Source organism: Aeromonas media (assembly GCF_020423125.1).
Lineage (GTDB): Bacteria > Pseudomonadota > Gammaproteobacteria > Enterobacterales > Aeromonadaceae > Aeromonas > Aeromonas media.
In genome coordinates this window covers 600,001-715,343 of record NZ_CP075564.1, presented here as the reverse complement: position 1 = coordinate 715,343, position 115,343 = coordinate 600,001, and the positions used below count along the sequence as shown (strand labels likewise).

At 60.1% G+C, this 115,343-nt stretch carries 95 protein-coding genes, 15 tRNA genes, 2 rRNA genes, 4 pseudogenes and 1 riboswitch (1 of these 117 running past the window's edge); of the genes and pseudogenes, 38 read left to right on the top strand and 78 right to left on the bottom strand.

Annotated features, from left to right (window positions below; all coding sequences use genetic code 11):
• Positions 1-359: 359 nt before the first annotated feature.
• Both KI797_RS03490 and KI797_RS03485 read right to left on the bottom strand, forming a co-directional pair.
• Positions 360-1,673, bottom strand: a complete 1,314-nt coding sequence (locus KI797_RS03490) for a sodium-dependent transporter (RefSeq protein WP_226171442.1) — start codon at positions 1,671-1,673, stop codon at positions 360-362.
• A 206-nt stretch (positions 1,674-1,879) separates the two neighbouring features.
• Positions 1,880-2,719 (bottom strand): isopenicillin N synthase family dioxygenase, encoded by an 840-nt coding sequence (locus KI797_RS03485; protein ID WP_171272590.1) that lies wholly within the window; start codon positions 2,717-2,719, stop codon positions 1,880-1,882.
• A gap of 198 nt (positions 2,720-2,917) precedes the next feature.
• Between KI797_RS03485 and KI797_RS03480 the strand changes: the two genes are divergently transcribed.
• Positions 2,918-3,481 carry a DUF2799 domain-containing protein gene (locus KI797_RS03480; protein ID WP_106884903.1) on the top strand — a complete coding sequence of 188 codons (564 nt, stop codon included), beginning with the start codon at positions 2,918-2,920 and terminating at the stop codon, positions 3,479-3,481.
• 37 nt (positions 3,482-3,518) lie between these two features.
• Here KI797_RS03480 and KI797_RS03475 read toward each other — a convergent pair.
• Together KI797_RS03475 and KI797_RS03470 are read right to left on the bottom strand one after the other, a co-directional pair.
• A pseudogene (locus KI797_RS03475) lies at positions 3,519-4,312 on the bottom strand (Cof-type HAD-IIB family hydrolase).
• A 242-nt stretch (positions 4,313-4,554) separates the two neighbouring features.
• A complete protein-coding gene (locus KI797_RS03470) occupies positions 4,555-5,793 on the bottom strand; it encodes an MFS transporter (RefSeq protein WP_226171441.1) in 1,239 nt (412 codons plus the stop codon).
• A 169-nt stretch (positions 5,794-5,962) separates the two neighbouring features.
• On the opposite strand from KI797_RS03470, the gene KI797_RS03465 reads away from it, so the two are divergent.
• Together KI797_RS03465 and KI797_RS03460 are read left to right on the top strand one after the other, a co-directional pair.
• Positions 5,963-6,586, top strand: coding sequence for a helix-turn-helix transcriptional regulator (locus KI797_RS03465; RefSeq protein ID WP_226171439.1), 624 nt, complete (start codon positions 5,963-5,965; stop codon positions 6,584-6,586).
• Positions 6,587-6,896: 310 nt separating this feature from the next.
• Positions 6,897-7,373, top strand: a complete 477-nt coding sequence (locus KI797_RS03460) for an Lrp/AsnC family transcriptional regulator (protein WP_025325819.1) — start codon at positions 6,897-6,899, stop codon at positions 7,371-7,373.
• A gap of 134 nt (positions 7,374-7,507) precedes the next feature.
• On the opposite strand, the gene KI797_RS03455 is transcribed toward KI797_RS03460, so the two are convergent.
• The 3 genes from KI797_RS03455 to KI797_RS03445 form a co-directional block, all read right to left on the bottom strand.
• Positions 7,508-7,825: a single stranded DNA-binding domain-containing protein gene (locus tag KI797_RS03455; RefSeq protein ID WP_005324594.1), complete on the bottom strand. Its 318-nt coding sequence runs from the start codon at positions 7,823-7,825 to the stop codon at positions 7,508-7,510.
• Between the two features lie 145 nt (positions 7,826-7,970).
• Positions 7,971-8,201 carry a hypothetical protein gene (locus tag KI797_RS03450; RefSeq protein WP_226171437.1) on the bottom strand — a complete coding sequence of 77 codons (231 nt, stop codon included), beginning with the start codon at positions 8,199-8,201 and terminating at the stop codon, positions 7,971-7,973.
• 29 nt (positions 8,202-8,230) lie between these two features.
• Entirely contained in the window at positions 8,231-8,656 is a 426-nt protein-coding gene (locus KI797_RS03445) for a MarR family winged helix-turn-helix transcriptional regulator (RefSeq protein WP_043128402.1), read from the bottom strand.
• Positions 8,657-8,798: 142 nt separating this feature from the next.
• On the opposite strand from KI797_RS03445, the gene KI797_RS03440 reads away from it, so the two are divergent.
• The 4 genes from KI797_RS03440 (at position 8,799) to chrA (ending at position 12,318) form a co-directional block, all read left to right on the top strand.
• Positions 8,799-9,227 carry an organic hydroperoxide resistance protein gene (locus KI797_RS03440; protein WP_226171435.1) on the top strand — a complete coding sequence of 143 codons (429 nt, stop codon included), beginning with the start codon at positions 8,799-8,801 and terminating at the stop codon, positions 9,225-9,227.
• Complete coding sequence (locus tag KI797_RS03435) at positions 9,224-10,228, top strand: NADP-dependent oxidoreductase (RefSeq protein WP_226171434.1); 1,005 nt, start codon at positions 9,224-9,226, stop codon at positions 10,226-10,228. The genes KI797_RS03440 and KI797_RS03435 overlap by 4 nt, the downstream gene beginning before the upstream one ends.
• 112 nt (positions 10,229-10,340) lie before the next feature.
• Positions 10,341-10,787: a nucleotide triphosphate diphosphatase NUDT15 gene (locus KI797_RS03430; RefSeq protein ID WP_226171432.1), complete on the top strand. Its 447-nt coding sequence runs from the start codon at positions 10,341-10,343 to the stop codon at positions 10,785-10,787.
• 388 nt (positions 10,788-11,175) lie between these two features.
• Positions 11,176-12,318 carry a chromate efflux transporter gene (chrA, locus tag KI797_RS03425; protein WP_226171430.1) on the top strand — a complete coding sequence of 381 codons (1,143 nt, stop codon included), beginning with the start codon at positions 11,176-11,178 and terminating at the stop codon, positions 12,316-12,318.
• Between the two features lie 73 nt (positions 12,319-12,391).
• Here the strand turns inward: chrA and msrB are convergent, their stop codons facing one another.
• The 4 genes from msrB to malQ all read right to left on the bottom strand — a co-directional run bounded on the left by msrB (position 12,392) and on the right by malQ (position 19,520).
• On the bottom strand, positions 12,392-12,784 hold the full coding sequence (gene msrB / locus KI797_RS03420; RefSeq protein WP_226171428.1) for a peptide-methionine (R)-S-oxide reductase MsrB: 393 nt from the start codon (positions 12,782-12,784) through the stop codon (positions 12,392-12,394).
• A 145-nt stretch (positions 12,785-12,929) separates the two neighbouring features.
• Positions 12,930-15,071: a glycogen debranching protein GlgX gene (gene glgX, locus KI797_RS03415; RefSeq protein WP_226171426.1), complete on the bottom strand. Its 2,142-nt coding sequence runs from the start codon at positions 15,069-15,071 to the stop codon at positions 12,930-12,932.
• Positions 15,071-17,248, bottom strand: coding sequence for a 1,4-alpha-glucan branching protein GlgB (glgB, locus tag KI797_RS03410; RefSeq protein WP_226171425.1), 2,178 nt, complete (start codon positions 17,246-17,248; stop codon positions 15,071-15,073). Before glgB ends, glgX begins: the two co-directional genes overlap by 1 nt.
• 82 nt (positions 17,249-17,330) lie before the next feature.
• Complete coding sequence (gene malQ, locus KI797_RS03405) at positions 17,331-19,520, bottom strand: 4-alpha-glucanotransferase (protein WP_226171424.1); 2,190 nt, start codon at positions 19,518-19,520, stop codon at positions 17,331-17,333.
• A 345-nt stretch (positions 19,521-19,865) separates the two neighbouring features.
• Between malQ and gap the strand changes: the two genes are divergently transcribed.
• Together gap and KI797_RS03395 are read left to right on the top strand one after the other, a co-directional pair.
• Positions 19,866-20,861: a type I glyceraldehyde-3-phosphate dehydrogenase gene (gene gap / locus KI797_RS03400; protein WP_005324581.1), complete on the top strand. Its 996-nt coding sequence runs from the start codon at positions 19,866-19,868 to the stop codon at positions 20,859-20,861.
• Between the two features lie 108 nt (positions 20,862-20,969).
• Positions 20,970-21,836, top strand: coding sequence for a D-hexose-6-phosphate mutarotase (locus tag KI797_RS03395; protein ID WP_226171423.1), 867 nt, complete (start codon positions 20,970-20,972; stop codon positions 21,834-21,836).
• A gap of 70 nt (positions 21,837-21,906) precedes the next feature.
• Here the strand turns inward: KI797_RS03395 and nadA are convergent, their stop codons facing one another.
• The 28 genes from nadA to ruvA form a co-directional block, all read right to left on the bottom strand.
• Positions 21,907-22,980 (bottom strand): quinolinate synthase NadA, encoded by a 1,074-nt coding sequence (gene nadA / locus KI797_RS03390; RefSeq protein ID WP_226171422.1) that lies wholly within the window; start codon positions 22,978-22,980, stop codon positions 21,907-21,909.
• 153 nt (positions 22,981-23,133) lie between these two features.
• Positions 23,134-23,209: transfer RNA gene (locus KI797_RS03385), tRNA-Val, on the bottom strand.
• A gap of 18 nt (positions 23,210-23,227) precedes the next feature.
• Positions 23,228-23,303, bottom strand: a tRNA-Lys gene (locus KI797_RS03380).
• Positions 23,304-23,337: 34 nt separating this feature from the next.
• Positions 23,338-23,413, bottom strand: a tRNA-Val gene (locus KI797_RS03375).
• Positions 23,414-23,431: 18 nt separating this feature from the next.
• Positions 23,432-23,507 (bottom strand) — tRNA-Lys (locus KI797_RS03370).
• 22 nt (positions 23,508-23,529) lie between these two features.
• Positions 23,530-23,605: transfer RNA gene (locus tag KI797_RS03365), tRNA-Val, on the bottom strand.
• A gap of 32 nt (positions 23,606-23,637) precedes the next feature.
• Positions 23,638-23,713, bottom strand: a tRNA-Lys gene (locus KI797_RS03360).
• Between the two features lie 34 nt (positions 23,714-23,747).
• Positions 23,748-23,823 (bottom strand) — tRNA-Val (locus KI797_RS03355).
• A gap of 18 nt (positions 23,824-23,841) precedes the next feature.
• Positions 23,842-23,917: transfer RNA gene (locus KI797_RS03350), tRNA-Lys, on the bottom strand.
• 34 nt (positions 23,918-23,951) lie between these two features.
• Positions 23,952-24,027 (bottom strand) — tRNA-Val (locus tag KI797_RS03345).
• Between the two features lie 22 nt (positions 24,028-24,049).
• A tRNA-Lys gene (locus tag KI797_RS03340) sits at positions 24,050-24,125 on the bottom strand.
• Positions 24,126-24,171: 46 nt separating this feature from the next.
• Positions 24,172-24,247: transfer RNA gene (locus KI797_RS03335), tRNA-Val, on the bottom strand.
• A 22-nt stretch (positions 24,248-24,269) separates the two neighbouring features.
• Positions 24,270-24,345 (bottom strand) — tRNA-Lys (locus KI797_RS03330).
• A gap of 46 nt (positions 24,346-24,391) precedes the next feature.
• A tRNA-Val gene (locus tag KI797_RS03325) sits at positions 24,392-24,467 on the bottom strand.
• Positions 24,468-24,499: 32 nt separating this feature from the next.
• A tRNA-Lys gene (locus KI797_RS03320) sits at positions 24,500-24,575 on the bottom strand.
• A gap of 174 nt (positions 24,576-24,749) precedes the next feature.
• Positions 24,750-25,556, bottom strand: a complete 807-nt coding sequence (gene ybgF / locus KI797_RS03315) for a tol-pal system protein YbgF (protein WP_182787608.1) — start codon at positions 25,554-25,556, stop codon at positions 24,750-24,752.
• Positions 25,557-25,714: 158 nt separating this feature from the next.
• Complete coding sequence (gene pal, locus KI797_RS03310) at positions 25,715-26,239, bottom strand: peptidoglycan-associated lipoprotein Pal (RefSeq protein WP_005331552.1); 525 nt, start codon at positions 26,237-26,239, stop codon at positions 25,715-25,717.
• A gap of 50 nt (positions 26,240-26,289) precedes the next feature.
• Complete coding sequence (gene tolB / locus KI797_RS03305; RefSeq protein WP_043128866.1) at positions 26,290-27,615, bottom strand: Tol-Pal system beta propeller repeat protein TolB; 1,326 nt, start codon at positions 27,613-27,615, stop codon at positions 26,290-26,292.
• 93 nt (positions 27,616-27,708) lie between these two features.
• Positions 27,709-28,842: a cell envelope integrity protein TolA gene (tolA, locus tag KI797_RS03300; RefSeq protein WP_182787606.1), complete on the bottom strand. Its 1,134-nt coding sequence runs from the start codon at positions 28,840-28,842 to the stop codon at positions 27,709-27,711.
• Positions 28,843-28,847: 5 nt separating this feature from the next.
• A complete protein-coding gene (tolR, locus tag KI797_RS03295; RefSeq protein WP_005331545.1) occupies positions 28,848-29,294 on the bottom strand; it encodes a protein TolR in 447 nt (148 codons plus the stop codon).
• Positions 29,295-29,984, bottom strand: a complete 690-nt coding sequence (gene tolQ, locus KI797_RS03290) for a protein TolQ (protein WP_005331543.1) — start codon at positions 29,982-29,984, stop codon at positions 29,295-29,297. It abuts the gene before it with no gap.
• On the bottom strand, positions 29,974-30,381 hold the full coding sequence (gene ybgC / locus KI797_RS03285; protein ID WP_005331541.1) for a tol-pal system-associated acyl-CoA thioesterase: 408 nt from the start codon (positions 30,379-30,381) through the stop codon (positions 29,974-29,976). Before ybgC ends, tolQ begins: the two co-directional genes overlap by 11 nt.
• Before the next feature lie 208 nt (positions 30,382-30,589).
• Positions 30,590-30,901, bottom strand: a complete 312-nt coding sequence (locus tag KI797_RS03280) for a cyd operon YbgE family protein (protein WP_043128864.1) — start codon at positions 30,899-30,901, stop codon at positions 30,590-30,592.
• Positions 30,888-31,004 carry a cytochrome bd-I oxidase subunit CydX gene (gene cydX / locus KI797_RS03275; protein WP_005331536.1) on the bottom strand — a complete coding sequence of 39 codons (117 nt, stop codon included), beginning with the start codon at positions 31,002-31,004 and terminating at the stop codon, positions 30,888-30,890. Before cydX ends, KI797_RS03280 begins: the two co-directional genes overlap by 14 nt.
• Before the next feature lie 14 nt (positions 31,005-31,018).
• Entirely contained in the window at positions 31,019-32,155 is a 1,137-nt protein-coding gene (gene cydB / locus KI797_RS03270) for a cytochrome d ubiquinol oxidase subunit II (protein ID WP_226171421.1), read from the bottom strand.
• A 12-nt stretch (positions 32,156-32,167) separates the two neighbouring features.
• Complete coding sequence (gene cydA / locus KI797_RS03265) at positions 32,168-33,724, bottom strand: cytochrome ubiquinol oxidase subunit I (protein ID WP_041206745.1); 1,557 nt, start codon at positions 33,722-33,724, stop codon at positions 32,168-32,170.
• A 936-nt stretch (positions 33,725-34,660) separates the two neighbouring features.
• Positions 34,661-35,671: a Holliday junction branch migration DNA helicase RuvB gene (ruvB, locus tag KI797_RS03260; RefSeq protein ID WP_005331532.1), complete on the bottom strand. Its 1,011-nt coding sequence runs from the start codon at positions 35,669-35,671 to the stop codon at positions 34,661-34,663.
• Positions 35,672-35,746: 75 nt separating this feature from the next.
• Positions 35,747-36,361 carry a Holliday junction branch migration protein RuvA gene (gene ruvA, locus KI797_RS03255; protein WP_041206746.1) on the bottom strand — a complete coding sequence of 205 codons (615 nt, stop codon included), beginning with the start codon at positions 36,359-36,361 and terminating at the stop codon, positions 35,747-35,749.
• A gap of 256 nt (positions 36,362-36,617) precedes the next feature.
• Here ruvA and KI797_RS03250 point away from each other — a divergent pair, with 256 nt between their 5' ends.
• A complete protein-coding gene (locus KI797_RS03250) occupies positions 36,618-38,342 on the top strand; it encodes a proline--tRNA ligase (RefSeq protein ID WP_226171420.1) in 1,725 nt (574 codons plus the stop codon).
• A 94-nt stretch (positions 38,343-38,436) separates the two neighbouring features.
• Here the strand turns inward: KI797_RS03250 and KI797_RS03245 are convergent, their stop codons facing one another.
• The 3 genes from KI797_RS03245 to KI797_RS03235 form a co-directional block, all read right to left on the bottom strand.
• Positions 38,437-39,117, bottom strand: coding sequence for an SDR family oxidoreductase (locus tag KI797_RS03245; protein WP_226171419.1), 681 nt, complete (start codon positions 39,115-39,117; stop codon positions 38,437-38,439).
• A 140-nt stretch (positions 39,118-39,257) separates the two neighbouring features.
• Positions 39,258-39,887 carry a TIGR04219 family outer membrane beta-barrel protein gene (locus tag KI797_RS03240; RefSeq protein ID WP_226172987.1) on the bottom strand — a complete coding sequence of 210 codons (630 nt, stop codon included), beginning with the start codon at positions 39,885-39,887 and terminating at the stop codon, positions 39,258-39,260.
• Positions 39,888-39,979: 92 nt separating this feature from the next.
• Complete coding sequence (locus KI797_RS03235) at positions 39,980-40,420, bottom strand: copper chaperone PCu(A)C (protein WP_226171418.1); 441 nt, start codon at positions 40,418-40,420, stop codon at positions 39,980-39,982.
• 89 nt (positions 40,421-40,509) lie between these two features.
• Between KI797_RS03235 and KI797_RS03230 the strand changes: the two genes are divergently transcribed.
• On the top strand, positions 40,510-41,265 hold the full coding sequence (locus KI797_RS03230; protein WP_226171416.1) for an enoyl-CoA hydratase-related protein: 756 nt from the start codon (positions 40,510-40,512) through the stop codon (positions 41,263-41,265).
• On the opposite strand, the gene KI797_RS03225 is transcribed toward KI797_RS03230, so the two are convergent.
• A complete protein-coding gene (locus KI797_RS03225) occupies positions 41,258-41,686 on the bottom strand; it encodes a DUF2753 family protein (protein WP_005331514.1) in 429 nt (142 codons plus the stop codon). The genes KI797_RS03230 and KI797_RS03225 overlap by 8 nt on opposite strands.
• Positions 41,687-41,978: 292 nt before the next feature.
• Here KI797_RS03225 and KI797_RS03220 point away from each other — a divergent pair, with 292 nt between their 5' ends.
• On the top strand, positions 41,979-42,644 hold the full coding sequence (locus KI797_RS03220) for a CatB-related O-acetyltransferase (protein ID WP_226171414.1): 666 nt from the start codon (positions 41,979-41,981) through the stop codon (positions 42,642-42,644).
• 36 nt (positions 42,645-42,680) lie between these two features.
• On the opposite strand, the gene KI797_RS03215 is transcribed toward KI797_RS03220, so the two are convergent.
• A complete protein-coding gene (locus KI797_RS03215) occupies positions 42,681-43,388 on the bottom strand; it encodes a ParB-like protein (RefSeq protein WP_226171413.1) in 708 nt (235 codons plus the stop codon).
• A gap of 174 nt (positions 43,389-43,562) precedes the next feature.
• On the opposite strand from KI797_RS03215, the gene KI797_RS03210 reads away from it, so the two are divergent.
• From KI797_RS03210 to KI797_RS03195, 4 genes are all read left to right on the top strand, one after another.
• Positions 43,563-45,167, top strand: a complete 1,605-nt coding sequence (locus KI797_RS03210; protein WP_226171412.1) for a peptide ABC transporter substrate-binding protein — start codon at positions 43,563-43,565, stop codon at positions 45,165-45,167.
• A gap of 110 nt (positions 45,168-45,277) precedes the next feature.
• The gene (locus tag KI797_RS03205; protein WP_005331508.1) at positions 45,278-45,577 is read left to right on the top strand and encodes a hypothetical protein; all 300 of its coding nucleotides are present in this window, start codon (positions 45,278-45,280) and stop codon (positions 45,575-45,577) included.
• Between the two features lie 167 nt (positions 45,578-45,744).
• Positions 45,745-47,304 carry a methyl-accepting chemotaxis protein gene (locus KI797_RS03200; protein WP_226171411.1) on the top strand — a complete coding sequence of 520 codons (1,560 nt, stop codon included), beginning with the start codon at positions 45,745-45,747 and terminating at the stop codon, positions 47,302-47,304.
• 147 nt (positions 47,305-47,451) lie between these two features.
• The gene (locus tag KI797_RS03195) at positions 47,452-47,787 is read left to right on the top strand and encodes a hypothetical protein (RefSeq protein ID WP_226173208.1); all 336 of its coding nucleotides are present in this window, start codon (positions 47,452-47,454) and stop codon (positions 47,785-47,787) included.
• Positions 47,788-47,839: 52 nt separating this feature from the next.
• Here the strand turns inward: KI797_RS03195 and KI797_RS03190 are convergent, their stop codons facing one another.
• Both KI797_RS03190 and tpx read right to left on the bottom strand, forming a co-directional pair.
• Positions 47,840-49,060, bottom strand: a complete 1,221-nt coding sequence (locus tag KI797_RS03190; protein WP_226171410.1) for a DEAD/DEAH box helicase — start codon at positions 49,058-49,060, stop codon at positions 47,840-47,842.
• A 188-nt stretch (positions 49,061-49,248) separates the two neighbouring features.
• Positions 49,249-49,749 (bottom strand): thiol peroxidase, encoded by a 501-nt coding sequence (gene tpx / locus KI797_RS03185; protein ID WP_025325781.1) that lies wholly within the window; start codon positions 49,747-49,749, stop codon positions 49,249-49,251.
• 223 nt (positions 49,750-49,972) lie between these two features.
• Between tpx and KI797_RS03180 the strand changes: the two genes are divergently transcribed.
• A complete protein-coding gene (locus tag KI797_RS03180; protein ID WP_226171409.1) occupies positions 49,973-52,405 on the top strand; it encodes a zinc/cadmium/mercury/lead-transporting ATPase in 2,433 nt (810 codons plus the stop codon).
• A gap of 195 nt (positions 52,406-52,600) precedes the next feature.
• On the opposite strand, the gene pulA is transcribed toward KI797_RS03180, so the two are convergent.
• Positions 52,601-56,662, bottom strand: coding sequence for a pullulanase-type alpha-1,6-glucosidase (gene pulA / locus KI797_RS03175; RefSeq protein WP_226171408.1), 4,062 nt, complete (start codon positions 56,660-56,662; stop codon positions 52,601-52,603).
• A 267-nt stretch (positions 56,663-56,929) separates the two neighbouring features.
• Between pulA and KI797_RS03170 the strand changes: the two genes are divergently transcribed.
• Entirely contained in the window at positions 56,930-57,343 is a 414-nt protein-coding gene (locus KI797_RS03170) for a hypothetical protein (protein WP_226171407.1), read from the top strand.
• A gap of 40 nt (positions 57,344-57,383) precedes the next feature.
• Here the strand turns inward: KI797_RS03170 and dmeF are convergent, their stop codons facing one another.
• Positions 57,384-58,379 (bottom strand): CDF family Co(II)/Ni(II) efflux transporter DmeF, encoded by a 996-nt coding sequence (gene dmeF, locus KI797_RS03165; RefSeq protein ID WP_226171406.1) that lies wholly within the window; start codon positions 58,377-58,379, stop codon positions 57,384-57,386.
• 71 nt (positions 58,380-58,450) lie between these two features.
• Here dmeF and KI797_RS03160 point away from each other — a divergent pair, with 71 nt between their 5' ends.
• Positions 58,451-58,726, top strand: a complete 276-nt coding sequence (locus KI797_RS03160) for a metal/formaldehyde-sensitive transcriptional repressor (protein ID WP_005326467.1) — start codon at positions 58,451-58,453, stop codon at positions 58,724-58,726.
• 28 nt (positions 58,727-58,754) lie between these two features.
• Here the strand turns inward: KI797_RS03160 and bcsC are convergent, their stop codons facing one another.
• From bcsC to bcsG (KI797_RS20990), 8 genes and pseudogenes are all read right to left on the bottom strand, one after another.
• The gene (bcsC, locus tag KI797_RS03155; protein ID WP_226171403.1) at positions 58,755-62,198 is read right to left on the bottom strand and encodes a cellulose synthase complex outer membrane protein BcsC; all 3,444 of its coding nucleotides are present in this window, start codon (positions 62,196-62,198) and stop codon (positions 58,755-58,757) included.
• The gene (bcsZ, locus tag KI797_RS03150) at positions 62,183-63,292 is read right to left on the bottom strand and encodes a cellulose synthase complex periplasmic endoglucanase BcsZ (RefSeq protein ID WP_226171401.1); all 1,110 of its coding nucleotides are present in this window, start codon (positions 63,290-63,292) and stop codon (positions 62,183-62,185) included. Before bcsZ ends, bcsC begins: the two co-directional genes overlap by 16 nt.
• Positions 63,293-63,295: 3 nt before the next feature.
• Positions 63,296-65,521 (bottom strand): cellulose biosynthesis cyclic di-GMP-binding regulatory protein BcsB, encoded by a 2,226-nt coding sequence (bcsB, locus tag KI797_RS03145; RefSeq protein WP_226171398.1) that lies wholly within the window; start codon positions 65,519-65,521, stop codon positions 63,296-63,298.
• Positions 65,518-67,947, bottom strand: coding sequence for a UDP-forming cellulose synthase catalytic subunit (gene bcsA / locus KI797_RS03140; protein WP_226172984.1), 2,430 nt, complete (start codon positions 67,945-67,947; stop codon positions 65,518-65,520). The genes bcsB and bcsA overlap by 4 nt, the downstream gene beginning before the upstream one ends.
• A gap of 119 nt (positions 67,948-68,066) precedes the next feature.
• Positions 68,067-68,735: a cellulose biosynthesis protein BcsQ gene (gene bcsQ, locus KI797_RS03135; RefSeq protein WP_041206753.1), complete on the bottom strand. Its 669-nt coding sequence runs from the start codon at positions 68,733-68,735 to the stop codon at positions 68,067-68,069.
• A complete protein-coding gene (bcsR, locus tag KI797_RS03130; protein WP_226171395.1) occupies positions 68,732-68,962 on the bottom strand; it encodes a cellulose biosynthesis protein BcsR in 231 nt (76 codons plus the stop codon). The genes bcsQ and bcsR overlap by 4 nt, the downstream gene beginning before the upstream one ends.
• 8 nt (positions 68,963-68,970) lie before the next feature.
• Positions 68,971-70,287, bottom strand: a complete 1,317-nt coding sequence (gene bcsG / locus KI797_RS03125) for a cellulose biosynthesis protein BcsG (protein WP_264160793.1) — start codon at positions 70,285-70,287, stop codon at positions 68,971-68,973.
• 118 nt (positions 70,288-70,405) lie between these two features.
• Positions 70,406-70,618 (bottom strand): annotated as a pseudogene (gene bcsG / locus KI797_RS20990) (cellulose biosynthesis protein BcsG); the annotation flags it as partial.
• Positions 70,619-71,013: 395 nt separating this feature from the next.
• Here bcsG (KI797_RS20990) and KI797_RS03120 point away from each other — a divergent pair.
• Both KI797_RS03120 and KI797_RS03115 read left to right on the top strand, forming a co-directional pair.
• Positions 71,014-72,210: an amino acid aminotransferase gene (locus KI797_RS03120; RefSeq protein ID WP_226171392.1), complete on the top strand. Its 1,197-nt coding sequence runs from the start codon at positions 71,014-71,016 to the stop codon at positions 72,208-72,210.
• A 100-nt stretch (positions 72,211-72,310) separates the two neighbouring features.
• The gene (locus tag KI797_RS03115; RefSeq protein WP_226171389.1) at positions 72,311-73,237 is read left to right on the top strand and encodes a LysR family transcriptional regulator; all 927 of its coding nucleotides are present in this window, start codon (positions 72,311-72,313) and stop codon (positions 73,235-73,237) included.
• A gap of 12 nt (positions 73,238-73,249) precedes the next feature.
• Here the strand turns inward: KI797_RS03115 and KI797_RS03110 are convergent, their stop codons facing one another.
• From KI797_RS03110 to KI797_RS03080, 7 genes are all read right to left on the bottom strand, one after another.
• Complete coding sequence (locus KI797_RS03110; RefSeq protein ID WP_005332629.1) at positions 73,250-73,573, bottom strand: DUF1820 family protein; 324 nt, start codon at positions 73,571-73,573, stop codon at positions 73,250-73,252.
• A gap of 118 nt (positions 73,574-73,691) precedes the next feature.
• Entirely contained in the window at positions 73,692-74,594 is a 903-nt protein-coding gene (locus tag KI797_RS03105; protein ID WP_226171387.1) for a YjjW family glycine radical enzyme activase, read from the bottom strand.
• Positions 74,584-76,110 carry a YjjI family glycine radical enzyme gene (locus tag KI797_RS03100; protein WP_226171385.1) on the bottom strand — a complete coding sequence of 509 codons (1,527 nt, stop codon included), beginning with the start codon at positions 76,108-76,110 and terminating at the stop codon, positions 74,584-74,586. The genes KI797_RS03105 and KI797_RS03100 overlap by 11 nt, the downstream gene beginning before the upstream one ends.
• Positions 76,111-76,225: 115 nt before the next feature.
• Positions 76,226-76,567: an AzlD domain-containing protein gene (locus tag KI797_RS03095; RefSeq protein ID WP_139751359.1), complete on the bottom strand. Its 342-nt coding sequence runs from the start codon at positions 76,565-76,567 to the stop codon at positions 76,226-76,228.
• A gap of 2 nt (positions 76,568-76,569) precedes the next feature.
• On the bottom strand, positions 76,570-77,283 hold the full coding sequence (locus KI797_RS03090; RefSeq protein ID WP_041206756.1) for an AzlC family ABC transporter permease: 714 nt from the start codon (positions 77,281-77,283) through the stop codon (positions 76,570-76,572).
• Between the two features lie 120 nt (positions 77,284-77,403).
• A complete protein-coding gene (locus tag KI797_RS03085; RefSeq protein ID WP_005332639.1) occupies positions 77,404-77,859 on the bottom strand; it encodes a L,D-transpeptidase family protein in 456 nt (151 codons plus the stop codon).
• 345 nt (positions 77,860-78,204) lie between these two features.
• Positions 78,205-80,055 carry a M3 family metallopeptidase gene (locus KI797_RS03080; protein ID WP_226171383.1) on the bottom strand — a complete coding sequence of 617 codons (1,851 nt, stop codon included), beginning with the start codon at positions 80,053-80,055 and terminating at the stop codon, positions 78,205-78,207.
• 293 nt (positions 80,056-80,348) lie between these two features.
• On the opposite strand from KI797_RS03080, the gene KI797_RS03075 reads away from it, so the two are divergent.
• The 3 genes from KI797_RS03075 (at position 80,349) to KI797_RS03065 (ending at position 84,512) form a co-directional block, all read left to right on the top strand.
• Complete coding sequence (locus KI797_RS03075) at positions 80,349-82,043, top strand: methyl-accepting chemotaxis protein (RefSeq protein WP_226171381.1); 1,695 nt, start codon at positions 80,349-80,351, stop codon at positions 82,041-82,043.
• Positions 82,044-82,306: 263 nt separating this feature from the next.
• Positions 82,307-82,392: riboswitch (cyclic di-GMP riboswitch) on the top strand.
• 65 nt (positions 82,393-82,457) lie between these two features.
• Positions 82,458-84,026 (top strand): N-acetylglucosamine-binding protein GbpA, encoded by a 1,569-nt coding sequence (gene gbpA, locus KI797_RS03070; RefSeq protein WP_226171380.1) that lies wholly within the window; start codon positions 82,458-82,460, stop codon positions 84,024-84,026.
• Between the two features lie 3 nt (positions 84,027-84,029).
• Positions 84,030-84,512 (top strand): cytochrome b, encoded by a 483-nt coding sequence (locus KI797_RS03065; protein ID WP_226171378.1) that lies wholly within the window; start codon positions 84,030-84,032, stop codon positions 84,510-84,512.
• A gap of 90 nt (positions 84,513-84,602) precedes the next feature.
• Here the strand turns inward: KI797_RS03065 and cbl are convergent, their stop codons facing one another.
• The 6 genes from cbl to KI797_RS03035 all read right to left on the bottom strand — a co-directional run bounded on the left by cbl (position 84,603) and on the right by KI797_RS03035 (position 90,434).
• Positions 84,603-85,550 (bottom strand): HTH-type transcriptional regulator Cbl, encoded by a 948-nt coding sequence (cbl, locus tag KI797_RS03060; RefSeq protein WP_025325756.1) that lies wholly within the window; start codon positions 85,548-85,550, stop codon positions 84,603-84,605.
• 116 nt (positions 85,551-85,666) lie between these two features.
• Entirely contained in the window at positions 85,667-86,734 is a 1,068-nt protein-coding gene (locus KI797_RS03055; protein WP_202047812.1) for a sulfate/molybdate ABC transporter ATP-binding protein, read from the bottom strand.
• Between the two features lie 74 nt (positions 86,735-86,808).
• Positions 86,809-87,702, bottom strand: a complete 894-nt coding sequence (cysW, locus tag KI797_RS03050; protein ID WP_226171376.1) for a sulfate ABC transporter permease subunit CysW — start codon at positions 87,700-87,702, stop codon at positions 86,809-86,811.
• On the bottom strand, positions 87,699-88,538 hold the full coding sequence (cysT, locus tag KI797_RS03045; protein WP_226171373.1) for a sulfate ABC transporter permease subunit CysT: 840 nt from the start codon (positions 88,536-88,538) through the stop codon (positions 87,699-87,701). Before cysT ends, cysW begins: the two co-directional genes overlap by 4 nt.
• Positions 88,539-88,817: 279 nt before the next feature.
• Positions 88,818-89,393 carry an RBBP9/YdeN family alpha/beta hydrolase gene (locus KI797_RS03040; protein ID WP_283942477.1) on the bottom strand — a complete coding sequence of 192 codons (576 nt, stop codon included), beginning with the start codon at positions 89,391-89,393 and terminating at the stop codon, positions 88,818-88,820.
• A 39-nt stretch (positions 89,394-89,432) separates the two neighbouring features.
• A complete protein-coding gene (locus KI797_RS03035; protein WP_226171369.1) occupies positions 89,433-90,434 on the bottom strand; it encodes a sulfate ABC transporter substrate-binding protein in 1,002 nt (333 codons plus the stop codon).
• A 535-nt stretch (positions 90,435-90,969) separates the two neighbouring features.
• Here KI797_RS03035 and KI797_RS03030 point away from each other — a divergent pair.
• From KI797_RS03030 to KI797_RS03015, 4 genes are all read left to right on the top strand, one after another.
• The gene (locus KI797_RS03030) at positions 90,970-91,587 is read left to right on the top strand and encodes a hypothetical protein (RefSeq protein ID WP_041997608.1); all 618 of its coding nucleotides are present in this window, start codon (positions 90,970-90,972) and stop codon (positions 91,585-91,587) included.
• Positions 91,588-91,693: 106 nt separating this feature from the next.
• A complete protein-coding gene (locus KI797_RS03025; RefSeq protein ID WP_124814235.1) occupies positions 91,694-93,814 on the top strand; it encodes a hypothetical protein in 2,121 nt (706 codons plus the stop codon).
• Positions 93,799-95,316, top strand: a complete 1,518-nt coding sequence (locus KI797_RS03020; RefSeq protein ID WP_226171367.1) for a hypothetical protein — start codon at positions 93,799-93,801, stop codon at positions 95,314-95,316. The genes KI797_RS03025 and KI797_RS03020 overlap by 16 nt, the downstream gene beginning before the upstream one ends.
• The gene (locus KI797_RS03015; RefSeq protein ID WP_226171365.1) at positions 95,250-97,160 is read left to right on the top strand and encodes a tyrosine-type recombinase/integrase; all 1,911 of its coding nucleotides are present in this window, start codon (positions 95,250-95,252) and stop codon (positions 97,158-97,160) included. The genes KI797_RS03020 and KI797_RS03015 overlap by 67 nt, the downstream gene beginning before the upstream one ends.
• Positions 97,161-97,264: 104 nt before the next feature.
• On the opposite strand, the gene KI797_RS03010 is transcribed toward KI797_RS03015, so the two are convergent.
• The 5 genes from KI797_RS03010 to KI797_RS02990 all read right to left on the bottom strand — a co-directional run bounded on the left by KI797_RS03010 (position 97,265) and on the right by KI797_RS02990 (position 99,845).
• On the bottom strand, positions 97,265-97,420 hold the full coding sequence (locus KI797_RS03010; RefSeq protein ID WP_157438655.1) for a hypothetical protein: 156 nt from the start codon (positions 97,418-97,420) through the stop codon (positions 97,265-97,267).
• Positions 97,421-97,591: 171 nt separating this feature from the next.
• Positions 97,592-98,458 carry an HD domain-containing protein gene (locus tag KI797_RS03005; RefSeq protein ID WP_052448053.1) on the bottom strand — a complete coding sequence of 289 codons (867 nt, stop codon included), beginning with the start codon at positions 98,456-98,458 and terminating at the stop codon, positions 97,592-97,594.
• Entirely contained in the window at positions 98,455-98,958 is a 504-nt protein-coding gene (locus KI797_RS03000; protein ID WP_264160792.1) for a site-specific integrase, read from the bottom strand. The genes KI797_RS03005 and KI797_RS03000 overlap by 4 nt, the downstream gene beginning before the upstream one ends.
• A 53-nt stretch (positions 98,959-99,011) precedes the next feature.
• Positions 99,012-99,623: an Arm DNA-binding domain-containing protein gene (locus tag KI797_RS02995; RefSeq protein ID WP_226171362.1), complete on the bottom strand. Its 612-nt coding sequence runs from the start codon at positions 99,621-99,623 to the stop codon at positions 99,012-99,014.
• 9 nt (positions 99,624-99,632) lie between these two features.
• Positions 99,633-99,845 (bottom strand): hypothetical protein, encoded by a 213-nt coding sequence (locus KI797_RS02990; RefSeq protein WP_041997613.1) that lies wholly within the window; start codon positions 99,843-99,845, stop codon positions 99,633-99,635.
• A gap of 145 nt (positions 99,846-99,990) precedes the next feature.
• Here KI797_RS02990 and KI797_RS02985 point away from each other — a divergent pair, with 145 nt between their 5' ends.
• The 9 genes from KI797_RS02985 to KI797_RS21075 all read left to right on the top strand — a co-directional run bounded on the left by KI797_RS02985 (position 99,991) and on the right by KI797_RS21075 (position 112,171).
• Positions 99,991-100,233, top strand: coding sequence for a helix-turn-helix domain-containing protein (locus KI797_RS02985; protein ID WP_041997615.1), 243 nt, complete (start codon positions 99,991-99,993; stop codon positions 100,231-100,233).
• 218 nt (positions 100,234-100,451) lie between these two features.
• Positions 100,452-101,399 carry an IS30-like element ISAs2 family transposase gene (locus tag KI797_RS02980; RefSeq protein ID WP_041997616.1) on the top strand — a complete coding sequence of 316 codons (948 nt, stop codon included), beginning with the start codon at positions 100,452-100,454 and terminating at the stop codon, positions 101,397-101,399.
• A gap of 48 nt (positions 101,400-101,447) precedes the next feature.
• A complete protein-coding gene (locus KI797_RS02975) occupies positions 101,448-103,244 on the top strand; it encodes a diguanylate cyclase domain-containing protein (protein WP_084205412.1) in 1,797 nt (598 codons plus the stop codon).
• A gap of 68 nt (positions 103,245-103,312) precedes the next feature.
• Positions 103,313-104,293, top strand: a complete 981-nt coding sequence (locus KI797_RS02970) for an IS5-like element IS5 family transposase (protein ID WP_026141181.1) — start codon at positions 103,313-103,315, stop codon at positions 104,291-104,293.
• Between the two features lie 562 nt (positions 104,294-104,855).
• On the top strand, positions 104,856-106,406 hold the full coding sequence (locus KI797_RS02965) for a methyl-accepting chemotaxis protein (protein ID WP_042000910.1): 1,551 nt from the start codon (positions 104,856-104,858) through the stop codon (positions 106,404-106,406).
• Between the two features lie 8 nt (positions 106,407-106,414).
• Positions 106,415-107,005 (top strand): chemotaxis protein, encoded by a 591-nt coding sequence (locus KI797_RS02960; RefSeq protein WP_226171359.1) that lies wholly within the window; start codon positions 106,415-106,417, stop codon positions 107,003-107,005.
• Between the two features lie 9 nt (positions 107,006-107,014).
• A complete protein-coding gene (locus KI797_RS21130; protein ID WP_216822666.1) occupies positions 107,015-107,239 on the top strand; it encodes a response regulator in 225 nt (74 codons plus the stop codon).
• Positions 107,240-107,252: 13 nt separating this feature from the next.
• Positions 107,253-110,879: an EAL domain-containing protein gene (locus KI797_RS02950; RefSeq protein ID WP_226171357.1), complete on the top strand. Its 3,627-nt coding sequence runs from the start codon at positions 107,253-107,255 to the stop codon at positions 110,877-110,879.
• 2 nt (positions 110,880-110,881) lie between these two features.
• A complete protein-coding gene (locus KI797_RS21075) occupies positions 110,882-112,171 on the top strand; it encodes a methyl-accepting chemotaxis protein (protein ID WP_109112957.1) in 1,290 nt (429 codons plus the stop codon).
• 50 nt (positions 112,172-112,221) lie between these two features.
• On the opposite strand, the pseudogene KI797_RS02935 reads toward KI797_RS21075, so the two are convergent.
• Positions 112,222-113,266, bottom strand: a pseudogene (locus tag KI797_RS02935) (IS481-like element ISAs19 family transposase).
• 137 nt (positions 113,267-113,403) lie between these two features.
• Here KI797_RS02935 and KI797_RS02930 point away from each other — a divergent pair.
• Positions 113,404-113,601, top strand: a pseudogene (locus tag KI797_RS02930) (integrase core domain-containing protein); the annotation flags it as partial.
• Positions 113,602-113,736: 135 nt separating this feature from the next.
• Here KI797_RS02930 and KI797_RS02925 read toward each other — a convergent pair.
• From KI797_RS02925 to KI797_RS02915, 3 genes are all read right to left on the bottom strand, one after another.
• A tRNA-Asp gene (locus tag KI797_RS02925) sits at positions 113,737-113,813 on the bottom strand.
• A gap of 97 nt (positions 113,814-113,910) precedes the next feature.
• Positions 113,911-114,025: ribosomal RNA gene (gene rrf, locus KI797_RS02920) — 5S ribosomal RNA — on the bottom strand.
• A 124-nt stretch (positions 114,026-114,149) separates the two neighbouring features.
• Positions 114,150-115,343 (bottom strand): 23S ribosomal RNA (locus KI797_RS02915); it runs 1,696 nt beyond the window's last position.

The following is a 115,343-nucleotide window of genomic DNA, read 5'->3' as shown; positions in this document are numbered from 1 at the left end:
CAAAAAGGCCGCCCGGGGGCGACCTTTGCAATGAACATTCAGACTGAGTGCGCGTGCAGGGTCACCTCTCTTGCGAGCTGAAAAATCGACCAACAAGGGCGATGAGGGGTGACATGCGGTGGGTGACCTGGACGCGAAAAAGGAGCCACAGCCTAAACCACGGCAAGAGAAGTTGACAGCCAAGAGTCCATTCCTGCCCACAAAACAGAATATTTATCAACTTAATGGCCACATTGTGAATCAAAGTTTTGATAAACCTCTATTTCATGGATTTTTCGAGACAGTCAATCCTGCCGGCGAGGTTCCTCTGTCTGCCCGGACCACGGGCAGGCCCGAAGGCCCGCCCGAATGGCAGAAGATCACAGCAGACCCCGCACCAGGATGCCGCCAATGAGCAAGGGAGCCAGCCAGCGCCAGCAGCCCATCAGCAGGGCGCGCCAGTGCGGTGCCAGCCCGGTGGGCAGCGCCCGGCGACCGAGCTGCCAGCCCAGCAGCAGGGTGAGTGCCAGCCCGAACAGGGGCATCAGCAGGTTGGAGGTGATGAAGTCCAGCAGCTCGAAGATGTTCTTGCCAAACAGGGTCAGATCCCCCCAGGGGCCGAACGACAGGCTGACCGGGATGCCCCCCGCCATCACCAGGGCTGTGATCAGGCTGCTGGCCGCCCGCCGCGACCAGCCCAGGCTCTCGCAGACGAAGCACTGCAGGTGCTCCAGCAGGGAGATGGCCGAGGAGAGCGCCGCCACTACCAGCAGGGCGAAGAAGACCACCGCCAGCCCCTGGCCGAAGGGCAGTTGCTGGAACACCGCCGGCATGGTCATGAAGGTGAGGCCGGGCCCTGAGGCGGGATCGATATCGGTCGCCGCCAGCACAGGGAAGATCATCAAGCCCGCCAGCACGGCGATCAGGCTCGCCAGCAACACCACCCAGAGGCTGGAGCGGCCCACCCCTTCGCTGGAGGGCAGGTAGGCGCCATAGGTGGTGTGGATGCCCAGGCCAATGGAGAGGGAGAAGAAGGCCAGCCCCATGGCGTCAAGCACCCCGGACATGCCGAGCTTGCTGAAGTCAGGCATCAGGAAGTGGCGCACCCCGGCCATAGCATTGGGCAGGGTGAGACCGAAGGCCACCAGCAGCAGGATCATGATGAAGAGGGCCGGCATCATCCAGCGCAGGGTGCGCTCCACCCCCTTCTGCACCCCGCCCTGCACGAACCACCAGGTGAGGGCGGCGAACAGCAGGTGGGTCATCACCGGCCAGAGCGGATCACCGACGTAGTCGTTGAAGCGGGCGGTCAGCGCCGCGCCGTCCCCCTGTTGCAACTCCCCCGCCAGCGCCATGCCGGTGTAACCCAGGGTCCAGCCCCCCACCACGCTGTAGAAGCTGAAGATGAGCAGGCTGCACAGCAAACCCATGGCGCCGACCCAGCGCCAGCGCTTGCCCATCAGTTCACCGAAGGCCCCCACCACCCCGCGCCGGGTCAGGCTGCCGAGCAACGTCTCCCCCATCAGCACCGCCACCCCCAGGGTGAAGCTGAACAGCAGGAACACCAGCAGGAAGGCGCCGCCACCGTTGGCGGCGGTCACATAGGGGAACTTCCAGATGGCGCCGAGACCGACCGCCGAACCTGCGGCGGCCAGGATGTAACCGAGCCGGGATGACCATTGGGACTGCTTCATGAGAACTCCAATCGAGGGGCCCGCCAGCGGGGCCCGGAATGGCGCTCAGAGTACGCCCGGGGGCGCGCAATCACTCGGCGTATATCCGTTACAAAACTCAGTTTTTAGCATCATTAACCAATAAAATTCGGATAACCAACCAACTGTGCCACAAAATAAAAAACCGAAGCGAGTTTGCTCCGGTTTTGACGCTGGCGGTGCCGGGACTAGATGACTCCCAGCTCCCGCAGCCGCTCCATCAGGTAGCTGTGGGCGGTGTGGCGCTCGGAGAGCACCACGTCCGGTCGCGGGTGCAGGAACAGCGGCAAGGAGATGCGGGACTTGGCGGCACTGCCGCCGGTCGGGTTGATGACGCGGTGGGTGGTGGAGGGGTAATAGCCACGGGAGGCCTCCTGCAGCATGTCACCTATGTTGATGATGAGGGTGCCAAAGTCGCAGGGCACGTCCATCCACTCCCCGTCGGAGCCCTTCACCTGCAGGCCGGGCTCGCTCGCGGCGGGCAGTATGGTCAGCAGGTTGATGTCTTCATGGGCCGCGGCGCGGATGGCCCCCGGCTCTTCGGTGCCGTCGAACGGCGGATAGTGCAGCACCCGCAGCAGGGTCTTCTGGCTCTCTTCGATCATGGAGGAGAGCGGGCAGCTGTAGTGGGCGGCGATGTCCGCCGGGGTGTATTGCTCCACCCAGGAGAGCAGCTCGGCGGCGAGATCGTTGGCGAGGCGGTAGTACTCCATCGCCTGCGCCCTCAGCTCTTCCGGCATCTGGCCCCAGGGGTAGAGGTGGAAGTACTCCTTGATGTCCTTCTGGCTATTGCCCTTGGCCACCTCGGACACCGAGGGCGGGAAGTAGCCGTCCTGGGTCTCGCGGTTGAACAGGAACGCCTGCTTCTGCTCGCTCATGAAGAAGCGATACCAGTTGTCATAGATGGACTGCACCAGCTCCTTCGGGATAGGGTGGTGGGTCAGCACCCCGAAGCCGGTGGTGCGCAGGGATTCGGTGAAGCGCTCGGCCGCGTCGGGGGAGCGATAATCGACGGTCAGGACTTTCATTGTTTTTGTTACGTGCCAGTTAAAAGTAGGCGCAGTTTACCCTGCCTCCCCCGGCAAGAAAAGGTCGCCGGAGGCCCGTTCGCAACGGCTTGAAAGTACTGATAAAAACATCATGAAATCAGCCTGGTACCGGGTGCTTGTCCCAGGCGGGCTTCCTCTTCTAGAATGCCCCACCATCCTTGCTGTCGGAGCCCCTTCATGTCCCCCAAGATCCTGCTGTTGACCCTCCCCCTGCTGCTCGCCGGGTGCAGCTCCCTGTCGGAGGAGGAGTGCCGCGCCATGAGCTGGTACAACCAGGGTTATCAGGACGGGGAGCAGGGCAAGACCCGGACCGCCACCCGTGACTACAAGCAGACCTGCGGGGAGTACGGCCTCAGGGTGGACGAAGACGAGTGGCAGCGCGGCTACGCCAAGGGGCTCGAGCTCTACTGCATCCCGGAGCTCGCCTACAGCAAGGGGCGGGAGGGGAACGAATACCTGGGAGTCTGCCCCAACGACACCAGCTTCCTCACCCAGTTCGAACGCGGCCGCAAGGAGTTCCTGCTTGAGCAGCGCCTCGGCGAACTGCAACAGGAGCTGGAGCGCACCGAGCGGACCATCTATCAGCTGGATCAGCAGATCCGGGGCGAGAGCGACAGCAAGCAGCGGGACTACTACCGGGCCCAGCGCGAGCGCGCCATCCGCCACTACGAGGGGGTACGCCGTGACTACAACCGGATCCGCTTCCCGGATCGGGTGATCCAGTTCTCCTTCGGGAGCTGAGCAACAAGGGGCCGCGCTGGCCCCTTTCTGTTGCCCCTCAGGAGGGCAGGACCCAGCGCTGCAGCGCCAGCGCTATGCCGTCTTCGTTGTGATCCGCGGTGACCCTGTCCGCATGGGCCTGGATCTGGGGCGCCGCGTTGCCCATGGCCACCGCCAGCCCTACCTGCTCGAACATGCTGATGTCGTTGTTGTTGTCCCCAAAGGCCACCACGTTCTCCATCGCTATGCCCTCCCTCGCCGCCCACTGGGCCAGCCGGTTGCCCTTGCTGCAGCCAGGGTGCACCAGCTCCACCGCATAGGGCGCCGCCCAATACTGGGTGAAGGGCAGGTGCTGCACCACCTCCCCCACGAAGCGGTGCAGTCGGCCCGGATCCTGATTGAACAGCTCCAGCTTCCAGATGGGCTTTTGCAGCCAGCTGTCGATATCCTCCGCCGGCAGCAGGGAGACCTTGAGGTGATCCGGCCCACATGCTCCTCGCAGCCGAGATAGCCTATGCCTTCGTCGAGGTGGAACAGGGCGCCCATCTGCTGCGCCTGCACCTCGGCGAGCAGGGCGGTGAGCGGCGCCACCGCCAGGGGATCCCCGGCCAGGATCCTGCCTTGCGCCGGATCATAGAGGTAGGCGCCGTTGCTGCAGATGAGGGGGGTGTCGAGGGCCAGCTCGTGATGGAAGGGCCGAGCCGTCATGAAGTGGCGGCCCGTCACCAGCAGCACCTTGATGCCGTGGGCGCGGGCCTGGGCCAGGGCGGCCCGGGTCGCGGACGAGATCTTGTGATCCCGGGTCAGCAGGGTACCGTCCATATCCAAAGCAATGGCCTGAAAACGACTCATATCACCTCCAGGAATGTCGAAACGAATGCGGCACCGTACAATCCCGCGTCCAGTGCAATGGCTTGATAATGATTCATATCACCTCTCAGGACTGGGCATCGCGGGGCGCATATGAAGGCCTGTGCTGGCCAGGTTCGCCGGGCGACGGGGTAAAAGGGGACAAAGAGCCATACCGTCCCAAACTCGGCGCCGGGATGCAAGCCCCGCCTGCCACCCCGGCGCCAATCTGTGATCCAGCCGCCTCAGCCCGGTTCGGCACAGGCGGCCACGGCAGCTTGTCTGTCTGCCCGCCTGCGCAGCCCGTAGAAGCCGAGGGCGCAGATCAGGCCGCACAGGGCCGCCAGATAGAAGGGCCACTCGGTGCCTGCCAGCAGCGCCAGGCTGCCGAGCACCACCGCCAGGATCTCGCTGCCCACCGCCAGGCCGCGGTAGATCCCCATCGCCTGCCCCTGCTGGCTGGCATGGCTGCGATTGGAGATGGCCACCGAGGTGGCGAGCTCCCCCAGGCTCATGCCGATGCCGGCCGGAATGAAGGTGAGCGCCAGCCCCCACCACTGGGTCGGCAGAATGAACATCAGCATGCCCGCCGCCATCACCAGATGTCCGACTATGCCAAGGGAACTGCCACGCCAGTGTCGGGCAAGTTGCGCCCCGAGCCAGGAACCCAGCATCATGGGCACGCTCACCAGCACGGCGGCCTGCGCCAGCTGCACCGGATCCCAGGAAAGCCGCTCCACCAACCAGACGTTGAAGTAGGTGAAGTAGAGCTGCACCGCCCCGTAGCTGACCAGGGTCAGCGCGAAGTAGGGCAGCAGGCGAGGCTGCAACAACAGTTGGCGGGTCGAGAGGGAGGCCAGCTCTTGCTCGGCGGGCACCGGGGGCCGATTGGGCAGCAGCCAGAGCACCAGCAGCAGATTTACCACCGTCATGGCCACCGCCAGCCAGGCCGCCAGGCTGTAATCCCCGGACACCACGGCCGCATAGCCGCCGATCATGGGGCCCAGCACCCAGCCCAGGTTCATGCCGATGTTGATGCGAGCGAAGTTGCGCGCCTTGGTTCTGGTGGTGCTCATGTCCGCCGCCATCGCCTGCACGATGGCGATGTCGCCGTTGAAGAAGCCCTCCACCACCCGGCTCAGCAGCAAGAGCGGCAGGGAGCGCCAGGCGATCCCCAGGGCCATCAGCACATAACCCGCCAGCACCCCGATCAGGCAGAGGGTCAGCACCGGCTTGCGGCCATGGCGATCCGACAGCTTGCCCAGCCAGGGGGCCCCCAGCAGTTGAAACAGCGGATAGAGCCCCATGATGACCCCGAGCCACACCTTGCGGCTCCAGTCAGACGCCTCCGGGGTCAACATGCCCTGGGCCGGATCCAGCATCAGTGGCGCCAGCACCGGCGAGGGCAGGCTGAAGCCCGCCACCGCCAGGGTCACCGTCATCACCAATACCCAGAGGGTTGCCTGTCCCTTGATCCCTTCCATCTTTGCCTCATTAAATAAAGTTATTGATTTATTTATACTGCGAAGGGAACGGCATTAAGTAAAGTGAATTATTGATTTAAATGAGGCCGCTGCCCATAATGACCCTATCAACGCCAGTGCCGCCCTGGCTTTCCCGCAGCGAACGCCTGTCGACAACGAGATCCACCCCATGAACGCCAGTACCGACAAGATCCTCTACCTGCTTAAGACTCACGGCCCCCAGAGTGCCGCCGCGCTGGGGGAGCAGCTGCAGATGACCTCCATGGGCGCCCGCCAGCATCTGACGGCGCTGGAGGCTGACGGCTGGGTGGGCTTTAGCGACGAGGCGCGGGGCCGCGGTCGACCGGTACGGCTCTGGCACCTGACCGAGCAGGCCTGGCAGCGCTTCCCCGATAGCCACAGCGAGCTGACGCTGCAGCTTATCGACAACATCCAGCAGCTGTTTGGCGAGGTGGGCATGGAGCGGCTGATCGCCCAGCGGGAGCAGCAACAGCTGGCCCGTTATCAGGCCGAGCTGACCCAGCCGGCGCTGGCCGGCAGGCTGGCGGCACTGACGGCGCAGCGTACGCGAGAGGGCTATATGGCGGATTTTCGCCAGGAGGAGGATGGCAGCTGGCTGCTGTGGGAGAGCCACTGCCCCATCTGCGCGGCGGCGCGGGCCTGCCGGGGCTTTTGCAGGAGCGAGCTGGCGCTGTTTCGCCAGTTGCTGGCACCGGCCGGGGTGGAGCGGGAACAGTACCTGCTTGAGGGGGACAGACGCTGCCTCTATCGCATCCGGCCGCCGCATGCCTGAGGATGCCGGCGCGCAAAAACAACAAAGCAGGCGCCGGGATGCCTGCTTTGTTGCCTTCGGGGAGGGGATGCTCTCGTTCCAGCCCGTCGTTTCCCGATAAGGTCGGACGGCTGATGGGGTTGTTGACCCGGTAAGGTCCTTCACCACAGAGGCCTGATTGGACATCTGTCTTGCCACCGGAAGATGAAACCATGGTACCCCTACCGGTGCGGTGAGTGGTTGTGAAGTAGTAGGTATTTTCAGTTGTTTTTGCAATAGTTCACCCTTAATCTAGGAAAAGTGAATTAATAATTGCAACGAGGAACGGAGAATGCTGAAACTTGATCGCATAGACAGGCATATTCTGGAGTTGATGCAGGAGAATGGCCGCATCAGCAACCTGGAGCTGGCCGAACTGGTCGGGCTCTCCCCCTCTCCCTGCTCGCGCCGGGTCAAGGCGCTGGAGGATGCCGGTCTCATCGATACCCACGTCACCCTGCTCAATGCCCGTCAGCTAGGGCTCACCCTCACCGCCTACATTCACATCTCCATGGACAGACACACCCCTGAGCGGTTCGAAAACTTCGATCGGGCCATCCAGGATCTGCCCGAGGTGCTGGAATGCGACCTCATCACCGGCAACGACGCCGACTACCAGCTCAAGGTAGTGGTGCGGGACATGGAGCACTACCAGCACTTCCTGCTGGACAAGCTGACCCACATCTCCGGCGTGACCGGGGTACGCTCCAGCTTCGTGCTGCGCCGCATCAAGCACAAGACGGCGCTGCCCCTCAATCACCTGGGCTAATAGCCCGGCACCTGGACTGACAGCCCGGCACCAGGGCAAACTACTGGGCATCTGGGCTGAGGGCCCGGGGCACAAACAGCAAGAGGAGGCACTGGCCTCCTCTTTGTATCTTGTGTCACCGAGAACTGGCCGGGTCAGACGCCGACCTGGCTGACATCCTGCACCTGCAACAGCCAACCGGCCTGCTCCTGCTGGGGTTCACCACTCAGTCGCAACCGCTCGCCTTCTGACACCCACTGCCCCTCGGGCAGGGAGACCAGCAGACTCTCACTGCCGTTGTCGAACACCCAGCGATCTTCGCCGAGCGACTCAATCAGATAACCTTCCATCTCCACTCTGGACTCGGCTTGCCAGGACGGCGCAACGGAATCACGGCTCTCGATGAAATCCCCCTGAACACCAAAACTGGCCAGCCCCCACAGAATGGAGAGCCCGACGATGGATGACTGCATCTCTCTCTCCTCTCATGAAACTGTGAGGCCAGTATGGAAAGGGAACCATGAGCACACCATGAACAAGGCCGCAAAGTGCAGGCGAGATCGCGAAAAAAAACCGGCCAATGGGCCGGTTGTGTCATTTTATGGTGCCTGGATCACACTATTTGGCGGCTTCCTCTGTCATTCGAACCGCCCTTGGCTTATTCGTCCACATGGCCACGCCGCGGTGATCCGCGCAGATCCCCTCCTCGTTGATGGCCCTGACCCGCACGCCATCCTTGCAGAGGGCCTGCCAGGCATCCGCATCATCGATCCGCAACTCGGACGGGGAATGGGTGCTGCCGGCGCAGCCACCGAGCAGCAGAACACACAGGGGTAACCAGGGTTTCATCGGATGACTCCAGGCAAGGGGAAGAGGATTCAGCGCCCGAGCTGCGCCGCTACGCGATCGCAGAGTCGCTTGAGCTCGGCCAACTCAGCATCGGCCAGATCCACCTGATTGCGCAAGTTGTCTGCCAGACAGCACTCCCTGACCCCCTGCTGCAGCTCGCGCCCCGCTTCGGTCAGGCGGATGCATTTTTGCCGCTCGTCTTCGTGTGAGACGGTGCGGGTCAGCCAGCCCTTGCTCTCCAGCCGCTTGACGATGGGGGTCAGGGTACCCGCGTCCAGGCCGGTCTCCTGGCCGATCTCCTTGAGGCTGACCTCGTCCCGCGCCCAGAGCGACAGCATCACCAGGTACTGGGTGTAGGTCAGATCCAGCTTGTCCAGGAGCGGCCGATAGGCGCGCATCACTGCATTGGAGGCGCTGTAGAGGGCAAAACAGACCTGCTTTTTCAATTCACTCATGGGGCACCTCGCTGACGACTGGGGCCAGTATACCCCAGGACAACTGAGGGCTGAATAATTTGCACGCAAAACAGTTGCCACCCCGCCGTTTCGGGATTAACCTGACTTTAGTTTGCACACAAAACAAATCAGGATCTGCCCCATGAAGACACTCTATCGCACCCAGGCCAGGGCCCAGGCGGGCCGCAACGGCGAAGTCCACACCCTGGACCACAGCCTGCAACTGGCGCTGGCCCTGCCGACCGCCCTCGGCGGCAACGGCCAGGGCAACAACCCGGAGCAGTTGCTGGCCGCCGGCTATGCCGCCTGCTTCTCCAATGCGCTGCTCCACGTGGCCAAGCAGCTCGGCACGCCCCTGGCCACGGCGCCGGTCGAGGCGAGCGTCGAGCTGCTGGCCCTGGCCGATGGCCGCTTCAATTTTGCCATCGTACTGGACGTGACGCTGGCCGGGGAGCAGGCTGAACAGGTGGTGCGCCTGGCGCACCAGACCTGCCCCTTCTCCAACGCCATGCGGGGCAATGTCATCACCCATCTCTCACTCAACGGCACCCCATTGGAGGAAACCCCATGAACCCGATCAGCCATCAGATCCAACTGCTCCGTCGCCCGACCGGCCTGCCCGCCCAGAGCGACTTCGTCTTGAAGGAGGTGCCCTTGCCCGCGCTGCAGGAGGGGGAGGTGCAGGTGGCCAACCAGTGGCTGTCGGTGGACCCTTACATGCGTGGTCGCATGAGCGAGGCCAAGAGCTATGTGCCCCCCTTCCCCCTGAACGGCCCCCTCGACGGCGGCGCCATCGGCACTGTGCAGGCCTCCCGTCACCCCGATTTCAAGGTGGGTGACCAGGTGAGCAGCATGCTGGGCTGGCGGGATGCCTTCGTCGCCAAGGGGGAACAGCTGACCCGGCTGCCCGCCACGGCGCTGCCGCCCCAGCGTTTCCTCGGCGCCCTCGGCATGCCGGGTATGACCGCCTGGGCGGGCTTGCACAAGGTCGCCCGGCTGCAGGCCGGTGAGACCCTGCTGGTCTCGGCCGCCTCGGGCGCGGTCGGCACCATGGCGGTGCAGCTCGCCAAGCGGGCCGGTGCCCGGGTGATCGGCTCCACCGGATCCGCCGACAAGGTCGCCTACTTGAAGACGCTGGGGGCCGATGCGGTGATCAACTACAGGGAGACGCCGGATCTCGACGCCGAGCTGGCCCGCCTCGCCCCGGAAGGCATTCAGGTCTACTTCGAGAACGTGGGAGGCGCCATGCTGGACGCGGCCCTCAACCACATGGCGCTGCACGGGCGCATCGTGCTGTGCGGCCTCATCGAGCAGTACAACAGCAACGGTCAGGGGAGCGGGCCGCGCAACCTCGCCCAGATGATCCGCAAGCGCCTCCTGATGCAGGGGCTGCTGGTCTCCGATCACTGGCAGCACTACGAGGAGTTCCTGGCCGAGGCCATCCCCGCCTTCGAGGCCGGCGCCCTGCAGGCCGAGGAGACCATCAGCGAGGGGCTGGCCAGCATGCCGCAGGCCTTTATCGGGCTGTTCGAGGGCCGCAACACCGGCAAGATGCTGGTCAAGCTGGAGTGATCAGCAGAGCTGGTGCCTGGCGCCGCAGACTGCTTGCATGACGGGCCCATCCGCCCTAAGGTGGGCCCGTTTTTTATGGTGCAATCCGCCGTGTCAGCCAGGAGCCTCGCATATGTCCACCCCCTATCCCCGCGTCGGGGTCGGTGTCATCCTCGTCAACCACCAGGGCCAGGTGCTGCTTGGCAAGCGCAAGGGCAGCCACGCCCCCTACTGGTCCATCGCCGGCGGCCACCTGGAGCTTGGCGAGAGCTTCGAGTCGGCGGCGATCCGGGAGGTGGCCGAAGAGACTGGTTTTCTCATCACCAACCCCAGGGTCATCGCCGTCACCAACAACCTGGAGACCTGGCGCGAGAGCGGGCTGCACTACATCTCGGTCACCCTGCAGGCCGAGGTAGAAGGAGAGCCGCAACTGCTGGAGCCGGACAAGTGCGAGGGCTGGGTCTGGTGCGATCCCCGCGCGCTGCCGGAGCCCCACTTCGATGCCAGCCGTCAGTCTATCGCCTGCTGGCTGGCCGGTCGTTGCTATCTGCCCCAGCCACAGCCGTGCCAGCCGACCTAATCACCATCGCCAGCTGGCTGGCGGGACGCTGCTATCTGCCGCAGCCACAGCCGGGCCAGCCGACCTAATCCCCATCGCCTGCTGGCTGGCGGGACGCTGTTACTTGCCTCAGCCGGGCCAGCCGACCTAATCCCCATCACCTGCTGGCTGGCGCGGCGCTGCTATCTGCCTCAACCGGGCCAGCCGACCTAATCACCATCGCCTGCTGGCTGGCCGGTCGTTGCTATCTGCCCCAGCCACAGCCGTGCCAGCCGACCTAATCCCCATCACCTGCTGGCTGGCGCGGCGCTGCTATCTGCCTCGGCCACACCGGCCCGAATTGTCATAAAAAAGTCATCGATTTGTCATATCATCCCTAGCCATCAACGATGACGACGGGGAGTGGGTGGTGGGACAGGTATTCCTTCAATTTCTGTGGCTCGGCTGCATCAGCTTCGGCGGGCCGGCCGCCCATATCGGCTACTTCCAGCGCACCTTCGTCCAGCGCCTGGGCTGGCTCAGTCAGGCCGAGTTTGCCCAGCTGCTGGCCCTGTGCCAGCTGTTGCCGGGCCCCGCCTCCAGCCAGCTCGGCTTTGCCATCGGCCGCCAGCGGGCGGGCCTTGGGGGAGCGCTGGCCGCCTTTGCCGGCTTCACCCTGCCCTCCTTCCTGCTGTTGCTGGCCGCCGCCATCGGCCTTGGGCAACTCACCAACAACCTCTGGCTGGATGGGGCCCTGCACGGCCTCAAGCTGCTGGCGCTGGTGGTGGTCGCGGATGCGGTGCTCACCATGAGCCGCCAGTTCTGCAAGTCGGCGCAGCAACAGGGCGTCATGGTGGTGACCGCCGCCGCCCTCTGGTGGCAGCCCGGCCTGCTGACCCAGCTGGGAATGCTTTTGGGGGCGGCCCTGCTCTGCGCCTACCGTGAGCCGCGCGTGTCGACGCAGGCCCCCTCAGAGGATCAGGCTCGCCAGCCCCACTGGCCGACCCTGCTGCTGTTTGCCCTGCTGTTTGTCGGCCTGCCGCTGCTGGCCCAGGGCCCCGCCAGCCAGCTGATCGCCGACTTCTATCGGGCGGGCAGCCTGGTGTTCGGCGGTGGCCACGTGGTGCTGCCCCTGTTGCAGGAGAGCGTGGGTCACAGCCTCAGCGAGCAGCAGTTCCTGACCGGCTACAGCCTGGCCCAGCTGGTGCCCGGCCCCATGTTCACCCTGGCCAGCTACCTCGGCGCCCAGCTGTTGCCTGCCGCGCCGCTGGCGGGTGCCCTGTTGGCAACGCTCGCACTATTTTTGCCGGGCTTTTTGCTGCTGTGGGCCATGGGCCCCTGCTGGCAACGCTGGCTGGCCCACCCCAGGCTGGCCGGCGCCGTGGCCGGCATCAATGCCGCCGTGGTGGGGCTGTTGCTGGCCGCCCTCTATCAACCTGTGTGGCAGAGCGCCGTGCTGGCCCCGACCGATCTGGCGCTGGCCGCCATCGGCTTCTACCTGCTGCGCGTGCAGAAGCTGCCCATACTGGCACTCGCCGCCCTGCTGGTGGGGGCCAGCCTGCTGCCAAGCTGAGGGCCCGACGCAGGTCCCATAAAAAAATGGCGCCCCCGCTCGCGGAGGCGCCATTTTTCATGGTCTGGGGATCTCAGGGGTCGGGGGTGGGCTCGAACTCCAGGCTCAGGCTGTTGACGCAGTAGCGCTGGCCGGTCTCGGTCGGCCCGTCCGGGAAGACGTGACCCAGGTGGGAGCAGCACTGGCTGCAGGTGATCTCCACCCTTGCCATGCCGTGGCTGCGATCCTCTGTGTAGGTCACAGTCCCCTCGATGGCCCGATCGAACGAGGGCCAGCCGCAGCCGGCGTCAAACTTGGCATCCGCATGGAACAGTACGCTCTTGCAGCAGACGCACAGGTAGTCACCGCTCTTGCGATTGTGCAGCAGGGCGCCGCTGTATGGGCGCTCTGTGCCCTTCTCCCAGCAGACGTGAAACTGCTCGGCACTCAATTTACTGCGCCATTGCTCGGGATTGTTGCTGCTCATACTGACTCCTCGTCATGCTTGCCGGGCAGAAATGACACTGCCGGGTTCTCGGGATTGCTGCGCCACCGTGCAGGATTGTTGCCATTTATACGGGCTCCTTACCATGGGTAACGGCGCCCAGCATACCCACTCACAGGCCCCGACTCTACCCCGCCAGCGGGAACTGTGATCCCGTTGGCAACACGGCAGCAACATCCGGCGTAGCGACCACCCCTTCCTTGGCCAGCGCCACCGCCGGCAGCGCGACCCGCTCCAGCAGCTTGAGAGAGTGGGCGCGCCCGACCGCCACCTGCCGCTTGATGTCGTCAGGCAGGAAGGGCAGGCCGTCGTTGGTGGCGGTGTCTATGGTCTGGATCCACTCCAGCCCCTCCCCCGGCGGCGGCAGGCGGAACTGGATGTCGTAGTCGCTGGCGTTGAACAGCACATACCAGCGCTCCCCGCCGCACGTCAGCATGCCGATGTCCATGGCGAACGCCTGCCCCATGGGGGCGTGCCAGTCCTGATCGGTGAGCTGATGGCCATCGGGGTGATACCAGTTGACGCTGTGACAGCTGGTCGCCTTGCCATTCCACTCATCGTCACTGAGTTGCAGGTTGGCGAAGACCCCGGACTCCGCCCGCAGCGCCATCATCTGGCGGGTGAAGGCGAGCAGCCGTTCATCCTCCGGCCGCAACTGCCAGTTGACCCAGCTTATCTGGTTGTCCTGGCAATAGGCGTTGTTGTTGCCAAGCTGGCTGCGACCCATCTCGTCCCCGGCCAGGAAGTGCGGCGTGCCCTGGGAGAGCAGCAGGGTGGCGATGAGGTTGCGCTTCTGCTGCTGGCGCAGGTTGTTCACTCTGGGGTCCAGGGTCGGCCCCTCCACCCCGTGGTTGTAGGAGAGGTTGTTGCCGTGACCGTCTCTGTTGTCTTCGCCGTTGGCCTGGTTGTGGCGCTGGTTGTAGGAGACCAGATCCTCCAGGGTGAAGCCGTCGTGATAGCAGAGGTAGTTGACGCTGGTGTGGGGGGAGCGCCAGTTCTTCGGGAACAGATCCCGCGACCCCGCCAGCCGGGTGGCGAAGTCCCCCATCTTGCCCGCGTCCCCGCGCCAGAAGGCGCGCACAGTATCGCGGTAGCGGTCGTTGATCTCCAGCCACTGGCTCGGGAACTGGCCGAGGCGATAGCCGAAGGGGCCTATGTCCCAGGGCTCGGCGATGAGCTTGACCCGCGCCAGCACGGGATCCGCCAGCATGGCCTTGAAGAAGGCACTCATGGGATCGAACTCCCCCGCCTCCCGCGCCAGGGTGACCGCGAGATCGAAGCGAAAACCGTCCACCTGCATCTCGGTGACCCAGTAGCGCAGGGCATCGAGCACCAGTCGCAGACCGTTGGGGTGATCCAGGTTGACGCTGTTGCCACAGCCGGTGACGTTGGCGTGGCGCTGGTAGTCCGGGCCATGGGCCCCGGTCTCGAAGGCGTAGTAACCGGCGTTGTCGAACCCCTTGAGGGAGAGCATGGGGCCGTCGGCCCCGGACTCGGCGGTGTGGTTGTAGACCACGTCCAGTATCACCTCGAGCCCGACCCGGTGCAGCTCGCGCACCATGGTCTTGAACTCGGTCACCGCCTCCCCCGCCCCGTAACGCGGCTCGGGGGCGAAGAAGGCGATGGGGTTGTAGCCCCAGTAGTTGCTGAGCCCAAGCTGCTCGAGGCGAGGCTCCGACATGAAGGCGGCCACCGGCATCAGCTGCACCGAGGTGACCCCCAGGGAGAGCAGGTGCTCGATCATCAGCGGATGGCTGATGCCGAGGTAGGTGCCCCGCAGCGCCTCGGGCACCCCGGGGTGCTGGCGGGTGAAGCCCTTGACGTGGGCCTCGTAGAGCACGACCCGCTCGGGGGGGATGGCGGGCTTGCCGATCCCCTGCCAGTCGAAGGCATCGTCCACCACCACCGACTTGGCCACCATGGCCGCGCTGTCCCCCTGATAGAGCTCATCATCCCAACGGGTCGCCCGGCTGAGCGCCCTGGCATAGGGATCGATCAGCAGCTTGTCCGGGTCGAACAGCATCCCCTCCTGGGGCGTGCCATGGGCCCGATAGCCGTAACGCTGACCGGCCTTTACCCCGCGCACATAGCCGAAGCGGTATTGGCCGCGCCGGCCGGGCAGGGCCAGCCGGACCTGCTCCTGCTCCTGCTCGTCGAACAGACAGAGCTCCACCTTGTCCGATTGCGGGGCCCAGACGCAGAAGTGGCAGCCTGCCTCGTCGAGCCGGGCCCCCAGCGGGTAGTCCACCCCATTTTCCATTACAAACATCAGGACTCCTGTTTGATGAACAAGGTCGCGAGCGGCGGCAAGTCCAGCACTATGCTGTGCGCCATCCCCTGCCAGGGGGTCGGCTCGGCGACGAAGGTCAAACCCACATCATAGTTGCTGCCCCAGTAATGCTCGCTGTCGGTGTTGAGCACCACGGCATAGGAACCCGCCGCCGGCACCCCGAGGCGATAGGCGAGGCGCGGCACCGGGGTGAAGTTGGAAGCCACCACCATGGCCTGCTCACCCCGCTTGTCGGCCCGCAGCCAGGCGAAGATGCTGTTGTCGGCGTCGTTGTGATCCAGCCAGCGGAAGCCGCTCTGCTCATAATCCGCCTGATACAAGGCAGCTTCATGACGATAGAGCCGGTTGAGATCGCGGATCAGCCGTTGCTGGCCGCCGTGCTTGGGGAATTGCAGCAGGTGCCAGGGCAGCTGGGCATCGTGATTCCACTCGTTGCTCTGGGCGATTTCGGTGCCCATGAAGTTGAGCTTCTTGCCCGGATGGCCATACATGAAGCCCATGTAGGCCCGCAGGTTCGCGGCCTGCTGCCACTCGTCACCGGGCATCTTGTAGAGCAGGGAGTGCTTGCCGTGCACCACCTCGTCGTGGGACAGGGCCAGGATGAAGTTCTCGTCATAGTGGTAGACCATGGAGAAGGTCATCTCGTTGTGGTGATAACGGCGGTGAATGGGCTCCTTCTGCATGTAGCTCAGGGTGTCGTGCATCCAGCCCATATTCCACTTGAAACCAAAGCCCAGGCCACCGAGGAAGGTGGGTCTGGAGACCCCCGCAAAGGCGGTGGACTCCTCGGCGATGGTCATGGTGTGGGGATACTTGCCGTACACCTCCTCGTTGGTCCACTTCAAGAGGCTGATCGCCTCGTAGTTGTGGTTGCCGCCATCGACGTTCGGCACCCACTCACCGGCGTTGCGCGAATAGTCCAGATAGAGCATGGAGGCCACCGCATCCACCCGCAGGCCGTCGATGTGGAACTTGTCCAGCCAGAACAGGGCGCTCGCCACCAGGAACTGGCGCACGTTGTTGCGACCGAAGTCGTAGATGTAGGAGTTCCAGTCCGGGTGCCAGCCACGGCGCGGATCCTCGTATTCATACAGCGGGGTGCCGTCGAAGCGGGCGAGGCCGTGGGCATCGGCCGGGAAGTGCGCCGGCACCCAGTCGAGGATGACGCCGATGCCAGCCTGGTGGCAGGCGTCGACGAAGTGCTTGAAGTCATCGGCACTGCCGTAGCGACTGGTGGGGGAGAACATGCCCACCGGCTGATAGCCCCAGGAGCCGCTGAAGGGGTGCTCGGAGACCGGCATCAGCTCGATGTGGGTGTACCCCATCCCGGTGACGTAGTTGACCAGCTCCACCGCCAGCTCGCGCCAGTTCAGGCTGTCACCGTTGGGGTGACGCTTCCAGGAGCCCACGTGCAGCTCGTAGATGGAGAGCGGCTGCTCGCGCTTGTCATTGCGCTGGCTCTCGCGCCAGGCGGCATCCTGCCACTGGTACTGCTCGTGGTCGTGGATGACGGAGGCGAACGACGGATACTGCTCGCAGTAGAAGCCGACCGGGTCGCTCTTGTGGGGCAGGCGGTTGCCCATGGGATCCTTCAATTCGAACTTGTAGCGATCCCCCGCCTTGAGACCCGGCACGAACAGCACCCAGTGACCGCACTGGCTGCGCTGCATGGGGTGGCGACGGCCATCCCAGAAGTTGAAATCGCCGATCAGGCTCACCGCCGTGGCGCTCGGCGCATAGACTGCGAAGCGCACCCCTGCCACCTGCTGGCCGAGATGTTCCACGGTGCGCAGTTGGGCGCCCAGGGTGTGGTAGAGGTTTTCCGGCTGGAAGCTCAGCTCCGCCAGACCTTCCCAGGCGGCAGCCTGGAATTGATAGGGGTCGATGGATTCGGCACTGGCATCGGGGTAGCTGGCGATCAGCTGATAGGGAAAGGGATTCTTGCGGCGAGTGAAAACAGTTTCAAAAAGGCCCGCTCCGTCGGCGGAGGTCAGAGTGGCAACTATCTTTCCTGACTTGAGATCCCTGACCCGGACCTCGAGCGCATCGGGCAACCAGGCCGTCAGTTTCAGGCCTGGCCCATCCGGATTGGCCAGCAGGCCTAGATGGGAGAAGGGATCGGCACAGCGGGCGGCAACCAAACGTTCAACGGGCATCGACATTTCCTTTCATGGCTGAACATCCGCTCCGGCCTGGGCCGAAGCGGATGAAAGTGAGTCACATGTTGACAGCAGGGGCTCAACGACTGGCCTCGTCACGGGCCTGGCTCATCTTGCCCGCCAGCGCCTTGAGCGCCTCATCGGCAAAAATATCTTCCAGATCCTTTGAAAGCTTGCGACGCCAGTTCGGGTATTCGTAACTGGTGCCCGGCACGTTGACCGGCTTGTCCATCTCCAACCAGTCTTCCAGCTGGGTGCTGAACAGGGCACAGCTGCCGCGGGACATGTGCAGTTGCAGGCCATGGTTGAGTTCGGTGTTCATCCCGACCCAGTTCACGTCATGGCTGATATTGCCAGAGATGACCCCATGGGCATGCAGGCTGTCAAGGATCCGCTGCTTGGCCTGGTGGCGATCAGCATACAGGGTCTTGAGTACCTCTTCATCCGGGTACAGGCCCAGCTCGCGACCCAGCGCCAGATCGTCACAATGCCAGAAGCCCTTGAGGGTCGGCATGTCGTGGGTGGTCAGGGCCGACATCGCCTGCTCGGTATAGTGCGCCGGAGAGATGAAGCCGCCGTCCCCCTTGGATCGCTCGAAGAAGAACACCTTGTAGGAGTGGACGCCATTTTCTTTGAGGGTGACGTCTATGCCTTCCGGCACGGTACCGAGATCTTCACCGATCAGCAGGCACTGGTTGCGGTGGGACTCGAGGGCAAGTATCCCCAGCAGATCGTTGACCGGATAGTAGATGTAGGCGCCCTTGGCGGCGGACGCTCCGGGCGGAACCCACCACAGGCGCAGCAAGGCCATCACGTGATCGATGCGCAGCGCGCCGCAGGCACGCATGTTGGCGCGGAACAGATCCACCATGGGCTGATAGGCCGCCTCGAACAGCTGGTTCGGATTCATCGGGGGCAGGCCCCAGTTCTGACCGAGGGGGCCCAGGATGTCGGGGGGAGCACCGACCGAGGCTTTCGGACAGTAGAGGTCCCGGTTGGCCCAGATCTCGGTGGAGCCTTCGGAGACGCCCACCGCCAGATCCCGATAGATCCCCATCACCATGCCGGCGGCCTTGGCACGGGCATCGGCCTGGGCCAGCTGCTCATCGGCCAGGAACTGCAGATAGAGGTAGAAATTCACGTCCTGTTGGTGTTCGGCCATCCAGGCAGCCACCTCGGGGTTGTGGTAATCGCGGAAGGCATCCGGCCAGACCGGCCAGCCCCAGGCATTCTCACCCTTGCCATAGAAGTGGGCCTGCAGGGCATCGAACGCTGCCTGCTGTTGCAGGCTGTCGCCGCCAGCGGCCACGAAGGCATCGAAGGCGGCCTGACGCTCGGTGCTGAGCCTGGCCTCATCGAACACCTGGCGCAGCATGCCGATCTTGGTCTGGATGACGCCGGTGTAATCCACGTTCTCCTTGGCCCGCAGGGAGGCCAGATGCTGCTGGAAAGCCGGACTCGCCACATCGGCCTTGAGCCGCTCGTTGGCGAGAAACTCCGGCACCGCTTCCACATTGATGTAGGCCACGTTGAGCCAACGACGGGAAGAGGGGCTGTAGGGGCTGGCACTCTCGGGATTCGCCGGATAGAGGGCATGGATGGGGTTCAGCCCCACGAAATGGGCTCCCCAGGCGGCGGCTTTCTCGACTAGCTGGCCGAGGTCACTGAAATCCCCTATGCCCCAGTTGTGGCGGCTGCGCAGGCAGTAAAGCTGCACGCTCGGACCCCACACCTTGCGGCCATTCGCAATGGGGGCCTGCTTGTAGCAGGACTTGGGCGCGACGATGAGGCGCATGGTGGCGAGTGGCTCGTCGTTGCCCTCTTCCAGCAGCACCAGCCGGTGATAGCCGAGCTCCGGCTGCACATCCAGCGCGACCCGATAGGCCTGGCACTCCATCTCTTCGAATTCGGCGACGCCGACCAGTTCCCCTTCGATGGGGGTTAGCTGGCCGGACAACAGGGCACCCTGCTCCAGCTCTATCTGCCAGTGGAGAGCGTCGTTGACGAACTCGATGGGCAGACGAACCTCGAGGCTGAGGGGGTCGCCACTGCGCACTACCATCACGGGATCCAGAGGCCGCAACCAGTGCTGACGGTGCTCCTGTTCCAACTGTTCGGTCAGGGCTGCCTCGTCGTCGACGCGGTAGCCCATGGCGCCCAGCATGGCGGCCTTGCTCTCTTCGGATACCTGGGCCGGGTGGCCCCAGGCATCAACATACTCGCTGGCGATACCTTTGGCGGCAGCCAGCTGTTCAATCAGGGTGGTCATAGTTTGAGAATTCCCGCTGTGGATTCTATCTACACTATTTGTGATTAATTTTTATGGGTGGTACTTGAACAGTGGCTCTTTGGCCATGCTAAACCGCGCACATTTTTACATATCTCCCCGGCCTGATGTGTGACCGGACAGGCACTATTGTTGATCTCTGCGACCGGATCCGCTGATGATGCATTCGACAAAAGTTGGTAGCCAGTTACATAAAACGAAAATAAATTTCACAGTTTTTCATGATATAGCGCAATTTCGCGCAGATTGTTGGTTGACTCACCGGTGAGTTCTAGTAAATTTACAAACGGAATTTTCTTTGACTACTGAACAGTTAGGTAACCAATTATGACTATCAAAGTAGGTATTAACGGTTTTGGCCGTATCGGTCGTTTCGTTTTCCGTCTGGCCGCCGAGCGTGCTGACATCGAAGTGGTTGGTATCAACGATCTGATCGACGTTGACTACATGGCTTACATGCTGAAGTACGACTCCACCCACGGCCGCTTCAAGGGCACCGTTGAAGTCAAAGACGGCAACCTGATCGTCAACGGCAAAACCGTACGTGTTACCGCTGAACGTGACCCGGCAAACCTGAAATGGGATGCCATCGGTGTTGACGTTGTTGCCGAAGCTACCGGTCTGTTCCTGGACGACGCCACTGCTCGCAAGCACATCGCTGCCGGTGCCAAGAAAGTCGTACTGACCGGCCCGTCCAAAGACGCTACCCCTATGTTCGTCATGGGTGTTAACGACTCTACCTATGCTGGCCAGGACATCGTTTCCAACGCTTCCTGCACCACCAACTGCCTGGCCCCGATCGCCAAGGTTCTGAACGATACCTTCGGTATCGAATCCGGCCTGATGACCACTGTCCACGCTACCACCGCTACCCAGAAGACCGTTGATGGTCCGTCTGCCAAAGACTGGCGCGGTGGCCGCGGTGCGGCTCAGAACATCATCCCGTCCTCTACCGGTGCTGCCAAGGCTGTTGGCGTTGTTATCCCGGAACTGAACGGCAAACTGACCGGTATGGCTTTCCGCGTACCGACTCCGGATGTGTCCGTTGTTGACCTGACCGTCAACCTGAAGAAAGCTGCCACCTACGCAGAAATCTGCGCAGCCATGAAAGCAGCCTCCGAAGGCTCCATGAAGGGCGTGCTGGGCTACACCGAAGATCAAGTGGTTTCCACCGACTTCCTGGGTGAGCGTCAGACCTCCGTGTTCGATGCCAAGGCTGGTATCGCACTGAACGACAAATTCGTTAAAGTCGTATCTTGGTACGACAACGAAATGGGCTACTCCAGCAAGGTTCTGGACCTGATCGCTCACATCTCCAAGTAATTTGGGATGCGCAATCGCGTAGCTTGAAAAAAGGCGGCCATTGGCCGCCTTTTTGTATTCTGGACCTGCCGACCTCTTTCTTGAATGTGCGCGAGCACAGGAGTCTCCATGCAACCGACACGTACTCTGACAGCCCACTGTACCCTCAGCCACCCCGCGGATGGCCAGCCTCTGCTGACCATCGACAACGAGCATGCCAAGGCCGAGATCAGCCTGTTTGGCGCCCATGTGCTGCGCTACCAGCGCCACGGCGAACCCGCCTCGCTCTGGCTCAGCGACAAGGCCGTGCTGGATGGCAGCAAGCCGATCCGGGGCGGCATCCCTCTGTGCTGGCCCTGGTTCGGCCCGGCCCCCGCTCGCGTCGGCAGCGGCAAGCCCGCCCATGGCTTCGCCCGCACCAGCCTGTGGACCCTGGATGGCGTCTCCGATCACGGGGATGGCACCCTCGTCCATCTGTCTCTGCGTGACACCGACGCCAGTCGAGCCCTCTGGCCCCACGCCTTCGAGCTGGAGCTGGATGTGCTGGTGGGCAAAGAGCTCTCCCTGGTGCTGACCACCCGCAACACCGGCAAGACCCCCCTCACCTACAACGCGGCCCTGCACACCTATCTGCAGATAAGTGCCCCAGAGGCCGTCAGCGTGACCGGCCTGGGTGAGCCTTATGCGGACAAGCTGACGGGTCAGGATGGGCAGCAGCAGGGCGCTCTGACGCTCATAGCTGCCATTGATCGGGTCTACCACCAAGCCGGGGCCATGGTGATGGTCAAGGACGGCGATCGCACCACTAAAGTGGTGAACGGCAACAACGACAGCGTCGTGGTCTGGACCCCCTGGCTGGAAGGGGCCACCGCCATGGCCGACATGAGCGACGACGGTTACCGCACCATGCTGTGTGTCGAGGCAGCCATCACCGCCGATGCTGGCATCACGGTTGCACCAGACGAGGAGCACAGCTTCTCCACCGTGATCATCTGACGATGCAACAGGCTGATAAATAAAGAGGGCTCCCGTGGGAGCCCTCTTTGCATCTTGTCATCAGAGAAGATCAGGCGTTGCCCTGGGTCTTGAGCTTGAGCTCGGCAGCGAAGTTCAGCATGCGATCCAGCGGGATCAGGGCCTTCAGGCGCAGCGCCTCATCCACATGGATCTCGTGACGCTCGGCGCCATCGGTCAGTGCCTCCTTGATCGCCACCAGGCCGTTCATCGCCATCCAGGGACAGTGGGCACAGCTACGGCAGGTGGCACCATCGCCACCGGTCGGCGCCTCCACCATCTCCTTGTCCGGGCAGGCCTGCTGCATCTTGTAGAAGATGCCGCGATCGGTCGCCACGATCAGCTTCTGTTGGGGCAGCTCACGGGCCGCCTTGATGAGCTGGCTGGTAGACCCCACCGCATCCGCCAGTTCGATGACGGAAGCCGGGGACTCCGGGTGCACCAGCACGGCCGCATCCGGGTTCTGGGCCTTGAGCTCGCGCAGGGCCTTGGCCTTGAACTCGTCGTGGACTATGCAGTGCCCCTGCCAGCGCAGCATCTCGGCGCCCGTCTTCTTCTCGATGTAGGCACCCAGGTGTCTGTCCGGCCCCCAGATGATCTTGTGGCCCTGGCTGTCGAGATGCTCGACGATCTCCAGCGCTATGCTGGAGGTCACCACCCAGTCCGCCCGCGCCTTCACCGCCGCCGAGGTATTGGCATAGACCACGACTATATGGTCGGGATGGGCATCGCAGAAGGCGGAGAACTGGTCGATAGGGCAGCCCAGATCGAGGGAGCACTCCGCCTCCAGGGTCGGCATCAGCACCCGCTTGTGGGGGCTCAGGATCTTGGAGGTCTCCCCCATGAAGCGCACACCGGCCACGATCAGGGTCTGTGCGGCGTGATCACGACCGAAGCGAGCCATCTCGAGGGAGTCGCCGACGAAACCGCCGGTGGCCTCGGCCAGCGCCTGGATCTCGGGATCCGTGTAGTAGTGGGCAACCAGCACGGCCTGACGCGCCTCGAGCAGTGCCTTGATCTCGGTGATCAGGGAAGCCTTCTGTTCGGTAGTCAGGGGAGCCGGTTTGACCGGAAAGGGATAGTCCATCTCGATGACCGGAGGGACACTGCTCAGTGCATTGCTCATTGCGACTGTTCCATCAACGCTTGGAAAGGCGAAAATTATAACCAGAAGCCGCGCACAAACCCATCAACAAATCGCGCTCACTAGATAAGGTACCAGATGAAGCTAAAACAAAAAGGCCCGCATTGGAGTGCGGGCCTTTTTGTTTACAAGTCATGGTGGTCGTTACTGGGCTCGAACCAGTGACCCCCTCCTTGTAAGGGAGGTGCTCTCCCAGCTGAGCTAAACGACCTGGGATATGGCTGAATGATGGTGGGTCGTGCTGGATTCGAACCAGCGACCAATTGATTAAAAGTCAACTGCTCTACCGACTGAGCTAACGACCCATCTGTATCATTTTTTCTTTCTATTTCAAGAAAGTGGTGGTCGTTACTGGGCTCGAACCAGTGACCCCCTCCTTGTAAGGGAGGTGCTCTCCCAGCTGAGCTAAACGACCTGGGATAAGGCTAAATGATGGTGGGTCGTGCTGGATTCGAACCAGCGACCAATTGATTAAAAGTCAACTGCTCTACCGACTGAGCTAACGACCCATCTGTATCATTTTTCAAAGCATGGTGGTCGTTACTGGGCTCGAACCAGTGACCCCCTCCTTGTAAGGGAGGTGCTCTCCCAGCTGAGCTAAACGACCTGGGAATTCTGTCTTCACCCATTGTGAAGAAATGGTGGGTCGTGCTGGATTCGAACCAGCGACCAATTGATTAAAAGTCAACTGCTCTACCGACTGAGCTAACGACCCATCTGTATCATTTTTTCTTTCTATTTCAAGAAAGTGGTGGTCGTTACTGGGCTCGAACCAGTGACCCCCTCCTTGTAAGGGAGGTGCTCTCCCAGCTGAGCTAAACGACCTGGGATATGGCTAAATGATGGTGGGTCGTGCTGGATTCGAACCAGCGACCAATTGATTAAAAGTCAACTGCTCTACCGACTGAGCTAACGACCCATCTGTATCATTTTTTCTTTCTATTTCAAGAAAGTGGTGGTCGTTACTGGGCTCGAACCAGTGACCCCCTCCTTGTAAGGGAGGTGCTCTCCCAGCTGAGCTAAACGACCTGGGATACTCTGTGTTCAAGATTGGTGGGTCGTGTAGGGATCGAACCTACGACCAATTGATTAAGAGTCAACTGCTCTACCGACTGAGCTAACGACCCATCTTGAACCTGTCACCAACCGCATGTGGCGGGCAGTGTTAAAACATGGTGGTCGTTACTGGGCTCGAACCAGTGACCCCCTCCTTGTAAGGGAGGTGCTCTCCCAGCTGAGCTAAACGACCTGGGGTATTCTGTGGTCAAGATTGGTGGGTCGTGCTGGGTTCGAACCAGCGACCAATTGATTAAGAGTCAACTGCTCTACCAACTGAGCTAACGACCCACACCTTGAACCTGTCACTGCCTGCCGTGGCAGACCGCGTTAAAACTGGTGGTCGTTACTGGGCTCGAACCAGTGACCCCCTCCTTGTAAGGGAGGTGCTCTCCCAGCTGAGCTAAACGACCTGGGAATTCTGTCTTCACCCATTGTGAAGAAATGGTGGGTCGTGCTGGATTCGAACCAGCGACCAATTGATTAAAAGTCAACTGCTCTACCGACTGAGCTAACGACCCTCACCACGACCAGCTCCGAGCGCACTGCTGCACCGGCTCTGACGGCGGCCTATATTACGGATTTATCATCCTGGCGCAATAGAAAAATCTTAAATTAAATCTGTTTGTTCACTGCGCATACAAAGCAGAGGCATATTTACAAGACTGTTACGAAAACAGTGACATGCAGCAATGTTACAACTTGCTCAGGCTCTGCTTGGCCAACTGGGCCGGAGAGGTATTGGGGTAACCCTTGATCACCTGCTCATAGAAGGCCTTGGCTTCTGCTTTCTTGCCATCAAGCTGCGCCAGCATACCGAGTTTCAGCAGGGCATCGGCCCGTTTGGGCGACTTGCTGTACTTGTTCGCCACAGTGGAGAACTGGCTGGCTGCACCGGCCCTGTCACCCTTGTTGAACATCAGCTGGCCGAGCCAGTAGTGCGCATTGGGAACATAGCTGGAGCTTGGGAACTGCTTGATGAACCCTTCGAAGGCAGGAATGGCCTTGTCGTAATTCTTCTCCTTGAGCACCATGTTCACGGCGGCGTCATAGGCCTGGTTCTCGTCCTGATTGGTCGAGTAGTTGGCCGCGGCGGCAGGTGTCGTGGCGCCGGCTGCCGGGGTCGCGGGCGCTGCGGCGGCAGGCTGGCTGTTGGCCACCTTGTCAAGCTCCTGATAGAGCTGGCGTTGACGCTCTTGCGACTGCTCCATCTGGTAGGTCTGCTGCTCCAGCTGACCACGCAGTTCGGAGACCTCCCCTTGCAGGGAGTCGACCTGTTGCTGCAGCTCGGCCTGTAGGCGCAGACGGGCATTCAGGGTGCGCTCCAGCAGGGCGACCCTGTCTTCCAGGCTACCGGTAGGCACGATAGCGCCGTTGTTGCCGCTAAGGACAACCCCACCACCCGAGTCACCGCCCAGATCGCTGACAGGAGCCGCCGCATGCGCATTCAGAGCAACCAATACGACCAGCGCAACAACAGCTTGCTTGTACACAGATTTCATTCGGATCAAACCTTAGCGTTTAGTGCAAATAAAACGGCCAGCGCCATAGTCGCTCGCTTATACAGATTTCATTCGGATCAAACCTTGACGTTTAGTGCAAATAAAACGGCCATCGAAATGGCCGCTTGCATATAAACGAACTTCGTTCGGTTCAAACCTTAGTAAACCAGGACCGCACGGCGGTTTTTGGCAAAGGCATCCTCGGTGTGGGACAGATCCAGCGGCTTCTCTTCGCCATAGCTGACGATGGAGAGCTGCTCAGCCTGCACACCCAGGGTTTGCAGATACTTGGCAACGGCCTTGGCACGACGCTCACCCAGGGCGATGTTGTATTCCGGAGTACCGCGCTCATCGGCGTGGCCTTCGATCAATACCTTGACGCTCGGACGCTCACGCAGGTAGCTGGCGTGGGCATCCAGCAGGTCGGCGTACTGACCCTGAATGTCGTAGCCATCGTACGGGAAGTAGATCACGTTATCGCGCTGCAGAGCTTCGAACTTCTGACGCATCTGCTCTTCCGGGGACAACATGCCGTTGGCGCCACCGGTTTGTACACCGCCCATGCCGTCGGTCATGCCAGACTCGGCGCCAGCGGCGTCGGAGTCGGAAGAAGAACTACAGGCAGCCAGGGTGAACAGTGGCAGTGCGATGGCCAGACCCTTGAGCAGTTTATTGAGTTGCATGCTATTTCCTTAAACCTTTATAACAAAACAAAAAACAATCGATTTTTTTATCAATTCAAGAAGGGCGACCAAGCTGGTGCACGAATTTCACCGCTACTGGTCGGAAGCACTGCCTTGAAGCGACCATCGGTCGACACCAACGCAAGACTCTTACGACCCTGATAGATGGTGGCATAAATGATCATGCTGCCATTGGGTGCCACACTTGGCGACTCATCCAGAGCACTCTGAGTCAGTACCAACATGGCTCCGTTCTCCATATCCTGGCGAGCGATGCGATATTGTCCCTGAACCCGGGTCACCACCACCATGGACTTGCCGTCCGGCGTGATAGATGCCCCCTGGTTGGAATCCCCTTCCCAGGTCATCCGGCGAGTGACGCCAGTCGCCAAATTTACGCTATAAATCTGGGGTTTGCCACCACGTTCAGAGGTGAACAGCAAAGTTTGGCCGTCCGGCATCCAGGAGGGTTCGGTGTCTATGGTACGGTTATTTGTGACTCGAGTGAGTTGCTTGCTAGCAACATCAACAACATAGAGATCAGGCTGCCCATCTTTGGACAAAACAATAGCCAAACGGCGACCATCTGGTGACCACTCGGGGGCACCGTTGATGCCACGGAAACTGGTGATCAGACTGCGTTGCTGGGTATAGATGTCCTGCACATAGATTTCAGACTTCTGGTTCTCGAAGCTCACGTAGGCCAGCTTGCTGCCATCCGGCGACCAGGCCGGTGACATCAGCGGCTCGCGGGAGCGCAGCAGGGTCTTCTCGTTGTAGCCATCGTAATCGGAGATGCGCAGCTGGTACGGGAACTGTGTGCCCTGCTGGACGGATACATAGGCCAGACGGGTCAGGAAGGCGCCACGCTCACCGGTCAGACGCTCGTAGACGATGTCGGAGATGCGGTGGGCGAACTGGCGCATCTGGGCACCCGGGATGGTCGCCATGCGGCTGTCGAGGATGTAACCATTCGCTTCGCCGCCCTGGGTCTTGGCCAGCTGGCCCTTCAGCACGTCGACCAGCTCAAAGTTGATCTTGTAGGTGCCATCACCGACCGCCGCGATGGAACCGACCACCACGGCCTCCACACCCTGGGACGCCCAGGGGGCGAAGTTGATCTCGCCGCTGGTGCTCGGGGTCTGTGGCATCTGGCCACGGGCCAGCGGCTTGAACTTGCCGCTGCGCATCAGGTCGTTGGAGACCACCTCTGCGATGTCCTGTGGCAGTTGACCATTGCCCTCCCACTTGAAAGGAGCGATGGCGATGGGACGCGCACTGTCAATACCGCCGGTGATGACGATGTCCAAGGCCGCCTGAGCGCTCTGGCCTAGCAGAAGGCAGCCAACCAAAGCAAAAAACACTTTTCTTATCATGGCTTAAATACTCTGTTCCAATAAAAATGAGAGGTGAAATTCCTTTATCAGCAGATGCTGCCAACCACGGTCAATGACCCCGTTTTATCACGTCTAGATGCTCGGTTCTAACTTGAGGTTAAGTTCCTTCAACTGCTCGAATACCGCCGGATCCTTCGGCACCGGCAACTGATTCGCCTTCAAGACCGCCGCCTTGCCGGAGCGGCAGACCGCCGGATCACCCTGGCCGTTGTCCACCGAGATGACGAAGCCGGTACTGGCCAATTTGACACCGATAGTACAGGTTTTGCCCCGCATGGTGGGATCCAAAATCATATAGCGCTCCACCGTGGCGGCGATGAGGGCGGCATATTTCTGGGCTTCCCCCTGAGCGGCAGCCGATGCGGCCTGGCTGCGAGAACTGGCCTCAGCCTCCAGCTGCTGCTGCATCATGGCTTCCATCTCTTTCTGCAGCTTGACCTCCTCGGCCGCCTTGCGCTTGCGCTCCGCCTCTATCTTGGCCTTCTTGTCAGCCTCGGCCTTCGCCTTCTTCTCTGCGTCAGCTTTTGCCTTCTTTGCGGCTTCATCTGCAGCCTTTTTCTCTGCCTCAGCCTTGGCCTTCTTCTCGGCTTCCGCCTTGGCTTTCTTCTCAGCCTCGGCCTTGGCCTTCTTGTCGGCTTCAGCCTTCTTGGCCGCATCAGCCTTCGCCTTGGCTTTCTCTTCGGCCTGCTTCTTCTCCAGCTCTTCTTTCTTTTTCTTGAGCGCCAGCGCCTTGGCAAGTTCTTCTTCCTGACGCTTGGCTTCAGCCTGCTTGGTCTTCTGCGCCTCCAGCTTGCGGGCTTCCTCGGCCTTCTGGGCCTGTTCTTCCGCCTGCTTCTGCTCGGCGACCTTCTTCTGCTTTTCGGTCTCGGCCTTGCGGGTGGCCTCTTCAGCCTCCTTGCGCTTGGTCTCGGCGATGCGCAGACGCTCCTGCTCCTTCGCCAGCTCGCGCCGGGCCTGATCGGCGTCTTCCTTGTCCTTCTCTTTCTGCTGCTGGGCAGCCTTGGGCTGAGCTTTCTGCTGCTGGATCTGCTGTGCCTGTTGCTCCAGGAACTCGCTGTCCAGCATCACTGCATTGACGATCTGTCCCTTCGACTCGGGGCGTTTGGGCTTGCTGAAGTCGACCCCGACCAGCAGAATGATGCCGATGATCAGATGCAGCAGCAGCGACGCGACGAGATAACCGGAAATACCACGCTTCACATCCATCTCCGTCAGTTCACCGGATCCGTCATCAGGCCAACCTGAGGCACACCGGCTTTCTTGAGGGCCACCATCAGCAGGATCACCTCTTCGTAACGCACGGACTTGTCACCCGCTACCACCACGGGCGCGTTCTGGTTGATGGCCAGATAGCCCATGGCCTTCTCGGTGATGTATTGCTGCATCGCCTCGGGCGTGCCGCTCGGCACCGGCTCGTCATCCGCCTCACCAGCCTTGATGACGTACTCACCCTCGGTGTTGACGCTGACGATGAAGGGGGGCTTGGCATCCTCGGGCAGTTGCTCGGACTCCGCCTGGGGCAGGTCCACCTTGACCCCTTGCGTGATCACCGGCGTCACCGCCATGAAGATGATGAGCAGCACCAGCATGACGTCGATATAGGGCACCACGTTGATCTCGGCGACCTTCTTGCGCCGGATCCGCTGATAGGTTTGCATTTACTTCTCACCCTGCTGCTGTGCAATCTGACGGTTCAGTATGGTGGTGAACTCATCCATGAAGTTGGCGTAGGCGTTCTCCAGCTTCTCCACCTTGTTGGTGAACCGGTTGTAGAAAATAACCGCGGGAATGGCCGCGAACAGACCCATGGCGGTGGCGATCAGCGCCTCCGCGATGCCCGGTGCCACCATCTGCAGCGTCGCCTGTTGCACCTGACCCAGGGCAATAAAGGCGTTCATGATGCCCCATACGGTACCAAACAGGCCGATATAGGGGCTGATGGAGCCGACGGTCGCCAGCACTGGCAGGTTGGATTCCAGCTCGTCCACCGCACGGGACAGAGAGACGCGCATGGCGCGGTAAGTACCATCCATCACCGCATCCTGGCCACGGGCGCCGGCCTTGAGCAGGCGGGCATACTCCTTGAAGCCGGAATAGAAGATGTCTTCCATGCCTTCGATGTCATCGCGGCGGGAGGAGGACTCCTGATAGAGACGGTTGAGGTCGACGCCGGACCAGAATCTGTCTTCAAACTGCTCCGAGGCGAGATTGGCCGCCTTGATGATCTTGGAACGCTGGATGATCAGCGCCCAGGAGACGACCGACATGCCCATCAGGGTCATCATGACCAGTTTCACCAGCAGACTGGCTTGCCAGAACAGACCAATAAACGAAATTTCAGCGTGCACTTAACAGCACTCCCTTGATTTTTTCAGGTATTGCAACAGGTTTCATTTGCGGATGACTGACACAGGCAATCTGTACCATGGCCTGGGTGATCAGTCGTCCATCAGCCGCCAGGATCTGCTGTGAAAAGCGCATGGAAGCACGTTTCACTTCAGTCACTTGCGTCAATACGGTCAGCAGTTCATTGAAGCGGGCCGCGGAGCGGAAATCGATCTCGGTGCGACTCACCACGAAGGCGATCCCCGCCTGCAACAGGACATCTTGCTCGATGTCGCCGGCGCGCAGGAACTCGGTGCGAGCCCGTTCCATAAACTTGAGATAATTGGCGTTGTAGACGATGCCTCCGGCGTCTGTGTCTTCGTAGTAGACACGTACCGGAAACTCAGAGACTTCCCCCATAAAAATCTGTGATCCATTCGACAGTCAGATGGGGGGCTATCATAGCGCAGGGCTGAATAGGAAAGAAGCAGGGGGAGACAGGGAAATCCCATCTCCCCCTGTTTTTTATGGCAGGCAATAACGGCCGATCCGCCGGGGGCAAAACCACAGCCGCACTGCGGGGTACAAAAACAGAGGGAGGCAGAAAATGTCTGGCCTCCCTCGGTGTTTATGGCAGGTAATAACTGCTGGTCAGCCAGAGCCCGTACAACAGGCTTGGCAAGGCGAGCCAGGGGAAAAACAGCAGGCGCCCAACCAGGCTGCGGGGGTGGAACCCCAGTCCGTGCATGACGCCGCAACAGACCGCCCACATCAACCAGGGGGCCAGCCAGAGACCGTGGTCACTGGTGTTGGCGGCGATCAGATTCGGTGCCTGCAAGATGGCGACGCCCAGCAGGGCCGCCGCCAGCAACATCAGACCTTGCCATGGCTGGCGCTCCAGGGGAGCGGCCAGCCGGGCTAGCCTGTCACTTGTCTTCATCGATCTGACGATCCAGGTTCTCGGTGTGCTCCAGCCAGAGCGCATTGATGATCCCAAACGCACAGGCCAGCAACAGCCCCAGGATCCAGGTGAAATACCACATATCAGGGCACCTTCTTAGTAGAGCGATTGTTGGTTGTCTTCGATGTGCTTGTTGCTCACCCGGCCAAACATCTTGATGTAGGTCCAGATGGTGTAAGCCAGCACTGTCGGTACGAAGACGACTGCGACTACCGTCATCACCTTGAGGGTGTTGAAGGAGGCGGTGGCATCCCACATGGTCAGGCTCTGGGACGGCTCCAGGCTGGAGGGCATCACGAACGGGAACATGGAGAAGCCCGCGGTCAGGATGATGCCGGCAATGGCCAGGGAGGAGAACAGGAACGCCATCCAGCCCTTGCCCAGCTTGGCCGCAAGGGCGGTCAGCAGGCTCATCACCAGACCCAGCACGGGGGCGGCAATCATCCAGGGATAGAGGTTGTAGTTCTGCATCCAGGCACCGGCCTGCACCACCACTTCCTTGTGAAGCGGGTTGGTGACGGCGTCGGTGGCGACGGCACCCACTATCACATAGCCATCCATGCCGCTCACCCAGACACCGGCCAGGGCAAACAGCACCAGGGTCAGCAGGGAGAAGATCATAGCGGCGGTGCGGGAGCGGACCAGCACTTCACCTTCGGTCTTCATCATCAGCCAGGCAGCACCCTGGGTCACTATCATGAACAGGCTCACCAGACCGGCCAGCAGACCGAACGGGTTGAGCAGGCCGAAGAAGTTGCCGTGGTAGGTCAGCATCAGGAACTGGTTGAAGCTGAACGGAACCCCTTGCAGCAGGTTGCCGAAGGCCACCCCAAAGATGACGGGGGGAATCGCACTACCGGCGAACAGCGCCCAGTCCCAGCTGGTGCGCCACTGGGCACCTTCCTGCAGGGAGCGGTACTTGAAGCCGACCGGACGGAAGAAGAGCGCCATCAGGGTCAGGATCATGGCGATGTAGAAGCCGGAGAAGGCCGCCGCATAGACCATGGGCCAGGCCGCGAACAGGGCACCGCCCGCGGTGACCAGCCAGACCTGGTTGCCCTCCCAATGCGGCCCCATGGTGTTGAGCATCACCCGACGCTCCACATCCTTCTTGCCGACGAAGGGGAGCAGGGCACCGACCCCCATATCGAAGCCGTCGGTGATGGCGAAGCCGATCAGCAGCACACCGACCAACACCCACCAGACCAGACGCAACATTTCGTAATCAAACATGGGTTACTCTCCTTATGCCTTGCTCTGTTCGAAGTGGTACTTGCCCGTCTTCAGGCTGCTTGGGCCCAGACGCGCATACTTGAACATCAGGTACATCTCGATGATCAGCAGTACGGTGTAGAACAGGCAGATCCCGATCAGGGAGAACCAGATCTCGGACGCAGGGATATTGGATGCGGAGACTGAGGTCGGCAGCATCTCGGCGATGGTCCAGGGTTGGCGACCGTACTCGGCGACAAACCAGCCTGCCTCGATGGCGATCCAAGGCAGCGGGATGCCGTACAGCAGCGCCTTGAGCAACCACTTGCGCTCACCGATCTTGTGGCGAGTGCTGTCATAGAAGGCCAGACCGATCAGCACCAGCATCAACATGCCGCAGGCAACCATGATGCGGAAGGCGAAGAACAGCGGCAGTACCTGCGGGATGGAGTCATCCACGGCGGCCTTGATCTGATCGTCGGTCGCGTCGGTCACGTTGGCGGTGTAACGCTTGAGCAGCAGACCGTAGCCCAGATCCTGCTTCACCTCGTCGAAGCGAGCGCGGGTCTCGTCTGACTTGTCGCCGGATTGCAGCTTGGTCAGCAGATCGTAGGCGGTCATGCCGCTGCGCACGCGCAGTTCATGCTCGCTCTTCAGATCCTTGAGACCGGTCACCTGACCGTCCAGGGAACGGGTCGCTATGATGCCGAGGGCGTAGGGGATCTTGATGGCGTAGTCGGTGCGCATCTCTTCCTGGTTCGGGATGCCGAACAGAGTGAAGGATGCGGGAGCCGGCTCGGTGTTCCACTCGGCCTCGATGGCCGCCAGTTTCACCTTCTGTACTTCCCCGGTCTCGTAGCCGGACTCGTCACCCAGGATCAGCACGGAGAGGATGGAGGCCATGCCGAACGCGGCCGCGATGGCGAAGGAGCGACGGGCGAAGGCCACATCACGATTCTTCAGCAGGTAGTAGGAGGAGATGCCCAGCACGAACATGGCGCCCGTGGTGTAGCCCGCCGCCACCGTGTGGACGAACTTGACCTGGGCCACCGGGTTGAACACCAGCTCCGCGAAGCTCACCATCTCCATCCGCATGGATTCGAAGTTGAACTCGGCACCGACCGGGTTCTGCATCCAGCCGTTGGCGACCAGGATCCAGAGGGCGGAGAGGTTGGTCCCGAGTGCCATCAGCCAGGTTGCCGCCAGATGCTGGCGCTTGCTGAGGCGATCCCAGCCGAAGAAGAACATGCCGACGAAGGTGGACTCCAGGAAGAAGGCCATCAAGCCTTCGATGGCCAGCGGGGCCCCGAAGATGTCGCCGACATAGTGGGAGTAATAAGCCCAGTTGGTACCGAACTGAAACTCCATGGTGAGCCCGGTGGTAACCCCAAGGGCGAAGTTGATACCAAACAACTTGCCCCAGAACTTGGTCATGTCCCGGTACACAGTGTTGTTGGTCATCACATAGACAGACTCCATGATCGCCAGAATGAAGGCCATTCCCAGCGTCAGGGGTACAAACAGGAAGTGATAAAGGGCCGTCGCAGCGAATTGGAACCGCGATAGGTCTACCACATGCTCAGCAATCATGATGTTTCCTCACCGATTATTGGCACGGCTATTTTAAGTTTTAAGGACAAAGCTTCCATTGGAAGTCCCCGAACGGTCGGTCACGCCTCGCGGACCGATCGGATTCGAATGCCACCACATTAACAACAAGGCAATATACGAGAACAAAAAAAGCTAATGTTTAACATCTTTCAAACAATAACTGTGGTTCTATTCTCGCCTATAATGATCGCTGTTTTATATCACCTTTATTTGATTGAAATCAATGTAAAACCATCATCAATACATGCCTTTTCAAGGCAACTTAAGAGCCGGTAAATATTAATTGTGCGAGCCTCATCACAAAAAGAATAAACGCATAAATTATTGATTTAAATCAATTTTAAAAAGAAACCAAATGGTTTCAATTCTGTTAATGAAATAGTGAGCGCCATAAGCAGCGCGCTCATTATTCCATAATTTAAAAAATGGCCCGCCTCATCAAGAAAGCAATTTAAAACCAACAAAAACACATCTTTATGCGAGTAATTCACTTCCGTGAATTCATTACTTTATCTAATCAAAAGCCCATAGATTTTCTTGTTTGTTCCACCCGACAAGAGCTCCTACAATGCGCCTCGCAGTGAGGGCATACCTCTGGATACAGGCCGGTCATTCCGGGTTCCCGGTACGTATTCGATGAACATTTCGAACCTGTTTGTTGGGATTAATGATGAAAAAGTTTGTTGCCAAGACCATCCGCTACTACAAGCTTTCGTTCGTTCAACTCTATCAAATGAACCGACTCTGAGGCCTCGCGACGGCTCCTTTGTTTTTTTCCGACCGGTCTGCAGACGCACTCACTGTCTGTGAACATCCATCCTGAATTGTCTTTGCCCACCGCATCCGCCGTGGGCTTTTTTTTACCCGGATAATAAAAAACCGCCCTTGGGGCGGTTTGTCGTTCAAAGGCTGCTTTTACTGCTCATCTGGCCGTTGCAGGCCAAAGTGAACATAAGCTCTCGGTGTCGCGATCCGCCCTCTGGGTGTACGTTGCAGATAGCCTTGCTGGATCAGATAAGGCTCCAGCACGTCCTCTATGGTGTCCTTCTCCTCACCGATGGCGGCGGCCAGGTTGTCGAGGCCCACGGGTCCCCCCATAAACTTGTCGATGACGGCCAACAATAGCTTGCGGTCCATGAAGTCGAACCCCTCATTGTCCACGTCCAGCATGTCCATGGCTCGGGCAGCTATGGGTCCATCAATACGCCCATCGGACTTCACCTGAGCAAAATCCCGCACTCGTCTTAACAAACGGTTAGCAATCCGCGGAGTCCCCCGGGAACGGCGAGCAACCTCCAGCGCACCATCCCCCGACATGTCGAGCCCGAGACAGCGGGCGCTGCGGGAGACGATGTCGGTGAGATCCTTGACGTTGTAGAACTCCAGCCGCTGGACGATACCGAAACGATCCCGCAGCGGGCTCGTCAGGGAGCCGGCCCGGGTGGTGGCACCAATCAGGGTGAAGGGGGGGAGGTCCAGCTTGATGGAGCGGGCGGCAGGTCCTTCCCCTATCATGATGTCGAGCTGATAATCCTCCATGGCCGGATAGAGCACCTCCTCCACCACGGGGCTGAGGCGGTGAATTTCATCGATGAACAGCACATCATTCGGCTCGAGGTTGGTGAGCAGGGCCGCGAGATCCCCCGCCTTTTCCAGCACGGGCCCCGAGGTGGTCTTGATGCTGACCCCCATCTCGTTGGCGACGATGTTGGCCAGCGTGGTCTTGCCGAGCCCGGGCGGGCCGAAGATCAGCAGATGATCGAGGGCCTCCCCGCGCTGGCGGGCGGCTTCGATGAAGATCTCCATCTGGTCACAGACGTGATCCTGGCCGGTGTAATCCGCCAGCTTCCTGGGCCGGATGGCCCGATCGATGACTTCGTCCTCGCGGGCGGCGCCGGCCGAGATAAGACGATCCGCTTCAATCATGGGCTACCTCACGCTCTGCGTCCCCACTGCCACCGTCGAGTGATGCAGGATGATCCGCTTGCTTCATTGTCATTCTCACACCAGGCTGCGCAGGGATTCGCGGATGATGGCTTCGACCGACATGCCTTCACTGGCCACCTTGGCCACGATCTGGCTCGCCTGCTGGGGTTTGTAACCGAGCGCCACCAGAGCGCTGGCCGCTTCTTCGCTCGCATCGGGCGCACGCAGCTGGCTCTCCTGGGCAGGCAGGGTGATTTCCGCAGGGGAGAAGAGATCGTGGCTGACCCAGCCTTTGAGCCTGTCTTTCATCTCCACCACCAGCCGCTCGGCGGTCTTCTTGCCCACCCCGGGCAGCTTGACCAGAGAGCTTATCTCCTCGCGCTCCACACTCAGCACGAACTGGGTGGCGGTCATGCCGGAGAGGATGGCCAGCGCCAGCTTGGGACCGACTCCGTTGGTCTTGATCAGCTCGCGAAACAGCGCCCGCTCCTGCTTGTGGTTGAAGCCATACAGCAGTTGAGCATCTTCGCGTACCACGAAGTGGGTGTGAATGACTGCTTCCTTCCCGAGTTCGGGCAGATCATAGAAGCAGCTCATGGGCATATGCACCTCATAACCCAACCCCCCCACTTCGATCAGGACCTCAGGGGGTTGTTTCTCGATGATGACGCCTCTCAAGCGACCGATCATGTTCTCTTCCTCGCCACGCAGACTCTTGCAAATTGGGTCATAGCATAAAGAATAACTGGATAAGTATCCAGCATAGGGCTTGCCCCGCGATCTCCCGCTCGCCCTCCCCTGCCCAGGCTCCAGGGCCCGTGCCAAAGCGGCCCCTTTCCCTCCGCCTGACTGAATTTAGCCCTTGGGCCACGGGGCTCAGCCTGTTAAAATTCCGCACTTGAAATTTTCCAGGGCCAAGGGCCCGAACTAGCGAAGGTCTACCGCGATGCGTACCAGCCAATATCTGCTTTCCACTCTCAAGGAAACCCCCTCCGACGCTGAAGTCATCAGCCACCAGCTGATGCTGCGCGCCGGGATGATCCGCAAACTGGCCTCCGGCATGTACGCCTGGCTGCCAACCGGTCTGCGGGTTCTGAAAAAAATCGAGAACATTGTTCGCGAAGAGATGAACAATGCTGGTGCCATCGAAGTCTCCATGCCGGTGGTGCAACCCGCCGAACTGTGGCAGGAGTCCGGCCGCTGGGATGACTACGGTCCCGAGCTGTGCCGTCTGACCGACCGCCACAACCGTCCCTTCGTGCTGGGCCCGACCCACGAAGAGGTGATCACCTCGCTGATCCGTTACGAAGTGAACAGCTACAAGCAGCTGCCGCTCAACCTCTACCAGATCCAGACCAAGTTCCGCGACGAAGTACGCCCCCGTTTCGGCGTGATGCGTGGCCGTGAATTCCTGATGAAGGATGCCTACTCCTTCCACATCGACAAGGAGTCTCTGGTCGATACCTACGAGAAGATGCACGCCGCCTACTGCAAGGCGTTCACCCGCATGGGTCTGAACTTCCGTCCGGTGCAGGCCGATACCGGCTCCATCGGGGGTACTGGTTCCCACGAATTCCAGGTGCTGGCCGAGAGCGGTGAAGACCTGATCGCCTTCTCCGACAGCTCTGATTATGCCGCCAACATCGAGATGGCCGAAGCGCTGGCGCCGGCGGGTGAGCGCGCAGCTGCTACCGCGGCCCTGACCAAGGTTGCTACCCCGAATGTTCACACCATCGACGAAGTGGCCGCCTTCCTGAACGTGGCACCGACCGCCATCGCCAAGACCCTGCTGGTACTGGCAGAGGAAGACGATCACGGCAAACAGGCCGTCATCGCGCTGGTACTGCGTGGCGACCACGAGCTGAACGAAATCAAGGCCGAGAAACTGGCTGGCGTTGCCAACCCGCTGACCTTCGCCAACGACGAGCAGATCAAAGCTGCCGCCGGTTGCGATGCAGGCTCCATCGGCCCGGTCGGCTTTGCCGGTCGCATCATTGTCGATCGCAGCGCTGCCCAGCTGAGCGATTTTGTTTGCGGTGCCAACGAGACCGGCTTCCACCTGACCGGTGCCAACTGGGATCGCGACATCGCTACCTACGAGGTTGCCGACCTGCGCAACGTGGTGGAAGGCGACCCGAGCCCGTGCGGCCAGGGCAAGCTGCTGCTCAAGCGCGGTATCGAAGTGGGCCACATCTTCCAGCTGGGTACCAAGTACTCCGAAGCGATGAAGGCGAGCGTGCTGAACGAAGGCGGCAAGTCCGTCACCATGGAGATGGGTTGCTACGGTATCGGGGTTTCCCGTCTGGTGGCTGCCGCCATCGAGCAGAACAACGACCAGTACGGCATCATTTGGCCGGAAGCCATCGCTCCGTTCGAAGTGGCCATAGTGCCGATGAACATGCACAAATCCGAGCGCGTGGCCGAGCAGGCACAGCAGTTCTACACCGAGCTGAAAGCCGCCGGTGTGGATGTGCTGTTCGATGACCGTAAAGAGCGCCCGGGCGTGATGTTCGCCGACATGGAGCTGCTGGGCATCCCGCACGCCATCGTCATCGGCGATCGCGGTCTGGACAACGGTGTGGTGGAGTACAAGTGCCGCCGCTCCGGCGAGAAGCAGGAAGTGGCCATTGGCGACATCATTACCATGCTCAAGGCCAAGCTGGGCCGTTAATCCCGACCTCTTCCCGATATAAAAAAGCGCGCCATTTGGCGCGCTTTTTGTTTCTGTGTGCTCTGACGACCACAACCGGATGACGGGCTTCGCCTCAGGGATTGCGACCGATAAAGAGGTCGGTCACGTGGCAGCTGCTTCTGGCTTCCAGTGCGTCGAGCATATAGGCCGCCGCATCTTCCGGGGTCATGAAGCCGCTGAGGTCCACGTGATCCGAGTTATCCCAGAATTCGCTGCGGATCCCGCTCGGATAGAGGTTCACCAGCCGCAGCGGCGAGCCTTTCAGCTCGGCCCGCAAGGATTCCAGAAAGCCGCGCATGCCCCATTTGGAGGCGCAGTAGAGGCTCTCGTTGGCCTTGCCCACCTGCGCGGCGGAGGAGAGCACATTGGCCAGCACCCCGCCTTTCTCGCCGATCAGCCGCACCGTCTGCTGGGCCACCAGAATGGTGGAGATGAGATTGCTCTCCACCACCCGGCGGATCTGCTCGGCGGTATAGACACCGACCGGGCCAAACTCGCCGACCCCGGCGCAGTGGATCACCATGTCGGGCAGGCCGCCCCACTCCACCGCTGCGGCGAAGGCAACGTCGACCTCTTCATGGTGCGCCAGATCGGCAGCGATGCCGATCACCGCGCTGCCGAGCAGTTGTTCCTGCTCCTGCAGTCGCTGATAACGGCGCCCCATCATGGAGACGCGATGACCGCGTTCTACCAGTCCGATGGTCAGAGCACGCCCAAGGCCGGAGCCCGCGCCAGTCACTATGATATGGCCCATATCCTTACCCCTTGGCAATGGACGGTTCTGTCGACGTACCCATCATGGGCTTATTCCAGCCGCTGGGCACGGCTCAGGCCGGAACATGCGCCCGTCACCAGTGATGTGCCACACGTTCGTTGTCCTTAACCGTACCGCCTTTAGAAGCGGAACGCGCCACCGATGAACCAGCCTTCTATCCCCTGATCCATATCGGCGATGTCGATAGCGGCATCACGCCAGCCGGCACGGATCTGCACCGGGATGGAGGGGAACTGATAAGCCGCTCCAAGCCGGTAGTCATAGTGATCGCCGTTCTCGATGCGAGCGTCGCCGAATAAGGAGAAACCTGTGCCCGGCAGCATCACTTCGGCGCCGGTATAAGCCATCAGCTCACCCTCGTCGTAGGATTCGTTCAGGGTGTGGAACTTGCCGTCGTATTGACGACCGGTCAGGCCCAGATCGATCTTGAACAGGTCGTTGTTCAGCAGACGATAGTAGAGGGTCAGATCATAGGCTTCGAGATCGTTGTTGAATGAACCGCCACTGGTGCTGAAATCGGTGATCTCGAACTTGGCGTTCGGTAGCAGGAAGATGTCGTGCTCGACTTGCAGGTAGCCAGTCCAGTTGTACTGGTCATCATAGCTGCCGTTGGCATCCACACCATGGATGCTGCCGCTGCCCTGGGAGTTCCAGCTATCGACACCCGCCGCGAAACGCCAGTCATCGGCAGCCATGGCGGCTTGGCTGAAGAGGGCCAGCAGGCTGGCGGCAATCAAAGTCTTTTTCATCATATCGTTCCCTTGTGGACTGGAAAGGCCATCATTTTACCCGGTGAGCAAGGAATACCTAGAGTAAAAAGCTGAACAAGCGTCCATTAATGTCAGTGCTGCATGCCTTTCATCGGCTCGACCGGCTTCACCGGCAGACTCAGACTGAGGGTTTGACCATCATCCAGGGTCAGCGTCAGCGGGAAGGGCGTGCCCTGGGAGAGCTCACGCACTTCGAACAACATGATGTGGAGACTGCCTGGTTTGAGAACGGCCTCACCCCTGGCCGGGATCTCGATGCTCTCGACCTGGCGCATCTTCATGACGCCATTTTCGTGCAGATGGGTGTGCAGCTCGGCACGGCCAGCGTCAGGGGAGGCAACCGCAGTCAGGGCCACCGGCTTGTCCCCGTCATTCTTGAGCACCATGAAGGCAGCGGTGTTGGGTGAACCCGGGGGGAGCAAGCGCACATAACCGTCGACGGCCTCGACCTTGGCCAGTGCGGGGGCTGCCAGGAGCAGGGCCAGGGTGGAATAAAACGCACGTTTAAACATGGTTGAAATCCTTTTATGATGTTGTTAAACGACGCAAAGCTTACCCCTGTGGCAAGCTTTTGACAGCCCCCGAACACAAGGATTCAGACATGGCCCTCACAATTCTGGCCGAGCAGCAGGATGGCTTGCTCCTCCTGACCCTCAACCGGCCGGACAAGCGAAATGCCCTCAACACCGACATGTACCTGGCCCTCACCGGGGCCTTTCAGCAGGCTGCTCAGGACGAGAGCGTACATGTGGTGTTGCTGCAAGGGCAGGCGGAGTGCTTCACCGCGGGCAATGATCTCGCGGACTTCATGGGCAAGAGCAGCCTGGAAGCGGATGACCCCATCCTGCAGTTCCTCCACACCCTGGCCGACTTTCCCAAGCCAGTGATCGCCGCCGTGGGCGGCCCGGCGGTGGGTATAGGCACCACCCTGCTGCTGCACTGCGATCTGGTCTATCTGGGGGACAACGCCAGGCTGCAACTGCCCTTCGTCGAGCTGGGACTGGTGCCGGAGTTTGCCTCCAGCCTGCTGCTGCCCCGTGCCGTGGGCCATCTGAAGGCGGCAGAGCTGTTGTTGCTGGCGGAGGCCATCGACGCCGGAGAGGCGCTGCGGCTCGGGCTCGCCAACCGGGTGGTGGCCGCCGATACGTTGCTCGCGTTTGCCCGCGAACAGGGGCTGAAGCTCGCGGCCAAAGCGCCGAAGGCGCTGCAAAAGAGCAAGGCGCTGCTCAAGCAGGAGCTCAGGCAGGCGGTGCATTTCGTCATCGAGCTGGAGGCCCGCGCCTTCTCCCTCGCCCTGCAAGGGGAGGAAGCACAGAGCCGCATCGCGCGGCGGCTCGGGCGCCCAGCCGCTAGTTGAGGCGGAACCGGCCTATCAGCTCGCAGCCCTGCACCTTGTCCTGCACCTGGATCAACCTGGCGATCTCGGGGTTGGGGTGGCGCTTCAAGAAGGAGAGCAGAGCGGCGCGGCAGCAGCCTAGCTCGCTGACGAGGGATTCGCACGCCCGGTTCGGGCACTGGGGCACCAGCGCCGTCACCAGCTCGGAGGCCAGCTTGAGATAGCGCAGCTCATAGGCGGGCTCCTCCATGGCGCGCCAGAAGTCAGCCATGCGGTGGCAGGTGGCGACCCGCATGCTGGCCAGTTCGTCCAGATCCCCGGACGCCAGCTCATACACCTCCCCCAGGGCCTGCTGATAGAGGCAGATGGCCGTGCCCAGTGCCCCTATGCCAAGGGCATTCTCCGCCTCCAGCATGTAACGCTGCCAGTTCTGATTCGTCATGGTCCTCTCTCCTGCCGATATGAGTGGAGCCCATATCATGGCCAATCGAGAATAAATATCAACCAGACGCTTTGTGCAGGTTTTGACCAGACGCTCCCCCTCCCCTTGGCATAATCCCTCCTATCCCTTACCATCTGGCCTCTTCTGCCAGGAGCCCTTCTTCATGCAACGACCCCGTTCATCCCAGGCGCTGGGCTGCTCCACCCTGTGCGTGCCCCGCCTGCTGGTCTGGATCTATTAGCTGCGCCAAGCCGCGCATCCAATCCAGATCCATTCAACGAGGAACACAGCCATGACCATCTGCCAACATTGGTCGCAGGTCGAATACCTGCACCTGACGGTGACCAATCCCAACATCTGCCTCAAGGGGCGACACAGCTACTACTCAGGCGCCTGGGACGGTCCCTTCGAAGAGGAAGTCGTACGTTACCTGCACGGCGACAGCTGGAGCCGCTCAGCCGACACCGGCTGGGATCCCATCTGGCACATAGACCGGTTACATCTCGGCGACTATGTGCAAATCGCCGCCGGGGTGAAGATCATCATGGGGGGCAACCACACCCACAACACCAACTTCATCAGCACCTATCCGTTTGCCGAGGTGGAGGCGCTCAAGCGCAGCTATAGACCCGCCGGTGATACCCGTATCGGCAATGACGTCTGGATAGGCATGGAAGCCATGATCATGCCGGGCGTCACCATAGGGGATGGCGCCATCATAGCGGCACGCGCGCTGGTGACTCAGGATGTGCCGCCCTATGCCATGGTAGCGGGCACGCCAGCCAGGGTGATCCGGATGCGCTTTGGCGACGACGAGATTGCCCGGTTGCAGGCGCTCGCCTGGTGGGATTGGCCGGATGACAAGGTGCAGGCCCTGCTGCCGCTGATCCAGCAAGGAGAGGTGGCTCTGCTGGAACAGGCCGCCGCCCGCTGGCAAGGAGCCAGCCAGGAAGAGTGACGCGGGGGCGCCTGGGCGCCCCTTCTTGATCCCGCGTCAGCTGCCGCTGCATGGCGGGTTGAGGCGACACTGCTTGCCGGGATAGCCGGGCAAGGCACTGGCCTTACTGTTGCAGGCCAGGCGCTTGGCCTCGGCGAGGCGATCCGCCAGATTGGCGGCATTGACCGGCTGCCACGCCATCTGCTGGCCAAGCCAGCTGGCCCAGGCGAACTCGACGAAGTAGACCTGATCCTGCTTGCTGAAGTAGCCCGCATCCTGCAGCAGGCCCGCCAGGGTACGGTAGGGATAATCCGGCAACTCACCGATATGGCCGGGCAGCTGTTCCGGAGTGAGCGGCTGACCCCGCTCATCCTTCAGCCAGGCCCAGTGGTTGTTCTGCATCTGGCTCCAGAAACTGCCCCTGTCCTGCAAGCGGGCGATCACCTTGACCCTCACTGCCTTCACCCCCTGTTGCCACAGCGCCTTGGTCAGGTGGTGCCTGTCGACCAGCCAGTAGCCACCATCGGGAGCGATGACGATGGGGATCTCTTTCTTTTTCATCAGCTTGTCGAGCTGCTTCTCGCTCTTGTCCGCCAGTTCCCGCACCGTGGTGTCGACCTGCAACTGCCCCACCCCGCCCTGAGTCGGATGCAGTTGATCTATGCTCACCTCGCACCAGCTCCCCACCTGGCTGCCCTTCTCGCAAGGGGCCAGCGCCCAGGCACCCTGGCTCAGCACACAGGCCAATAACATCCATACTCTCATCGTTTGCTCCTCTTGCCCGCACTCGGGGCGGACGCACATAGGGTTGCCGTCCCGGATATGATGGGACTCACTCTGGCGGTCTGACCAGCAAAGGGGATATCATGATTCCCCGTCTGCCGGCGATGAATTCTCGCCGAGTTTTCTCCTCGCTTCACACAATTTGAAGGATTCGCCATGAAAGGATGGAGCCCCCTGCTGGCCCTGCTGGGCTGTGCCTGTGTCCAGGCCGCCGATGTACCGGCTGGTACCCAACTCGCCGCCGAACAGGCCGTCGTGCGTCATCTCAAGGACGAACCGACCAGCCTGAGTCCGCTCAAGCTGGTCGGCCTGCCCGAGCTGCAAGTGCTCAGAGACCTCTATGAGGGGCTGCTGACTCAGGGGGAGGACGGCAAGGTGCTGCCCGGTGTGGCCGCAAGCTGGGAGAACAAGGACAACCGGCAATTCACGTTCCATCTGCGGCCGGATGCCCGCTGGTCCAACGGGGATCCGGTGCGCGCCGCCGACTTCGTCTATGGCTGGCGCAAGCTGGTGGATCCCAAGGAGGCGGCCACCTTCGCCTGGTTTGCCCAGCTGGCCCACTTCGACAAGGTGGACGAGATAGTCGAGGGCAAGCTGCCTCCCGAGGCGCTCGGGGTGAAAGCCGTGGATGACCATACCCTGCAGGTGACGCTCTCCCAGCCGGTGCCCTACTTCCTGAGCCTGCTGACCCACCCCAGCCTGTCTCCCCTGCACAGGGCCAGCATGGAACAATACGGCAACCAGTGGACCCAGCCCGGCAAGCTGGTGGGCAACGGCGCCTTCGTACTGAGCCACCGGGTAGTGAACGAGAAGCTGGAGCTGACTCCGAACCCCTACTACTGGGATCGCGCCCATACGGTGCTGACCCGCGTCACCTTCGTCCCCATCAACCAGGAGAGTGCCGCCACCCACCGCTATCTGGCCGGGGATCTGCACATCACCGAATCCTTCCCCAAGGAGCAGTACCAAAGCCTGATGGCCCAGATCCCGGGAGAGGTCTATACCCCGGAGCAACTCGGTACCTACTACTACGCCTTCAATACCCAGCGCCCGCCCCTGAATGACGTGCGGGTCCGCCAGGCGCTCTCCTACACCATCGACCGGGCGCTCATCGCCGACAAGGTGCTGGGCACGGGGGAAAAACCCGCCTATCACTTCACCCCGGATGTGACCGCCGGGTTTGTTCCCAAGCCCAACCTGCTCTCCACCAGCAGTCAGCAGGCGCTGGACGAGAAGGCCAGGGCGCTGCTGAAAGAGGCAGGCTATGGCCCGGACAAGCCCCTTGAGCTGACTCTGCTCTACAACACAGCGGAAATTCACAAGAAGATGGCGCTGGCCATTGCCAACCTGTGGAAGCAGAAGCTGGGGGCTCGGGTCGAGCTCACCAATCAGGAGTGGAAGACCTACCTCGACAGCCGCCAGAGCGGCCAGTTCGAGGTGATCCGCTCCTCCTGGGTCGCCGACTACAATGACCCTTCCGCCTTCCTCGGTCTGTGGGGCTCCCACCACAGCGGCAACATGGCCCGCTTCGCCAACCCCGGTTACGATGCCTTGCTGACCCGGGCGGCCAGCAGCCGGGATGAGGGTGAACGGGCACGCCTGTTCGACGAGGCCGAAACCATCTTGCAGGAGGAGGCGCCGATCGCCCCCATCTACCAATACACCAACGCCCGTCTGATCAAGCCCTGGCTCAAGGGCTATCCCATCAACAACCCGGAAGACGTGGCCTACAGCCGCCAGCTCTACCTCGTCAAGCACTGAGTCAGAGGGGGCCGGCGCGGCTGGCCCCCTCTTCGCACTGTTCCAATTCAAGTTCCCGGCATAAAATGCCGCCTCTCTGTCGTCCATCAGCCCGTTGAATCGATCTCCCTATGCGTTGTCTGCTCCTGCTTGCCCTGTTCTCTGCCCTCCCTGCCAAGGCCGCCAATGAAACCGAATGCCGCCAGGCCTTCCTCGAATGGATGCTGAGCCAGCAGAAGCAGTTCAGCGATCGCAAGGCCAGCAAGATGGAACGGCGCAACGCCGAGCGGGCCATCGATCAGGCCCGTGACGAGTTCGCCAAGCAGGAGAGCTTCTGCCAGGCCATGGCCTGGGTCTCCCGCGATCAGGGTCGGGATCCCCGCTTCCAACCCAGGACGGGAGAGATCCACGACTTCACCCCCCGCAGTTGATCCCGCGCTGAAGTCGCCCCCCATCTACTACTTTTTTCAGTCGTCATAGTGTTGATTTATTGACCCAAGCCAAGATAACCACTTGGGTCGCCCCTACAATGAAGCCGTAACGACAACACACAATAAAAATAAATTTATCAGTTACTTGGCTCATTCAGGATGCGCACATGACCACCACCCGGCAAGAAGGGGAGATCCGTTTCCCCGACCACATATCATTGATTTCGACCACGGACCCCACCAGCCACATCACCTATGCCAACCAGCACTTCTGCGACGTGGCTGGCTACAGCGCCGCCGAGATGGAAGGGGTCCCTCACAACCTGGTTCGCCACCCCGACATGCCCAGGGCCGCCTTCGCCGATATGTGGCAGCGACTGCAGCAAGGCAAGAGCTGGATGGGACTGGTGAAGAACCGCGCCAAGAGCGGCCAGTTCTACTGGGTCAATGCCTATGTCACCCCCATCCTCAACGAACGGCAGCAGATCATCGAATACCAGTCGGTACGCACCCGCCCACAGGATCACGACATCGCCTGGGCGGAGCGACTCTATGCCCGGATCCGGGCGGGCAAGGTACTGCCCTGGCAGAGTCGCGTCACCCTGGAGCCGGGGCAACTCAGTCTGCTGCTCTCGGGCACAGCCCTGGTCGGCATGGGGGCCAGCCTGATGACGGGCCAGGCCGCCTGGGGTGGCCTCACCCTGCTCTGCCTGCTGGCCCAGATGGGGCACGGCTGGCACCTGCAGCAGCGACTGGCCCGGCTGCTGGCCATGGCGGGCGAAGAGCTGGGCACCCCCCTCTGTCAGGTGCTCTACGCCAGACGGCGGGACAGCCTGGCGGCCCTCGAACTCGTGCTGCGCATGAAGAAGGCCGAGCTCAGGGCCGTGGTGGGGCGCAGCGCCGACACCAACCAGCAGATACTGCAGGCGGCGGAGGATGACAGGGGACACATCCAGACCATAGACACCCACCTGCAACAGCAACGGGCCCAGAGCGAGCAGCTGGCTGCCGCCATCACCCAGATGAGCCAGTCGATCCGCGACGTGGCCGACAACGCCCATCAGGCCAACGCCCTGGTGAGCGAGGTGCAGCAGGTGTCGGCCAGCGGCCAGCAGGCGCTGGCGACCACCCGCGCCTCGGTCAACCGACTCCACCAGGAGCTGGATGCCAGTCAGGGCGTGCTGGTCCGCCTGACCCAGGACAGCCAGAAAATAAGCGGGATCCTGGAGGTGATCGGGCAGATTGCGGATCAGACCAACCTGCTCTCCCTCAACGCGGCCATAGAGGCAGCCCGGGCCGGCGAGCAGGGGCGCGGCTTTGCTGTGGTGGCCGACGAGATCCGGGCGCTGGCCCAGAAGACCCGCAGCTCCACCGGCGAGATCAGCGACATGATAGGGGCGCTGCAACAGAGTACCCGGCAGCTCTCCGACGGCATGACCCAGGGCGCCCAGACCTCGGTTCTCTGTCAGCAGCACATGGGGGCCACCGCCGAGGTGCTCGACCAGATCAACCAGATGCTGGCCCAGGTGACCCACACCAGCGACGAGATAGCCCAGGCCGTCAGCCAACAGGCGGATGTGACCAGCACCCTGGACCAAGGCATTCACCAGATCCATCAGCTGGCCAGCCACACCGCCGACAACAGCAGGCAGGCCCTCGATGGCATCACCCTGCTGGTGGAGCGGCTGCAAAACCTCTCCCGCCTGATCAATCAGTTCCACGACTGAGCTTGCCCCCCGTGTAGCCAGGCGCGTCTCTGGACGCGCTGCCCTTTCCCCTCCCGACACGCCGCTGACCCCTTCATCTCCTTGTCACGAAAATCTGGGTGAATGGATCCCGTTCCCCAACTCCCGGCGAGCCTCGACAAGGATCTCATGATGCCCAAGCCTCTCGGTTATGCCGCCCTGCTGAGTATGCTGTTGCTGCTCCATCTGGCCTGGCAGGAACCCTCTCCCGGCGGGGTATGGCAAGGGTGGGAAGAGGCGCTGCGGGGAAGCCTGAGCCGCCACTTCCCCCGGGCCAAGGTCAGCATGGCGCAGTGGCTGCCAGCGGAGCAAGGTGCCCGCTATCAGCAGCAGTTGGCCGAGCTGGAGCAACAGTTGGCGGCAAGCCGGGACACCATGGGCGCCGCACGCTGGCAGCAGCACAGGGCGGCGGTGCTCGGCCAGTGGCGACGGGACTTCTTCGGCCAGGAGCAGGACCAGCGCTGAGTGAACCCTCATGAGCCGGGTTCACTGTCGGCTCATGGAAGAGGTCTGTTCGTCAGGCCTTTCCCTTGAACTGCTTGACGCTGCGCTTGTTGGCGGTGCGGCGATTCGCCTGCTTGTCCCTGGGGGCTCGCTTGCCTTCCCCGCTCGCAGGCTGGTCGGTGACCGGGAAGCCTTCAAGCTCGGCCAGCGGCAGCGCACGACCGGTCAGGGTGCGGATGGCGGCGAGGGTCTCGGCCTCCCCATGGCAGACCAGGGAGAGGGCGAGGCCTTTCTGTCCGGCGCGGGCGGTGCGGCCGATGCGATGCACATAGACGGGGGCATTGGCGGGCAGGTCCAGGTTGATCACCACAGGCAACGCCTCCACGTGGATGCCGCGCGCCATCAGATCCGTGGCCACCAGCACCCGCACCCTGCCCGCCTTGAAGTCGGCAAGTGCCTGCTCCCGCCCCCCTTGTTCCTTCTCCCCGTGCAGGGCCGCCACCGCTATGCCCGCCTTGGCGAGCTTTCTGGCCACGGCGTCGGCATCGTCCCGCGCGCTGATAAACACCAGCACCTGAGGCCACTCCTGTGCCTTGAGCAAGCCGATCAGCGCCGGCACCTTGCTGCTCTTGTTGACCAGATGGAGCAGCTCCTCGATCTCGCTCACCAGGCTGTTGAGGGGGGTTGCCTCGATGCGCACCGGGTTCGTCAGCAGACCGGTGGCCAGGGTCTCGAGCTCGGTTGGCAGGGTGGCGGAGAACAGCAGGTTCTGCCGCTCGGTCGGCATGGCGTTCAACAGCCACTGGATATCGGGCCAGAAGCCCATCTCCAGCAGGCGATCAGCCTCATCCAGCACAAGGGTGCGCAGGTGGCTCAGTCCCAGCAGCCGCTGGGCCAGCAAGTCCCGCAGCCGCCCCGGGGTCGCCACCAGCAGTTGGGGCCCCAGGGCCAGCTCGGCCTGTTGCTGCTCCTGCGCCACGCCGCCACACAGGGTCAGGAGACGCAGCCCCAACGCCTCGGCACCGCCCTGCAGCGCAGCGCTCACCTGGGTCGCCAGCTCCCGGGTCGGCACCAGCACCAGCCCCTGTACCCGATCGGAGGTCGCGTCCAGCCGTTGCAGCAGCGGCAGGCCGAACGCCAGTGTCTTGCCGCTGCCGGTCTGGGCCAGCGCCAGCAGATCCTGGCCCTTCAGCGCCGCCGGAATGGCAAGCTGCTGGATGCGGGTCGGGGTGTGCAATTCGGCAGGCAAGGCGGCCAGCAGGGCGGGATCGAGGTGGAGTTCGTTAAAAGTCATGGGGCTACGCGGCAGGAAGAAGTGGGAGGCGAAGTCTAGCCAGCCTGACCCCATAAGTAAAAGGCCGGTGAGAAGAAGTGGGGGTATATGGGCCAGCGAGTCTGCTCACCTCAACCCTGAGGGCCACGGCGCCCGCAATAAAAACGGCCTGCATCAGCAGGCCGTCGGCAATCAGGGCAAGACGAAACTTACAGGGCGGCCAGGGCGGCGGCGTAGTTCGGCTCGTCGGCCACTTCGGCCACCAGCTCGCTGTGCAGCACCTTGTCGTGCTCATCCAGTACCACGATGGCACGGGCAGCCAGGCCCACCAGGGGACCGGAGGAGAAGGCCACACCGTAGTCCTGCAGGAAGGAGACGCCACGCAGGGTGGAGAGGTTCACTACCTTGTCCAGACCCTCGGCGCCGCAGAAGCGGGCCTGGGCGAACGGCAGATCGGCGGAGATGCACAGCACCACTGTGTTGTTCAGGGCGCTGGCCTGCTCGTTGAACTTGCGCACTGAGGTGGCGCAGGTCGGGGTATCGACGCTCGGGAAGATGTTCAGGATCTTGCGCTTTCCGGCGAAGGTCGCCAGGGTCGCATCGGACAGATCGCCAGCAACCAGGGAGAAGGGCTTGGCCTGCTCACCGGCAACGGGGAAGTGGCCGGAGACGGAGACGGGGTTGCCTTGCAGGGTGACGGTATTGCTCATGTTAGGTCCTTGATTATCGATGGGGGATCCAGGGTTCCCAGTATAGGCCCAGCGGCAGGGGACAAACACCCGCTAACAAGAGGGATTTGTTGCCGCCCTGTCTCGCCCGTCCCGCTGAGAGGGTGCAAAGAGGGGCTTGACCTTGGACTTAACACCAAGGTTTACACTGGGCTCAGACATAAGGGATCCCGCAGGGGCGGGATCCACTCAAGAGGGACTCATCATGAGCAAATCCTGCTGCAGCCATTCCCATGCCGCCCCCATCAAGGCGGTCAGCAAGGCCGCCCCCCATCAACACGAACACGGGCACGACAGCCACTGCTGCGACAATGCGGCCCCGGTCAGCTGCAGCGCCGGTACGGCCTCCCATGCCCATCAGGAGCAGGAGGTAAACGAATCACCGGGGGATGAAGAGCCCCCCAGAGGAAGTTGTCAGAGTCAGGGTTGCTGTGACTCGCAGCCGGCTCATGACCATAGCGACCATGCTGGTCATGATCATCAGTCGGTCGCCGACAGCCCCGAGCCCCTGGCTTCGCCGACCCAGAACAGTCGCCGCCATAGCTGGCAGGTGCTGGGCATGGACTGCCCCAGCTGCGCCCGCAAGATAGAGACCGCCGTCGGTCGGGTGGCCGGCGTGCAGCAGGCTCGTGTGCTGTTTGCCACCGAGAAGCTGGTGGTGGATCTCGCCCCCGACCTCTCCCCCGATCCCGTCACCGCAGCCGTGCTGGCCGCAGGCTTCCGGCTCAAGGGCGAGGCCAGTGCAAAAGCCGCCGATGACAAGCATCGCAGCCCCTGGCTGACGACACTGAGCAACTTGTTCGGCAAATATGGGCAACCCCTCTCCCTGGCCGCCCTGATGTTGGTGGCGGCCCTGCTGCCGGCCCAGTTTGGCCAGCCGCTCTTTACCCTGGCGACACTTTGGGGGCTCTGGCCCGTCGCCCGCAAGGCCTGGGCATTGACCCGAAGCGGCTCCCCCTTCGCCATCGAGACCCTGATGACGGTGGCGGCGCTCGGCGCCCTCTTCCTCGGGGAGACCGCCGAGGCGGCCATGGTGCTGCTGCTCTTCATGCTGGGGGAACATCTGGAGGCCTACGCCGCCGGTCGTGCCCGCGCCGGCGTCACCGCCCTGATGGCCCTGGTGCCCGACAAGGCGCTGCGCATTCGTACCACCGCAGAAGGTGAAAGACGGGAAGAGGTGGCCGCCGACGAACTGCGCCCGGGCGACATCATCGAAATCGCCCCCGGCGCCCGTCTGCCAGCTGACGCCCGCTTGCTCGACCCCCTCGGCGCCTTTGACGAGAGCGCCCTGACCGGCGAGTCCATCCCGGTGGAGCGCCGTCAGGGTGACAAGGTGCCCGCCGGCAGTCTGGCGGCGGATCGGGTGCTGCGCCTCGAGGTGGTGTCCGAGCCCGGCAACAACGCCATCGACCGCATCCTGCACCTCATCGAGGAGGCCGAGAGCCAGCGCGCCCCCATAGAGCGCTTCATCGACCGCTTCAGCCGCTGGTACACCCCGGCCATGATGCTGGTCGCCCTGCTGGTGATGCTGGTCCCGCCGCTCGCCTTCGGCCAAGGCTGGGACGAGTGGATCTACCGCGCCCTGGCGCTGCTGCTCATCGGCTGCCCCTGCGCCCTGGTGATCTCCACACCGGCGGCGGTCACCTCGGCCCTGGCGGCGGCAACCCGCCAAGGGGCCCTGATCAAGGGCGGTGCGGCCCTTGAGCGACTGGCCCACATCGATACCGTGGCCTTTGACAAGACCGGCACCCTGACTCTGGGCAAACCGCAGCTGACCGACTTCATCAGCCTCAATGGCCAGCCACAGACCGAACTGCTGGCGCTGGCGGCGGCCATCGAGCAGGGATCCCACCACCCGCTGGCCCGCGCCGTGGTGACGGCAGCCAGCGAACGGGGCCTCAGCCTCGCCGCCGCCCAGGAGCTGCGCGCCCTGCCCGGCATGGGCGTGGAAGGTCGCATCGACGGCACTCTCTGGCAACTGCTGGCGCCAAGCCGGGTCACCACCCTGGATGCCGCGATGCAGGCCCGGGTCGCCACCCTGGAGCAGCAGGGCAAGACGGTGGTGGTACTCGGTCAGCCTGATGCCGCCCCGGCGGCCTTGCTGGCGCTGCGGGACCAGATCCGGCCGGAAGCGGCTTCGGCCTTGCAAGAGCTCAACCAGCTCGGACTGCAGAGCATCATGCTGACCGGCGACAACCCGCGCGCCGCCGAGGCGATCGCCACCGAGCTGGGCATGGACTGGCGCGCGGGCCTGCTGCCGGAAGGCAAGGTAGAGGAGATTGGTCTGCTCGCCAGCAGCCGCAAGGTAGCCATGATCGGCGACGGCATCAACGACGCGCCGGCCATGAAGCGGGCCAGCATCGGCATCGCCATGGGGGGCGGCACCGACGTGGCGCTGGAAACCGCCGATGCGGCCCTGACCCACAACCAGCTCGGCGGCCTGGCCGCCATGATCCGGCTGTCCCGCGCGGCTCTGGCCAACATCCACCAGAACATAGCCCTGGCGCTGGGGCTCAAGGCCATCTTCCTGGTCACCAGCCTGCTCGGCATCACAGGGCTCTGGATTGCCGTGCTCGCCGATACCGGCGCCACCGCCCTGGTCACCGCCAACGCCCTGCGCCTGCTGCGCAAGCGCTAAGCCGGCCGTTAACGGTACAACCAACAGCCGCCCCAGCAGGGCGGCTTTTTTATTGCCTCGCCCACCACGACAAAGAAAAAGCGCGGCTGCCGGTCGGCAGTCGCGCTTTGCTTACTCTCTCGGAGTTATCCCACCCTTGGCGAGGTGGAATTCAACCCTGGGGTGCCGAGTCAGCCCAGGGCTCGATGGGGTTGCTTACTTGGCGCTGCACTCCTGGACGATGACGGTACCCACCTCGCCAGAGGTCTTGGTCGGATCGACCTTGACCAGGAAGCTCCACAGGCCCTGCGCCAGAGTCATGCTGTTGTTGCCCATGCCGCCATCGCCGTGCTGCAGCGGATAGGACTGCTCAGGCTCCAGGGCGATCAGGGTGCCACCGGCATCCTTGACGAAGAACTGCTTGCTCCAGTTGCCGTCGTCGTTGGCAAACTTGAAGTCGAAGCTGCCCGCGTAGTTGAAGGCGGCCTGATAGATGGCGAGATTGCCCTCCATCCCCTTGTAGTTCAGCTGATAGGTCGGCTGTGCGTTCCAGTCACTCAGGCTGCCGCGCACATAGAGCGGGAAGCCGAGCGGATTACCGGCGACGGTATCCAGCACCTTGCAGCCCTGCACCGGCTCGGTGTAGCTGACGCTCAAGGTCGGCTTGTCCTTGTTCATGGCGGTAAAGACGAACTTGTAGGTGCCCGCCTTGTCCACATTGAACGGCAGATCCCCGCCGTTGGCGCAGAGCGCGCTGACCTGGCCGGTTGCCAGCTGGTCGGTATCGCTGCACTTGCCGTAGTTGACTGGGCCGCCCCAGTCGCTGCCGGCGATCTTCACCTGGGTCGTCCCCAGCTGATCCGTCGTCACTTCGGTGGTGAACTCATAGGTGTAGTTGCCACTGAAGCTCATCTTGTTGACCGGATCCCAGGCCCCCAAGAAGCCACGGACAAACACCTCGGTATCACCGAAGGGTGGCAAGGTGCTCAGATCCGTCTTCTTGCTCACCGGCAGACCCGCGCCCTGGGCGCCGTTCTGCGGCTTGACGAAGACGGCGGCGGACCAGGCCCCCAGGGTCAGCTCACCGTTCCCCACGGCGGCGCCGCTGGCGATGCTGTCGACGTCGCGATGGGCACCGCTCAGCACCAGACCGGAGAGGTCGATGGGCTGATCGTCGCCGTCACGGAAGTCGCCGATGCTCTGGCTCTGGCTGGTGGCGTTGATCATCACCACCAGGCCGTCGATGGCCGGATCCAGATCCGCGCCGGCCTTGCTGCCATCGTCCACCGTCATCACGATGAGACCCGGAGTCTGATCCGGCCCGGTGTTGCGGAAGTCAACCCGCTTGATCACCTCGGCACCGCTGCCCAGACGCAGCAGGCGGGAGGATTGACGCAGCTCGGACAGCTCCTGGTAGAAGCTCACCATCTGCGCCATCTCGGCCGAACCCGGCTTGGCGTGCTGGCCGAGCACCTGCTCGATCAACTCGTAGTTGGCCTCGTCCTTGTCCTTGCGCGGCAGGCCCTTGTCGAAGTTGTTGTCGCCCAGGGTATAGTCGACCCGGTTGTACCAGTCGCCGGAGTCATAGCTGTCCCGCTCCATGGACTTGGAACGCAGCAGTTCCACCCCGGCGTGGGTGAAGGGAATGCCCTGACCCAGCATGGCTGTAGCGAGCGACACCCCCTGCATCCGCACCAGATCGGCCCCCGCCGGCGCCTTGTAGACCAGGTTGTCGAACAGGGTCTGGTTGTCGTGCTTGTCGACATAGTTCTGGATTTCGGTCGGATCCTGGGCATAGCCCGCGGGCTGACCGTTGTAGTCGATGTCGGACCCCTTCTTCGGCACGCCGTCCTTGTCGGTCAGCACGAACTCCTTGAGGTTGCCCGCCATACCGAGGCGCACCAGGTCTGCCAGGTGTTTCGCGCTATCCTCGTCAACTTTGCTTGCCTCGTTCTTGTCAACGAAGGCGCCGTTGCCAAAGCCCTGGGTTTCACGGATGGCGTCACCGCCGTCGAACGGGCTGCCGCCGCGCACCGCATCCCGCAACCGGTCGGAGAAGGAGCCGATGCCGGTACCGGCCAGGTGTTTCTGGGTCGCCTGCACGAAGCGCTTGTCATCCTGCACTTCGCCGAAGTTCCACCCCTCGCCGTAGAAGTACATGTTCGGGTTGACCTTCTTCACCTCGGCCAGGGCCTGCACCATCTGATCCTTGGGGTGGTGACCCATCAGGTCGAAGCGGAAGGCGTCGATCTTGTAGTCCCGCGCCCAGGTGACCAGGGAGTCATCCATCAGCTTGGCGAACATGGCGTGTTCAGGTGCCGTGTTGGAGCAGCAGGTGGAGTTTTCCACCGAGCCGGTCTCCGGGTTCAGGCGCTGGTAGTACCAGGGCACTATCTTGTCGAGCACGGACTTCGGCCCCAGGCCGGCCTCGTTGGTGTGGTTGTAGACCACGTCCATCACCACGTTCATGCCGATGTTCTGCTTGATGGCCATGACCATCTCGCGGAACTCCTTGATCCGGGTCGTCCCCTCCGCATCGGTGGCGTAGGAGCCTTCCGGCGTGGTGTAGTGGTAGGGGTCATAACCCCAGTTGAAGGAGTCCACCCCGCGCAGATAGCCGTACAGCTCCTGTACGACCGGGTTCTCCTTGCTGTCGCTGGCTTGCAGATCTGCCAGCACGGCCTCGATGGTCTGGCCGCCGCCACAGTGGCTCGCAAACTTGGAGTTCTTGACCTCGGCATTGACCTCGCACAGCTTGCTGAAGTCGTCGCCGATGTTGGCCACCTTGGCCGGATCCTCGTTGACGGTGGCGATGTCGAACACCGGCAGCAGGTGCAGGTGGCTGACGCCGCTCTTGGCCAGGGATTGCAGGTGCTTGACCGGCACGCTGTCGGGCTGGGTCAGGCCGAGGAACTTGCCGCGCTTCTCTGCATCGGTCGAGGCGTCGTTGCCGGTCAGATCCCGGACATGGGCCTCATAGATGGTGATGTCGGCGGGGTTCTGCTGGCTGTGGGGCGCCTTCAGGCTGTCCCAGCCGTCCGGCTTGAGGGCCGGATCGTCGAGATCCACCACCTGGCTGAACTCGGAGTTCATGGCCAGGCTCAGGGAGTAGGGGTCGGTCACCTGATAGGATTCCAGCTTGCGGCTGACCGGATGATAGACCTGGATGTCATAGCGATAGTATTTGCCCACCAGATCGCCGCCCCCCTGCACGCTCCAGCTGCCGCTGGCCTCGTCCTGTGTCATGGCGCGCTCGCCGATGGCGTTGTGCTGCTCGTCGAACAGCGCCAGTTTGACCGACTTCGCGGTCGGCGCCCACAGCCGGAAGGTGACATTGCCCCCCTCCACGATGGCGCCATAAGTCAGCTTGGTGGCCGCTTCGCTGTAGAGGGCATCGAGGGCACCGGCGCTCTGCACCAGGGTCGCGCCCTGCAAAATGCCGTCGGCATCGGTGCCGATGGCCACCAGCTCCCCCTTGAGCAGGGGCTTGAGATCTTTCCCTGACGGCAGGGCGAAAGCGGCGGCATCCTTGAGGTGCGGGTATTTGGCCTGTTGCTCTTCGGTCAGGCTGGTCGGGGTCAGCTTGAGGTAGGGGAAGTCGAATACCCCTTCGCCGTTGGCGGCTATGGTGCCGGACTCGGTGTAATAGAGACGGACATGGGGCTTGTCCTTGCCCCCTTGCCAGATCAGGGTGTTGCCGTCGATCAGGTGGGCACTGGCTCCCGCCACGCCGAAGGCGGCGGTGAAGGCCTCGGCACGGCTGCCGAAGATCTCGTTCTTGCCCGCGACGATGGCCACGGTGCGATCCGGGTGATCGCTGAAGATGACCTTCATGTCGCTGCCGGTCAGGTTCGCCAGATCGCCGTTGCGGGCAATGAAGTTGATGCAGCCTTCCATCTTGCTGAGCGGCACCACCCAGGCCGGGCCGAAGCTGTCTGCCGCTGACGGCGTCTTGCTCTTGTCATCCCAGCCGGTATTGAGACCTGCCTCTGCCGTTGCGTTGCAGGCATCGTTGTTCCACAGGTGCAGGCTGTGACCCGCGAAGGGACCGTCGACGCCACGGGCCGCGCTGCCCTGGGTGTCGACCAGGGCAATCACCGCCTGATTGGGACCGGCCACCAGTTGCTCGGCCGGAGGTTGCACATTGGGAAGACGAGCGACGGGCTCATCCTGGGGAGTCGGAGGGGTGGAGGGTGAAGAACTGTTGTCGTTACAGCCTGACAAAAGCGCGAGCAGTGAGGCTGTTACCAGCGCCACCTTGGTCTTTTTCATATCCATTTTTTTATAATTCCCGCTGTAGTTGGTCTCGATACTCGAGGTACCCGGTCGTAACCGAGCGATGCCATATTAATCAGCGGAGATTGTTGTAAATGTGAGCGGCCGGGCAAAAAAAACCAACCTGTTTCAACAAGATAACGTTTTCATAACGAAAATTGGATCGCGCTCACAGACCCGCCCCCGCTTTGGGCCCATACCAGCAGAACGACGGGTTCATGCCGGAAAAAATCAATTTCCGATCAAATGGATAGAAAGGAGTCATGACCTATGAAACGGATCGAGGAGCAGGCGAGGCGGCTGGATCAGGAGTATCAGGGGATTGCCCAGCTGTTTCACCAATTCTGTCAGCAGGCCGGGGGACTCGCCGAGCAGTATCACTTCTTCAGCTGGCCCGATTACGAAGAGACGCCGCCCCTCTGCCCGGCCTTCACCCTGCTGGGTGAGCCGCGCGAGCTGCGGCTGCGCTGTCAGCCCGGTGAGCGGGGAACCCTGATCGGCATCATCCAGATCCTGGATGACGAGGGAGCGACCCACGCCAGCCTGGGCTTTCGCGCCGACGGTCACCTGCTGCTGGAACCCGGCCGGCTGCTGGATGACCCACCAGGGCTGCTGCTCAAACTGATGCTGGGCTCGCTCTGGCAGGATCAGGCCAAGGGGGAACACGAGCGCCCGCCGCACTGAATCAAGGCCCCGGGGTAGGCTCCGGGCGCCATCCTACTCCCTATCCCTGAGCGATTTCGATGGTCAGGTGCACCAGCTCCTCGTGGATGGCGAGCCGTTCGCGGATCACCTGTGCCGGGATGGGGACCGCCATCCGCAAGGAGAGCACGGCCGCATATTGCACCTGCCCCACCCGCCAGACGTGAAGATCGCGGATCTCGGCGTCAGGCAGCTCGGCTATCACCTCGCGGATCTCCGCCACCAGGGGGGCGTCCATCTCCGCATCCAGCAACACGCGACCCGTGTCCCGCAGCAACCCCCGGGCCCAGACCGCCACCAGCACGGCCCCCACTATGCCCATCAGGGGATCCAGCCAGTCGGCTCCCCACAGCATGCCCCCCACCAGCGCGAAGATGGCCAGCACAGAGGTCGCCGCATCCGCCAGCACGTGAAGATAGGCGGCACGCAGGTTCAGATCCTGATGGCCGTGGTGGTGGTGACCATGATGGTCATGGTGGTCATGGTGGTCATGGTGGTCATGGTGGTCATGGTGGTCATGGTGGTCATGGTGGTCATGATGATGGCCGTGACCGTGGTGATGACCGTGATCGTCCTTGAGCAACCAGGCGCAGGCCAGGTTCACCAACAGGCCGCCGATGGCGATGCCGATGGCCTGCTGATAGTGGATAGGGCTGGGATCCAGCAGCCGGGCCACCGACTCAAACAGCATCAGACCCGCCACCCCCACCAGCAGCAGGGCGCTGCTGAAGCCTCCCAGCACCTCTATCTTCCAGGTACCGAAGCTGAATCTGTGATCCCGGGCGAAGTGACGGGCGGCACGATAGGCCACGACGGAGAGGCCGAGGGCCAGGGCGTGGGAGCTCATGTGCCAGCCATCCGCCAGCAGCGCCATGGAGTTGTAGAACCAGCCACCGCCGATTTCCGCCACCATCATGATGAGGGTGAGCAGCACGGCCCAACGGGTTTTCTGTTCGGCCAGCGGATTCCCTTCATGAACGACGGGTTGCTGGCAGTGGGATGAAGCGAGGGATGACATGAATTTCTCCTGAGAGCGACAATGCAATATACTATACCCCAGTATAGTTTTAATGCGCGAGAGGATCCTGTATGTCACACACGGTTCACGACAAGAAGAAGCTGCTGGCACGGGTCAGACGCATCAAGGGACAGACCGGCGCCCTGGAGAGTGCCCTGGAGCAGGAGACGGACTGCGCCGCCATCTTGCAGCAGATTGCCGCCATCCGCGGTGCCGTCAACGGCCTGATGCTGGAGGTGCTGGAAGGCCACATGCGCGAGCATCTGGGGGCGGCGGAAGCGACCCCGGCCGAGCGGCTGGAGGATCTGGATCAGGTGGTGAGGGTGCTGCGCTCCTATCTGAAATAAGGGCGCCCGAAGAAAACGGGCGCTCCTGTCAGTCGAAGTCCGCGTAGGGGGTCAACGGCCGGGGCGGCATGTCGAGATCCCCCTGCCAGGGCTTGAAGGTGTAGCGCAGGAAGAGGGTGGCATGGCTGGGGGCATAGTCATCCGCCTGCTGGATGTCGATCCGCCCGCCGATGCGCCAGTGCTCGGTCAGGCGGTGCTCCACCACGGCGTTCAGGGTATAGCCGAAGCCGCTGCTGCTGCCTCCCTGCACCGGCGCATTCCTGTCCGGCAGTCCGGTGGGCAACAGGCCTTCCAGCGGGTAGCGACGACTGTCGTCGGTTCGGGAGCGGGACCAGGATCCCGATCCCCCCAGCTCCCGTGACCAGTCCGGCGTGCGCTGCCGGTAGCTGACAGGCACCGAGAGCGAGAAGTACCCTTGCGGGCTGTAATAGCCCCCCTGCCCCAGGGTGTAGCCGCTCAGATCCTGCTGGTAATGCCACAGCATGGTGCTGAGCCCCACGCTGGCCCGGCGGTTCGTCTCGTTGATGAGCTTGTAGTAGCCGCCCCCCATGAGCCGGGTGCGCCAGTTGTCCGGCACGTTCTTGCCCGTCAGCAGGTGTTGCTGGGAGCTGCCCCAGAAGCCGACGGCGCCCCCCAGATCATGACTGAGATCGAGGCGAACCCCGTTCGCTCTCACCCCGCCCCAGCTGATGCCGGTCCCCGGATCCACCGTGCCCGCATAGGAGAGCAGCGAGCTGCTGACGGGTCGCCGGGAGAGGGTGAGCCCCCACCCCAGCTCGCGCCAGTCTCCCGTCACCGTCGCGCCGCCGACCCAGTCCACCACCTCGAAGCCGAGCGGTGTAGTGCCGAGATCGAAGGCCCAGGCCCCCTTGTGCCAGCCCGCCGCCAGGGTGGTGCCCCGGCTCTGCTGATGTTCCTGCCCACTGCAATCACGGGCGGCGCAGGTGCCGAACTCCTCCCGGTAGGGAGAGGCCGGCAGCCGGCCCGCATCCATGTCCACCAGCTCGAGGCGGCCAAAGGCGGTGCCGCCAGCCAGGGGGGTATCCAGTTGCACCATCTGGGTCAGGGCCCGCAGATCGGAGACGCCGCCGGTACCGCTGGAACCCCAGTAGTCGCTGTCGAGGGAGACAGTGGTCTGCTGCTGTCGATAGTGACTGTCCAGATCCCCGCGCAGCCCGGAGGCCAGCCAGTCTTCGCCGTCACGGCTGCGGGCGAGCGCGGTCAGGGCGCCCTCATCCAGATCCTCGCGGGGAGAGAGGCCCGCCGCCACCAGCCCCTTGCGATCCCGCGCCAGGGCCCCCTCGGCGTCGCCGGTGGCGAAGCGCTGACGGGCGGCATCCCGCCAGAACAGGGCCGTCTGCTGGGAGGCCGGCTGCGTCGACACCAGGGGTTCGTAGCCGGTGAAGATGGCCCGCGCCGTCTCCCCCTCCCCCAGCGCCTGGTACAGGTTTGCCACCCGGCGGTAGTAGTTGAACTCGTCCGCCGGCAGCGGGCTGACCGGCCAGGCCGGCAGCCAGTGGCGAGCTTCAGCCACATCTCCCCTGGTCTGGGCCAGCTCAGCCATGCCAAGCCTGGCCTCGGGCTGCTGCGGCGCGTGCGCCAGCACCGCGCGGTAATGGCGCTCTGCCCCGGCGACATCCCCCCGCTCCGCGGCCCAGCCCGCCAGCATCAGGGTCACCTCGTCATCGGGCTGCAACGGCTGCAGCAGGCGCTCGGCGCCCGCCTCATCCCCCTGCTGGTGCAGTTGCCTGGCGTTGGCCAGCAGCTCGCCACGGGCGAGGCGGCGATCCAGTTCCTGCATGTCAGCCGACCAACGCGCAGCCGGCACTTCGGCCAGCACGGCGCGGGCCTGGGATGACTGATCCTGCCCCGACAGGTAGAGGGCAGTAGCGTAGCGCAGGCTGTCGTTCTGTGGCTGCGCCGCCAGCCGCCCCCGCAGCAACCGCTCCCCGCCAGCAACATCCCCGAGACGGGCCTGGGTGGCGGCGACCCGATAGGCCAGCCAGACATCATCCGGCAGCAGCCGCAGCGCCTCCTGGCGTTGGGTCAGGGCCTGGGGCAGCTTGCCGGCCTTGTCGAGCTGATCGGCCTGCTCCTGCAACAGCTCGGCCTTGAGCCGCTTGCCCTCGGCCTGCAGGGCTGCACTCCCGTGTTGATCCAGCAGGGCCAGTGCCCGCGCCGGATCCTGCCCCTTGTAGAGATCGAACAGCCGGGCCAGGGCCCGATCACGAGCGCCCGGCATGGCGAAGGCCTTCTGATAGGCGAGCTCGGCCTCGCCGTCGCGATGACGGCCCCGCTCGCTGTCTCCCAATCCGATCCAAGCTTCCGGCTCCTTGCCATCCAGGGCGATGGCGCTGCGATAGCGGGTCGCCGCCGCCTCCCATTGCTGCTGCGCCAGGGCCTGGGAACCCTGGTTGACCAGCAGCCAGTAGCGGTTGGTGGCCAGCAGGCTGGCCCACTTGTCCTTGTCGGTCACATCGGGATGGCGCAGCACCCGCTCGAACTGGGTGATGGCGAGCGCGCGCTGATCGTTGCGGGAATAGGCCTGACCCAGGGCTCCCATGAGTTCGGGATCCCCGGGATTGACGGCGAGGGCCCGCTGCAGCTCGGTGATGGTGGCCCCGCCGCTGGCGCTACGGGCCAGCGCCAGCTGACGGGAGCGATAGGCCGGAGAGGCCCACTGCGCTTCCCGGATCGCGAGCAGCGCCTCGGCCTTGTCGGCCTCCATCTCGGTACTGAAGAGGGGGATGTATTGCTTCAATTCGTCGATGCTCTGGGGGCCGACCGGCATGGCCTCGATGTCAGCGAGCCAGATCGCGGCCGCCTCCCCGCGGCTGTTGTCATCCTGCGCCATCTCGCGCAGTAGCCCCAGAGCCTGCTGGCGCCGCCCGTCGGCCAGGTAGTGGCGGACCAGCCCGCTGCGCACCCGTGGCTCACCCGGATATTGCCGGTTCAGGCTCTCCAGCGTCGCCATGCCCTTTGCCTTCATGGCGGGGATGCGCATCTGCAGCAGGGCATATTCCACCGCCACCTCGAGATTGGGGGGCCGGTCCCCCGCGAACAGGCTTCGATAGAGACGTTCAGCCTCCTCCAGTCGACCGGCGCTGGTCAGCAGCCTCGCCTGTTGCAACTGCTGGCGCCGGGCCGGATCGCTCAGGGCGAGATTGGCCATGCCCTGGCGATAGAGCGCAGAGTCGGGATCCTGCTTGCCGAGCCGGGCGAGCAACTCCCCGGCCTCCCTGGTCTTGCCCTGACGCAAGGCCTGGCGCGCCTGGGCCGCCAGCAGTTCCGGGTGATTGGGCTCCACCAGGGAGAGGGAGTAGAGACTGTTGCTGACGAGATCCTCCCGCCCGCGGGCCTCCCCGATCCGGACCTGCTCCAGCAACCACGACACCGGTTGCACCGCCCCCTGAGCCAGGGTGCCGCCCATCAGGCCGACGAGCAGGCAACCCAGGGTCAATCTGCTTGGCATGACTCGCTCCAGCGTGGTTGCAGGGTGCCGTCCGCGGCGAAGCGATAGCGACCCTGATCCCAGCCTGCGCCAAACAGGGTCAGGACGCTGCCGTAATAGGCGTCGGCCTGTTCGCCGTGCTGCTTCACCTGCTCACGCAGGGTGGCCAGCATCGGTTGCCCCTGGGAGAGGGGCAGCAGGGCGGCGGCAAAGCCGACCGGTCCCCGCCCCTGAGTCTGGCCGCTCCGGGTGTCGACCCGCTCGGGGACGGCGCCAAGGGCCGCCGTGCTCTCCAGCATGGGGGTGAAGTGTGCCACCAGGGGCGCCTTGGCGGGATCCTCGTCGTTCAGCATGCCGAGCCAGAGGTAGACGCGGATGGCGTCATAGCTGCCCTGGGGGCCTTTGTCCGTCGTCACCTGCCACCCCTTCTCCCCCTGCCAGTCAACCCAGTCGGGGGCAAAGCCCAGGGGGGCACTCTCCTGCAGCAGCCTCGGCAGTTGCCCACGCATCTCACGCCAGGGCCCCTGCAGCGCCGCGAAGCGGGCCAGCAACTGGGGCGGCAGGTAGCTCGGGTTCAGGGTCCAGCGCCCCTCCCCCGTATAGCCGTGGGCGCCGGGCAGCAGCACGGGGCCGAGACCGGGGACGGTGGCGACCTCCTCCCGGGCGATGCGCCGCAACAGCAGGGTGCCGATGGATTCGTAGCTGTGGTTGTCCCAAAGACGGCCCGCCTCGAGCAGGCTGTAGGCTATCCAGAGATCCGAGTCGGACGCGCTGTTCTCGTCCAGCACGCCCCAGCTGCCATCTTCTCGCTGACCCCAGAGCCAGGAGGGCAGGAAGCCGGTCAGATCCCCGCGGGCGAGCCGCCGCTCGGTCCAGTTGAGCAGACGGGCGAAGGTCTCCCTGTCGTTGTTGACCAAAGCGAAGAAGAGGCCGTAGCTCTGGCCCTCGGAGGTGGTGATCCGCCGACCGTCGGCAGGGTCGATCACTCTCCCCTCCTCGCTGATGTAGTGCTGGCGAAAATAGTCCCACTCGGGCCAGTCACAAGCCGCCAGGGCAGGCAGGGTACACAGGGCCCAGAGCAGCAGGGCGCCACAGGCATTTTTCATCTGAGTCATCTCTTAGTCTTCCTTCAGGCGGCGACGGCTGGCACCGGCCAGCAGCACCCGCAGGCCCCAGCCCAGCACCAGCATGCAGAGCAGCGTCAGTCCGGCAAGGCGCAGCGGATACTCGGCAAACAGTTGCCAGATGCGCTCCCACCAGGGCAGATAGCCCACCTCATAACGATCCCCGACCGCCAGACTCTTCACTCCGGACTCCCGGATAAAGGCCACCGACCCCGCGACCTGGCCACGCAGGGTGGTGTTTTGCAGGGTGTCGTTAAGCAGCTTGACCCCCGCCGGGCCGTCGGCCAGCAGGGCTACCAGGCTGCGTTGCTCGTGGGTCGGCGACTGCAGACCCAGGATGACGGCGATGGCGCGGTTGCCGGTCATGCCGACCCTGGCCTGAGGCTGGCGATCGGCCATGCTGTGCAGCAGATCCCCCTGATGCTGGCGAGTCGGCTCGTTGACCCAGCTGCGGGTGGACTGCAGCAGGGCATCTGGCGCCAGATCCCCCTGAAACTCCTCAGGCAGGGTGCCGATGAGCAGGGTATCCAGATCGGCGGTGCGGGCCTGCTCCCAATCATCCAGGACTCGCAGGGAGAGGGCCGGATAACCGGTCTCGGCCCCGATGGCACCCACGGCATCGAGCAGGGTAGTGATCTGCGCCGGGTGCGGCCTGGCGGGCATGACCACCTGGCTGTCGGCGAGATCCGCCATCCGGCTGAACGGGAAGCCCGCATAGGCGAAGGCCCTGAGGTTCGGCATCTCGATGAAGTGGCGATAGCCGGTGAAGTCGATGGTTGAGCCCTCATCGATGCGCACCTGATGGGCGGGGGGCATCACCAGATCGCAGCGACCGTCCTCATTCCCCCCCATCATCTCCCTGGCATATTCAAACGAGAAGCTCAGGCTGTTGGCCTGAGTGGTCTTGAGCCCGGGCATGCGCAGCGCCGTGGCATCGTTATCGGCGGCGAACCAGAGCGGCAGGGTGAGCAACTGCTCACTCTTGGCCTCACCCGGTTCGAGCGGGAACGACTTCATGAACTGGCCGTTGACCGCCACGTCCAGGCGGGAACCATCTCGCCGGGTCGGCGCCGTATTGTGGTACTTGAGTTCCGTCTTGATGCCATTGGCACCCAGCAGATAGAGATCCGGCGGCAGACGCAGCGTCAGGTTCATGAGCCAGAGCCGGCTGCCCGTGGCCTGCAGCTGGCCCGGATAATCCGTCAGCTCGTCGAACCGCATCTTGCGATCGAGCCGCACCCAGTTGGGGGCATCATAAGGCTGGCGCGGAGCCAGTGGCTTCACCTCGTCCACCAGCACGCTCTGACCCCGCAGCAGCACCTCTCCCTGGGCCAGCCCCCTGGCCGCAGTCAGCAGATCCTGCTGATCCCGTCCCAGGATCAGCAGCAGCTTCACATAGGGGTTGTCGGGGGAGCTGATCATGTCGATGGTGGGCCCCTTCACCTTGGGGTAGTCGACCAGGAAATCGGGACGCGCGTCATTGGTGGCGAAGATCACCCCGTTGCGATCCGGCAACTGGTTGATGAGCACGGGGAAGTGCTGACCCCGCCACTGCGCCTTGGTACCGAACCAGGACGCCAGCACGGCCGCCGCCTGCTGCTGCAGGAGCGGAACAGTGCCGCTGAACACCATGGGCAGGATCAGCTTGCCATCGTCCCGCACGTCGAGGAACGGCATGGGGAAGAAGGAGAGTTCATTGCGCACCGGCAGGGTCTGCAGCTGCAGGTTCAGCTTGCTGTCCCGGTTGACGTTGAGCCACAGGGTATCGCTCGCCGGGTTCTCGCACACCTTCTGGTAATGGCCGACGAAGCTCACCTTGATCCGGTTGAAATCCTTGGCGTAGCGCGGATCCAGCTCGATGCGGGCATGGGTACGCTCCCCCATCTGCGCCTTGGTGAGGGCGGTAACCCCCATCAGCTCGTCATTGAGGTAGACCTTGATCTGGGAGAGCAGCGGCAACAAGGAGGGGGACGGGGTGAAGTCGAGATCCAGGCTGGCCCGGGTGACCACCTCGTCCCGCCGCACGGTGAAGTCCGCCTGGCCGTCCGGTGCGTTGCCGCGCAGGGAGAGGGTGCCCGGGGTCGAGGACATCTGTTCGAAACTCAGCGCCTGACTGCGCACCGGCGCGGGCACGGGTGGCAGGGGGCCGCTGGCCTCGGCGGCCAGCGCACTCTGCGTCATCAGCAGCAGAGGGACAAGGTAGCGTTGTGGTTTCATCATCCTTTCACTGTCTGTGTGGTCGGAGCCCCGGACCGGAAACCCGGCGAGACGCGACGTGGAACGAAAGAGAGCAGCCAGCGAACCAGCTTCTCAAGCAGGATACAAACAAACCCTATGGGTGAGGCGCGCGCCAGGCGCCAGTAAGCCCCCCAGCCGAGCTGCGTGATGTCGAGCAGGCTGTGGAGCGGACGATCCTTGCCGAGGCGCTGCTGCCACAGGGACCAGGTGTCGGCCCGGGCAAAGGTGCACTGGATGAAGGCGATGTGTTCGGTCTGATCCATGGGCGCCAGCTCCAGCCCCAGCTTGCGGCCGAACACCCGCTGCACCTTGGCGGCGAAGGCCTGCTCCCGCTGGCCATTGCGCAGCAGCAACCAGACCCTGTCCTTGTCGGCCAGGGGCAGGGGATCCTCGAGCAGGACACCCACCCCGCCATTGGAGTAGTCCTTGACGGTGCAGGGGTAGAGGTGGCCGTTGGCCAGCTTGATGGCCGCCGGCATCACCATCTCCACCCTGGGGTTGGTGCGCACCTGACGCGACTCGAACGCCACCGCCAGAGCCCCCCCCAGTATGGTCATGTTGTAGAGGGTCCACAGCATGCTGAGGATCAGGGTCAACACCTCGTCGGCCGGGCCGGTGGCGATGCGCCAGATGCCAAAGCCCAACCCGCACAGGTTGAGCAGGATCAGGATCAGATAGGGCCTGGAGACCGCCAGATCCAGATACACCTCCTCCGTCATGCCCCCCTTGGCGGTGACGTTGAACTTGCCCTTGTGGGGTGCAAACAGTGCCACCGTGGTCGGCCGGGCTATGTACCAGGCCAGCACCGTCTCGTAGACCTCGCCCCAGAAGGAGTGGCGCACCTTGCCCTGCAACCGGGAGTTGGTCAGGGCGCTGTGGAAGATGTGCGGCAGCATGTAGAGGGCGATGGCCGCCGCCGGGGCGTAGATGATGTAGGCGTGCAGGATCAGAAAGGCGAGCGGCGCCGTCAGGAAGATGAGACGCGGTATGCCCGACAGGAAGTGCAGCATGGCGTTGAAGTAGCAGAGCCGCTGCCCCAGGTTGAGCCCCTTGCCAAACAGGGGGTTGTCCAGGCGCAGGATCTGCACCATGCCACGCGCCCAGCGGATGCGCTGCCCGATGTGGGCGGAGAGACTCTCGGTGGCCAGCCCCGCCGCCAGGGGGATGCGGATATAGGCGGAGGTGTAGCCAAGGCGGTGCAGCCGCAGCGAGGTGTGGGCATCCTCGGTGACCGTCTCCACCGCGATGCCGCCGATCTCGTCCAGCGCCGAGCGCTTGATGACGGCGCAGGAGCCGCAGAAGAAGCTGGCGTCCCACATGTCGTTGCCATCCTGCACCAGACCGTAGAAGAGAGCCCCCTCGTTCGGCATCTTGCGAAACCGCTGCAGGTTGTGCTCGAACGGATCGGCGGAGAAGAAGTGATGGGGGGTCTGCACCACCCCGAGCCTGGGATCCCGGTAAAACCAGCCCACCGTCATCTGCAGGAAGGAGCGGGTTGGCAGGTGATCACAGTCGAAGATGGCGACCAGATCCCCGCTCGCCTGCCTGAGCGCGTAGTTGATATTGCCAGCCTTGGCGTGCTCGTGGGTCGGCCGCGCCACATAGCGGATCCCCGCCCCTTCGGCAAATTCGCGAAACGACTCCCGGCCCCCGTCATCGAGCAGCCAGATGGTCAGCTTGTCAGCGGGCCAGTCGAGCCCCATGGCGGCATAGACGGTGCCCTTGACGATGGCGAGATCCTCGTTGTAGGTGGGGGTCATCAGGTCAACCCTGGGCCACTGGGCCGGGTCCGCCGGCAGGGGCGCCGGCGGGCGGTGCAGCGGCCAGGCCGTCTGCCAGTAGCCAAGCAGCAGCACCACCCAGGCATAGGTCTCGGCGGCCAGCAGCAAGAGACCACAGGTGAGGCTGAGGGGATCGAACCAGTCCAGGGTGGAGGTGTAGCGCCACCAGATGTAGCGGCAGGAGACGGTGAGGGAGAGCACCATCATCATCAACATGGGGTAGCGGCCCGGCACGGCGCGCAAAATGAAGGCCATGGCGGCCAGTAGCAGAACGAAGACCAGCTGAGCCTGCAGGGTGAAGGGCTGGGTAATGCAGAGCAGGGAGAGGATGCCTGCCACCGCGCAGAGCAGCACGCTCTTCCAGCGCGCCTCGCGGGGGGTGGCCCTGGCCGCCGCCAGCCCCCTCTCCTCCTGCCGAATCAGCAGGGTGCCGAGAGCCTGGGTGCCCCATTGCCAGGCCCGTTGCCAGGAGGCGGGCCAGTGCAGGGGGATGGGCTCGGGGCGGCGCACTATGAGCCAGAGGCTCTGCAACAGGATGCGCAGGGGATCCCCGACGCGGGGCCGGGCCAGCTGGGAATAGAGACTCTGGGCGTGGCCCAGCACCCACTGCCAGCCATGGCGCTCCAGGGGGAAGAGGGTCTAGGCCAGCAGCCACACCAGGGTCAGACCGGCAGACCCCAGCCGGGAGCCGCCCTGGCGGCGCAGTGCCTGGTAGCGCTGGGAGCACCAGAGGCCCGCCGTCGGGGTCAGCATGGGTCGGCGCCCTCGATGTCCAGGCACCAGCAGGCCAGGGCGGTCAGCTCGTGGGCGATCAGACTGGTGGGAGCATAGCGACCCACCGGCTGCTTGGCGGCCATGGCCTCGGCCATCGCCTCGTCCCGATGCAGACGCAGCCCGAGCAGGGGCAACCCGCCCGCCTGCCAGAGATCCAGCAAATCCTGTTGCAGGGCACGGCGGCTGGTGAACTGGGTCACCAGCAATCGCTCCCCATCCTCCCAGACATGGCGGTAGAGACGCACATGGCAGTTGGCGTCGGCGTTGACTATGGTCAAACGCTTGCAGGGCAGCCCGGGCAACTGGCCCATGGGCAGATCCAGCAGCACCAGATCATAGCCCTCGATGGCCTGCAGCCAGGCCCCTGCCGATGTCCCCTGCTGGCCGCCATGGGGCAGCAGATCCAGCCCCTCCTCATAGTGATAGAGTGCCGAACGCCACTCCCGCGTCGGGTCCGCCAGCCGGCTCCAGCCTCTGGGGTCGTCATGGGACAGGCCCAGGTGGATGCCAAGCAGGTTGTCATGACACAGATCCACCGCCAGCACCCGGGCACCCTGCTCCCGGGCCGCCAGCGCCAGGCCGGCGACCAGAGAGGTGGTGCCCACACCGCCACGGATCCCCTGCAACGCGACAAGGTTCATGCTGACCTCCCTGCGTCCGGCGCTGCCGGCCCTCTCAGGTCCAGCTCCGCCAGCAGCGGGAAGCGCTCACGCAGGGCGATGAGCCGCTCCCGGAACGCGATGTCCTGGTAGGAGAGATTGACGCCGAAGGCCTGCTGCACCATGGCCACGTCGCTCATCATGCCGCCTTCTACCGGCACCCCGAAGGGGGCCTGCGTCGCGGGTCGCCGCTCACTCTGCACGTCCACCTCCGGTGTCATTGGGGATAGGGGACCCAATCCCCCTGCCCCAGCTTGATGTGGAACTGGTTCTGATACTCGAGCACGACAGCCCCCTGGTTTTCCGAGACCGAGGGGGTCTCTGGCAGGCCGCTCAGCAGTGCATCCCAGTCGATGGTGTCAGTGCCAAACACGTTGCCCCCCACTAGCCGGGACACCAGCTCGGACACCGCCAGGAAACTGCTGGGCGTGTCGATGTTGCGGGTTGCCTCGTGCTGCGCCCGGGTCCCTAGCAAGGCGACACCGACGGGCACCCGAGTGATGCTCGGGCTGGGAATGTCCCGCAGCCCGGACATCTGCATCCTGTCGCCGGCCAGCGCGGCCCCGTGCTCAGGCACCACCACCACAGCCACCTTGCGACCGGATTGCTCCAGCGTCGTCATGAAGTCATCCAGCTGATCCAGCAGGGTCTTGAGCCTGGCCTTGTAGGGCGCTACCTGGCGGGTGGCCGCGTAGCGGTTGCCGTCGTGCAGTGCGATCAGGTTGAAGAAGGTCATGTTGCGCGTCGCCTGGTTCTTCTCTCGCTCACTCAGCCAGCGCCCGAACAGGGCATCATCCCGATAGATGGGTTCCCCATCGAAGGAGGCGAGATCATGGGCCAGCCCCTCCTTGCCCATGGGCGTGATGTCCAGCCCGGCGTACTGCTGCAGATCCTTCAGGTAGTTGCCAAAGGCCCCCGAGTGATCCATGGCGATCTGCTTGTCAAAACCGAGCCGGGCCAGGTTGTCGAACAGCAGGCACTGGCTGGGGGCCGTCACATAGAGCCCCTGGTGGCTGGTCTGCCCGCAACTGGCTCGCAGCAGACGGATGGAGCTTGGTCCGCTGTAGGAGGTCGCGGAGTTGAAGTGGTTGAAACGAATGTCGAAATGGCGCCAGACCGGGTGTTCGGTCAGGCCGCTGGCCTCCACGTCGCTCCAGGCCAGGGAGCAGATGTTGATGATCAGCAGATCGAATGGCGTCGCGTCGGCCGGCAGGGCGCTCGGGAAGCGCACCAGACGATCCTGCTCTTCCCGGTAGAAGTCGTCGAGATAGGTGTTGAGGTTCTCGTTGGTCGGCGGGGCGCTCTGATCCAGCTGCTCCGTCATCGACACCTGCCGTGGTGTGGACCCGGGTTGAGGGGAGGTGACCGTGCTGGCCGCCACCGCATCCCGGGAGGCAAAGGGATCACCCACCAGGGGAGAGAGCCATAACCAGAGCAGGGCAAGCAGGATCCAGGGAGTGAAGCGCAGCCACTGGGCGATGAACAGATACAGGGTCAGCATCACGAAACCGGCGCCGACCATCTCCCAGTTGATGAAGCGCCCGAGCAGCTCCAGCCAGTAATCCAGGGTGAAGGAGAAGACCTGCCCCCCCCTGGGCGCGAATGCTCTCTATCCCCGGCAGCCAGGTGTCGTGATAGAAGATCCCCACGCCGATGGGCAGCGCCAGCCAGTGCCGGATGCGCCGCAGCCCCGCACTGGGCAGGGGAAAGATCAGGAAGGCGGCAAACACCAGATTGATCAGGGGGTGGAAATTGAGGTAACCCGTCCAGAGCAGGGCGAACTTGGCAAGGAAATAGATATTCCAGCCACCCAGGCCGTGCCAGTCCAGCCAGGGGGAAGTGGCATTAGAAATGTCTCGAGTCATCGGCGATGGGTCACCCGTTATAGTGGGGCCCCGCAACGGGACCCAGGCACACTGCCATGGTTGTCAGAAAAAACTCTATTTATTATGCAACTAATCACTTATCTCAGGTGGCCCCACATGAGATCTGGGTGACCGGGTGACCTTCATGCCCGAGTACCATATTCACGGTATATGTTATCCAGTTGACACTATAAAAGGCACCCTCTGCGGCCAAAAGGGGGTGATTAATTTTATGGCTGGCATATTCTTCATGGGCGGCCGGGCCCTCTTGCTACGACAACAACTGTCATCCTTGCTGCCATGTCGAACAACTTGAGGCCACTTCCAGATTACGCCATGATAACGGCCCCGGCCCCGGGCCGGCGAAATTGGACAGTCAACTTCAAGGACCCCCCATGTTTGAACACGTCGATGCCTATGCTGGCGACCCCATACTGACGCTCGTCGAAACCTTCCACAAAGACACCCGCGAGCAGAAGGTGAACCTGGGGATCGGCCTCTATTACGACGAGCAGGGGCGCATTCCGCTGCTGCCCTCGGTGCAGCAGGCCGAAGCCCAGCGCGCCGCCGCCCCCGCGCCGCGCCCCTATCAGCCGATGGAAGGGGCCGCCAACTACTGCAGCGCGGTGCAGCACCTGCTGTTTGGTGCCGACCACGAGGCGGTCAGGGCGGGTCGCATCGCCACCATCCAGACCATAGGTGGCTCGGGCGCGCTGAAGATCGGTGCCGATCTGCTCAAGCGCTACTTCCCGACCTCGGAGGTGTGGGTCAGCAATCCCACCTGGGACAACCACAAGGCGATGTTCGAAGGCGCCGGCATCAAGGTGCACGACTACCCCTACTACGATGCGGCCACCGGCGGCGTGCAGTTTGACGCCATGATCGACTGCCTGAGCAGCCTGCCGGCGAAAAGCATCGTGCTGCTTCACCCCTGCTGCCACAACCCGACCGGGGTGGATCTCTCCCGCGCCCAGTGGGACCAGGTGATCGCGCTGGTGGTCGAGAAGAACCTGATCCCCTTTATGGACATCGCCTATCAGGGCTTCGGCGACGGGCTGGAAGAGGATGCCTACGCCATTCGCGCCATGGTGGCCGCCGGCGTCAGCTTCTTCGTCAGCAACTCGTTTTCCAAGAACCTCTCCTTCTACGGCGAGCGTTGTGGCGGCCTGTCGGTCATCTGCCAGGATGCCGAAGAGGCGAGCCGGGTACTGGGTCAGATGAAGGCCACCGTGCGCCGCAACTACTCCAGCCCCCCCACCCACGGCGGCCAGATCACTGCGGCGGTGATGAGCCAGCCCGAGCTGTACGCCATGTGGGTTGGCGAGGTGACCGAGATGCGTACCCGCATCAAGGCGATGCGCCAGAAGCTCTACGAGGTGCTGAGTGCCAAGGTGCCGGGCCGCGACTTCAGCTACTTCATCAGCCAGCGCGGCATGTTCAGCTACACCGGCTTCACCCCTGAGCAGGTGGATCGCCTGCGCGAGGAGTTCGCCGTCTATCTGGTGCGCTCCGGTCGCATGTGCGTGGCGGGCCTCAACAGCCGCAACGTCGACTACGTGGCGGACGCCATGGCCGCCGTGCTCAAGGGGTAATCCCCATGCCCCGCTCAAGCGGGGCTTTTTGTTTGTTCCGTCTGGAGGGGCAGACGTTCCCCTCATCCTCGCCCGCACGGGCTTCATCCCGGGAGGTTTTATGGATCTCATCGCGCTCTCACGCCTCGGCGGCCGTCATCTGGTGACCCTGCACCTGCTGCTGGATACCCAGAGCGTCACCCGCAGCGCCGAGCGGCTCTGCACCACCCCCTCCACCGTCAGCAAGACCCTCAACCAGTTGCGGGATCTGCTCGGCGATCAGCTGCTCTATCGCCAGGGCAACCAGCTGTTGCTGACCCCGTTCGCTGAGCGGCTTGGCCCCAGCCTGCGCCGGCTGCTGAGCGAGCTGAACGGCCTCACCAGTCCGGAGGGCTTCAACCCCGCCAGCTGGCAGGGGGAGCTGAATCTGGCGATGCGGGAAAGCAGCATGATCTGGCCCATAGGGCCCGTGCTGGGGAAGTTGATGCAGGAGGTGCCCGGGCTGGTGCCCGTCATCTGGAACAAGGATCAGCAGGGACTGGCGGCACTGGCGGCGGGCAAGCTCGACTTCGTGATCCTGCCCCACGACCAGAGCCAGCCCCTGCCCAGCCAGCCTGGCCTGGTATGGGAGACGTTGCGGGAAGACAAGCTGGTCTGCCTGCTGCGGGACGATCACCCGGCGTTGGCCGGGCCCTGGGATCTGGATGCTTACTTAAGCTGGCGCCATGTCGTCATTCGCGACAGCGAGCTGGCCGACCCCTTCTTCGAGCAGAGCCTGGCCCAGCGTCAGGTACGACGCCAGATCGGTGCCACCCTGCCGGACTTTGGCAGTGCTGCCGCCCTGCTGCGCCAGAGCGATCTCATCCTCACCGCCATCGACGGCTGGGCCGGGCAGGCCAGGCCGTCCGGGCTGGTGAGCCGGCCCGTCCCGTTCGACTACGGCGCCGTGACCCACAGCCTGGTGTGGTACGGCCCCCTGGGAGAAGATCCCGCCCTGCACTGGTTCCGCCTGCGGATCCTGCAGCTCGCACGGGAGCTGAGTACCTAGTACCCGGGCGGCTCAGGGCTTCTTGGTGTAGATGGGGCTCGGGAAGGAGGCAACGTTGCTGCCCAGATCCGTGATGCGGGCAGCCCCCTGCTTGCGCACCTGATCGATGCGCAGCACCTGGTGCATGGGGATCAGGGTGCGGTTGACGTCGGCAAACTCACTCTTGAGCTTCTCATGGCTGGGATCGACGATGAGCGCCGTGTGGTTGTCCCACACGAAGTTCGCTATCTCGATGAAGCCGAACAGCTGGCCCTGATTCACCTCCTTGACATAGACCTCGTAACGCTCGTTGTGACAAATAAACTGCACTCGATATAAGGCGTTGGTTTCACTCATGGGTATCTGTTGATGATGGGCGGTTTTCCCATTCTAGCCGCCACTTTCCGCGCACCAAATAGACAGACATCACAGTTGCGTCATATCGGGACTCAGGAGGAAAAACATGCCGGCCTCGTCACAATGGCGGCAGGGAGATTGGGCCAAATCCTTTCACCTTCAATGCGTTGGACAGCCCATCCAGCTCGTCCATGGCAGCCTCCTGCCAGCCTGTCGCCTCCCCGCGCACCCCGTGATGGCGAAAGCCGTTGAGACGAATGGGGACGGGCCCCAGGCTTTGCAGAAAGCTGGCCAGGCCCCCCTCCAGCTTGCCATCGGCATCGATGAAATCAGTGCGCCCCGGTACATGGAGCAGCCGCACTTCCGCCAGCTTGCCCGCCCGCGCAAGCAGTTGCAGCGAGGCCAGCACCCGCTCGCGGCCCTGACCGGTGAGCGCCTGGTGCGCCGATTCGCACCACCCCTTGAGATCGATCATGGCGCCGTCCAGCACCGGCAGCAGCCGCTGCCAGCCCGTTTCGCCAAGGGATCCGTTGCTGTCCAGCAGGCAGCTCAGGTGGGCCAGATCCGGCGCCCCCTTGATGGCCGCAAACAGGTCGATCACGAACGGCAGCTGGGTGGTCGCCTCGCCGCCGGAGACTGTGATGCCGGTGAGCAGCGGGCCGTAGCGACGCAGCAGGGTCAGCACCTCGACCACCGACATCTGGTGGGTCTTGGGGCTGGCGCTGCGGGGGCAGGCATCCAGGCAGCGGTCGCAGTGGGTGCAGAGCGACGCCTGCCAGCGCACTCGGCTCTCGCCAGGACGACCCTCGACGAGCGTCAGGGCCCCGCTCGGGCAGCCGGGCACGCAGTCGCCACAGTGATCGCACAGCCCTATGGTGTGGGGGTTGTGACAGCCAGGGCAGCGAAAGTTGCACCCTTGCAGGAAGAGCACCAGCCGGTTGCCCGGCCCGTCCACGCAGGAGAAGGGCAACCAGCGACTGACCGTCGCCGTGCGCCCCACCTTGTCATCTTCAGTAGTCACGCAGGCTTGCCTCAAGGCCCAGCACCCGCGGCGCCCGCTGGCGGATCCCGGTCAACTCGCTCGCCTCGGCGCCGAGGCAGGTGGTCTGCAACCGCGACCCTTCGGCGGCGAAGCGGGCCAGGTCGCTCTTGCGGATCATGTAGCCGGTCACCCGCACCAGATCGCTGTCCGCCACATTGGCGCTGAATTCGCGCATGCCGAGGGCGAAGGCCCCCTTGCAGAGCTGCAGCAGCGCCTGCGGGTTCTGGCGTATGGTGGGATCCAGGGTCAGGATCTCGCTGATCCCGGAGTGGTAGTAGCCGTGGTGCGGGGCCAGGGCCAGCAGGTGGCTGGCGGGATCCGGCTCCTCCCCATAAGGGATGCGCACCCCGGGGGTGACCCCCTGGTCCAGGCTGAGCCCGCCCTGGGAGTGCAGCAGGGCACGCCCGCCCCAGGCATGGTGCTGGGGCCGGGCCGTCACCCAGGCCGAAAGCCGGGCCGAGATGCGATGGCCGAGCTGGTTGGCCCCCTCGTCATGGCCATAGCGCCCGGGCAGCCCCGTTTTATCCATCAGCAAGTTCACCGCCTCCGCCATGCCAAAGATGCCGAACATGGGGACGAAACGCGCCTCCTCGAACAAGCCCTCCTCCACCAGGAAGCTGGCGAAGAAACCGGACTCTTGGTGCAGGAAGGCGGTCCTTGCCTCGATGAGCCGGGAGGCCTGCTCGCAGTAATGGGGCAGCCAGCGCGTCATGAACTCCTCGAGGTCGGCGCTCTGCTCGGCCATCCCCTTGAGGGAGAGGCGCACCAGGGTATTGGCGCCGCCCCCGAGCGGCAGGGCGTTGTAGCAGCTGACGATGCCAAAGCCGCGCTCATCGAAGGTATCCCTGTGGATCGGGTAATTGACTATGTGGGGCTTGCCGCACTGGGCTATGTTCTGCACCCCCTGCATCAGCAGACTGTCCGGGGTCGATACGGGATCGTGAAACAGGCTGAGGTTCGGCGCCACCTGCTTGAGTTCGCCGTCGATGCGCAGGATCAGGCGGCAGATCCTGCTGTCATCCGGGCCTATGTTGACGTGCATGAAGGCATCCGGCAGCACCCTGTCCAGGTAGATCCAGAACCCCTTCAGCTTGCGGTACAGCGTCTCGTCATCCAGCTCCCCGACGAAGGGCAGCAGCAGGTGATCGAGGCGCCCCAACCAGACCGGCATGCCAGTGACTGAGGGCACATGGTGATAGAGGATGCGCAGGGCATCGAGTGCCTCGTCGAAATCCTGTGGCGGCGCCAGCTCCAGCCAGGGGGAGCCCTGGCGCAGGAACTTCTCGTAGTCCGGCAGCACATAGCGTGGCTTGTAGGGGGCATGTCCCTCGAACATGTCGCACAGCACCCCTTGCGCCATCGCCTCGGTCACCTCGGCAGGCAGCGCTGGATAGGGCAGTGCATTCTCGGCGGCGAGCGCCAGGGCATGGCTCTCCTGAGCGGGTGAGAGCAGGGGGTCGCGCACTATGCGCTGACAGGTTTCGGTGAAAGACATGGGGAGCTCCTTGGCGGACAGTCCCTAAATCCTCACACTCGAGAGGTCTTTTTTAAAGTGACATTCACAACATAACGGATGTTTGATAGAGACATCCGTTATGTTGGATCACGACTCAACCCAACCAGGGCAGCAGCGCCGCCAGTCCCCCCTGCCAACGCAACAGGAAAAAGCACCCCATACCGACCACCACCACCACCAGGGTCGGCAGGCGCAGCAGGGTCAGCGCGGTCACCAGCAGGGTGGCGGCCAGGTAGTCCGGATCCCAGTCCAGCCCCTTGCCTGGCTTATAGCTGAAGACGATGGGCAGCCAGATGGCGGTCAGCACCGACTGGGCCGAGAAGCTGAGGAAGGCCCCCATCTCGGCACCGGGCTGATAGCGGGTCAGCCGCGAGAAGAAGGCGAAGCGGTTGAAAAAGGTGATCAGGGCCAGCAGGCCAATCATCAGCCAGCCCATGGTCATCTCCTCATCCGGTGCAATACATAGCCCACCACCATGCCGGCCAGGGCCGAGATGATGATGTGGATCTCCGCCAGCAGCGGCTTGGTGAGCAGTGCTGTGCCGCCGCTCACCACAGTCGCCGCCACCATGGGCAGGTTCTTCATGGCGGGGATCGTCATGGCGATGAAGGTGGCGGCGATGGCAAAGTCCAGCCCCATCTTGTCCAGCCCCTCGATGTACTGGCCGGCGGCGATGCCGAGCAGGGTCGCCAGGTTCCAGAACAGGTAGAACACGAAGCCCGCGATCAGGGCATAGGCGGGGTTGAAGACGCCGTGGCGCTCCCTGTCTTTCAGTGCCACCGCGAACATCTCGTCGGTCAGGAAGAAGGCGAGGCTGGCGCGCCAGCGCAGAGAGAGCGGCAGCACGTCCCGGCGGAAGGTGAAGCCGTAGAGCAGATGCTGGGAGGTGATGACCATGGTGGAACCCATGATGGGCAGCAGGGGAGTGCCCGCCCCGAACAAGGTGGTGGCCGAGAGCTGGGCGGCACCTGCATAGACCAGCAGCGACATCAGCTGGGCCTGCACCGGGCTCAGGCCCGCCTGCAACGCCAGGGCGCCACACAGTATCCCCCAGGGGATCACGGAAATGGAGAGGGGGAGAATATCCAGGGTGGCGCGCCACCAGAGCACACCCGTGCGCTCGGGCACGGGGAGGCTCGTTCCTGACATCATGGGATCATCCTTGTGACTGCCAACGCGAACCGGAAAAACTAGCACGGTGCGGGATGGACTGTCACGCCATCCAGGGAGGAAATAAAACGCCCGCTGGGCAGCGGGCGTGAGGGGCGAGGATCAGGGCTCGATGATGATGGGGGTGCCGGGCTCGACGGCGTTCCAGATCTCGTCCATCTCGTGGTTGAGCACGGCGATGCAACCATTGGTCCAGTTGGACGGCTGCACCCTGCGATCCCCCATACGGTTGAGCTGACCGTGGATCATGATCATGCCGCCCGGGCGCACTCCCAGCTCATTGGCACGCTTGATGTCGTCCAGATTCGGGTAGTTGATGTGGATAGCCTTGTAGAAGCCGGAATTGCTCTTCTTGTAGTCGAGGGTGTAGCGCCCTTCCGGGGTACGCTGATCCCCTTCCTGCAGCTTGTGCCCCTTGGGAGCCGGACCCAGGGCGACCCAATAGCGTTTGACCGGCTTGCCATCCTTCATCAGGGTCAGGCTATAACTCGACTTCTTGACCACCACCATGTCGGCGGACAGGGTGGCAAAACTCAATGCGGGCCACAGCCCCAGCAAACACAACAATACGGCTCTCAATTTCCATCCCTCGACAAGCCTTCAGGGCTTTGTATTTAGCTAATCATCTGAATGTCGCCACTCTCTGGCGGCGAGCGAGCGCCATGATATGGGATCGCCGTGAATACTCAATATATCCAGAGAAACATATCTGTGACCCGCCTCACCAGCGCTCAGCCAAAGCCTCTGCGCATCACCATAATTAATAGTCAAAACAGATAGATGGCGCAAAAAACAGGCACATCTTGCGCCGCGGCAAAGATCCCGCCCCGCCTGACCAAGCTTGCTTCCTGCTGAAATGAACAAGCCCTGCCGAGGGGCAGGGCTTGATGGTGGAGGAGCGCCTCACAGGGCGGCGGAGGACTCACGCTGATAATGCTGGCGGATCCAGGCCTCGAAGTCGGCCAGCATGCGGCTCTCCGACTCGAGGTTGTCGGCTATCAGCTCGGCGCCGTGCATCACCCGGATGTGGGCGTCGAGCGGCGTCCCCTCTCCTGCCGGTGGGCGCTGGCGCGCCGCCGCCATGCAGGCTGCGGCCGTCGCCCACGCCTGCGCCACACTCTGGTTGCACGCCTCGGCCAGGGGAGCGGCACTGAAGCCTTCGCCAGTGAGGCTCCTGAGCGTCTCGTCATGAGTCATGCCGTTGCCCGGCCCCCAGTAGTGGGCGGCCAGATCCGGCCCGATGCGCGGGTTGTCGGTGAGGTAGCCGTCGCGCCCCAGGAAGTAGGCGCGGGTCTGTTCCACCGCCATCAGCGCCAGCAGGTAGCCATGATAGGCGCAGGCCGACTCCTGGTTGAGCAGGTGCGGAATGGCGAGCAGCGGGCGCGGGCTCTCCACTCCCAGGATGGTGCGCTCCCAGCGCCGGGCCAGTGCCAGCACCGCCTCGGGAGTGCGCTCACTGTCTGCCATGGCGTAGAGATCCCGTTCGAAGTAGGCCACCAGCGCAATCTGGCGCTCGTTGAAGGCGCGAAACGGCTGGCGCGCCTCGATCATCGCCTTGATGAGCTCGTCGGGAATCGCCTCCCCCTCCCCATTCCTGGCATAGCCCTTGAGCCAGTCCGCGTCATCCAGCAGGCTGTCGCAGAACATGGACTGGGTCTCGGCATAGGCCATGGAAGTGGGCGGAAACTCCTGGGAGAAGCAGGGCGCGTTGCCGGTGACATTGGCAAAGTGCGCCGCATGGCCCCCTTCGTGGAACAGGGTGTTGAGGCCGCTCCAGCCGCTGCCCACCTGGGCCGGATCCGCCAGGCTGGTGAAGTTGACCACGGCGGGCACCCACTCCCCCTCCTGCCAGAAGCTCGGCACCGGGCCGTGGCAGAAACCGTTCTCGTATTTCCCCTCCCGGGTCAGCAGATCCAGGGTGAGGGTGGCACCGCGATACTGGATGCCGAGGCGGCGGAAGCTCTCGACCCAATCCTGCAGCGCCCGGGAGAAGGGCACATAAGGGTCGAGCTGGCGAGTCACGTCGCCACTCACGCTGTAGCGCAGGTTGTGGGGCAGTAGCGCCGCCTCTCCCTTGGCGGCTTTCAGCTCCGCCAGGCTCTGGTGTACCCGCTGTTCAGTGCGGCTGATAAAGTCATCGAGCACGGCGAACAGCTGCTCCGGGCTCATCTGCTCGTTCTTGTGCACCTTGTAGTCGAAGTAGTCCCGATAACCCATGGCCCGGGCGAAGCGGTTGCGCAGGGCTACCACCTCGAGGAAGCCGTTGCCGACCACCCACTGCTCCAGGGTGTGGAACATGGCGAGCGCACTCTGGCGCACCGCCTCGTCGGCACTGGCGGCCAGCGCCGTGCTGGCGGCGGGCAGACTGCCGGCCACCTGGCGGCCCTGCTCGTCCAGCAAAGTCAGTTTCAACCCCTTGCGGCGGGTAAAGAGATCCGCCTCGGCGACCACCAGCTCGTCCATCAGGGCGGCGGCGGCCGGATCCTCGATGACGTTGCACTCGAAGAAGGCCACCCAGCCCGCCAGGCCGCGCCTGAGAGCGGGCTCCTCAGCCTGGGCCTGCATCTCCCGCAATGCGGGCAGCCTGGCCGGATCGGCGCAGAACGCCTTGTAGGCCTGCTCGGCGGCGGTGAAACCGGCCTGATCGTCGCTGGTACCCATGTAGGTGGACCAGAACAGATCCTCCTTGCGCCTGTGTACCCTCAGGTAGTCGGCGTTGAGCTGGTTCAAGTAATTCCTGGCAATGGAACTCATAAATTCCCTCTTTTTATGGGGTCACCCACAGGGGTGCCCACTCCTTTTTGGTGAAATGCCAACTCATTCACACTTCCTGCAAATAGGGCCGGCAAATAGTGCGCCGGGATGCGCCAGACCACGCTATCAAAAGCGAGGGTTCCTGTCTGCTGGCTATACTGGTTGCCAAAAAACTCAATTGGCGGTCAATCATCACAACCCATTGAAAGTTAAATAAATGTTAACCAAAAATAATCGAGGCCAGCCAACTGACTGGCCCTCACCAGATCCGCACGGGAAAGAAGGAAAAGACTATGTTCAAGCTCGGTGATATCGCCGTGAGTCGCAAACTGATGCTGCTGCTCTCGGTGGCGCTGGTCGGCTTCATCGCACTGCTGCTCATCTCGGCCAGTGCCCTGCATCGCAACCTGATGAGTGAGCGGGAAGCCAGATTGCAGGCGGTGCTGGATCTCGCCATGAGCCGGATACAGACCCTCGCCGCCACCCTGCCCGCCCCAGAGGCGCAGGCCGAGGCCAAGGCCATGCTCGACAGCATGCGCTTCGATGGCGACAACTATCTGTTCGTACTGGATGAGAATCGCCGGGTGATGGTGCATCCTGCCAAGCCCGAGCTGGCCGGCCAGCAGATGGGCGCGCCCGACGCAGCCCCCGCCGACGCCCACTGGCAACGCATGGTGGATCTGGGCAAGGGAGGCCATCAGGGTCGTCTTGAATACCAATGGATCTCCCCCTCCGGCGAGGTGGCCCAGAAGATGTCACTGGTGGCCGGCTACCAGCCCTGGGGCTGGATCCTGGGCTCCGGTCTCTTGCTGCAAGACATCGAGGCCACCATCTGGTCCCAGTATGAGCTGATGGGAGGGGCCACCCTGCTGGTGATCCTGCTGATGGGATGGCTGGGGATGACCATCAGCCGCTCCATCGTCAAGCCACTGGCCGAGATCAAGGGGGCCATGGCCCAGGTGGCAGCCGGCGATCTGGTGGTGAGCATCCCGGTGCATGGCAAGGATGAGCTGGGGGCCGTCGCCACCAGCACCAATCAGGGACTGGATGCCATTCGTCACGCCCTGCTGGAAGCCAGCCAGGGGGCTCGCAACGTGGCGGATGCCGCCCTGCGCATCGCCGCCTCCGCCGAGCAGACCAATCAGGCGGTCAACAACCAGCGGGATCAGCTGGCCCAGCTCGCCACCGCCATGAACGAGATGAGCGCCACCATCTCGGACGTGGCGGGTCACGCCGAGAACACGGCTCGCGACACCCAGGATGCCACCAGCGAGGCCGGACTCGGCAACGAAGACGTCCACGCCAGCGTGCACGGCATCCAGGCACTCGCCACCGAGGTGGAGCAGGCCACCCATCAGGTCAATCGGCTCAAGGAGGGGGTGATGCAGATAGGCGAGGTGACGGCCGTCATCAGCGCCATCTCGGATCAGACCAATCTGCTGGCCCTCAACGCCGCCATCGAGGCGGCCCGCGCTGGCGAGCAGGGTCGCGGCTTCGCCGTGGTGGCCGACGAGGTACGCCAGCTGGCCAGCCGCACCCGCCACTCCACCGAGGAGATCCAGAGCACCATCACCCAGTTGCAGCAGCGGGCGATGACCGCCGCCAGCGCCATGGACGCCAGCCGCAAGCTGGCGGAGAGCAGCGTCGGCCAGTCCGAAAAGGCGGGGCAGGATCTCTCCCTCATCGTCAATCACATCCAGCACGTGAGCGACATGGCGACCCAGATCGCCACTGCGGCGGAGCAGCAGAGCATGGTGGCCGAGGACATGAACCGCAACGTCAGCGGCATCAATGACTCGGCCCTGGAGATGTCCCAGGCCGCATCCCAGCTGGCCCGGGAGAGCGAGCTGCTGGCCGGACTCTCCCGCAGCCTGGACGAGCGGCTGGCGGTGTTCAGGCTCGGCAATGGCCTCCCCCGGGATCTGTCGCCCGGTCAGGCTCCGCGCCCCTCGCCCTCCCGCCGCACAGACCAGTACCCGCACCACTGACCACCTGACCCAGTCCCATCCCCTGCCGGCCCCGCCGACAGGGGATTTTTTCATCAATGAAAAATGTCACCACCTCGCATCTTTTCAACAGAATGGGCGAACTAACCCCAACTTGATGGATTAAATATAAATTTAAAAACAATGAGTTAAGTTATTGCTCTACTCCGATGAGATCAAGTTGCAAAGATTTATACTTAATAATTTAATCAAAAAAAAGCCATCATGACTGTGTCGTCATCAAAGGCGGCACCCTGACCCTTTATGTAGTCATTTGGCAAACTGGTTGAAAGGCCAGGACGCAAAGCCTCCGGTCTAAAGACATGTCGTCCAGGATAGCGGGGTTGCCACACTCAGGTGTGTCACGGGGAATTCCCCTGCCAACTTGACTGCCCACATCACCGAACAGAGGAATGTATGGCAGCAAAAATCAAACTCAATCATGTGGCCACCGCGCTGGCGTTGCTCGCCAGCGGCGGCGCGCTCGCCCACGGCTACATCAGCCAGCCGGAAGGGCGCAACTATCTGTGCAAGACCGGCGGCAACAGCCAGTGCGGCGCCATTCAATGGGAGCCACAGAGCCTGGAGGCGCCGTCCGGCTTCCCCAATGGCGGCCCCGCCGACGGCCAGATCGCCTCGGCCGGTCATCCACAATTCGCTGAGCTCAACGCCCAGACCAGCGATCGCTGGACCAAGCGACAGGTGCAGGCCGGCCCCTTCGCCATCGGCTGGACCTTCACCGCCAACCATGTCACCCGCAACTGGCGCTACTACCTCACCAAGCAGGAGTGGAATCCGAACCAGCCGCTGACCAGGGACTCCTTCGATCTCAATCCGTTCTGTGTCATCGACGGGGGCATGGTGCAACCGCCCAAACAGGTCACCCATCAGTGCACCCTGCCGGCGCGCACCGGTCATCAGGTCATCCTCGGCGTCTGGGAAGTGGGAGATACCGCCAACAGCTTCTACAACCTGATCGATGTCCAGTTCGACGGCGGCACCCAGCCACCGCTGGCCTGGAGCCAGGGCGGGACCATCTACTCCTCCATCGATCTGGTTGCCGGCGACAAGGCCAAGACCCGGGTATTCGACGCCAACGGCGAGCGCACCGATCTGCAGACAGTGCTGACCATTGGTTCCGCCGAGCAGGGTCAAAAGAACAACTGGGCCCACGATCTGGCCGCCAAGATCAACGCCGAGCAGAGCCAGATCCGCGCTGGTCAGCAAGGCTCCGATGGCCAGTTCAACCCGGTCTACGGCCAGAATCCCGTCTACCTGAAGGCGGGCAGCAACCTGCAGCGGGTCGAGGTCCAGCTCGAGCAGCAGCAACCCCCGGTGAATGACGGCATCAGCGTGAGCGGGCTGGAGAACGAATACCTGCTCGACAACGGCAAGGTCACCCTCAACTTCACCGTCACGGCCGAGGGGGATCTCGCGGTCACCAACACCCTGTATGACCACGGTGGCGCCGCCAAGGGTCAAACCAGTGCCGACATCAAGGACAGCAGCCAGAGCTTCACCATGGAGGTCAGCGGTCTGAGCGCCGGTCACCACCAACTGGTGATCGAGGGCAAGCCGAAGGCGGGCGGCGCCCCCCTGCAGCAGACCGTGGATCTGATGTTCAAGGATCCGGCCAGCGGCGGTGACTACCAGTACAGTTTCCCGGAGGGGCTCAAATCCTATGCGGCAGGCACCAAGGTACTGCAGCCGAAAGATGGCAAGATCTATCAGTGCAAGCCCTACCCCTACAGCGGCTGGTGCACCATCTGGACAAGCACTGCGACCCAGTATGAGCCCGGTGTGGGCACCAACTGGCAGGATGCCTGGACCCTGGTGAACTGCTCCCCGCAATCAGAAGAGGCCCGAGCGGCCTCTTTTTTGTGCCTGTCATCCGCGCTCCCGGTGCCTTGCAGCACCCTGGGCCCCAGTCGGAAAAATCCTATGACGAAAGACTACTATGACCCCCTGAGCCGCCTGCTGCACTGATTGATGGCCGCCGTCATCCTCTACGCCACCCTGGCGGGCTACCTGATGCACCTGGTGATCGACAGCCACCCCAGGCTGTTTCAGTTTCTGTCGGTGTTGAACATGTCGATGGCGACCCTGATCACCCCGCTCTTCCTGCTGCGCTGGGGCTGGCGGCACTGGCGCGCACCCCTGCCCGAAGATAAAGCCGAGCCTCACCATCCCGCCGCCAGGCTGGCTCACGCCCTGCTCTACGGCCTGATGTGCATCGTGCTGTTGAGCGGCTTCCTGATGCTGGAGCAGGGTTATTCCCTGTTTTGGCTCTACCCGGTCGGCAACCCCATCGATGTACCTGAGGTCAACGCCTTCTTCTTCGGCGTCCATCGCCTCGGCTGCCTGTTACTGGCGGCGCTGGTCCTGCTGCACGTGGCCGCCGCCCTCTACCATCACAGGATCAAGGGGGATCGCACCCTGTATCGCATGTTGGGTCCCCAGAGCGGGCGCTAACCAATGAGTGAGGCTCTGGGCCTGGCTGAAGAGCCGAATAAACAAGCAGGGAGCCAAGGGCTCCCTGCTTTTTCAGACCATGCGCCACATTCAGATCTGGTAATCGAGCAGCGGCTCGTTGCTCATGGCCCTGGCCTGGATCTCCGCCAGCGCCAGCTCGGGGTTGCAGAGCTGGATGAACTGCCAGGTGAAGTTGTGCTGGAACTGCCCCTGCTTGAGGCCTATCCAGGCGGTGTGCGGCGCAAACAACCGGCTGCCGTCGAGCTGTACCAGCCCCTTGTCCCGCTGGGGATCGAACGCCATGTCCGCCAGTATGCCCACCCCCATCTCCAGCTCGACATAGGTCTTGATGACGTCGGAGTCCTGGGCGGTCAGCAGGATCTGCGGATGTATCCCCGCCTCGGCGAAGGCCTCATCCACCCGCACCCGCCCCGTCAGGCCCGCCTGATAGGTCACTATGGGCCAGTGGGCCAGGGCCGCCAGGGTGAGTTCCCGTTCGGCGGTGAGGGGGTGCTGCTCCGGCACCACTATATTGTGGTGCCAGCGGTAGTAGGGAAACGCGACCACGCCTTCGCTCTTGTCGAGCTGCTCGCTGCTGATGCCGATGTCCACTTCGCCGGTCTGCACCAGCCGCACTATCTCCTCCGGGCTGCCCTGGCGCAGCTCCAGCTGCACCAGGGGGAACTGCTCGCGAAACGCCTTCACCACACGGGGCAGGGCATAGCGTGCCTGGGTGTGAGTGGTCGCTACCAGCAGCCGCCCCGAATCCCGGTTGGCGAAGGTGCTGGCCAATTTGCGGATATTGTCGGCGTCCCCCAGAATGCGCTCGGCGATCACCAGCAACTCCTTGCCCGGCTCCGTCATGCCGAGCAACCGCTTGCCGTAACGGATGAAGAGCGCGAGCCCCAGCTCCTCCTCCAGCTCGCGGATATGGCGGCTGACCCCAGACTGGGAGGTAAAGAGGGCATTGGCCACCTCGGTCAGGTTGTAATCCCGCCGCGCCGCTTCCCGGATAATGCGTAATTGCTGAAAATTCACCTCATCGCCTCCTGCGCTGAGTGGCGGTGGATACTGCCACCGTCCTCTTGTTATTGGGTGGCCGGATCAGAGTCCGGCTGCAAGCCTGAAAGGAGTCTCGTCTTGGGCCCTCGCCCTCAAATCTGGTAGTCGGGATAGAGCTGCGCATGTCGGGCCACCAGACGCACCCCCTGGCCGGGAGCGAAGGCCCGGGCGGCCTCCTTGCTCAGCTCGGCCTCGTAGTGAGCCCCCCTGGTCTCGCCATCCCCGCGCAACTCCACCCTGATCCGCGGCCCCATGGGCAACAAACGGGTGATGGTGGCGCTGATGCCACCCGGTGCATCCGCTGGCAGAATCTCCAGCTCGTGGGGGCGCACATAGGCGATGGCCGCACTGCCTTGTGCCAGCTGGGAGCTGATGGGGCCACCCAACTGCTGCTCACCTATGCCAAGCCCCTGCCCGGCCACACGGCCGCGGAACAGGTTTACGCTGCCGAGGAAACTGTGCACGAAGGCGGTGGCGGGCTGGTCATAGACCTCGGCCGGAGTGCCGATCTGCTCGACCCGGCCTGCGTTCATCAGCACCACCCTATCCGCCACCTCCAGCGCCTCCTCCTGATCGTGGGTCACGAACAGGCTGGTGACGTGCAGTTCGTCGTGCAGCTCCCGCAGCCAGCGGCGCAGCTCCTTGCGCACCTGGGCGTCGAGGGCGCCGAAGGGCTCGTCCAGCAGCAGCACCTTGGGTTGCACCGCCAGGGCACGCGCCAGGGCGACCCGTTGGCGCTGACCACCGGAAAGCTGGGTCGGATAGCGCTCGGCCACGTGGCTGAGCTGCACCAGATCCAGCAACTCCTTGACCCGGGCGCGGATGCTGGCTTCATTCGGCCGATCGGAACGTGGCTTGACCCGCAGGCCAAACGCCACGTTCTCGAACACCGTCATGTGCCTGAACAGGGCATAGTGCTGGAACACGAAGCCGACGTTGCGCTCGCGCACGTGGAGATCCGAGGCATCCTCGCCGCGGATGATGACGTTGCCACTGTCGGCCTGCTCCAGCCCGGCGATGATCCGCAGCAATGTGGTCTTGCCGCAACCGGAGGGGCCGAGCAGGGCGACCAGCTCGCCGTCGTGAAAATCGAGGTTGATGTCGGCCAGGGCCGCGTACTGATTGAAATGCTTGTTGAGTCCTTGTACCTGAATGCTCATGGCAGCCTCTCTAAACCGTTAAACCGGATTCATGGTTATCCGGGCTGGCCTGCCAGCAGGCAGACCAGGCCATATCAATGGGACTGGGTGGGCTGAGCGCGCAGCCGGGCCAGCAGGGTCTCCCCCAGCAGGGTGAAGATCCCGAACAGGGCCAGCAGGCTCGCCACCGCGAAGGCGGCGCCGGTCTGGTACTCGTTGTAGAGGATCTCGATGTGCAGCGGCAGGGTGTTGGTCTGGCCGCGAATGTGGCCGGAGACCACGGAGACGGCGCCAAACTCCCCCACCGCCCGGGCGGTACAGAGCAGCAGACCGTACATCAGGCTCCAGCGGATGCCGGGTAGGGTGACCCGCCAGAACATCTGCAGGCCGCTCGCCCCCAGCATGATGGCGGCTTCCTCCTCTTCCGGACCACGGGCCTCCATCTGGGGCAGCAGCTCGCGCACCACGAAGGGCACAGTAATGAAGGTGGTCGCCAATATGATCCCCGGGGTGGCGAAGATGATCTTGATATCGTGCTCGCTCAGCCAGTCGCCGAACCAGCCGCGACTACCGAATATCAGCACGAACATCAGGCCTGCTATCACGGGCGAGACCGAGAACGGCAGATCGATGAGGGTAATAAGCAGTTGCCGGCCCGGGAAGCGGAAGCGGGCTATGGCCCAGGCGGCCGCCAGCCCGAACAGCAGATTGAAGGGCACGGAGCAGAGGGTCACCAGGGCCGTCAGACCAAGAGCGCTCAGGGCATCCGGTTCGCTGATGGCATGCCAGAAGAAGGCAAGGCCCGGGCTCAGGGCCTGGATAAAGACGGTGGCAAGCGGCAGCAACAGCAGGGCGGCGAACCAGCCCAGCCCGACACTTATCAGCAGCCACTTCACCCAGACGGGCTCACGGGTCACGGCAGGCTGGCGCACCTGAGTGGCAGGCACTCCATCGAGGGCCAGATCCAGGCTTGCGTTGGATGCGTTCATATGCGGCTTCCTCCGATGCGTGCCCAGCTCCAGGCCTGCAACTTGTTGATGATCAACAGCAAAACAAACGAGATCAGCAGCATGACGGAGGCGATGGCCGAGGCCCCGGCATAGTCATACTCCTCCAGGTGGCTCATGATCATCAGCGGCGCGATTTCCGACACCATCGGCAAATTTCCGGCGATGAAGATGACGGAGCCGTACTCCCCTACCCCGCGGGCAAACGCCAGGGCAAAACCGGTGAGCAGCGCCGGGATCAGAGTAGGCCACAACACTCGCGCGAAGGTCTGCCAGCGATTGGCGCCAAGGCTGGCGGCGGCCTCCTCCTGTTCGGTCTCAGCCTCCCGCAGCACCGGCTGCAGGGTGCGCACAACGAAGGGCAAGCCGATGAAAGTGAGGGCGATAACCACCCCTATGGGGTTGTAGGCGAGCTCTATACCAAAGGGGGCAACCCACTGACCTATCCAGCCGTTGGGGGCGAAGATGGCGCACAGGGCAATGCCGGAGACGGCAGTCGGCATGGCGAACGGCAAGTCGATGAGCGCATCCACCAAGCGGCGACCGGGGAAACTGTAACGCACCAGCACCCAGGCCAGGATCAGCCCGAACAGGCTGTTGAGCAAGGCGGCGATAAAAGCGGCCCCGAAGCTGAGGCGAAAGGAGGCAAGCACCCGGGGGGAGCCTATCACCTGCCAGAACTCGGCGGCCGTCAGGTTGTTGACCGCGAACAGCACCAGTGCCGAGAGGGGCAACAGTACCAGCATGCTCAGATAGAGCAGACTGAAGCCCAGGGTCGGTCCCAGAGCAGGGAGGACGGAATAAGAACCTAATCGCATAACACATCCGTTTGTTATAAAAACTTTCGATACGCTGATTCTGCTCACGACCGCCAGTGACAACAAACACCAATAACGCCTTTGCTAAGCACTTTTTTATCTAACAACGGCAAACCAGGGCTTTTAGAGCGATAAATAGAAAAAAAGGTCTTTTATATAAATAGAAGACCTAACAAACGGAGCGGTGAAACCTGAACTGTGGAGACAGTCACTATGGGATCAGGGTGGCGAGCCTGTCTGGTATCTTGCGGGAACTCTCCTTGTCATATGGGCAGAGGATCAGCGGAAGCTGAGGGCAGCCCGCCTGCCCCACTCGGTCGAGGCGGGGTCCACCACCATCTCGGCCCTGTGATGAAGGGTGTTCAGCAGGTTGAGCCCCTGACTCCACTCCCCATGACCGGACTGGGCATTGATGTGGCCCACCTCGCCGGCATCGAACAGCGGCACCTGCCACTGGCGACTCCAATACTCGGCACGTTCGAAGCTCATCCAGGGATCGTTGCGGCTGGCGATGAGCTGGGCGGACACCTTGATGGAGCCCGCCAGCGCCTCGTCCGGAATGCCGAAACGAGCCGGATCCGCAGGCGCCACGATCAGGATGGAGGAAACCTTCTCCGGCTGTAGCCGGGCGGCGGCGATGGCCGTCAGGGCGCCGAAGGAGTGGGCCACTAGGTGGACCCGGCTGCGTCGGCTCCTGAGCTTGCTCGCCAGTTTGGCGCTCCATACGGTGAGGTCCGGCTTGTCCCAGGGCAGACCCAGCATCCGCTGCCACTGGGGAAATTGCTGGTGCCAGCGACTCTGCCAGTGATCCGGCCCACTGTTGTGCAGACCGGGAACCAGAAGGATCTTGTTCATCATGGTGCTCCTAGCTGTTGTCACAGGGACCGGCCGGCCTTAGCCGCCCGGTTGGTAAATCTGGTCGAACAGCCCACCCTGGGCGAAGTGCTTCTTCTGTGCCTTGTCCCAATTCCCTTCCAGATCCTTGACGGTAAAGAGCGCCAGCTGCGGGAACTGGGCCGATGTCTCCTTCAGGATCGCCGGGTTGCTCGGGCGATAATGGTACTTGGCGATGATCCGCTGCCCCTCGTCGGAATAGAGGTAATCAAGATAGCCCTTGGCGACTGCCTCGGTACCGTGCTTCTTGGCTACCTTGTCCACCACGGCAACCGGGGGTTCGGCCAGGATGGAGACCGAGGGCACCACGAGCTCAAACTTGTCGCTGGTCCCCGGCTGATTCAGCACCAGCAGGGCTTCGTTCTCCCAGGCCAGCAAAACGTCGCCGAGGCCCCGCTCGATGAAGCTGGTGGTGGCGCCCCGGGCGCCGGAATCCAGCACCTTCACGTTCTTGAACAGATCGCCGACAAACTGTTTGGCACCCTCTTCAGTGCCGCTCTTCTTCAGGGCATAGCCCCAGGCAGCCAGATAATTCCAGCGCGCACCGCCGGAGGTCTTGGGGTTCGGGGTCACGATGGCGACATCCTTGCGAACCAGATCGCCCCAGTCCTTGATCTGCTTGGGGTTGCCCTTGCGCACCAGGAAGACGATGGTGGAGGTATAGGGAGACGCATTGTTGGCAAGGCGCCCCTCCCAATTGCTGGCAGTAAGACCCGCCTTGGCCACGGCATCGACGTCGTAGGCCAGCGCCAGCGACACCACGTCAGCCTCCAGGCCGTCCACCACGGCACGGGCCTGCTTGCCGGAGCCACCGTGTGACTGGCTCACCACCACATCATCGCCCGTCTTTGCCTTCCACTCCTTGGCAAAGGCGCTGTTGTATTCCTGGAACAGCTCGCGGGTCGGGTCATAAGAGACGTTGAGCAGGCGCACCTCGGCCGCATTGGCCTGGCCGAGTGTCAGCAGAGAGAGCAGGGTCAGGGCGGTCATTCGCAGTTTCATGGTGATACTCCATATCGTTGGGTTGAGTACAGAATGCCGCCTTCCACATATATCAGGAAGAAAGAAAAAGCGCTTTGCTTATCTCTTTTACGCATATTAGGCCAACCGCCAACACACACTCACTGCCGCGAACCAGCTCCCTGATCGCCCAGCTCGCCACTCATCAACGTCAGATTGCAGGCACGAAAAAGCCCAGTCTGTTGACCGGGCTTGCTGAAGGCGCATAGCAAAAAGGCCTTCCCGTGAGGGAAGGCCTTTCAAATTAGTGGCGGAGCGGACGGGACTCGAACCCGCGACCCCCGGCGTGACAGGCCGTTCCAGCCAGATTATCTCTATTTCACTTATGTGGCATTAAATGTAATCAATTGTTTCTTAATGACAATTACCTTTGACATTCGGTTTTACCATTAAGAACAATTTACGCCACATACGTGGTCACGGTCACAAAATATCGATATTTCAATGATCAATATTTGATCGCGAATTTGCAGGGCGCTAGTCTCAAAATAGACCAATTACCATTTTGAGGTGTCTGATGAGTGACCCCTTCACGCTGTCTCGCGCCCACCCAGACCTCCGTTTCTCTGTCCATCCGCTCGCCCACGCAGCGTATCAGTGGAGCCTCGCCTACCCCCGTCTCGTCTCTTGGAAAAACCTGCCCGGCGGGCTGACCAGCCAATTGCTTCGGCAACCATTACAGGGCGTCATGTTGTACCAGCAGGGTAAAAACAAAAAGATGCGCCCAACGGAATTTCTGCTGTTTTCACCGCTGTGGCCGGCGCTGTACTGGGAGGCTCCCTATCCGCCGGAGGGCACGCTGCTCATTCATAACACCCCATCCCACGTCTCCAACGATGCCGACATTGAACAACAGGCGTGGGCCAGCGCCTTCAGCCTGCTCGTTATGAGCATCGACAGCAGAGAGCTCGCCGCTTTGCGAGAGAGTTTTCAGGCCCAACTGCCCCGGCATATGGCACAGTATTTTTTCGACAAGTCACAGGTGAGCGATGCAGACCTTTGCCTATGGACGGGGTGTAGCCGAGGCACGCTGGTCCAGCAACGCCGACGAGCGGTCAGCAACACTCCGGTCGCCAACCCCTTCGCTGATCCGATTGCGCTACTCGACACCGACTGGAGTCCGGACCATGGATGAGAGGCCCCCTCTAGATCAGGAGCGTTACCACAGACGACTGTGTCACCTGTCCCACGTGGTATGCCCAAAGCTTCTACCGCCCTCATTGCGCTTGACCACCTTCGCGATGCTCAAGTGGCTGATGGGAAACATGCCAGATGATTACTGGCACCGTTACGGAGATTTGGAACGCTGGGCTAGCCATCCACGCTATCGGGTGAACCCCAGTGCTCTTAACATAAAAACTCCATTTGAGGCTTGTCACTACCTCAGGCGACAGCAATTACTGACCGAGTGCGGATTCGCCGCTGCGATCAATATCACTTCCCCCTCGGCTTGGTCAGATGACGATCGCGATCACTATCGATGTTACCAGCAACTGGTCATCGTGAGTTGTCTAAAGTTACACCTCATCGGTGATCATGACTCCGCCATCGAAAACGCGCTGCGGGAGATCCGTCTGATCGCTACCGAAGCACGGCACACACCGGTGCTGCAAGAACTGCCGGATATGGCGGCTCACCCAGATCTGGCGACACTCATCACGACGCTACGTGCCAACCGCCAACACGCGCTATCGCCGCTCATCGAGCGAGGGCTTGGTTTTCTGTGTGTGGTCATCTACGATGCCTATCGCCTGGCAAAAGGCATCACTCGCTATCGCAGGTCAAAGAAACTGCCCGTCGCCGAGCACTATGTCCAATTGATTCAGCTAGAAAAAACTGATGACACTGACATCGTGATCGAAGAGCTAGTTATGCGACCAGGGCCTAATGGAGAGCCGATCGATGAGCTGCCTTTCGCTCTTGATACCAAGACCGTGCGCATCCACGACCCCAGCTCTCCGCACCGCTCACCATTTTTACGCGCCGAATTGAACAGGCGAGTCACCGAACAACTGGCAGTGCGTCAGCTGTCACTTCCGTGTAGCTTCGAGCAGGCCAGTGATTGGGATATCGAGCATCTAGTGAGGGATGCAGTCAACGAGGGTGACCCTGCTGGAGGTTGGTTATTGCTAGCTCTCGTATGCGGCGGTATCCCTGGTGGCCTAGCAACAGGCCGGAGTTTGCAGGTCATAAAAGATCACCTCTGCCTCGTCATTGAACACAAGGTACCAGCAAGTACACTGGATGAGCGACTACATGCTCTGCTGCCCCCCACCCACTCACGTGTCGTTCTGCCGCTCCCAACGGTGTTACAACATTTGGCTGTCAATGCACCGCCCCCGAGCGAACAGTTGTTGAAAAAGCACCTTGCGCTTATCAACGAACGCCACCAAACCCGGCTAACCCTGGGGCGAGTCACTCGTTATCTGGAGCACTGGTATATCAACCAAGGCTTCGATCTGATGCAGGTGGCGCTCGTCCGTGGTCAGGACTACAAGAAGCGCCCGGCACTGGCGTACAGCAATACCCCCACCGACCAGGTGACCAAGCACCATCGAGCCTATCTACAGTTTTTGTTTAACTTGGCGGGACTGGATGCGGGTCTGCCGCCAGCCCGTAGCATCCCTGCCACGGTTGGCAGTAGTCTGCTCCTGCCGGGCAAGGTGCTGCATAACCTGTTTAACCGGCTGTTAATACCGCCACCGGCCCCCAAGCGTGATGCAGCCCTTGAGGAGGTGGCGAGCTTTCACAATCACTACCTTTGCTACGTGTGGGCACTGCTGACGTTTGTAACTGGTCACCGGGATGTGACTGCTCCACTGGGATCGCTCGCTGACTACAACCCCATCACGCGTACATGGTGGATAAGCGATAAAGAGATCCGTAATGGGCTGGCGGCTCGGACCTTGGTGATCCCTGTCACCGCCGCTCGCCAGGTCGCACTTTACCAAGCCCATCTACATGCCCTGGGTCAACGCTACCGACTTCTGCATCGCGGGCTGGCACAGCGCTGCGATGCCGCACTTGATGGCAGCAAAAATCTGCTATTTTTCATCCTTCATGACAGTCAGGGTCATCTGCTGCCTCAGGATCCCACACCCAGCAACCTCAATCAGCAACTGGGTAACCGGCTGCCGATCCAGCACAACTGGGCTCGCCACCATCTACGCAGCGTCCTGCTGCGCAGCGAACTGGCACCGTCAGTGATCGATGGCTGGATGGGGCACGAGGAGATCGGCGAGTCGATATTCGGTCGCCACAGCTGCCTGTCCATCCAGACTCTGCAACACGTTGCCGACCTCATTGAAGCACATTTGAATTTTCACCAGATTGAGGCAAGGGCAGGATGGCAAATCCTCTGATCCTATCACCGCGGCGCCGCGAGCTGATGGTACAACTTGGCCGAGATAAGCGCCGACAGGACCGTAAAGATGAGGCCGAAGTGGTGATCACCCAGGCCATCAAGATCTTTCGTCATCATCTACCAGAGATGTTGGAAGAATCTCCCTGTGCCGACCGATTTGAACGGTTGTGGCCAGACATTGATGCCCAACTGCGGCAAGATCTAAAGACCCTGCACGCCTACCGCTTTGCCTACTCGGTTATCTGCCAGAAACTGGAGATGGGGAACCGGCAGGGAATCTGGTGCATTGCGATCCCCCCTCCTTACTTGACTGTGCGACGCCCTCACCCATTTCGCTCCGAGCATTGGCACCAAGCGACTATCACTATGGCCAACGCAGCTCATACTTGGCGCACCACATTGAGTGAACCGACCCAAGACCCCGACCGGTTATTCGCCCGTTTGCTCGTCTGCGGAATCCTCTATGGCGGGCTCAATCGCCCCTATTTGTGGCTCGCCATGGGGCATGCATTGCTCGAAATCCAGCCGCTGTCCGGTAATCATGAACTAACTTGGATCACCCTAACCCTCGAGCCTGGCGAGCTTCCCAGTAACAGCTATTACCATCATGACGAACACGATGGCAATGCAGAACACAACGAGATACACCAGACTGGTATACGGGCCATCACCCAAGTGAATTACATGCCTGACCCAATCAGCCTCGGTATATTGCGGCAGTTTCTCAAACATCGCCCCGCAACTTGGTGCCCTCCAACCAAACAGGCAGAGTGCCTTGGATTGTTGCAAAAGGAATTGGGAGCAGAGATCAGCCAGCAAGCGCTCTGCAGAGGAGCCATCGGCTTAACCGAACATCAGCTTGGTACTGAACTCCCGCAGGTACTGCTGGAATATGCAGCAGGACGAACCCCAAGTGCATCACTTCCTCTCGCATACTGGCACCGGCTGCTCCAACCTCGCCTGTACCCAGCCAACCAGGACACCTATCAGAAATTTAACTCTCTAGAAAGCGTGGCGAAATGGCCAATGGCAAGCACCAGCCAGCCATCGCAAAAACCCTATCTGCTAGATGAATTAAGAGCGATTTTTCGACAAGACCCAGCCGCGCCCAAGGGCCCGAAAACCATCATCACGGAACTCGATGCTCTTGGGAACACGAGTGCCCTTACGCTCAGCGAACAAGTGCTAGTCAGCTGGTTGCTGTCATTGCTTCTGACACGCCGTTTGGCCCCGTCGACTGCTCAGCGCTACCTCGAAAGCATCGGCAAGGAGTGGTTATCGATGACCGCACAACTACCGCTTGCAAGCTACGATGGCATCGATTTTACCGAACTCTATCACAGCATTCTTAACCGCCCACGCAGCCAATATCAGCGTGACTTCATGGCTGGCCGCCTTCAGGACATGCATGTCTTCGCCGTCGAGGCTTTGATATGGCAGCGCTACCAGAATCACTTGCAACCGGCGAGAAGAAAATTCCCCATGTCAGCGCCGCCATAGTCGATGAGCCCCTCTTTGCCGGTTTGCTGGCACAGGTCGATTGCTTCATCGATACCGACGTTACTCTGCGGATGATGCTTAAATCCTTTCTTATCATGGCCTATCGCACCGGTTTGCGCCCCGGAGAACTCGCCAAGTTGCGGCTAATGGATGTTGAGCCCTCCCCCATCGGGTGGCTTTTTGTCCGCAACAACCGCCACGGTCATAACAAGACCGATGCGGCACTGCGCAAAGTACCACTTTACCCCATGCTCACCGGCAATGAGCGCGATCTCCTCAAACGCTATATTGGCGAGCGACGGATGCAGGCGGATAGCAACAAGGAGTTGCTGTTCCACGCTGCGGGCAATCTCCACGAGCGGGTCAACCTGCAACAGATCTCCCTGATGGTCAGGTCTGTACTCTACCAACTCAGTGGCGGCCTTCATTATCGACTCTACCACCTGCGTCACAGCTGTTTTTCTCGGATGCAGTTGCTGCTGCATCACGATCTGGTGTCCTTGCCAGACATTGTCCAGCGAGCCTTGTTGCCCTACCCCGACACACAACGCGAGGAGATTGTCCGCCTGATCGCAGGCCAGCATCGCCTGCGGGATCGCTATATGGCGCTCGCAGTGATGGCTGGGCACAGCAGTCCCGAGATCACACTGAATCACTACCTGCACTTCACCGACCTGTTACTTGGCTGCCACCTAGCATGCAACCAAACCCCGCTCTCCAGGCAAGAGAGCCAATATCTGTTTGGTATATCGACCCACAAGCAACGCACACTAGACTGCGAACAGGAAAAACCAACGCCCCTGACCCCGGCTAAGCTGATGCCCCACCTACTGAAAAGGCTGGGAGCCTATCAGGCAACACCACCGCGCCAAGTGCGGCAAGGCATCAAGGCGAAAACCCTCGCCGATGCAAACCGAGCCAGTCATTACGTGCAGAGTGAAGCCGTCCTCAAGCATCTTGAAAAAGGAAAGGATCGACGGGAGATAGCCAGCCAATTTGGCTTGAGCGAAGAGTTGCTGGCGACTTGGCATGCGAGCGCAATCGAGCTAGGCAATCTGGTGACACAAAAAGCCCGCTCACGGTTGATTCCCCGCAACCGGCAGCGACAACTGCTCCCGGCTGAACTCGGCACAACCGCAGAGAAACATGCACTGGCTGACGTCTTGAAAGTCTGCCAAGCCATGAGAAAGAGACCCAAACAGATGGCCGAGTTCAGGTGGGCCATCCGCTATTGCCTGACCAACTCAAACAGCTCCCATGCCGGGATCAAATTCACCTCTCCAAAAATCTTCCGCCGCTTTATGACCTTTGTCAGCAAGTTATATCCCTGGTCTCAGTGGCGACTTGATCTCCACGTGCCCCAAGATAAACCTGCCAAACGCTGGCACCTTCATCCAGCGCTGGCCGTCGAGCGCAGCACGCTGCGCAAAGTGCAGCAGTTTCCCCAAGGCTATGCCTACTTATACCTAAACCACCCCAAGGAGGAATTATGCCAGGCGGGCCATTCATCACCGATGTTGCGCTATCTGTTTCATCGCTTTGCCATAATCCTATTCAAGGCGACCAGCATCCGCCGCTGGCAAATTGGCGATTCACAAAATCTGCAACGCATCGCAAAACTGGCCGACACCAATCCAATGACGTACGAGGTACTGATGGAGATTGACAGGATGAGCCGTGACATGACGCACTATGAAATGGCGCTATGTGGGTCATTATTCCATGAGGCTCTACAGAGGGCTGATGAGGATGTTTACAGGGATGTCGTAGAGCAACTATATGAAGAAGGCCGTCAACGCGCCGCCGAATGGTCTGTTGCTCAGGATGAACCCCGATGGGATTAGCCAGGCAAGCTCTTTCTGGCGCGGCTCTGAAAAGTGGGGGTCATCCCCGCCCATTGAGCCCACCCCTCTCACGGGCTGAGCTCAAATTCCCTAACCAATTGGTTTCAGGATCCTGCCCCACTCTTTTCATCAAAATTATTGGGTGTCTGGGTTGTCTGTTTTTTCAGCTTTCTGCCCTCAAGGTAGAGATATCCAGCAGCAAAGGCGATCAGCTCCATGGCTAGAAAGAAGATACTGAGAATGACGATGCTCGAGCTCATACATGCTCCTTGTTGCATAAATCAAACAGGATAGTCCCTGAACCCCAAGGGATGCTGAAAGTATCCTGCCGATATGTGGTCCCTGCAAGTTGCCCAAAGCGCCGCAAACAGTCGGGCGCTGTGGCCCTCTCGGCACATCTTGCTGTCAACGGCCGTCAGAGCTTCGAGATCTCAGTCCAACCGTTTGTAGACCTGATCGCCATAAGGCGATTTGACAAACCAGTAATAGGCCGGGACCTCGGTGAAAGCCCGTCGCCAGTTGTGTACATCCATAGACAATCGATCACAGATATGAACCATCTGGGCTGGCAGATAGGCCTCCGACTGCCGACCAATTTTGATGGAAAGGCAAGAACTGATGGCCTCAAACAGCTTGGGCGCCTCCTGACTGAGGCGGGCCAGCGGCTCGGCCAGCACCATGAAATTGAACGACTCATGTTGCCCCACGACCCCGTTCCCGCTTGTGTTGTTGTAGAACAGGTGGATCTTGCCGATGTCATGCAGAAGACCGCCGATAAAGGCCACGCTGGTGCTAATCGGGCCGACTTGATGCTGCATGCAGAGCGCCGAGGCGGTGATTGCCACCTCATGACTGTGCTCAAGCAGTCCACCGGTATGGTGATGATGGTACTGGTTGCTCGCCTTGCCGGTGAAGAAGGGCCACATGATGCGATCATCAAGCAGCACGGCGAGGTAGAATCGCCGCAGGGCCGCATCCGGTAAATAAGCGAGCATCCCCCAGATATCCGACAAGATGGCATGTTGTTTATCTGCCAGCCATGAAAATTGCTGCTCAATGTCGTCACGACGCACCTCAACAGGCAACGGCATGAAGGTCATCAATCGAGGCACTTCCTCGCGATTCATCTCCAGCAGCAACCACTGCCCAGCCGGCACCACATCCGCCAGCAGCTCACCGCTGACATCGACATGGCGACCCCCTTTCAGGAAAGTCAAACGCCACACGCCAGCACTAGGCAAGCCGTGAATCAGCTCGGCCCACACCAGCGTCAAGTTAAACGGGGATGTGAATTTCATACCTCATCCTCCAGATCAAGTTCACCGTCCAGCAGTTGTTCGAAAGCGGCACCATCCCGACCGACCAGATTGGGCACATAGCGCGAATAGACCCGAAACAGCATGCTGGTCGTGGAATGACCCAGCTGGCGGGCAATCCACTCCGGATTTTCGCCGGCGGCCAGCCACAGAGTGGCAGCCGTATGGCGAGTCTGATAAGGGTTGCGCTTTTCAAGCTTCAGATTGGCCAACAATGGGTACCAGACACGCTGAGCCACATTGCGGTGGTTGAGTGGCTCACCGTTGCGAGCACAAAACACGAAGGTACTTTTCTCGCCCGAGAACCCCCACTGTTCACGCAAGGCCTCATAGACTCGCTGGCTCATTGCGATGGTGCGGTGAGATCCACTGGTCTTGGTGGGCCCGACTTTACCCCTGACCAAGGACTGGTGAATATGAATAAGGCGGGCGCCAAAATCCACATTGTCCCAACAAAGCCCATCGATCTCACCCGTGCGCATGCCAGTGAAGAAACGCACCGTGAAATAGGGACGATAGTCCGCCCGTACCTTGGTCAGAACTCCTCTAGGGTAAACGGCAGGACTTGCGCCCTAGGCATCGGCAGGGCCTTGATATTGCGCCACGGGCTATCAAACTCGAACCGCTCGGCCGCCTCGTTCAAGATGAGGCGCAGGTAGGTCATGATGTGGTTGATACGGGAAGCCGACAGCGCCCGTTCGTTCTGCCCACCCGGCTCACACAAGCGCAACCGAAACGCCAAGATCTGTTGCTTGGTGATGGCAGCTAACAGCTGCTCACCCATGGCCGGAATCAGGTGACAGCGTAAAATGCCATCCACCGTTTCAATTTGGCTCTCCCGCCACTCGACCCGTTTTTCATCGAGCCATAGCTCGGCGAAGGCGGAGAAAATCATCCGCGCACCAGAGGCCTTCTGCCGACTCAGTCTCTCCATGGCCACATACTTCTCAACCTTGGGACTGTTGGGAAAGTGATGCCCATAGTCAAAGGTACCGATACGGATCTGTTGCTCTATCAAGCAGAGCACCTTATTGAGCTTCTGCCGGTTAGCCTGGGTATCAGCCAACGTGGTTTGCTCCCGACAGCGGACCCCCCTGTAACGAAAGTCCAGATAAAGCTTGCCATTACGGCTATTTATCGAGCCCATCGCACCACCTCACTTCAAGCTAGCAATGAGATCGTGGGCTGCTGCTCCTTGCAGCATGGACTCCTCTACCCGCTCCCAGATGTAGAGAATTTTTCGCCCACCAAACGGACGGATGTAATGCACGCCCTCGAACAGCACAGCGTCTTTCAGACTCTGGCGGATTGTTCGCACGTCGTATTTGATCCGTGATGAGAGCTCTTCGGTTGTCAGATAGGTACTCATATCTCGCCTCCAAGTGAATCACAAATGAGTCATTTCGCTCGCGCAAGATGAATATAAATCACGCAATGTATTTGTCAATGCTTTTTTTGCATCATGCATGTTTCATTTGGTAGGCTATGTGAAAAATACTCGCTATGGATAAGTCATGATTAGGATCCTGCTCATCAAGCTACTTGACGAAAAATCGTTCCAAGAAAAGCGCCGCATAACTCTCTCTGAAGTGAGCGAAAAAACAGGGATCAGTCGGGCAACCCTGACCCGGATCGCCAACGTGCCTGGTAATGTCACCAATACCGATACAATCAATGCGTTGTGTAAATATTTTGGATGCCAGCCTGGAGAGTTGTTGAGGTATGTCGAGGAGGAGGACAGTCCTGCGGGGGAGTGAAATATAAGTTCCGGTCCCGCCCTCTTGATGGCTCTCATGCAGAAGGTAGAGTCTGAACTTTTATTTCTTAAGGGTTATTCAGTGCAGCTCAACGACGCCTGCAGCGATTACTTCGGGAATTCAGATAATAAGTGCGACACTCATGGATGAATGGCGAGAGGTGGCCAACTGCTGATTGGTGGTACCCTTCTGCTCGCCAAAGTAAAAGCAGTATCACCATGAGCTATCAGCAGTTGACCGAGGGGCAACGATACCAGTTATCGGTGCTTCGCGCACAGGGGATGTCCATCCTTGCCACCGCACGCGCCATTGGCGTTCATCGCTCCACCCTCTACCGGGAGCTGCGTCGTAACGCCGGGCCGCAGGGCTACCAGCCAGACAATGCGCATCAGCACGCCACCCACCGACGGGCTAGTGCGGCCAAATCTCGGCTATCTGCCGATGTCATCCAGTTTGTCGAGCTGACACTCGCCTGGTGGTGGAGCCCGGAGCAGATAAGCGCGGTGGGCAAGCAGATAGACCTCATGGTGAGTCACGAGTGGATATACCGCCATGTGGCCGCCGACAAAGCCCGGGGTGGCCAGTTGTACCGCCATCTGCGCCAGGGCCACAAGCGCTACCGCAAGGGAGCGAGCAGCCTGCGTTCTCCCATCAAGGAAGCCCGCTCTATTGATGAACGGCCGGCTATCGTCGATAGCCGGGAGCGGCTCGGTGATTGGGAGGCGGACACGGTGCTGGGCAAGCAAGGCACAGGTACACTGGTCACCCTGGTGGAGCGCAAGAGCCGGCTCTATCTGGTCAAGCGGGTCGCGAGCAAACAGGCTGGGGTGGTGCGGGATGCGATAATCGAGATGTTAACGCCCTACATCGAGCAGGCGCATACCATCACCTTTGACAACGGCGGCGAGTTTGCCGAACACAAGGCGATAGAGGAAGCGCTGGGTGCCGAGACTTACTTTGCGCACCCTTACTCTTCGTGGGAGCGCGGTCTGAACGAGAACAGCAATGGGCTGTTGAGGCAGTTTATCCCAAAGGGAACAGACCTGAGAGAGGTCACGGACGAGGATGTCAGGAGAGCGGAGCAGTGGCTCAACCTACGACCTCGGAAATGTCTCGGATTCAGGCAGCCTGTCAAGGTATTCGAAGAGTACCGTCAGGCGGCATAGGCGAGTGTCGCACTTCGAAGTTGAATTCGCGATTTAATAGGTGCAAAGATGGTTAACTGGAAAAAATATCCAACGACGTTTCAGCTATATTTGTACTCCATGTTTTTCATTGTAGTGTTACTTATCGGCAGTTTTATTGTTGTTGCTCATGAACAAGCCCGTTATCAACAAGCCGTAAAAAGTAGGGAAACATCAATTCGTTTGGCTGAAGAGTTGCGACAGTCTTCCAGTGATTTAGCGCGTTTGGTCAGAACTTACGTTATTACAGGTAAACCTGAATATAAAGAACAGTTTCAAGCAGTAGTCGAAATCCGTGATGGCAAAAGACCAAGGCCACACAACTACAGTTTGGCGTACTGGGATTTCAAGGCGATCGAGGCAGCTGCAGAAATTGATGAAACCAAACCACAAGAGATAGCCGTCCCGTTGGTGGAGTTAATGCGACAGGCCGGAGTGACGAAAGCTGAGCTGGAAAATTTGAAAAAGTCAAAAGCTCGTTCAGACGAATTAGTTGATTTGGAAAACAGAGCTATGGCTCTGTTTGAAGAACAACCCCCTACATCAGCGCAAAAACGTGATCAGGCTTTGGCAATGCTTGCTGACAATCACTTTATGGCGATGAAAGCTGAGGTTATGCGGCCTATTATTGAAACAGAGCAGATGATCATTGCCAGAACTCAGTATGAAGTCACAATGACAAATCAGCGCTTGCAGTTAGCGACAGCGGCATTATTTGTGCTTGGCGCTTTTTTGATCTTACTGATCTTTAAGGTGGGGCAAGAGCTCAGAAGAATCATCGGTTGTTCAATCCAGGATTTACAACAGACTATCACTGTTATTGGTAGTGGAGATTTTTTGACACCTATTCAGGTCGATAAAAAATACTCTGACAGCGTTCTTTCCTGGATTGCGCAGACACAGCGTAAACTGGCCGAACTAAATTTGGCACACTTTAAAGCTATAGTGGATTCATCAGATGATGCCATTATCAGTAAGAACATCAATGGCATAGTTGCAAGCTGGAATCAGAGTGCCGAAGTTATATTTGGTTATACAGCAGACGAGATGATAGGTCAGTCATTAAAAAACATTATTCCACCGGACCGTTTACATGAGGAGCCCGGCATTCTTGCCAGTATCTCGCGGGGAGAAAAAGTGAACCATTTTGAAACCCAGCGTATGCATCGTGATGGTCATTTAGTAGATGTGTCTGTCACCATTTCACCGATTTATAACGCTGAGGGTCAAGTCATCGGTGCTTCAAAAATAGCTCGTGATATCAGTATGGCAAAAGCTGCTGAGGCTGAAATTCACCGCTTAGCATTTTATGACTCGTTAACGGGCTTGGCCAATCGGAGTCTATTAAATGACAGACTCAGTCAGGCAATTATCAAGTCCTGCAGAGACAGCAGGGTATTTGCGTTACTGTTTTTGGATTTAGATAATTTCAAAATTCTCAATGACACTAAAGGACATGACGCTGGTGATGAATTATTAAAAGAAGCGGCATTAAGATTAAAAGAGGTCGTGCGGGATAGTGACACTGTAGCCAGGTTTGGGGGGGATGAATTTGTTGTGTTGCTGAACGGTCCAGCTGAATGTTCAGCCGATCCTGATACTTGGGTCTGTAACGTTATTAACAAAGTGATTCAACGGCTTGCAGAGCCTTATCATGTCGCAGGAATCGTACATTGTTGTACTGCAAGCGTTGGCGCTACATTGTTCCGTGGGCAGCAATATACTGCAAGCGATTTGTTAAAACAGGCTGATCACGCTATGTATGAAGCAAAATATTCCGGAAAGAATTGCTTTAAAATATTTGATATGAATGATGGCGTTGTCTAAGGAAGGTGCGAACAAGTCCCTGATATGAGATCATGTTTGTCATCTGGAGCCATGGAACAGGGTTCATCATGAGTCATCAGCTCACCTTCGCCGACAGTGAATTCAGCAGTAAGCGCCGTCAGACTAGAAAAGAGATTTTCTTGTCCCGCATGGAGCAGATTCTGCCATGGCAAAACATGGTGGAAGTCATCGAGCCGTTTTATCCCAAGGCTGGTAATGGCCGGCGACCTTATCCGCTGGAAACCATGCTACGCATTCACTGCATGCAGCATTGGTACAACCTGAGCGATGGCGCGATGGAAGATGCTCTGTACGAAATCGCCTCCATCCGTCTGTTTGCCCGGTTATCCCTGGATAGCGCCTTGCCGGACCGCACCACCATCATGAATTTCCGCCACCTGCTGGAGCAGCATCAACTGGCCCGCCAATTGTTCAAGACCATCAATCGCTGGCTGGCCGAAGCAGGCGTCATGATGACTCAAGGCACCTTGGTCGATGCCACCATCATTGAGGCACCCAGCTCGACCAAGAACAAAGAGCAGCAACGCGATCCGCAGATGCATCAGACCAAGAAAGGCAATCAGTGGCACTTTGGCATGAAGGCCCACATTGGTGTCGATGCCAAGAGTGGCCTGACCCACAGCCTAGTCACCACCGCGGCCAACGAGCATGACCTCAATCAGCTGGGTAATCTGCTGCATGGAGAGGAGCAATTTGTCTCAGCCGATGCCGGCTACCAAGGGGCGCCACAGCGCGAGGAGCTGGCCGAGGTGGATGTGGACTGGCTGATCGCCGAGCGCCCCGGCAAGGTAAGAACCTTGAAACAGCATCCACGCAAGAACAAAACGGCCATCAACATCGAATACATGAAAGCCAGCATCCGGGCCAAGGTGGAGCACCCATTTCGCATCATCAAGCGACAGTTCGGCTTCGTGAAAGCCAGATACAAGGGGTTGCTGAAAAACGATAACCAACTGGCGATGTTATTCACGCTGGCCAACCTGTTTCGGGCGGACCAAATGATACGTCAGTGGGAGAGATCTCACTAAAAACTGGGAATAACGCCTTAAATGGCGAAGAAACGGTCTAAATAGGCTGATTCAAGGCATTTACGGGAGAAAAGATCGGCTCAAACTGAAAAAATGAAATGACTGAGTCAGCCGAGAAGAATTTCCCCGCTTATTCGCACCTTCCCTAGATCTGTACAGGTTATGTTTACGATTGATCTCAGAGCGAGTTTCTTCGACAAGGGTAAGGTGTTCAATCAACGTCATAGCGCGTGCCTCCTGCATGGAGACGCGATTAGATCACAGACGATCTGCCTGTTCAAATTTCATTAACAAAGTGCGATCCCGCCCTGTACCACTGATGGGGTTAGGTCGTACAACATTTGACATCAATGAACTCGTAGCAAATGCGAAGTTGATAAATCAAAAACTTAATCGGTAATGTAAACGTTTAAACACACCCCGCCTAGCATAGGAAATAAGGATAGTTCAATCAGTTTGCACAAATTCGGTGCATATAAATATTTACTAATAGATCTAGGTTGATACACCTACATGATGTAAGATGTATTTAGTAAGCTAAAAATACACACCGATGCTATCTATGCGTAAAAACCTCCCTGTTACATCTAACGAAAAAACTTTCCCATCGTCTGTGAAGCTGATTTCAGTTACGGATAAAAACGGCAATATTGTTGATTGTAATGACGCTTTCGTTGAGGTAAGCGGATTTTCCAGGTCGGAGTTAATTGGCCAGCCACATAATATTGTTCGACACCCCGATATGCCAGCGATGGCTTTCAAAGTGATGTGGTCACATCTAAAAGAGGGTAAAGCATGGATGGGGTTGGTTAAGAACCGTTGTAAGAATGGTGACTTTTACTGGGTAGACGCTTATGTGACACCCGTGACAGCTAATGGACAAGTTATTGGGTACGAATCTGTTCGATCAAGCCCAAGAGCAGAAGATGTACAAAGAGCAGACAGATTATACCGCCGCTTGAGTGCGGGAAGTAATTTACCTAAACCGTTACCTATATCGCTGCCTAACATTTTTTTAATGGTGTCTGTCGCTATCGCGCTTGCGACATTCTTTCTTGGTTACAAAGAGTTATCAGAGAGTTTGTTGCTCGCCGTCATTGCGATCTATGCAATTTGGGTCAATGTGAAAGACCACGCCAGAGCGTCTGACTTAAAGAAATTACTAAGCCGTTCTTTCTCGCATGAACTCGCAGTTCTCACCTACACCAATAAGTCCGGACTTACTGGCGCATTAGAAGTCTCTGTATTGAGCCAGCAAGCTCATCTGACAACTATTATCAACCGCATTGATGATGCCGCGAAAAGAGTATCGCGCGAAACACTTTCCTCATTTGACTTGGTTAAACAATCTAAGCAGGTTATTGATCACCAGCAATCTGAAACGATTCAGGTTGCTACAGCGATGAATGAGATGACGACAACTATTTCAGAGGTATCGCATCATGTTTCCAATACCGCTTCACAAGCTGATAAAGCATTTAATCTGGCCGAAACCGGTGGAGGACTATCCAAAACAACAAGCGCCTCTATTGAAAAACTTAGAGCAACTGTCCAGACCATTTCGAAATCCGTTGTTGATGTAGAGCTACAAACGACGAAAATTGCCCAAGCAGCTCAAGTAATTGAACAGATTGCTGAACAGACCAACTTACTTGCGCTAAATGCTGCTATCGAGGCAGCGCGTGCCGGCGAGCAAGGCCGAGGTTTTGCCGTGGTTGCTGAAGAGGTGCGTAATCTTGCAAAACGTACCCAAGATTCTACGAAAGAAATATACGGGATTGTCAGAGCTCTCTCACTAAAATCCAGCGAGGCCGTTAAAGTAGCTGAATCAGGTGCTTCTGACGCTGACGAGGGGCTGTCAAAAGTCATTGAGAGTGGAGATATGCTGCAAGGAATCGTTGCCTCAGTCGGGCATATATCCGATATGACGACACAGATGGCAGCAGCTGTAGAGGAGCAAGCTCATGTGGCTGAAGATATCAATCGCCAGGTTGTAAGTATTTCAACATTGGCCGATGAAAGCGCCAATTCTGCTGATAAAGCAGCAAGCTCTCTAGAGCACCTTAAGAAAATATCTGAAGAGCTACACGAGCTGGTGGTGCGTTTTAAATGAATATGTTAATGAAGTCTATTGACCAAAGGACAAATCTGGCAGGTCAAAATCGCTTTGAAATGCCAGGAGCCCATTCTTTTATAAAGGGCATTGCGCAGCTTCGTGGCAATCCAGTTATCGTTATCGACCTGAGTGAAGCTACGACAGGTAAGCCGATACGTTATCCCGAACAGGCTTTTGTGATTGTGACGGAATACAACCGCCATATCCAAGGCTTTCTGGTTTCGGCAGTTGATAGCATCGTTAATCTTAACTGGAGTCAAATTCAACCTCCACCTCAAGGATCAGGGCAAAGTCATTACCTAACTGCAGTGACAGAGATTGAAGGCAAGCTCATTCAAGTCATAGATGTTGAAAAAGTGTTCTCGGAGATCATGCCCAACGACCATGAAATTGAAGCTGAAACGGCGCAACAGCTTAAAGGGTTCAACACCTCTGAGATTGAAGTATTGGTTGTGAATGATTCAGCAGTGGCCAGAAATCAGATCAAACGCGTGTTAGACAGTGTAAATATCCCGTCTAAAGTGGTTCATGATGGCCAATCTGCACTTCAATATTTACAAGACTTTGCGGAAAAACATAAAGCAGTAATTGCATAGAGAATACCTTTGGTCATTTCTGATATTGAGATGCCAATAATGGATGGCTCTACACTGACATCCGCGATTAAATCTGAACCACTTCTAAAAGATATTCACGTCGTTTTGCACTCTTCATTAAGTGGTGTGTTTAACGAGTCTATGGTTAAGAAAGTCGGCGCAGACCAATTTATCGCTAAGTTTCATCCCGATGAATTATTACAAGCAATCAATCACTGGTTGTTAATGAAGTAAAGACAGGTGCGCTATGAGAGTGGAAGAAGTACTAAAGCGATTAAACATCAACCCGGTCTCTTTTGATGAGCGTAAAGCTCTTATTAATCTTTCAACTACCGAGATTCAATTGCTCGAAGCCATTCATAAACCACTTTATGCCTATGAGAATGAGCTTATTCATGCTTTTTATCAGCATCTTTTAAAGTTTGACCATGCATCGAAAATGCTGCATGACGTTAACCTAATGGGAAAACTTCAAGAGACACAAAAACTGTACTTTAGGAAATTAACTGCCGGCGATTATGGATTCGACTACGCCCAAGATCGTATTAGAGTGGGCATTGCGCACCAAAGAGTTGGTTTGACGCCACAATGGTATATTGGGGCTTACGGTGTTTACTTAGATCTCGTTTGTAAATTCGTCAGTGTGATATTGAATAGCGATAAGGAGCGTATCGAGCCAACGTTAACTGCGCTCTACAAAGTCGCGCTGCTGGATATCACCCTCGCCTTTGACGCCTACATGTACGCTAGCCACCAGACACTTGAGCAGTCCAGGCAGCAGATTTCTGACAAATACGATTTTCAAATTCGCACTAGCAATGCCATCGCTAAGATTCAGCGCGCTTTTATACTGAATGAGTCGTATGGCAGTGCACTTAGCCTTTTACTTAATGAGCTCATCGCTCTGACAGATAGTCAGTTCGGTTTGATTGGTGAGGTGCGGGAAGACTCGCAACTACGACCATATCTGAAAGTCAGCGTCTTGACAAATAGCAGCTGGGATCATCAAACCCGTGAGCTATATGAAAAAAGTAAGGCGGATGACTTAGAGTTCCATAATCATCACAATTTACTGGGTGAAGTATTAACAACCGGCCAAGCTGTTATCTCAAACAATCCTCAGGATGATTCTCGTGCTGGTGGCACACCACATGGTCATCCCAAGCTCTCCTCCTTCCTTGGATTACCAATTAAACATAATGGTAAGTTGATTGGCATGGTCGGTCTGGCTAACGCAGCCAACGGCTATGAACAATCTGACGTTGAGAAACTGAACCCCATCCTCGAAACCTTGGAATCGCTGTCTGAAGCAAGAGAGATTAAAAATAAACTTGCTCTGATACTGGAAGAGAACGCCCGCCTTGCATTAGTTGCTACACAGACTGTGAACGGAGTAATGATCTTAGATTGTGATTACAACATCACTTGGTGTAATGCTGGCTTCGAACGAATCTTTGGTTATTCTTTGGAGGAGCTTGCGGGTCAATCGCCGTGGGCAACATTAACTGGGCCACAGACTAACAGCTTTGACCTTTTGAAGTTACAAAAAGCTGTCGCAAAGAGAAAGTCTATTGAAATTGAATTACTTAAATATCGAAAGAGTGGAGAGACCTTCTGGAGTCGCATTAGTTGCAACCCTACGTTTAATGAGCTTGGAGAGCACTCGGGGTATATTTCGGTTGAGCTGGATATAACTCAAGAGCGCTTGAGGCAGGACGAACTGACCAGCTTTAAAAGTGTTGTGGATCAAATCGCTGATGCCGTCCTATTTTTTGATGCCGAAACGTTGGACATTTTATATGCCAACCTTGCTGCACAGCGTCAACTTGGGCGGAGTTGGGCGATGCTACAAATTATGAAGCCCTACGAATTTAAGCTGAGCTACGATTCACAATCGTTCGATCGGCTTTTGAAGCCACTCAAAATGGGTGAGGTGGAGCTGCTGCATTTTGTTACCCAACATCACAAAGGGGATGGCAACATCTATCCTGCAGAAATTAGTATGCAGATTGTACAAACCGCGTTTAACCAAAAAGTCGTCGTCAATATAATTCGAGACATCTCGGCGCAGCTTGATTATGAAAGACTCAAAAGTGAAAACGAAAAGCGCTTGGTGAAGTTGCTGCATAAATCAGAGGATGCGATGGGCATAATCAGCCCAGATTTTGTGATTACCGATTGTAATGATGCAGCCGCTAAACTTTTTTGCTTGTCTGACCGCAAAGCGCTGATTGGCTTGTCGCCTATTCAATTTTCACCATTGAGCCAGGGTAAAAACAACAGCGAAGAGCTCGCCAAAGTTCTTTTAAATAAAGCCTCAACAGAGGGCTACCAGCGTTTTGAATGGCTTCATATCACTAAACAAGGTCACCATCTACCGATAGAGGTAACGCTCATTCCAGTCATCTACCTTGGAAAAAACGCTATCCTGGTAATTTGGCGTGATTTAAGTGACATTAAAGCCAAAGAGCATCGCATCAAGCAATTGGCATTTTTTGATGAGCTAACGGGACTGGCTAATAAACATTTATTCTCTGACCGAGTTAAATACCTACTTAAAATTGCACAGAGACATCAATATACCATCGCGATTGTATATATCGACCTGGTTAATCTTGAAGACATTAACGAAACAATGGGATACGAAGCGGGTGATGCAGTCATCCAAGCGGTCGGTCGCAGATTAGCAAAAACCATCCGCGGTGCAGATACTTTAGTGCGTTGTATCTTTGAGAACGAGGACTGCCAGACTTTACCTATCGTCAATGACATAGATCGAGAGTTTGACTCCTTAGCCCGTTTAAATTCTGATGTTTTTGCGCTTGCAGCCGTTCTATCTAATCCCGATGCGGCATCAATAATGGTCAACAGGTTACAACAAGCTATCGCTGAGCCGCTCGAAATTCTAGAGGGTGAAGTCAGTATCAATGCAAGAGCTGGAATTGCTTTATATCCTCAGGATGCGGATACCTTTGATGCAATAACACGAGGTGCCAATATAGCACTTAATATGGCCAAAGAGTCCGGTTTACCCAGTTGCTATTTTAATATTGAAGTGGGTGAAAGGATTCAGAAAAAATCAATTATCTCAAAGCAACTTGAGAGAACCTTACTCTCCTATCCTGAAAATCTGCGAATCGTCCTTCAACCTCAAGTTTGTTTAAAAACATATAAGTTAGTCGGTGCTGAGGTTCTGGTGCGCTGGAGAGACGAAGAGCTTGGCGAAGTTTCGCCAGGATCCTTTATTCCAATTGCTGAAGAGCGAGGGTTAATCAATAAGTTGACGCATCTCGTATTAGAACGTGTTATTGAACTGAAACGCAGTTGGCAGAAAAAAGAAGTGTTCTCGCAAGAAAATTTGCGTTTCAAGCTCGCCCTTAATATTTCAGCGAAAAGCTTTGATGATGAGTCTGCAATTTATGGTTTTTTAACTTTGATAGAGCTCGCAGGGTTAGAGCCAAATGATTTTGAGCTTGAGCTTACCGAAACAGGGCTTATGCGTGATCCCGATAAAGCAATATCAACTTTAAATATGATACGAAGTAAAGGTTTTTCGATTGCCATTGATGACTTTGGTATGGGGCATTCTTCATTAAGTTATCTAAAAAACATCAATGCGGATGTGCTGAAAATTGATATGCACTTTATCAAGTCAATACGTGAAGATGAGAAAAACCTCGCCATTGTTAAAACCATTATTTCAACAGCAAAGATTTTTGGCTTGAAAACTCTTGCTGAGGGAATTGAAACTCAAGAAATTGCGACGCTACTGGCAGAACTGGGTTGTGATTGGGGGCAAGGTTACTACTTCGATAAACCTCTCTCTGTTGAGCAGTTTGAAAAATTACTTTTGAGCTATAAAAGAGAATACTGATTATGTTCGACTTTCTAAAGAAAACACCCACTTTAACAGAACCACTAAAAGTTTCTGATGAAAAACTCCTCTTTAATGCCATGTTAAACGCTACCGCGATGGTGATTTTTAATCATTCAGGCGAAATACTTGAAGTGAGTCAGAAGTTTGCTGACTTTATGGGGTACAGTAAACAGGAACTTCTGGGCCAGCATCACCGCATTTTGTTTGAGACTGCCTATACATCGAGGCCCGAGTATACAACCTTCTGGCGAAATCTCCTTGAGGACAAACCGCTGCGAGATACCTTTAAATATATAAAGAAGAATAGAGAAACTATCTTTGTCGGCGCACGTTATGTGCCAATTAAGGATGCACAAGGTAAGGTGTATCGTGTTGTTAAATTGGCTTTTGATGTCACCGCGCAGCATAATGAATCTTCATCGCAGAATGCCGTTTTTACTGCACTTAACCGCTCTCAGGCTGTAATTGAATTCACCCCGGATGGCATAATCACCAATGCTAACCAGAATTTTCTTAATGCAATGGATTGCAAACTGGAACAGATAAAGGGTAAACACCACAAAATCTTCTGTGATGAAAACTTTTATCGTGATAACCCAAATTTCTGGCGCAACTTGGCTAACGGTAACTATCAGGCAGGTCGATTTCTAAGAAGAAGTCTGTCTGGCAGGAGCGTCTGGCTTGAAGCAACTTACAACCCCATTCTTGATGGGCAAGGTAAAGTCTATAAAGTGATAAAATTTGCGTCAGATATTTCTGAGCGCGTCAATAACGCCATTAATACAGTGAACCTCGCGGCGCAAACATCCGAAAAGACATCGGCGTTAACAACAACGGCAATGCGAGAGCTGGATAACAGCGTGAATACCAGTGTTCAAATCGCATCACAGGTTGAAAATACTGCACAAGTTGGTCAAGAGCTAAATCTGAAGTCAAAAAATATTCAGGAAATAGTTACTACTATACGTTCCATTGCCGATCAGACAAACTTATTGGCACTTAATGCGGCGATTGAAGCTGCAAGAGCCGGAGATTCCGGCAGAGGGTTCGCAGTTGTTGCAGACGAAGTAAGAAAGCTTGCCGCCAGATCGGCCTCCGCAACCTCCGACATTGCGGAGGTCGTAAAAGAGAACGCGGGACTCATTGATAAAATTGACACCGGTTTAAAAGAAATCAATGTGATAGCGAAAAAAGGTCATGAATCTATCGAGCATGTCGAAAAAGCTATCGAGAGTGTAAATGCGAGTATCAGCGAGCTTGTTGCAACAGTTGAAGCCTTGAAACCCTAGCTGTACAGATCTAGTTATCACCTGACACCGGCCTCAAACCGGTGTCTTGTTTACGCTACTTTAGTGCGCACTTCCTTCGGTATCAATTTCAGACCCTTCTTGAACATGCTGTAGGGGGTCTGACCCTCCATCATCCTGCCCTGATGTGGCCGCTGGGTGTTGTAGTGTTCCAGGTAGCTATCCAGGTCTGTCTGCATCTGTTCTACCGACTCATACCAGGTCGTCCTCCCCTTGATACGGAAGTGCTCATCCAGCAGGGTGCGATGTAGCCGCTCGATAAAGCCATTGCTCTGCGGCCTGCGTACCTTGGTGGTCCGGTGCTCAATCCCCTCCAGTTGCAGGAACAGCTCGTAGGGATGATGGTCAGGGCGCCCACAGAACTCGCGCCCGTTGTCCGACAGGATGGTATAGACCCGAGCCTCATGGGCTTCGAAGAACGGCAGGACCGTTTCGTTGAGTGAGCACATGAACCGAGGTCACCGGCAGCTTGCTGGTGTAGAGCCGTCCCCAGGAGTGGCGGCTGTAGCAGTCCAGCACGGTTTGCAGATACACCTTGCCTACCCCCTTGAGTGCGCCGACGAAGAAGGTGTCGACCGCCACCAGTTCCCCGGTGTAGTGAACCTCAATTTGGCGTTCGCGAAACTCGGGGCTGAAGCGCTCGAGCAGGCGGATCTGCTCGTCATTGAGCTCAATCGTCTGTTCCCTATGGGTTTTCTCGAGGCGCAACAAGCGGTCATGCTTGGAGAGCAAGTCGTGACGTTGCCACACGCCACGCACACCGCCCGCACTGACGTTGATGCCTTGCAGAGCCAGTTCTTGCGCGACCCGCAGCGGGCCATGAGTTGGTCTGGTGAGGGAGTAATCGAGGATGGCCTGTTCAATCTCGGGAGCGACCCGATTGGGATGAGCCCCTTTACAGCCGGGCAATTTGTCGAGCAATCCCTCGGCGCCATAGGTCTGGTAATTACGGCGAATTTCGTAGAACTGCTGACGGCTGTAGCCGATGAGCTTGCAGGCTTTGCTGACATTATTGAGCTCTTTGGCGAGCTCTAGCAGGCTGAGTTTGCGACGTGCTACTTTCTCGTTGGTGGTCATACGGTGACTCCAGATAACACGGTAGGGGTACCGTTTTGTTATCCGGTTTGAAGCCGTATGACCACTCCCTTTTGTGGGCAACTGTCAGGTGAATACCATCTCCATACACCCTAGCCTTACTAAAATAACTCGGACACCTGGGTGTCACGCCCTCGCGGGGACGGCCTCGGGTAAGCAACGATAATCCGTACTCGGAGTCATTGTTCAGGACGCTGAAGTACTGTCCGCAGTGGCCATCAGACGGCTTTGCCAGTCTGGAAGCGGCCAGGGAGTGGGTGCGCGACTTTATGGCCTGGTATAACGAAGAGCACCGGCATAGCCGTATCCGCTTCGTCGACCTCCGGTCAAATCAGGGGGTTGGTCACGAAATGGTCACCGTTTGGTCACGGTCACGAACATCAAGCGGGCATTTCAAACTGCAGATATGAAAAAAAGCCCAACCTGTTCAACAGGTTGGGCTTTCTATTTAGTGGCGGAGCGGACGGGACTCGAACCCGCGACCCCCGGCGTGACAGGCCGGTATTCTAACCGACTGAACTACCGCTCCGCTGTCTGGTTAGCTTTTTGCTAAATTGTTTGCCGTTTCAATGAGGTGTCATCCTCTCGGCCAACGTCGTGATGTGCACGGCGCTGTTTAATTGGGTGCCTGGCAGTGTCCTACTCTCGCATGGCGAATGCCACACTACCATCGGCGCTACCGCGTTTCACTTCTGAGTTCGGCATGGGATCAGGTGGTTCCACGGCGCTATGGCCGCCAGGCAAAAAACTTCATCTGGAAAGCTGACGTGAGTAACGACTGATTGGCTATTGCCTGGTCGCTATCACTGAATTAGGTAGTAGTCTCGCACTTGCTACAAGGCCAGAAACACTTCTTGGGTGTTGTATGGTTAAGCCTCACGGGTAATTAGTATGGGTTAGCTCAACACGTCGCCGCGCTTACACACCCCACCTATCAACGTTGTGGTCTCCAACGGCCCTTTAGGACCCTCAAGGGGTCAGGGATGACTCATCTCAGGGCTCGCTTCCCGCTTAGATGCTTTCAGCGGTTATCGATTCCGAACTTAGCTACCGGGCAGTGCCACTGGCGTGACAACCCGAACACCAGAGGTTCGTTCACTCCGGTCCTCTCGTACTAGGAGCAACTCCCTTCAATCATCCAACGCCCACGGCAGATAGGGACCGAACTGTCTCACGACGTTCTGAACCCAGCTCGCGTACCACTTTAAATGGCGAACAGCCATACCCTTGGGACCGACTTCAGCCCCAGGATGTGATGAGCCGACATCGAGGTGCCAAACACCGCCGTCGATATGAACTCTTGGGCGGTATCAGCCTGTTATCCCCGGAGTACCTTTTATCCGTTGAGCGATGGCCCTTCCATTCAGAACCACCGGATCACTATGACCTACTTTCGTACCTGCTCGACCTGTCCGTCTCGCAGTTAAGCTGGCTTATGCCATTGCACTAACCTCCTGATGTCCGACCAGGATTAGCCAACCTTCGTGCTCCTCCGTTACTCTTTGGGAGGAGACCGCCCCAGTCAAACTACCCACCAGGCACTGTCCGCGAGCCCGATTCAGGGCCCTGCGTTAGAACATCAAACATACAAGGGTGGTATTTCAAGGACGGCTCCAGCGCAACTGGCGTCACGCCTTCAAAGCCTCCCACCTATCCTACACATGTAGGTTCAATGTTCAGTGCCAAGCTGTAGTAAAGGTTCACGGGGTCTTTCCGTCTAGCCGCGGGTACACCGCATCTTCACGGCGAATTCGATTTCACTGAGTCTCGGGTGGAGACAGCATGGCCATGGTTACACCATTCGTGCAGGTCGGAACTTACCCGACAAGGAATTTCGCTACCTTAGGACCGTTATAGTTACGGCCGCCGTTTACCGGGGCTTCGATCAAGAGCTTCGCTTGCGCTAACCCCATCAATTAACCTTCCGGCACCGGGCAGGTGTCACACCCTATACGTCCACTTTCGTGTTTGCAGAGTGCTGTGTTTTTGATAAACAGTCCCAGCCATCTGGTCACTGCGACTCCCAACTGCTCCATCCGCAAGGGACTTCACTGTCAAG

Coding starts and splice junctions, on each gene's coding strand:
- KI797_RS03490 (WP_226171442.1), bottom strand. CDS start 1,673: ATGAAGCAGTCCCAATGGTCATCCCGGCTCGGTTACATCCTGGCCGCC.
- KI797_RS03095 (WP_139751359.1), bottom strand. CDS start 76,567: ATGGGCTGGCTGATGATTGGCCTGCTGGCCCTGATCACCTTTTTCAAC.
- tpx (WP_025325781.1), bottom strand. CDS start 49,749: ATGAGCAATACCGTCACCCTGCAAGGCAACCCCGTCTCCGTCTCCGGC.
- KI797_RS03465 (WP_226171439.1), top strand. CDS start 5,963: ATGAACGCCAGTACCGACAAGATCCTCTACCTGCTTAAGACTCACGGC.
- KI797_RS03010 (WP_157438655.1), bottom strand. CDS start 97,420: ATGAGCTCGAGCATCGTCATTCTCAGTATCTTCTTTCTAGCCATGGAG.
- KI797_RS03065 (WP_226171378.1), top strand. CDS start 84,030: ATGGCCGCCGTCATCCTCTACGCCACCCTGGCGGGCTACCTGATGCAC.
- KI797_RS02985 (WP_041997615.1), top strand. CDS start 99,991: ATGATTAGGATCCTGCTCATCAAGCTACTTGACGAAAAATCGTTCCAA.
- KI797_RS03455 (WP_005324594.1), bottom strand. CDS start 7,825: ATGCAGTCATCCATCGTCGGGCTCTCCATTCTGTGGGGGCTGGCCAGT.
- tolA (WP_182787606.1), bottom strand. CDS start 28,842: ATGGATGTGAAGCGTGGTATTTCCGGTTATCTCGTCGCGTCGCTGCTG.
- KI797_RS03445 (WP_043128402.1), bottom strand. CDS start 8,656: ATGAGTGAATTGAAAAAGCAGGTCTGTTTTGCCCTCTACAGCGCCTCC.
- KI797_RS03450 (WP_226171437.1), bottom strand. CDS start 8,201: ATGAAACCCTGGTTACCCCTGTGTGTTCTGCTGCTCGGTGGCTGCGCC.
- tolR (WP_005331545.1), bottom strand. CDS start 29,294: ATGCAAACCTATCAGCGGATCCGGCGCAAGAAGGTCGCCGAGATCAAC.
- KI797_RS03460 (WP_025325819.1), top strand. CDS start 6,897: ATGCTGAAACTTGATCGCATAGACAGGCATATTCTGGAGTTGATGCAG.
- KI797_RS03035 (WP_226171369.1), bottom strand. CDS start 90,434: ATGAAACTGCGAATGACCGCCCTGACCCTGCTCTCTCTGCTGACACTC.
- KI797_RS03195 (WP_226173208.1), top strand. CDS start 47,452: ATGATGCCCAAGCCTCTCGGTTATGCCGCCCTGCTGAGTATGCTGTTG.
- KI797_RS03220 (WP_226171414.1), top strand. CDS start 41,979: ATGACCATCTGCCAACATTGGTCGCAGGTCGAATACCTGCACCTGACG.
- KI797_RS03470 (WP_226171441.1), bottom strand. CDS start 5,793: ATGGAAGGGATCAAGGGACAGGCAACCCTCTGGGTATTGGTGATGACG.
- KI797_RS03100 (WP_226171385.1), bottom strand. CDS start 76,110: ATGTCTTTCACCGAAACCTGTCAGCGCATAGTGCGCGACCCCCTGCTC.
- KI797_RS02970 (WP_026141181.1), top strand. CDS start 103,313: ATGAGTCATCAGCTCACCTTCGCCGACAGTGAATTCAGCAGTAAGCGC.
- malQ (WP_226171424.1), bottom strand. CDS start 19,520: ATGACCACCCTGATTGAACAGCTGGCTGCCGCCAAAGGTATCGCCAGC.
- KI797_RS03170 (WP_226171407.1), top strand. CDS start 56,930: ATGAAACGGATCGAGGAGCAGGCGAGGCGGCTGGATCAGGAGTATCAG.
- KI797_RS03015 (WP_226171365.1), top strand. CDS start 95,250: ATGGCAGCGCTACCAGAATCACTTGCAACCGGCGAGAAGAAAATTCCC.
- KI797_RS03250 (WP_226171420.1), top strand. CDS start 36,618: ATGCGTACCAGCCAATATCTGCTTTCCACTCTCAAGGAAACCCCCTCC.
- KI797_RS02950 (WP_226171357.1), top strand. CDS start 107,253: ATGAGAGTGGAAGAAGTACTAAAGCGATTAAACATCAACCCGGTCTCT.
- KI797_RS21075 (WP_109112957.1), top strand. CDS start 110,882: ATGTTCGACTTTCTAAAGAAAACACCCACTTTAACAGAACCACTAAAA.
- KI797_RS03480 (WP_106884903.1), top strand. CDS start 2,918: ATGTCCCCCAAGATCCTGCTGTTGACCCTCCCCCTGCTGCTCGCCGGG.
- KI797_RS03240 (WP_226172987.1), bottom strand. CDS start 39,887: ATGAAAAAGACTTTGATTGCCGCCAGCCTGCTGGCCCTCTTCAGCCAA.
- KI797_RS03395 (WP_226171423.1), top strand. CDS start 20,970: ATGCAACCGACACGTACTCTGACAGCCCACTGTACCCTCAGCCACCCC.
- KI797_RS03055 (WP_202047812.1), bottom strand. CDS start 86,734: ATGAGCATTCAGGTACAAGGACTCAACAAGCATTTCAATCAGTACGCG.
- bcsQ (WP_041206753.1), bottom strand. CDS start 68,735: ATGAACCTTGTCGCGTTGCAGGGGATCCGTGGCGGTGTGGGCACCACC.
- KI797_RS03025 (WP_124814235.1), top strand. CDS start 91,694: ATGCTCAAGTGGCTGATGGGAAACATGCCAGATGATTACTGGCACCGT.
- bcsB (WP_226171398.1), bottom strand. CDS start 65,521: ATGATGAAACCACAACGCTACCTTGTCCCTCTGCTGCTGATGACGCAG.
- KI797_RS02960 (WP_226171359.1), top strand. CDS start 106,415: ATGAAGTCTATTGACCAAAGGACAAATCTGGCAGGTCAAAATCGCTTT.
- bcsC (WP_226171403.1), bottom strand. CDS start 62,198: ATGCCAAGCAGATTGACCCTGGGTTGCCTGCTCGTCGGCCTGATGGGC.
- KI797_RS03230 (WP_226171416.1), top strand. CDS start 40,510: ATGGCCCTCACAATTCTGGCCGAGCAGCAGGATGGCTTGCTCCTCCTG.
- cysT (WP_226171373.1), bottom strand. CDS start 88,538: ATGCGATTAGGTTCTTATTCCGTCCTCCCTGCTCTGGGACCGACCCTG.
- cysW (WP_226171376.1), bottom strand. CDS start 87,702: ATGAACGCATCCAACGCAAGCCTGGATCTGGCCCTCGATGGAGTGCCT.
- KI797_RS03225 (WP_005331514.1), bottom strand. CDS start 41,686: ATGACGAATCAGAACTGGCAGCGTTACATGCTGGAGGCGGAGAATGCC.
- glgB (WP_226171425.1), bottom strand. CDS start 17,248: ATGCCCGTTGAACGTTTGGTTGCCGCCCGCTGTGCCGATCCCTTCTCC.
- KI797_RS02975 (WP_084205412.1), top strand. CDS start 101,448: ATGGTTAACTGGAAAAAATATCCAACGACGTTTCAGCTATATTTGTAC.
- KI797_RS03020 (WP_226171367.1), top strand. CDS start 93,799: ATGGCAAATCCTCTGATCCTATCACCGCGGCGCCGCGAGCTGATGGTA.
- pal (WP_005331552.1), bottom strand. CDS start 26,239: ATGCAACTCAATAAACTGCTCAAGGGTCTGGCCATCGCACTGCCACTG.
- KI797_RS03190 (WP_226171410.1), bottom strand. CDS start 49,060: ATGACTTTTAACGAACTCCACCTCGATCCCGCCCTGCTGGCCGCCTTG.
- gap (WP_005324581.1), top strand. CDS start 19,866: ATGACTATCAAAGTAGGTATTAACGGTTTTGGCCGTATCGGTCGTTTC.
- cydA (WP_041206745.1), bottom strand. CDS start 33,724: ATGATTGCTGAGCATGTGGTAGACCTATCGCGGTTCCAATTCGCTGCG.
- KI797_RS03485 (WP_171272590.1), bottom strand. CDS start 2,719: ATGAAAGTCCTGACCGTCGATTATCGCTCCCCCGACGCGGCCGAGCGC.
- KI797_RS02965 (WP_042000910.1), top strand. CDS start 104,856: ATGCGTAAAAACCTCCCTGTTACATCTAACGAAAAAACTTTCCCATCG.
- ruvB (WP_005331532.1), bottom strand. CDS start 35,671: ATGATTGAAGCGGATCGTCTTATCTCGGCCGGCGCCGCCCGCGAGGAC.
- dmeF (WP_226171406.1), bottom strand. CDS start 58,379: ATGTCATCCCTCGCTTCATCCCACTGCCAGCAACCCGTCGTTCATGAA.
- KI797_RS03280 (WP_043128864.1), bottom strand. CDS start 30,901: ATGAAGACAAGTGACAGGCTAGCCCGGCTGGCCGCTCCCCTGGAGCGC.
- KI797_RS03215 (WP_226171413.1), bottom strand. CDS start 43,388: ATGAGAGTATGGATGTTATTGGCCTGTGTGCTGAGCCAGGGTGCCTGG.
- nadA (WP_226171422.1), bottom strand. CDS start 22,980: ATGAGCAATGCACTGAGCAGTGTCCCTCCGGTCATCGAGATGGACTAT.
- KI797_RS03180 (WP_226171409.1), top strand. CDS start 49,973: ATGAGCAAATCCTGCTGCAGCCATTCCCATGCCGCCCCCATCAAGGCG.
- KI797_RS03110 (WP_005332629.1), bottom strand. CDS start 73,573: ATGAGTGAAACCAACGCCTTATATCGAGTGCAGTTTATTTGTCACAAC.
- KI797_RS03205 (WP_005331508.1), top strand. CDS start 45,278: ATGCGTTGTCTGCTCCTGCTTGCCCTGTTCTCTGCCCTCCCTGCCAAG.
- ybgC (WP_005331541.1), bottom strand. CDS start 30,381: ATGGGGGAAGTCTCTGAGTTTCCGGTACGTGTCTACTACGAAGACACA.
- KI797_RS03080 (WP_226171383.1), bottom strand. CDS start 80,055: ATGAGTTCCATTGCCAGGAATTACTTGAACCAGCTCAACGCCGACTAC.
- pulA (WP_226171408.1), bottom strand. CDS start 56,662: ATGGATATGAAAAAGACCAAGGTGGCGCTGGTAACAGCCTCACTGCTC.
- KI797_RS03090 (WP_041206756.1), bottom strand. CDS start 77,283: ATGATGTCAGGAACGAGCCTCCCCGTGCCCGAGCGCACGGGTGTGCTC.
- msrB (WP_226171428.1), bottom strand. CDS start 12,784: ATGAGCAGCAACAATCCCGAGCAATGGCGCAGTAAATTGAGTGCCGAG.
- KI797_RS03120 (WP_226171392.1), top strand. CDS start 71,014: ATGTTTGAACACGTCGATGCCTATGCTGGCGACCCCATACTGACGCTC.
- ruvA (WP_041206746.1), bottom strand. CDS start 36,361: ATGATCGGTCGCTTGAGAGGCGTCATCATCGAGAAACAACCCCCTGAG.
- KI797_RS03200 (WP_226171411.1), top strand. CDS start 45,745: ATGACCACCACCCGGCAAGAAGGGGAGATCCGTTTCCCCGACCACATA.
- KI797_RS03160 (WP_005326467.1), top strand. CDS start 58,451: ATGTCACACACGGTTCACGACAAGAAGAAGCTGCTGGCACGGGTCAGA.
- glgX (WP_226171426.1), bottom strand. CDS start 15,071: ATGTTTGTAATGGAAAATGGGGTGGACTACCCGCTGGGGGCCCGGCTC.
- cydX (WP_005331536.1), bottom strand. CDS start 31,004: ATGTGGTATTTCACCTGGATCCTGGGGCTGTTGCTGGCCTGTGCGTTT.
- KI797_RS03115 (WP_226171389.1), top strand. CDS start 72,311: ATGGATCTCATCGCGCTCTCACGCCTCGGCGGCCGTCATCTGGTGACC.
- KI797_RS03030 (WP_041997608.1), top strand. CDS start 90,970: ATGAGTGACCCCTTCACGCTGTCTCGCGCCCACCCAGACCTCCGTTTC.
- KI797_RS03075 (WP_226171381.1), top strand. CDS start 80,349: ATGTTCAAGCTCGGTGATATCGCCGTGAGTCGCAAACTGATGCTGCTG.
- KI797_RS02980 (WP_041997616.1), top strand. CDS start 100,452: ATGAGCTATCAGCAGTTGACCGAGGGGCAACGATACCAGTTATCGGTG.
- KI797_RS03210 (WP_226171412.1), top strand. CDS start 43,563: ATGAAAGGATGGAGCCCCCTGCTGGCCCTGCTGGGCTGTGCCTGTGTC.
- KI797_RS03440 (WP_226171435.1), top strand. CDS start 8,799: ATGAAGACACTCTATCGCACCCAGGCCAGGGCCCAGGCGGGCCGCAAC.
- cydB (WP_226171421.1), bottom strand. CDS start 32,155: ATGTTTGATTACGAAATGTTGCGTCTGGTCTGGTGGGTGTTGGTCGGT.
- KI797_RS03040 (WP_283942477.1), bottom strand. CDS start 89,393: ATGAACAAGATCCTTCTGGTTCCCGGTCTGCACAACAGTGGGCCGGAT.
- KI797_RS03000 (WP_264160792.1), bottom strand. CDS start 98,958: ATGCGCACGGGTGAGATCGATGGGCTTTGTTGGGACAATGTGGATTTT.
- gbpA (WP_226171380.1), top strand. CDS start 82,458: ATGGCAGCAAAAATCAAACTCAATCATGTGGCCACCGCGCTGGCGTTG.
- KI797_RS03245 (WP_226171419.1), bottom strand. CDS start 39,117: ATGGGCCATATCATAGTGACTGGCGCGGGCTCCGGCCTTGGGCGTGCT.
- KI797_RS03435 (WP_226171434.1), top strand. CDS start 9,224: ATGAACCCGATCAGCCATCAGATCCAACTGCTCCGTCGCCCGACCGGC.
- ybgF (WP_182787608.1), bottom strand. CDS start 25,556: ATGAAATCTGTGTACAAGCAAGCTGTTGTTGCGCTGGTCGTATTGGTT.
- tolB (WP_043128866.1), bottom strand. CDS start 27,615: ATGATAAGAAAAGTGTTTTTTGCTTTGGTTGGCTGCCTTCTGCTAGGC.
- KI797_RS02990 (WP_041997613.1), bottom strand. CDS start 99,845: ATGAGTACCTATCTGACAACCGAAGAGCTCTCATCACGGATCAAATAC.
- KI797_RS03235 (WP_226171418.1), bottom strand. CDS start 40,420: ATGTTTAAACGTGCGTTTTATTCCACCCTGGCCCTGCTCCTGGCAGCC.
- KI797_RS02995 (WP_226171362.1), bottom strand. CDS start 99,623: ATGGGCTCGATAAATAGCCGTAATGGCAAGCTTTATCTGGACTTTCGT.
- KI797_RS03005 (WP_052448053.1), bottom strand. CDS start 98,458: ATGAAATTCACATCCCCGTTTAACTTGACGCTGGTGTGGGCCGAGCTG.
- bcsZ (WP_226171401.1), bottom strand. CDS start 63,292: ATGACTCAGATGAAAAATGCCTGTGGCGCCCTGCTGCTCTGGGCCCTG.
- KI797_RS03430 (WP_226171432.1), top strand. CDS start 10,341: ATGTCCACCCCCTATCCCCGCGTCGGGGTCGGTGTCATCCTCGTCAAC.